The 115,343-nt window shown below is 64.8% G+C and carries 90 protein-coding genes and 3 pseudogenes (2 of these 93 cut by a window edge); 44 read left to right on the top strand and 49 right to left on the bottom strand.

Annotated features, from left to right (window positions below):
• The 6 genes and pseudogenes from AB0L63_RS09930 to AB0L63_RS09955 all read right to left on the bottom strand — a co-directional run.
• Positions 1-215 carry the beginning of a hypothetical protein gene (locus AB0L63_RS09930; protein ID WP_364497323.1) on the bottom strand. The gene continues 259 nt to the left of window position 1, outside the view, so the window shows 215 of its 474 coding nt (coding positions 1-215); the start codon lies at positions 213-215; its stop codon lies beyond the left edge, outside the window.
• A gap of 26 nt (positions 216-241) precedes the next feature.
• Entirely contained in the window at positions 242-967 is a 726-nt protein-coding gene (locus AB0L63_RS09935) for a hypothetical protein (protein WP_364497325.1), read from the bottom strand.
• Positions 968-1,003: 36 nt separating this feature from the next.
• Complete coding sequence (locus AB0L63_RS09940) at positions 1,004-2,131, bottom strand: hypothetical protein (protein WP_364497328.1); 1,128 nt, start codon at positions 2,129-2,131, stop codon at positions 1,004-1,006.
• Positions 2,132-2,249: 118 nt separating this feature from the next.
• Positions 2,250-2,444 (bottom strand): annotated as a pseudogene (locus tag AB0L63_RS09945) (integrase core domain-containing protein); the annotation flags it as partial.
• Positions 2,445-3,016: 572 nt separating this feature from the next.
• Entirely contained in the window at positions 3,017-3,331 is a 315-nt protein-coding gene (locus AB0L63_RS09950) for a hypothetical protein (protein ID WP_364497331.1), read from the bottom strand.
• A 1,006-nt stretch (positions 3,332-4,337) separates the two neighbouring features.
• A complete protein-coding gene (locus tag AB0L63_RS09955; RefSeq protein ID WP_364497334.1) occupies positions 4,338-5,330 on the bottom strand; it encodes a serine hydrolase in 993 nt (330 codons plus the stop codon).
• Between the two features lie 298 nt (positions 5,331-5,628).
• Here AB0L63_RS09955 and AB0L63_RS09960 point away from each other — a divergent pair.
• Positions 5,629-5,796, top strand: a pseudogene (locus AB0L63_RS09960) (hypothetical protein); the annotation flags it as partial.
• Here the strand turns inward: AB0L63_RS09960 and AB0L63_RS09965 are convergent.
• Positions 5,725-6,672: pseudogene (locus tag AB0L63_RS09965) on the bottom strand (sugar-binding domain-containing protein); the annotation flags it as partial. The pseudogenes AB0L63_RS09960 and AB0L63_RS09965 sit on opposite strands and share 72 nt — an antisense overlap.
• 188 nt (positions 6,673-6,860) lie before the next feature.
• Here AB0L63_RS09965 and AB0L63_RS09970 point away from each other — a divergent pair.
• From AB0L63_RS09970 to AB0L63_RS09985, 4 genes are read left to right on the top strand one after another with little or no spacing between them, the layout of a single operon-like run.
• Positions 6,861-7,922 (top strand): alcohol dehydrogenase catalytic domain-containing protein, encoded by a 1,062-nt coding sequence (locus tag AB0L63_RS09970; RefSeq protein ID WP_364497337.1) that lies wholly within the window; start codon positions 6,861-6,863, stop codon positions 7,920-7,922.
• Positions 7,923-7,971: 49 nt separating this feature from the next.
• On the top strand, positions 7,972-9,117 hold the full coding sequence (locus tag AB0L63_RS09975) for a substrate-binding domain-containing protein (RefSeq protein WP_364497340.1): 1,146 nt from the start codon (positions 7,972-7,974) through the stop codon (positions 9,115-9,117).
• A 38-nt stretch (positions 9,118-9,155) separates the two neighbouring features.
• A complete protein-coding gene (locus AB0L63_RS09980) occupies positions 9,156-9,980 on the top strand; it encodes an ATP-binding cassette domain-containing protein (RefSeq protein WP_364497343.1) in 825 nt (274 codons plus the stop codon).
• The gene (locus tag AB0L63_RS09985; RefSeq protein ID WP_364497346.1) at positions 9,977-11,248 is read left to right on the top strand and encodes a sugar ABC transporter permease; all 1,272 of its coding nucleotides are present in this window, start codon (positions 9,977-9,979) and stop codon (positions 11,246-11,248) included. Before AB0L63_RS09980 ends, AB0L63_RS09985 begins: the two co-directional genes overlap by 4 nt.
• Before the next feature lie 95 nt (positions 11,249-11,343).
• On the opposite strand, the gene AB0L63_RS09990 is transcribed toward AB0L63_RS09985, so the two are convergent.
• The 3 genes from AB0L63_RS09990 to AB0L63_RS10000 all read right to left on the bottom strand — a co-directional run bounded on the left by AB0L63_RS09990 (position 11,344) and on the right by AB0L63_RS10000 (position 15,409).
• Positions 11,344-12,855, bottom strand: a complete 1,512-nt coding sequence (locus AB0L63_RS09990; RefSeq protein ID WP_364497348.1) for an FGGY-family carbohydrate kinase — start codon at positions 12,853-12,855, stop codon at positions 11,344-11,346.
• A 186-nt stretch (positions 12,856-13,041) separates the two neighbouring features.
• Positions 13,042-14,424 carry an MFS transporter gene (locus AB0L63_RS09995; RefSeq protein ID WP_364498165.1) on the bottom strand — a complete coding sequence of 461 codons (1,383 nt, stop codon included), beginning with the start codon at positions 14,422-14,424 and terminating at the stop codon, positions 13,042-13,044.
• Between the two features lie 145 nt (positions 14,425-14,569).
• A complete protein-coding gene (locus AB0L63_RS10000; RefSeq protein WP_364497350.1) occupies positions 14,570-15,409 on the bottom strand; it encodes a hypothetical protein in 840 nt (279 codons plus the stop codon).
• A gap of 477 nt (positions 15,410-15,886) precedes the next feature.
• On the opposite strand from AB0L63_RS10000, the gene AB0L63_RS10005 reads away from it, so the two are divergent.
• Positions 15,887-16,591 carry a hypothetical protein gene (locus AB0L63_RS10005; RefSeq protein ID WP_364497352.1) on the top strand — a complete coding sequence of 235 codons (705 nt, stop codon included), beginning with the start codon at positions 15,887-15,889 and terminating at the stop codon, positions 16,589-16,591.
• Between the two features lie 470 nt (positions 16,592-17,061).
• Here the strand turns inward: AB0L63_RS10005 and AB0L63_RS10010 are convergent, their stop codons facing one another.
• Positions 17,062-18,198 carry a 3-oxoacyl-ACP synthase gene (locus tag AB0L63_RS10010; RefSeq protein ID WP_364497354.1) on the bottom strand — a complete coding sequence of 379 codons (1,137 nt, stop codon included), beginning with the start codon at positions 18,196-18,198 and terminating at the stop codon, positions 17,062-17,064.
• Positions 18,199-18,655: 457 nt separating this feature from the next.
• Between AB0L63_RS10010 and AB0L63_RS10015 the strand changes: the two genes are divergently transcribed.
• From AB0L63_RS10015 to AB0L63_RS10025, 3 genes are read left to right on the top strand one after another with little or no spacing between them, the layout of a single operon-like run.
• Positions 18,656-20,236: a long-chain fatty acid--CoA ligase gene (locus AB0L63_RS10015; RefSeq protein ID WP_364497356.1), complete on the top strand. Its 1,581-nt coding sequence runs from the start codon at positions 18,656-18,658 to the stop codon at positions 20,234-20,236.
• A 60-nt stretch (positions 20,237-20,296) separates the two neighbouring features.
• Positions 20,297-21,829: an aromatic amino acid ammonia-lyase gene (locus tag AB0L63_RS10020; protein ID WP_364497359.1), complete on the top strand. Its 1,533-nt coding sequence runs from the start codon at positions 20,297-20,299 to the stop codon at positions 21,827-21,829.
• Entirely contained in the window at positions 21,826-23,259 is a 1,434-nt protein-coding gene (locus AB0L63_RS10025; RefSeq protein WP_364497361.1) for an FAD-binding protein, read from the top strand. The genes AB0L63_RS10020 and AB0L63_RS10025 overlap by 4 nt, the downstream gene beginning before the upstream one ends.
• Positions 23,260-23,330: 71 nt before the next feature.
• Here the strand turns inward: AB0L63_RS10025 and AB0L63_RS10030 are convergent, their stop codons facing one another.
• Positions 23,331-23,975, bottom strand: a complete 645-nt coding sequence (locus tag AB0L63_RS10030; RefSeq protein ID WP_364497363.1) for a dihydrofolate reductase family protein — start codon at positions 23,973-23,975, stop codon at positions 23,331-23,333.
• Between the two features lie 202 nt (positions 23,976-24,177).
• Complete coding sequence (locus AB0L63_RS10035) at positions 24,178-25,104, bottom strand: MerR family transcriptional regulator (RefSeq protein ID WP_364497367.1); 927 nt, start codon at positions 25,102-25,104, stop codon at positions 24,178-24,180.
• 71 nt (positions 25,105-25,175) lie between these two features.
• Here AB0L63_RS10035 and AB0L63_RS10040 point away from each other — a divergent pair, with 71 nt between their 5' ends.
• Positions 25,176-25,832, top strand: a complete 657-nt coding sequence (locus tag AB0L63_RS10040) for a maleylpyruvate isomerase family mycothiol-dependent enzyme (RefSeq protein WP_364497370.1) — start codon at positions 25,176-25,178, stop codon at positions 25,830-25,832.
• A gap of 504 nt (positions 25,833-26,336) precedes the next feature.
• Here AB0L63_RS10040 and AB0L63_RS10045 read toward each other — a convergent pair.
• The 3 genes from AB0L63_RS10045 to AB0L63_RS10055 form a co-directional block, all read right to left on the bottom strand.
• A complete protein-coding gene (locus tag AB0L63_RS10045) occupies positions 26,337-28,580 on the bottom strand; it encodes a heavy metal translocating P-type ATPase (protein ID WP_364497373.1) in 2,244 nt (747 codons plus the stop codon).
• A gap of 34 nt (positions 28,581-28,614) precedes the next feature.
• Positions 28,615-29,508: a hypothetical protein gene (locus AB0L63_RS10050; RefSeq protein ID WP_364497376.1), complete on the bottom strand. Its 894-nt coding sequence runs from the start codon at positions 29,506-29,508 to the stop codon at positions 28,615-28,617.
• A gap of 167 nt (positions 29,509-29,675) precedes the next feature.
• Positions 29,676-30,431 (bottom strand): carboxymuconolactone decarboxylase family protein, encoded by a 756-nt coding sequence (locus AB0L63_RS10055; protein ID WP_364497379.1) that lies wholly within the window; start codon positions 30,429-30,431, stop codon positions 29,676-29,678.
• A 119-nt stretch (positions 30,432-30,550) separates the two neighbouring features.
• Between AB0L63_RS10055 and AB0L63_RS10060 the strand changes: the two genes are divergently transcribed.
• Positions 30,551-31,108, top strand: coding sequence for a TetR/AcrR family transcriptional regulator (locus AB0L63_RS10060; RefSeq protein ID WP_364497382.1), 558 nt, complete (start codon positions 30,551-30,553; stop codon positions 31,106-31,108).
• A gap of 12 nt (positions 31,109-31,120) precedes the next feature.
• Here AB0L63_RS10060 and AB0L63_RS10065 read toward each other — a convergent pair whose 3' ends face one another.
• The 9 genes from AB0L63_RS10065 to AB0L63_RS10105 form a co-directional block, all read right to left on the bottom strand.
• Positions 31,121-31,831 (bottom strand): sterol desaturase family protein, encoded by a 711-nt coding sequence (locus tag AB0L63_RS10065; RefSeq protein WP_364497384.1) that lies wholly within the window; start codon positions 31,829-31,831, stop codon positions 31,121-31,123.
• A gap of 112 nt (positions 31,832-31,943) precedes the next feature.
• A complete protein-coding gene (locus AB0L63_RS10070; protein ID WP_364497386.1) occupies positions 31,944-32,681 on the bottom strand; it encodes a GntR family transcriptional regulator in 738 nt (245 codons plus the stop codon).
• 80 nt (positions 32,682-32,761) lie between these two features.
• Complete coding sequence (locus tag AB0L63_RS10075) at positions 32,762-33,514, bottom strand: hypothetical protein (protein WP_364497389.1); 753 nt, start codon at positions 33,512-33,514, stop codon at positions 32,762-32,764.
• A complete protein-coding gene (locus tag AB0L63_RS10080; protein WP_364497391.1) occupies positions 33,511-35,178 on the bottom strand; it encodes an ABC transporter family substrate-binding protein in 1,668 nt (555 codons plus the stop codon). Before AB0L63_RS10080 ends, AB0L63_RS10075 begins: the two co-directional genes overlap by 4 nt.
• Entirely contained in the window at positions 35,175-36,860 is a 1,686-nt protein-coding gene (locus AB0L63_RS10085) for an ABC transporter family substrate-binding protein (protein ID WP_364497394.1), read from the bottom strand. Before AB0L63_RS10085 ends, AB0L63_RS10080 begins: the two co-directional genes overlap by 4 nt.
• Positions 36,857-38,530, bottom strand: coding sequence for an ABC transporter family substrate-binding protein (locus AB0L63_RS10090; RefSeq protein ID WP_364497396.1), 1,674 nt, complete (start codon positions 38,528-38,530; stop codon positions 36,857-36,859). The genes AB0L63_RS10085 and AB0L63_RS10090 overlap by 4 nt, the downstream gene beginning before the upstream one ends.
• A 12-nt stretch (positions 38,531-38,542) precedes the next feature.
• Positions 38,543-40,417 (bottom strand): ABC transporter ATP-binding protein, encoded by a 1,875-nt coding sequence (locus AB0L63_RS10095; RefSeq protein ID WP_364497399.1) that lies wholly within the window; start codon positions 40,415-40,417, stop codon positions 38,543-38,545.
• Entirely contained in the window at positions 40,414-41,352 is a 939-nt protein-coding gene (locus AB0L63_RS10100; RefSeq protein ID WP_364497402.1) for an ABC transporter permease, read from the bottom strand. The genes AB0L63_RS10095 and AB0L63_RS10100 overlap by 4 nt, the downstream gene beginning before the upstream one ends.
• A 94-nt stretch (positions 41,353-41,446) precedes the next feature.
• The gene (locus tag AB0L63_RS10105) at positions 41,447-42,424 is read right to left on the bottom strand and encodes an ABC transporter permease (RefSeq protein ID WP_364497404.1); all 978 of its coding nucleotides are present in this window, start codon (positions 42,422-42,424) and stop codon (positions 41,447-41,449) included.
• 161 nt (positions 42,425-42,585) lie between these two features.
• Between AB0L63_RS10105 and AB0L63_RS10110 the strand changes: the two genes are divergently transcribed.
• Positions 42,586-43,269, top strand: a complete 684-nt coding sequence (locus tag AB0L63_RS10110; protein ID WP_364497407.1) for a hypothetical protein — start codon at positions 42,586-42,588, stop codon at positions 43,267-43,269.
• A 160-nt stretch (positions 43,270-43,429) separates the two neighbouring features.
• Positions 43,430-44,251, top strand: a complete 822-nt coding sequence (locus tag AB0L63_RS10115) for an HAD family hydrolase (RefSeq protein ID WP_364498168.1) — start codon at positions 43,430-43,432, stop codon at positions 44,249-44,251.
• A gap of 9 nt (positions 44,252-44,260) precedes the next feature.
• Here the strand turns inward: AB0L63_RS10115 and AB0L63_RS10120 are convergent, their stop codons facing one another.
• Positions 44,261-46,492, bottom strand: a complete 2,232-nt coding sequence (locus AB0L63_RS10120; protein WP_364497410.1) for an N-acetylmuramoyl-L-alanine amidase — start codon at positions 46,490-46,492, stop codon at positions 44,261-44,263.
• A 345-nt stretch (positions 46,493-46,837) separates the two neighbouring features.
• Between AB0L63_RS10120 and AB0L63_RS10125 the strand changes: the two genes are divergently transcribed.
• Positions 46,838-48,532, top strand: coding sequence for a SpoIID/LytB domain-containing protein (locus AB0L63_RS10125; protein WP_364497412.1), 1,695 nt, complete (start codon positions 46,838-46,840; stop codon positions 48,530-48,532).
• Between the two features lie 22 nt (positions 48,533-48,554).
• Here the strand turns inward: AB0L63_RS10125 and AB0L63_RS10130 are convergent, their stop codons facing one another.
• Complete coding sequence (locus AB0L63_RS10130) at positions 48,555-49,055, bottom strand: MarR family transcriptional regulator (RefSeq protein ID WP_364497415.1); 501 nt, start codon at positions 49,053-49,055, stop codon at positions 48,555-48,557.
• Between the two features lie 103 nt (positions 49,056-49,158).
• Between AB0L63_RS10130 and AB0L63_RS10135 the strand changes: the two genes are divergently transcribed.
• From AB0L63_RS10135 to AB0L63_RS10220, 18 genes are all read left to right on the top strand, one after another.
• Positions 49,159-50,085: an EamA family transporter gene (locus AB0L63_RS10135; RefSeq protein WP_364497418.1), complete on the top strand. Its 927-nt coding sequence runs from the start codon at positions 49,159-49,161 to the stop codon at positions 50,083-50,085.
• Between the two features lie 75 nt (positions 50,086-50,160).
• The gene (locus AB0L63_RS10140; protein WP_364497421.1) at positions 50,161-50,922 is read left to right on the top strand and encodes a MerR family transcriptional regulator; all 762 of its coding nucleotides are present in this window, start codon (positions 50,161-50,163) and stop codon (positions 50,920-50,922) included.
• 131 nt (positions 50,923-51,053) lie between these two features.
• Positions 51,054-51,686 (top strand): hypothetical protein, encoded by a 633-nt coding sequence (locus AB0L63_RS10145; RefSeq protein WP_364497424.1) that lies wholly within the window; start codon positions 51,054-51,056, stop codon positions 51,684-51,686.
• 197 nt (positions 51,687-51,883) lie between these two features.
• Entirely contained in the window at positions 51,884-53,107 is a 1,224-nt protein-coding gene (gene glf, locus AB0L63_RS10150) for a UDP-galactopyranose mutase (RefSeq protein WP_364497427.1), read from the top strand.
• Positions 53,104-55,191: a glycosyltransferase gene (locus AB0L63_RS10155; RefSeq protein WP_364497430.1), complete on the top strand. Its 2,088-nt coding sequence runs from the start codon at positions 53,104-53,106 to the stop codon at positions 55,189-55,191. Before glf ends, AB0L63_RS10155 begins: the two co-directional genes overlap by 4 nt.
• 80 nt (positions 55,192-55,271) lie before the next feature.
• Positions 55,272-55,817, top strand: coding sequence for a phosphatase PAP2 family protein (locus AB0L63_RS10160; protein ID WP_040685888.1), 546 nt, complete (start codon positions 55,272-55,274; stop codon positions 55,815-55,817).
• 1 nt (position 55,818) lies between these two features.
• On the top strand, positions 55,819-56,751 hold the full coding sequence (locus AB0L63_RS10165; RefSeq protein ID WP_364498170.1) for a decaprenyl-phosphate phosphoribosyltransferase: 933 nt from the start codon (positions 55,819-55,821) through the stop codon (positions 56,749-56,751).
• 19 nt (positions 56,752-56,770) lie between these two features.
• On the top strand, positions 56,771-58,723 hold the full coding sequence (gene zomB, locus AB0L63_RS10170) for a flagellar motor control protein ZomB (protein WP_364498173.1): 1,953 nt from the start codon (positions 56,771-56,773) through the stop codon (positions 58,721-58,723).
• A 461-nt stretch (positions 58,724-59,184) separates the two neighbouring features.
• Positions 59,185-60,192, top strand: coding sequence for an alpha/beta hydrolase family protein (locus AB0L63_RS10175; RefSeq protein ID WP_364497433.1), 1,008 nt, complete (start codon positions 59,185-59,187; stop codon positions 60,190-60,192).
• 465 nt (positions 60,193-60,657) lie between these two features.
• Positions 60,658-61,653, top strand: a complete 996-nt coding sequence (locus AB0L63_RS10180; protein WP_364498176.1) for an alpha/beta hydrolase family protein — start codon at positions 60,658-60,660, stop codon at positions 61,651-61,653.
• A 1,178-nt stretch (positions 61,654-62,831) separates the two neighbouring features.
• Entirely contained in the window at positions 62,832-63,869 is a 1,038-nt protein-coding gene (locus AB0L63_RS10185) for an alpha/beta hydrolase family protein (protein WP_364497436.1), read from the top strand.
• A 394-nt stretch (positions 63,870-64,263) separates the two neighbouring features.
• The gene (locus tag AB0L63_RS10190; protein WP_364498179.1) at positions 64,264-66,021 is read left to right on the top strand and encodes an alpha/beta hydrolase-fold protein; all 1,758 of its coding nucleotides are present in this window, start codon (positions 64,264-64,266) and stop codon (positions 66,019-66,021) included.
• 102 nt (positions 66,022-66,123) lie between these two features.
• Positions 66,124-66,654 carry a DUF732 domain-containing protein gene (locus tag AB0L63_RS10195; protein ID WP_364497438.1) on the top strand — a complete coding sequence of 177 codons (531 nt, stop codon included), beginning with the start codon at positions 66,124-66,126 and terminating at the stop codon, positions 66,652-66,654.
• A complete protein-coding gene (locus AB0L63_RS10200; RefSeq protein WP_364497441.1) occupies positions 66,651-67,643 on the top strand; it encodes a cutinase family protein in 993 nt (330 codons plus the stop codon). Before AB0L63_RS10195 ends, AB0L63_RS10200 begins: the two co-directional genes overlap by 4 nt.
• 283 nt (positions 67,644-67,926) lie before the next feature.
• A complete protein-coding gene (locus AB0L63_RS10205; RefSeq protein WP_364498182.1) occupies positions 67,927-68,916 on the top strand; it encodes an LLM class F420-dependent oxidoreductase in 990 nt (329 codons plus the stop codon).
• Positions 68,917-69,114: 198 nt separating this feature from the next.
• The gene (gene fadD32 / locus AB0L63_RS10210) at positions 69,115-71,031 is read left to right on the top strand and encodes a long-chain-fatty-acid--AMP ligase FadD32 (RefSeq protein WP_364497444.1); all 1,917 of its coding nucleotides are present in this window, start codon (positions 69,115-69,117) and stop codon (positions 71,029-71,031) included.
• A gap of 219 nt (positions 71,032-71,250) precedes the next feature.
• Positions 71,251-76,533 (top strand): polyketide synthase Pks13, encoded by a 5,283-nt coding sequence (gene pks13, locus AB0L63_RS10215; protein WP_364498185.1) that lies wholly within the window; start codon positions 71,251-71,253, stop codon positions 76,531-76,533.
• Between the two features lie 20 nt (positions 76,534-76,553).
• A complete protein-coding gene (locus AB0L63_RS10220) occupies positions 76,554-78,098 on the top strand; it encodes an acyl-CoA carboxylase subunit beta (protein WP_364497447.1) in 1,545 nt (514 codons plus the stop codon).
• Between the two features lie 60 nt (positions 78,099-78,158).
• Here the strand turns inward: AB0L63_RS10220 and AB0L63_RS10225 are convergent, their stop codons facing one another.
• A complete protein-coding gene (locus AB0L63_RS10225; protein WP_364497450.1) occupies positions 78,159-78,656 on the bottom strand; it encodes a peptidylprolyl isomerase in 498 nt (165 codons plus the stop codon).
• A gap of 284 nt (positions 78,657-78,940) precedes the next feature.
• Here AB0L63_RS10225 and AB0L63_RS10230 point away from each other — a divergent pair, with 284 nt between their 5' ends.
• On the top strand, positions 78,941-82,309 hold the full coding sequence (locus AB0L63_RS10230; RefSeq protein ID WP_364497453.1) for an arabinosyltransferase domain-containing protein: 3,369 nt from the start codon (positions 78,941-78,943) through the stop codon (positions 82,307-82,309).
• Between the two features lie 203 nt (positions 82,310-82,512).
• Here the strand turns inward: AB0L63_RS10230 and AB0L63_RS10235 are convergent, their stop codons facing one another.
• Entirely contained in the window at positions 82,513-82,674 is a 162-nt protein-coding gene (locus tag AB0L63_RS10235; protein ID WP_364497456.1) for a hypothetical protein, read from the bottom strand.
• 224 nt (positions 82,675-82,898) lie between these two features.
• Between AB0L63_RS10235 and AB0L63_RS10240 the strand changes: the two genes are divergently transcribed.
• The 3 genes from AB0L63_RS10240 to AB0L63_RS10250 all read left to right on the top strand — a co-directional run bounded on the left by AB0L63_RS10240 (position 82,899) and on the right by AB0L63_RS10250 (position 85,715).
• A complete protein-coding gene (locus tag AB0L63_RS10240) occupies positions 82,899-83,453 on the top strand; it encodes a Uma2 family endonuclease (protein WP_364498188.1) in 555 nt (184 codons plus the stop codon).
• 843 nt (positions 83,454-84,296) lie between these two features.
• Positions 84,297-85,319 carry a hypothetical protein gene (locus AB0L63_RS10245; protein WP_364497458.1) on the top strand — a complete coding sequence of 341 codons (1,023 nt, stop codon included), beginning with the start codon at positions 84,297-84,299 and terminating at the stop codon, positions 85,317-85,319.
• A gap of 3 nt (positions 85,320-85,322) precedes the next feature.
• Positions 85,323-85,715: a hypothetical protein gene (locus tag AB0L63_RS10250; RefSeq protein WP_364497461.1), complete on the top strand. Its 393-nt coding sequence runs from the start codon at positions 85,323-85,325 to the stop codon at positions 85,713-85,715.
• A 32-nt stretch (positions 85,716-85,747) separates the two neighbouring features.
• Here the strand turns inward: AB0L63_RS10250 and AB0L63_RS10255 are convergent, their stop codons facing one another.
• The 4 genes from AB0L63_RS10255 to AB0L63_RS10270 form a co-directional block, all read right to left on the bottom strand.
• Complete coding sequence (locus tag AB0L63_RS10255) at positions 85,748-86,191, bottom strand: hypothetical protein (protein ID WP_364497464.1); 444 nt, start codon at positions 86,189-86,191, stop codon at positions 85,748-85,750.
• Between the two features lie 61 nt (positions 86,192-86,252).
• The gene (locus AB0L63_RS10260; protein WP_364497466.1) at positions 86,253-86,513 is read right to left on the bottom strand and encodes a hypothetical protein; all 261 of its coding nucleotides are present in this window, start codon (positions 86,511-86,513) and stop codon (positions 86,253-86,255) included.
• 59 nt (positions 86,514-86,572) lie between these two features.
• Positions 86,573-86,896 carry a hypothetical protein gene (locus tag AB0L63_RS10265; protein ID WP_364497469.1) on the bottom strand — a complete coding sequence of 108 codons (324 nt, stop codon included), beginning with the start codon at positions 86,894-86,896 and terminating at the stop codon, positions 86,573-86,575.
• Positions 86,883-87,101, bottom strand: a complete 219-nt coding sequence (locus AB0L63_RS10270; RefSeq protein ID WP_364497472.1) for a hypothetical protein — start codon at positions 87,099-87,101, stop codon at positions 86,883-86,885. The genes AB0L63_RS10265 and AB0L63_RS10270 overlap by 14 nt, the downstream gene beginning before the upstream one ends.
• A gap of 258 nt (positions 87,102-87,359) precedes the next feature.
• Between AB0L63_RS10270 and AB0L63_RS10275 the strand changes: the two genes are divergently transcribed.
• Positions 87,360-88,721 (top strand): hypothetical protein, encoded by a 1,362-nt coding sequence (locus AB0L63_RS10275; protein WP_364497474.1) that lies wholly within the window; start codon positions 87,360-87,362, stop codon positions 88,719-88,721.
• Here the strand turns inward: AB0L63_RS10275 and AB0L63_RS10280 are convergent.
• Positions 88,705-89,241, bottom strand: a complete 537-nt coding sequence (locus tag AB0L63_RS10280; RefSeq protein WP_364497477.1) for an NUDIX hydrolase — start codon at positions 89,239-89,241, stop codon at positions 88,705-88,707. The two genes, AB0L63_RS10275 and AB0L63_RS10280, sit on opposite strands and share 17 nt — an antisense overlap.
• A 437-nt stretch (positions 89,242-89,678) precedes the next feature.
• On the opposite strand from AB0L63_RS10280, the gene AB0L63_RS10285 reads away from it, so the two are divergent.
• Positions 89,679-90,089: a hypothetical protein gene (locus tag AB0L63_RS10285; RefSeq protein ID WP_364497479.1), complete on the top strand. Its 411-nt coding sequence runs from the start codon at positions 89,679-89,681 to the stop codon at positions 90,087-90,089.
• A gap of 526 nt (positions 90,090-90,615) precedes the next feature.
• Positions 90,616-91,173 carry a hypothetical protein gene (locus tag AB0L63_RS10290; RefSeq protein WP_364497482.1) on the top strand — a complete coding sequence of 186 codons (558 nt, stop codon included), beginning with the start codon at positions 90,616-90,618 and terminating at the stop codon, positions 91,171-91,173.
• Here the strand turns inward: AB0L63_RS10290 and AB0L63_RS10295 are convergent.
• From AB0L63_RS10295 to AB0L63_RS10320, 6 genes are all read right to left on the bottom strand, one after another.
• Positions 91,166-91,498, bottom strand: a complete 333-nt coding sequence (locus AB0L63_RS10295; RefSeq protein ID WP_364497485.1) for a DUF6247 family protein — start codon at positions 91,496-91,498, stop codon at positions 91,166-91,168. The two genes, AB0L63_RS10290 and AB0L63_RS10295, sit on opposite strands and share 8 nt — an antisense overlap.
• Positions 91,499-91,638: 140 nt before the next feature.
• Positions 91,639-94,923, bottom strand: a complete 3,285-nt coding sequence (locus AB0L63_RS10300; RefSeq protein ID WP_364497488.1) for an arabinosyltransferase domain-containing protein — start codon at positions 94,921-94,923, stop codon at positions 91,639-91,641.
• Between the two features lie 70 nt (positions 94,924-94,993).
• Positions 94,994-95,281 carry a hypothetical protein gene (locus AB0L63_RS10305; protein WP_364497491.1) on the bottom strand — a complete coding sequence of 96 codons (288 nt, stop codon included), beginning with the start codon at positions 95,279-95,281 and terminating at the stop codon, positions 94,994-94,996.
• Positions 95,278-97,443, bottom strand: coding sequence for a galactan 5-O-arabinofuranosyltransferase (locus tag AB0L63_RS10310; protein WP_364498191.1), 2,166 nt, complete (start codon positions 97,441-97,443; stop codon positions 95,278-95,280). Before AB0L63_RS10310 ends, AB0L63_RS10305 begins: the two co-directional genes overlap by 4 nt.
• Positions 97,444-97,786: 343 nt before the next feature.
• The gene (locus AB0L63_RS10315) at positions 97,787-98,548 is read right to left on the bottom strand and encodes a decaprenylphospho-beta-D-erythro-pentofuranosid-2-ulose 2-reductase (protein ID WP_364497494.1); all 762 of its coding nucleotides are present in this window, start codon (positions 98,546-98,548) and stop codon (positions 97,787-97,789) included.
• On the bottom strand, positions 98,545-99,999 hold the full coding sequence (locus AB0L63_RS10320; protein ID WP_364497497.1) for an FAD-binding oxidoreductase: 1,455 nt from the start codon (positions 99,997-99,999) through the stop codon (positions 98,545-98,547). Before AB0L63_RS10320 ends, AB0L63_RS10315 begins: the two co-directional genes overlap by 4 nt.
• 242 nt (positions 100,000-100,241) lie before the next feature.
• Here AB0L63_RS10320 and AB0L63_RS10325 point away from each other — a divergent pair, with 242 nt between their 5' ends.
• Entirely contained in the window at positions 100,242-100,676 is a 435-nt protein-coding gene (locus AB0L63_RS10325) for a GtrA family protein (RefSeq protein ID WP_364498193.1), read from the top strand.
• A gap of 213 nt (positions 100,677-100,889) precedes the next feature.
• On the opposite strand, the gene AB0L63_RS10330 is transcribed toward AB0L63_RS10325, so the two are convergent.
• From AB0L63_RS10330 to AB0L63_RS10345, 4 genes are all read right to left on the bottom strand, one after another.
• Positions 100,890-101,513: a pyridoxamine 5'-phosphate oxidase family protein gene (locus AB0L63_RS10330; RefSeq protein ID WP_364497500.1), complete on the bottom strand. Its 624-nt coding sequence runs from the start codon at positions 101,511-101,513 to the stop codon at positions 100,890-100,892.
• Positions 101,514-101,716: 203 nt separating this feature from the next.
• Entirely contained in the window at positions 101,717-103,966 is a 2,250-nt protein-coding gene (locus AB0L63_RS10335) for a molybdopterin-dependent oxidoreductase (RefSeq protein WP_364497503.1), read from the bottom strand.
• Positions 103,967-104,130: 164 nt separating this feature from the next.
• Complete coding sequence (locus tag AB0L63_RS10340; RefSeq protein WP_364497506.1) at positions 104,131-104,619, bottom strand: hypothetical protein; 489 nt, start codon at positions 104,617-104,619, stop codon at positions 104,131-104,133.
• Positions 104,620-105,320: 701 nt separating this feature from the next.
• Positions 105,321-105,509 carry a hypothetical protein gene (locus tag AB0L63_RS10345; protein WP_364497509.1) on the bottom strand — a complete coding sequence of 63 codons (189 nt, stop codon included), beginning with the start codon at positions 105,507-105,509 and terminating at the stop codon, positions 105,321-105,323.
• A 146-nt stretch (positions 105,510-105,655) separates the two neighbouring features.
• On the opposite strand from AB0L63_RS10345, the gene AB0L63_RS10350 reads away from it, so the two are divergent.
• Positions 105,656-106,528 carry a helix-turn-helix transcriptional regulator gene (locus AB0L63_RS10350; protein WP_364497511.1) on the top strand — a complete coding sequence of 291 codons (873 nt, stop codon included), beginning with the start codon at positions 105,656-105,658 and terminating at the stop codon, positions 106,526-106,528.
• A 272-nt stretch (positions 106,529-106,800) separates the two neighbouring features.
• Here AB0L63_RS10350 and AB0L63_RS10355 read toward each other — a convergent pair whose 3' ends face one another.
• On the bottom strand, positions 106,801-107,223 hold the full coding sequence (locus tag AB0L63_RS10355; RefSeq protein WP_364497513.1) for a MarR family transcriptional regulator: 423 nt from the start codon (positions 107,221-107,223) through the stop codon (positions 106,801-106,803).
• Positions 107,224-107,308: 85 nt separating this feature from the next.
• On the opposite strand from AB0L63_RS10355, the gene AB0L63_RS10360 reads away from it, so the two are divergent.
• Positions 107,309-108,766, top strand: a complete 1,458-nt coding sequence (locus tag AB0L63_RS10360; RefSeq protein WP_364497516.1) for an MFS transporter — start codon at positions 107,309-107,311, stop codon at positions 108,764-108,766.
• A 70-nt stretch (positions 108,767-108,836) separates the two neighbouring features.
• Here the strand turns inward: AB0L63_RS10360 and AB0L63_RS10365 are convergent, their stop codons facing one another.
• Together AB0L63_RS10365 and rfbA are read right to left on the bottom strand one after the other, a co-directional pair.
• The gene (locus AB0L63_RS10365) at positions 108,837-109,385 is read right to left on the bottom strand and encodes a dTDP-4-dehydrorhamnose 3,5-epimerase family protein (RefSeq protein ID WP_364497519.1); all 549 of its coding nucleotides are present in this window, start codon (positions 109,383-109,385) and stop codon (positions 108,837-108,839) included.
• A 3-nt stretch (positions 109,386-109,388) separates the two neighbouring features.
• Positions 109,389-110,261, bottom strand: coding sequence for a glucose-1-phosphate thymidylyltransferase RfbA (rfbA, locus tag AB0L63_RS10370; RefSeq protein ID WP_364497522.1), 873 nt, complete (start codon positions 110,259-110,261; stop codon positions 109,389-109,391).
• A 243-nt stretch (positions 110,262-110,504) separates the two neighbouring features.
• Between rfbA and AB0L63_RS10375 the strand changes: the two genes are divergently transcribed.
• Positions 110,505-111,509: an alpha/beta hydrolase gene (locus AB0L63_RS10375; protein ID WP_364497525.1), complete on the top strand. Its 1,005-nt coding sequence runs from the start codon at positions 110,505-110,507 to the stop codon at positions 111,507-111,509.
• A gap of 352 nt (positions 111,510-111,861) precedes the next feature.
• Here the strand turns inward: AB0L63_RS10375 and AB0L63_RS10380 are convergent, their stop codons facing one another.
• A complete protein-coding gene (locus AB0L63_RS10380) occupies positions 111,862-112,578 on the bottom strand; it encodes a hypothetical protein (protein WP_364497528.1) in 717 nt (238 codons plus the stop codon).
• Positions 112,579-112,874: 296 nt separating this feature from the next.
• Here AB0L63_RS10380 and rfbB point away from each other — a divergent pair, with 296 nt between their 5' ends.
• Entirely contained in the window at positions 112,875-113,882 is a 1,008-nt protein-coding gene (gene rfbB / locus AB0L63_RS10385) for a dTDP-glucose 4,6-dehydratase (RefSeq protein ID WP_364497531.1), read from the top strand.
• Between the two features lie 7 nt (positions 113,883-113,889).
• On the opposite strand, the gene AB0L63_RS10390 is transcribed toward rfbB, so the two are convergent.
• On the bottom strand, positions 113,890-115,343 hold the 3' portion of the coding sequence (locus AB0L63_RS10390) for a DUF2142 domain-containing protein (RefSeq protein WP_364497533.1). It continues 157 nt past the right edge of the window; only the last 1,454 of its 1,611 coding nucleotides appear in the window; its start codon lies off the right edge, out of view; it ends in the stop codon at positions 113,890-113,892.

Here is a 115,343-nt window from a genome sequence, read left to right on the forward strand (position 1 = left end):
AGCGTGTCGATACCGTGCTCGGATCGGGCGCCGAGCAGGGAGACATTCTCCGGGATGACGATTCCGCCGAATTCGGAAGCCTCCCTGGCGATGTCGGTGTCGTTCGCGGCCTGGGGGGTCGGCTCCGGCCGTCGGTCGCCGTTATGCGTTTCGCTGCTGCAGCCAGTCATGCCGACCGTGACGGCCATGAGGCCGGCGACGCAGGCCAGCGTCACCTGCCGCATTTTCGGCATTGGGTACCTCATCGGGTGGGATCACTTCTCTCGCCGTCGCGGCCGCCGGGCGGTCCTGGTAGGTTCATCCGTCCGTTCGACGGTACTGTTCCCTCGTATCGCCGGGTCCCGCTGGATCCGTCGATGTCGTACTCCCGCGCTAGGCCCGCCGTGTGCAGCGCTCCCATGCGCTTGTCCGAGACCTCGACACCGGCGATCTTGGTGCTCTTGTCACCGTCCCAGTTGTATCGGTCGTGCACATGCACCTTGTACTCAACCGTGATGCTCGGCTCGGCACCCTCGGCCGGTTTGTGCACTGTCACCACACCGGTGACCGACAGCTGGATGCCGCCCATCGCGAAGAACCAGTCTTCACTCAGCGCCTGGGTGATGTAGAACCCGCTCCATTGCGACTGGAATTGCACCGGATTGTCATAGTTCTGGGCGGCCGAAACGTCGGTCGTGATTCGCCGGATCTCCGTCTGGGCCACGGAGTTTGCTTCGGTGTTGGCCTTGGGCACATCCCGCAGCATTGCGTCCGCGTCGATGGTCAGCGGCTTGCCGGTGTTGTCGAGGTAGTGGTTCAAGTGAGCGGAGGCATGTGTCCAGCCCGAGGCATCCGCGGCGACGGACGCCGCGGCGGCTATTTTGGCGAAAGCGACGTCGTCGGCGCGGCTGTAGATGGGTTGTGAACCCCACGCGGCCTGCCCGGAATCGTCCGGCGGTGGAGGGAGTGGTCCAGGAATCGGTGCCATGGTTTTTCTATTCGTCGTTGTCGAAAGGCGGTCGGGTCAGCCAGCGGATCCGATGCTGTGTTCCCACCAGACGTTGTCGCCGTATCCGTACCGGCTGGCGCCCAGGTCCACGGTCACTTTGTCGGGCAGTTCGAATTCGCTCGGGTTGTAGGAAGGGGCGGTTCGGCCTGGTTCGTAGTTCAAGGCGTCGGAGATCGACTTGATGGTGGTCGATATCGCGTCCTGCCGGGTTGCGGCCGATTTCTTCAACGTATCGACGGCCGAGGAGACCTGGGACTTCATGGAATCCTGCATGGGACTGTGGATCAGCTGTGCCCATACGCCCAGGGGGAGGGTTAAATTCTGGAAGTTCATGGACTTGGTGATGATGTCGGCCAGATCCATCGCCTGGTTGTACACGAGGCGTTCCAGGAGCAGCCCGCCATTTTCGACGATCTTGGCCACTGCGTCGAGGTCACTGCTGCGTCCGGCGATCGATTGCCCGAGACCGGTCGCGGTGGTTCCGAAAGCAGTCGAAGCGTCCCCGGACCAGCTGTTCTGCAACCACCTGGTGCCGCTGGAGAGGTTCTCCGAGGTGACGTAATCGTTGATCCCGAGCAGGCCGATCCGTTTACCCACCGATTGCAGTGCCTCCCAGTCGGCCACGAGTGGGGACAGGTAGTCGGCGACGGGTTTGATGCCGATCGCCTGGCTCAGGGGCTCGTCGTAGGGGGTTAGGATCTCGATACCCGCGGTGACCACCTGGCGGACCGTGTACTGGGCCTCGTGCACGTCCTGCAGGGTTGGGAGCTGCAATCCGCTGAATCGTGAAATGCCGTGTGCCGAACTCGTCGCGGGCACGCTCTGCCCGTCGAGGGCGGTCGTCGCTGTCTGGGAGATGGCGTCGGCGTGCTGCTCGTCGGAAGTCTGGTATCGGTTCTGCGCAGTGCCCAGATTCGTGCCGAGCGTGTCGAGGACGCTCAGGTCGCTCTGGTGTGCGCTGGACAGTGTGCTTTGCAGTCTTTGAATCGACGGCGTCAGCGTGGCCAGCTGTCCGGTGGTCCCGGTGGGTAGTGACATCGTCGGCAGCAGTCGACTGGCGTTCGAGGAGAAGTTGGCGCCGAGGTCTTGTAGATCCAGCCCGAAGCCGGCGAGTTTGGATACGTTGACAGCGAAATCAACCATGCTATCCCCCAAAGCAACCTACGCTGGCGCGATCCGCGGAGCTGTCCGGGTGCGCCATCGGAATTTAGCACAGTCTCGGATCATGCTCCGCCACACTCGTGTCTCCCGCGCCGGAGCTCTAGTTGTATGAAGCCTGGACGTTGGTGACGCCAGTGTGGAGGCGGCTGGCCGGTGGCCGGTTTCCGGCGGCAGTGTGGGGTCGATGATAGTTGTAGTGGATGTTCCAGATCTGCAGCGCCTGTTGGCGTTGCAGATCCGAGGTCCATTCACGGGCATAGAGGAATTCCTCGGCCAAGATCCGGTTGTAGCGCTCCTATGTCACCAGAGAGGTGGTAGCTTTGGGTCGCTTAACGTACTGAAGAGTTCTGAAAGGTCTGTTGAGGCCCAACATTTGGGTTAGCTCAGGCGATTGACCAGAGCTTTTGTGAAGCGTCCCAATGGTTCGAATCCCGTCATCCGCTCCACGAAAGCGCCAGGTCAACCGCATTGAGTCGGTCCTGACACGCGTGACTATTCTGGCCCCACCTGTCCCATTGCACGGGATCGGCGCGGGTCGAGCCAACCGGCCACCGCTTTCCAATCGGCAGTGGTCATTCGCGCAGCGGAATATATCTCCGACGCGAGACAGTGCATGTGTAGGCGCCGCCGCCGGTCCATTTCCGATAGCAGCGCTGTACCGCATCGTGAGCAGAATCTATTGGTAGTTGCGTAGTCATCCTTGTGCATTGTTCTTCCCAGTAGCTGTGCGGAGCAGGATCGGGACCGATTGGGCAGCGATGCCGCACGAGATCGACTTGACCTGTCGCGCGTCGGCTGTGCGGTGCTCGTCGAGCTCTCGCGTTGCATGTGCGACACGGCGACCCCGGTGCACGCCGCCCTGACACCTCAGCGGTTAAAGGACTGCTCGAGCTCGTAGTAGCCTCGACCGCTCACACGCGCGGTTCGATGCGGCGCTCTGACTCGAAGCAGACTGTTTTCCGACGTCACACTTGCCCGCATCCGGTCGATTCCTTCCCACCAGTGGTCGTGCAGTGTTCGCCAGTCCTCGGCGGCGGTGCGGGTCCACTTCATTTCCAGCTCCACCGCAGCCAGAGCGGGTTTCTCCCGCTCGACTTCGTTCTCCGCGTGTGCGGCGCGGTCGACCAGTTCGGTCCAGCGATTGAAATCCTGATGTAGTGCTTCTTCGACCTTCTTGTGCATGGCCAGCTCCTTTGGTGACTGTCAGTGATCTTGTTCTCTGAATCTGTGCTTCTAGATCGTGTGCTCGGCTCGCCAGAGTTCGAGTCGCCTGTCGCCTGTGTTCGCGGTGGGCAACGACTCGTTGGCAACCTCGTCACCTCCTGCTTCGCGCAAGTGAAACCAGTGCGGTCCATCGGCAGGTGCGGACACGGCTATCGCGTCCGTGGTGAGGGTGACGGTGATGTGTCCGCGATGCGGACGGCGGTGGTGGGATGAATGTCGACGGTAAGACATTGGGATCGGTTTCTCGAACGGGGAGGATCCGGGTCCGGCAGCGTGATCGGTCAGTACGCGCCGGGGAGTGAGAGCCGCTGAGGCTCGCCGATGCAGCAGTTCTGGTGTGGGGAGGGGAAGCCTGCAGACGGCGCGTCCGTTACGGACCGCTGCTCGCTGATCTCGCGGGCAGCTTGCCGGACGTGCGTCGTTTCAACCGTGCGTCCGGCAGGGTCTACCAGCTTCCGCAATCACATGTTTGATTTCAACTCGGTCACAGTTTACGCACTATCAGTTAACAATGCATAGGGTTCGAGTGGAAGATATTCCAGGAAATCGCAGGTGCGCGAGCATTTCGTCGCAGATGCAGAAATGTTGCCGGCGATATGTGATGAATGTCACATTAGATCTCTATTGACAACCTATTGTTGCGCCGGAGGAGGTGTAACGTCGCCGAATCGGCCGTGGCTGCTGTTCCAGTTGCGTCGGAGCCTGCATCTGCGCCGCAGTGCTCCCGTGCCGTTCCGGCATACCGAGCTGGGTAGGCGGCCGAGGCCAGCCGCAGTACAAGGTCGTCACCAGCGAAGGCGACATCGATTTCGGTCGAGGTACCCGTGCCCCATGATGACCGCGCTCGGCGAGCTATTCACCACCCCGATCGCGGGCGGGTGCCGGGTGGCGGACACGGTCGTCTTGTGGCCGCGAATCGTCCTGGTGCGCACCGGGATCCGCGGGCAGCCTGCCGCGTTCGGCGCTAACCGATCGCCAGCGCGTTCAGGATCGGGTCGTAGGCCCAGTTCAACATGCGCTCGGCGTCCTCCTTTGCGGCGACGCCGCTGTCGGGTGAGCTGTGCAGGACCACACCGATCAGCGGTATTCCTGCCCTGACCGTCTCGAACAACAGGCAGGTTCCCGCAGCGTCGGTGGATCCGGTTTTGATGCCGATAGTGCCGGGATAGTCGTGCAGCAGCCTGTTCGTGGTCCGCCAGAGGTGATCGCGGTTGTCCGGGCCGGCGGGCAGGTGATAGCTCTGCGACACGGCGATGTCGCGGAACACTGGCAGGCTCATCGCACGCAGGCCGAGGGCAACCAAGTCCGCCGGTGTGGAGTAGGTGGAGTAGTCGGTGGGGGCGGGCAGCCCGCTGGGGTCGGTGAAATGTGTTCCCGCCAGGCCCATTTGACGCGCGGTGTCGTTCATTTTGGCGATGAAGCCGTCTTGGCCGGGCCCATAGGCTTCGGCAAGGGTATAGGCGGCGTCACAGCCGGACGGCAGCATCATCGCGTAGAGGAGCTGCCGCGCGGTGAGCACCTCGCCGGGGACCAGGCCTGCGTTGCTTCCGCCGTACGTGGTTCCGTAGGCGATGATTTCTTGCGGCACGGTAATGGTCCGGTCGAGGTCGCCGGCGTTGATCACGACCAGTGCCGTCATCACCTTCGCGATGCTGGCTATCGGGACCGGGGTGTTCGGCTCTCGCGACCACAGCACCGTGCCGGTGATCCCGTCTGCCAGCGCTGCTCCCGAAGCCTGCACTGCGCTCGGCTCGGGAGTCAGCCAGGGCAACTGGATATGGACTTCGCTCGCGGCGGGGGCGGCCACGACGCCCTGACCGGCTACCACGACAAGCGCCCCGACGACAACAGTCTGCAACAATCGGGCAAATGTCCACATAGTGGCATTCTGCCGCGTGATCCAGTCAATCAGTGGGATTTCATCGGTCGAGTTGCCGCGCGACTTGGGTGTCAGCAAGTCATCGGCTAATGAGGAATGCTCTCAGCCCGACGCTTCTCGCGTGCGACCGTTCGCTTAGCAGTTCGAAGTGGACGTTCGACGGCTTGTGATGTGACCGGAAGCGATCATCGGGGCGGTGCTGACCGGTCTCGGCACTACTGGTGATATCAGGTGAATTCGGCGCTGTCGATACACAGTTTCCGGGTCAGCCGCGCAGTGCGGCCAGGCACTCGTCGTATAGGTCCATGGACATCGCCATTGCCGTCGACCTGGTGTTGATCCGGAACGCCTGCTGGGACATGGTTGCGGCACTGAGGTGAAGCTGACGCGGCGCGCCACCTCCACCTCGGCGGCCGCCTGGGTGAGTCGTGGCGGTCGGCTATCTGACGGCGGCCGCTCTGAGGAGACCCTCCGCCGTCGGGCTGTCGGTGACGAGGGTGTTCAGGTAGCCGGCGCGAGCCGCCACGAGGATGGAATCCACTTTGTCTTCGCCGACGGCCACGCCGATTGTGTGTGGAATGCGCGGCAGGTCCTGGAGCTGGATGGCGATGAGCCGCTCGAATCCGCTGGACTCGATCGGCGCTCCGTCCGGTCCGTAGGGTCGGGCGCAGATGTCACCGACGGCGTGCTCGAGTGTTGCCTCCCGCGCCGAGATGACGCTCGGCAGCGACGAGCGGTGCAGCGGTGGAGCGCCGATCCCGAGCAGTGCGGCGCGCGCAGACCGCCACAGTTGCTGGACCCGTTGGATCTGTGGGTCGCTCATCAACGCCTCGTGCAGGGTCGGGGTCGGCATAGCAGGGGCGTACAGCATGACGGGGACTCCGCCGACCCGCAGCGCCAGCGCCCGCGTGATCTCGTTCGACTGGTAGTGCGCTTCCGGCTCTTCGATACCGCCGACCGTCGGGCACAGAACGACGCCGGGCAGCGGCGGGAGATTTTGACGTGCGACTGCGAAAACCGTTGCGCCGGTTGATACCAGCAGCGCGTCTCCGGGGCGCAGCTGCGATTCGGTGAGCGCGTCGGCGACGCGGGGGGCGAGCAGCGTCCCCAATTCGACGCCGGGGGACTCCGGTGCCACGTATGCCGCAGTTAGTCCAAGCGCCTGGCGGAGAACATGCTCGAGGTCGGTCAGCGCCCGTTTCTCCGGGTTGCGGACTGTGACCTGGACGATGCCGGTATCGCGCGCCTCGGCGAGAAGACGACTCACGGTCGCACGGCTGGTGCCGATCTGGTGTGCGATCTCGGCCTGAGTCGCGTTGTCCAGGTAGTACAGCCGCGCTGCCTGGTACACCAGCCCGGAAGGAAACCGGCGGCGGGCGACGGCATCGATACCCCCAGCTGCTCGGTCTCTCATCAACATCCTCCTCCCGTGCGAATCAATGTGCAGATGTTCAGAGTATTCGATCGGGTCTGAACATTTGTGCTGTACATTTGTTCACGGTTATCTATAGTGACACAGAACACGCCTCCCTCGGGAGCGGCAGGCAGAAGGAGTCCCTCGTGACTGATCGACAACGCACGCGGTCAGCCGTTTGCGCTGGTGACACGATGCAGGCAGTCGTGTGTCACGGTCCCGCTGATTACCGGCTGGAGAAGCTGTCGGTGCCGTCGCGCAGACCAGGAGAGGCACTTATCCGCGTCGAGGCCGTCGGCATTTGTGCGAGCGACCTGAAGTGCTACCACGGCGCGTCGAAGTTCTGGGGTGACGAAAACCGGGCGGCATGGGCGGAGACCGAGGTTGTACCGGGGCACGAGATCACCGGGCGGATCGTCGAACTCGACGATGCGGCTCGCGAGCGCTGGGGCGTCGAGGTCGGCGATCGCATCGTCGTCGAGCAGATCGTCCCGTGCTGGAACTGCCGCTATTGTGCCGAGGGCAACTACCACATGTGCCAGGTGCACGACATCTACGGCTTCAAGCGTGCAACCCACGGCGGCATGCAGGAGTACATGGTCATCACGCCGGGTTCTCTGGTCCACCGGATCAGCGCTGATATTCCCCCGGCGCACGCGGCCTTCGCGGAGCCGCTGTCTTGCGCACTCCACGCCGTCGAACGGGCCGACATCACGTTCTCCGATGTGGTCGTCGTCGCCGGGTGCGGTCCCATCGGCCTCGGCATGATCGCGGGTGCGGCGGCGAAGTCTCCGGCCCAGGTCATCGCGCTGGACATGGAGCCGCGCAAGCTGGAGCTTGCGGTGCGCGCCGGGGCCACGATGACGATGGACATCAGCAAGCACGATGCCGTTGCTCGCGTCCGAGAGCTTACCGGTGGTTATGGCGCCGACGTCTACCTCGAGGCGACCGGGCACCCGTCGGCTGTGATCCAGGGCCTCAACCTGCTGCGCAAGCTCGGTCGCTTCATCGAATACAGCGTCTTCAAGGATGCGGTGACCGTCGATTGGACGATCATCAGCGACGACAAGGAACTCGATGTGCGCGGCGCCCATCTGGGACCGAACTGCTGGCCTGCTGCGATCCGGCTCATCGAGGGTGGCAAGCTCCCGCTCGACGACATCTGCACCCACCAGCTGCCGCTCGCGGAGTTTGCGCGCGGACTCGACCTCGTCGCGTCGGGCAAGGAGTCGATCAAGGTTTCACTCATTCCCTGATCGGTCTGCTCAGGCTGACGGAAACAATCCGCTCGCGACCGGCCGAACCATGCTCGCCCACCGCCACCCGGACACCACATCAGATCGGAAAGACATCGTTATGAACGTTAAGACCACCCGGGCTGCCATTGTCCTCGCCCTTGCCCTCACCATGCCGCTCGCGGCGTGCAGCTCGGGTAAGAACGCCAACACCACTACCGGCGGCATCGATGGCGCGAAGATCGCTTTCCTCATGCCGGACCAGGCGTCGACCCGATATGAGCAGCACGATGCGCCGGGCTTCAAGGCTGCGCTCAGCAAGTTGTGCGCGAGCTGTACGGCGCTCTACAACAACGCCAACGCTGACGCATCGAAGCAGCAGCAGCAGTTCGACGCCGCCATCTCGCAGGGTGTCAAGGCCATCGTGATCGATCCGGTCGACTCCACGGCCGCGGCCTCCATGGTGTCACGGGCCCAGGCCAGGGGAATCAAGGTCATTGCCTACGATCGGCCCATCCCGGACGCGAAGGTCGATTACTACGTGTCCTTTGATAACGAGGCCATCGGCAAGTCGATCGCCGAGTCGCTCGTCAAGCATATGAAGAACACCGGCGTCCCGACTGACAAGGGCGTCCTGGAGGTCAACGGCTCACCGACCGACGCGGCAGCAGGTCTGATCAAGAAGGGCATCCACGAAGGCCTCGCCAACAGCGGGTACGCGACGCTCGCCGAGTACGACACCCCGGACTGGGAGCCGACCGCCGCTCAACAATGGGTCGCAGGCCAGGTCTCCCGGTTCGGGACGCAGATCGGCGGGATCGTCGCGGCCAACGACGGGACGGCCGGCGGTGCCATTGCCGCGTTGAAGGCCGCGAACGTCAAGCCTCTCCCGCCGGTCACCGGCAACGACGCGACCAACGCCGGGCTCCAGCTCGTGATCTCGGGTGACCAGTACAACACGATCTCCAAGCCGAGTGAGATAGTTGCTTCCGCAGCAGCTCGAGTCGTCGTCGATCTCGTCGAGGGCAAGCCGGTCGCGGCCGTCGGTGGCGGCAACCTGACAACTGTCTTCGGAGCCCCGACCATGCTGTTCGTGCCGAAGGTCATCACACGGGACAACCTGAAGGCCGACATTGTCGACGCCAAGATCAACACCGCAGCGGAGCTGTGCACCGGTGCCTATGCCACCGGATGCACGGCACTGGGAATCTCCTGAAACCGCCTTCGATCGAGAACGTCATCGATAGAGTTCTTATGACAGCCACGGCAACATCGTCCACGACGCCGGTGCTCAGCCTTCGCAGTATCGGCAAGACTTTCGGCGCGGTCTCCGCGTTGACCGACATCGACATGGAAGTCCACGCCGGCGAGGTGGTCGCTCTCGTCGGCGATAACGGGGCTGGTAAGTCCACCCTGGTCAAGGTCCTGTCCGGTGTCCATCAGCCCGATTCCGGCGAGCTCTTCTTCAACGGGAAGCCCGTCCGAATTTCCTCGCCGAACGCGGCACTCGAACTCGGCATCGCTACCGTTTTCCAGGATCTCGCGCTCTGCGAGAATCTCGACGTCGTCGCCAACCTGTTTCTCGGTCGCGAGCTGGGTACGGCGCGGCTCAGCGAGGTCGAGATGGAGACTCGGTCCTGGGAGCTCCTCGGGGAGCTATCGGCTCGGATCCCGAGCGTTCGCGTCCCCATCGCGTCGCTGTCGGGTGGTCAGCGCCAAACCGTCGCTATCGCCCGGTCGCTGCTGGTCAACCCCCGGCTCATCATGCTCGACGAGCCGACTGCCGCCCTGGGAGTGGCGCAAACCGCGGAAGTCCTCAACCTGATCGAACGGGTGCGCGCCAAGGGGCTCGGCGTCATCATGATCAGTCACAACATGGAGGACGTCCGAGCGGTCGCGGACAAGATCGTGGTGCTCCGGCTCGGCCGCAACAACGGAACCTTCGGTCCGGATGTGAGCAACCACGAACTGGTCGCGGCAATCACGGGCGCCACGGACAACGTCGTCGCTCGTCGATCGGCCCGGCGAGCGGTCGAGGCTGACGCGGCTGTTCCGAACACCGCAGAGGAGCTGTCATGAGTCAGACGGAAGCGTCCACGAAGTCGGAGGCGGCCGAGCGCACTGCACTGGACCGCCAGGACAGCCGAGTAACCGTCGGTGTGGGCGGCGTCGGCGGGATGATCACCGGATTCGGTCGCCGCGTGCGCTCCGGTGACCTGGGACCGCTCCCTGTCCTCGTCGGTCTGGTCGGCATCGCCATTGTTTTCCAGACCCTGAACCCGGTCTTCCTCACCTCGACGAACCTGGTCAACCTGTTGTACGACAGTGCGGCCGTGGGAATGATCTCCCTGGGCATCGTGATGGTCCTGATTCTCGGAGAGATCGACCTGTCGGTGGGTTCCCTGAGTGGGCTCTCGGCGGCGTTCCTCGGGGTCCTTTGGGTCAACAAGGGCTGGCCCATGCCGGTGGCCGTCCTAGCGGCTCTGCTCAGCGGTGCGCTTATCGGGCTGCTCTATTCACTGGTCTATACCCGATTCGGTATGCCGAGCTTCGTTGTGACTCTGGCCGGCCTGCTCGCCTTCCTCGGACTTCAGCTTCAGCTGCTCGGCAGCCACGGGTCGATCAACCTCCCGTACGGTTCGCCGCTGGTGACCTTCGGCCAGCAGCAGTTCCTCCCACCCGCGGTGGCTTATGCAATCTGCGCCGTCGCCGCGGTCGGCGTGCTCGTCGCGGATCTGGCCAACATCCGAGAACGGACGCGGGCCAATCTATCCCGGCCGTCCGTGCAAACCCGGCTGATCAAGAGCGGTGCGCTCCTGGTCGTGCTCCTCGCCGCCACCTGGTATCTCAACCAGGACAACGGAGTGCCGTGGATGTTCACGGTCTTCGTCATCGCGGTCGTGGCGGCGAACTATGCCCTGACCCGGACCCGCTGGGGCAGGCACATGTTCGCGGTCGGCGGCAGCGTCGAGGCCGCGCGCCGGGCCGGTATCAACGTCAACCGGGTCTATACGTCTGCGTTCGTCCTCACCGGCACCCTCGCGGCGCTCGGCGGTATTTTCATGGCGGCCCGGCTGGCCTCGGCCAGCCAGAGCGCTGGAACCGGCGACGTCAATCTCAACGCCATCGCCGCAGCCGTCATCGGCGGTACCAGTCTGTTCGGTGGTCGAGGATCGGCGTATTCAGCCCTGCTGGGGATCCTCGTGATCCAGTCCATCTCGAATGGATTGACCTTGCTGAACCTGTCGTCGGCCCCGCGGTTCATGATCACCGGTGGTGTCCTTGCGCTGGCGGTACTCATCGATTCATTGGCGCGCCGATCCCGCGTCTCGCACGGACAGGCCTGATCCGCGCCAGCATCCAGCAACCTCCGGACAGGTAAGTAGGGCCAATTCCGGCCCTCCTTACCTGTCGCGCGAACATCTGTCCGGCATGTGCGGAGTCACTCGGCGAAGGGGGACTCCTGGATGGAGGACAGCGTGTGCACGAGCGGCTTTGTCGCTCCGTACAGCCTGTCGTAGACGCCGAACAGATCGTCGTAAAGCTCCCGGGTGCGGGGGTTCGGTTCGATGAGCTGACCGACGGTCGCCCAGTCGGTCTCCGGTGGAACGAGGCCGGTTCCGATCGCCGCGAGTAGCGCGTCGCCGTAGCTCGCGCCAACGGTTTGGCTCGGTACCACCTGGGGCCGGCCGACGACGTCGCTCACGATCTGAGTCCACAAGCCACCCTGCGTTCCGCCGCCGACGGCCACGAGCCGGTCGATCGGGGTCTGCTCGCTGTCGAGAAACTCGATGATCTGCCGGATGCCGTAGGCGATGCCCTCGTACACCGCACGGAAGAGGTGGCCCCGCCCGTGCCGAAGACTGAGTCCGGCGACGACGCCACGCGCTCTCGGGTCGAAGATCGGCGTTCGCTCACCAGCGAAGTACGGCAGCAGTACCAGGCCGTCGGACCCAGGCGGCACAGCCGCCGCCTCGGCGATGAGCTGTTCGAACGGCACATCCCCGGTCAACTGCTGAACCCATGACGTGAGCGACCCTGACGTCGACATTCCCGCGGCGAGCGTGAACTGCCCCGGCTCGATGCCAGCGGTTGTCCATAGCAGCGGGTGGGTTTGCAGCGATGGAAGAACCTGGACGAAGAACATCGTCGAGCCGTACATCAGCATCAGGTCCCCGGGCCGCCGTACCCCGGCGCTGAAGGCCTCACTCCAGGCGTCGACGGTACCCGCGCAGACAGGGGTCCCAGCGGGCAGACCCGTCTCCTGCGCGGCCGCTGAGGTTATCGCACCCACAACCTCATGTGGCCAAACGACCTGCGGCATCTCCAGATGCCCGGCGATATCGCCGATCCAATCCCGCGCCCAATCTTGCCCGCGCAGGTCGTACAACGGGTCACTCTGGCTCGCCGTATGGTGGTCGAGCACGTAGGCTCCGGTCAGTTTCGCGACGGCATACGAGCTGGAGTTGTACCACCGGGTGGCCCGTTGCCACACGTCGGGCTCGTTCCGCGCCATCCACAGCATTTTCGGTCCCACAGCTTGCGTCGACAGCGCCTTACCGCAACGCTCCAGCACCTTGTCAGCACCGAGTCGGTCAGTGAGTTCAGCTATCTCCGCAGTAGCCCGCATGTCGATTCCGTAGAGAATCGCCGGCCGGACCGGGCGTAAATCCTGGTCACACAGCAGCAGGCACGGACCGACGCCACTGACGCAGATGCCGGCTAGCCGATGCCCCGCGATATGAGGAGCGAGTTCCCGGCATACCTCGACCAGATCACCCCACCAGATGGTCTCGGCGTCTACCTCTGCCCAGCCAGGCCGAGGAAGGCTCATGCCGTGCTTTCGGACCGCCGTCGCGAGGATCCTGCCGTCGCTGGTTGTCAGCACCCCCTTGGTGCTGCCCGTACCCATGTCGACGCCGAGCAGTAGATCCGTCAACCCAGTCACCAGCACTTTCAGTTCATCCTCGCGCGTTCGGCATCAGCCTAAACCGAAAATGATGTGCTGGTGGGGCCGCGTCACAGTTCGCAGCCGAAACCGGCACGGTGCGAACGACCTTCGGCTGGAGTGTGTGTCAGCGCACATGTTGCCTATTGGGCCGTTCGCCCCTCGAACCCTGTGTTCGATCGGCCCGATCGCTCAGGCTGCGGTCGCGATGTCGACCTGACGCCGCGTTCTGGTCGGCCAGCGTGGGTGTTCGGAATCGATGACGTAGGTGTGGGTATGCCGGTAGAAGCGGTCGTCCACACGCACGGCGTCGGTCAGGCGGGCGGGGTCGATGGTGCCGACCGCATGCAGGTGAGCCAGCTGGTCGGGGTCGTGCCGCGGCCACATTCGCAGTGCTACCGCGATTCCCGCGCCCGCGAGTACGGCCAGCGTCGTCCAAGTGGCGGTGAAACCGTAGGCGGTGGTCAGCCAGCCTGTGATCGGATAGGTGATCAACCAGGCCAGATGCGACAGCGAGAACTGGGCCGCGAAGAGGGCGGGTCGATCGGCGGGTCGCGAGGAGCGCCGCAGCACCTGTCCGGTCGGGGTCAGGATGGCTGCGGTGCCCGCGCCGACGACGGCCCACACCGCGATCGCGGCACTCCACCGCCAGCCACCCGCCGCGTCGGCGAGTGACAGGACGACCGCCGCGCCGAGACCGGTGAGCAGCGTCGCCGCGCCGACGAACATGACCGGCCGCGCGCCAACACGATCGAGCACCCGGGGGAGCGGGAGTGCGACGAGGATGGTGCCGAATCCGTTGGCGGCCAGCAGCATTGCCACTCCGGACTGGGTGCCGCCGAGGGTGTCGCGGACGTAGTTGACGGTATCGACCATGATCACCGATCCGGCGGCCGCGACCACGAGGTTCAGGCCGAGCAAGCCGCGCAGCCGCGGGGTCGCGGCGAAGATCCGCATACCCACCGTGATCCGGTCCCGGAACGAATCCTCGACGGCGCCGGTGGCATTCGGGAGGCGGGTGGTGGCCACCAGGACGGCCGAGACGGCGAATCCGACGGCGGTGCCGACGAACAGCCAATGGAAGCTCATGACCGTCAATGCGGCGGCGGCGAGCATTGGGCTGAGCAGGGTTTCCATGGTGGCGGCCAGTTGCGCGGCCGACAGCGCCCGAGTGTATTCGCGTTCATCGGGCAGGATATCGGGGATGACTGCCTGATAGGTGGGAGTGTATGCCGCTGAGGCGGTTTGGAGGATGGCGATCAGCACGTAGATCTGCCAGATCTGGCCGATGAACGGCAGCGCCAGGACGATGGCAGCACGGGTGAGGTGCAGCGCCGTCAGGAGGCTGCGGCGGGGAAAGCGGCCGGAGTAGGCGGCCACGATCGGTGCGACCGTGACGTAGACGAGCATCTTGATGGTCAGCGCCGTGCCGAGCACGGCGGCGGCATCGCCATCGGCGAGTTCGTAGGCGAGCAGTCCCAGCGCGACGGTGGTCAATCCGGTGCCGAACAGGCCGGTCACCTGTGCGGTGAATAGTCGCAGGTAGTCGCGGTTGCGGAACAGTGAGCTGAGCATGGGTGCGGAACGCATCGGAATCACTTCCTGGGAAACGGGTCGAGGTGGGTCGCGGGCGCCGGTACAGCGGCAATCGCACATCGTGTGCTCCTCATCCAGGTTGTTGAGCGGGCGGAAAACGCGCCCGCTCAACGGGATTCGATGCTCAGGCGGTGGGAAGGGTGAAGGCGGCGGTACGGACCACATCGCCGTGTTTGAAATCCAGAAACAGCCGGTAGGTGCCAGGGCCGGGCACGGCGGTGTGGAAGGTGATGTCCGGACCCGCGGCGGTGATTCCGTCGCCGGGTTCGCCGTTGGGGTGAACGTGGACGTAGGCGAGGTCGCCTGCCCGCAGGATCACCAGATGTCCGTAGGCGGCCAGGTACGGCTGCAGGTCGGTGACCGCCTCGCCCTTCTTGTGCACCGTCAGCGTGAGCAGGCGACCGTCGCCGGGTACGAGATCACCGCCGAGGGTCACCTCGTAGTCGTCCACGATGGCCGTGCGTGCGGCTGCCGGTACGGGACGCGGCTCGTAGACGCCGGCTACGGCGAGGTCCGCGCCGAGGGTGATGGTCTTGCCGAGTGCGCGTGGGGCGATATCGGTGAACACCCGGTACGCGCCTGCCTGCGGCAGATTCAGCTTCACCGTCCAGACACCGTCGGCGGTGAGCGCGGGATGCACGTGCCAGAACCCGGTGAGCTCACGCTGGACGACGATCAGGTGTAGTTCGCGGTCATGGATGGGGGTGTAGTCGGTGACCGGTGCGCCGTCGGGTCCGAGGATGCGGAACCGGAACTCGATGTCGCCGGGGGCGACGATCGGCTCCGCCAGTGCGAGGGTGTAACCGTCCTGGGTGATTTGCAGGCCACCCGGCAGTCCACCGCCGTGCGCGGCGTGATCATCGTGTCCGGTGTGGTGGTCGTGTCCGGTGTGATCCGCATGCTGAGTGTGGGCGGTGTGATCGCCGTGTGCGCCATGTTGATTGGTGTGAGTGTGCGTGGTCATCGCTCCGGCCTTTCCGATCTTGCTTTGTTCGACACCAAGAATCTAATACCCCCTAGGGGTATATGCAAGAGGTGCTCCTGTGATGCGCCTCATGCGGGCTCGCCTCCAGGCTTCAAATAAGCAAGACCGTGCCAGCCGGGCAGCCTCCGTCGCCGTCCTCGAGCGTCATGAACGCCTCGCTCGGTAGGTCGGGAGACGCGCGCGACAACCGAGACGGAAGTCGGTAAGTCGTTGGGGATGTGCATATTTGATCCACAACCGACACGAGCGCGCAGTCCGAGTGGATTGTGCGGTCGAAGGGGCGAAGACCCGGCAGATGAGTGCCGCCGTGCTTCCACCGCTGACGCTGTCGAATCCGTTGCGTAGCAGCGCATATCTTCGACGAACACCCGCATGGTGTCGGTTTCCGGGGTCATACTCGGCAGTGGTGGTCGGTGAAACACGCTGCCGGCCAGGGGAAGACAGGGAGGGTGTCGTATGGCTACTACTAGAGGTGTACCGGGCGGGCCGGGCCCGCGGACAGGGGAGTTGTGGCTTACCGCCGAGAATCGGCGACTTATCGAGGCGATCCGCGCGGGGAAGAGTGCTCGGCAAATCGCGATCGAGTTCGGCCGCAGTGAGGGCGCGATCCGGGCGCGCTGCCACACGCTGCTGCCAAAGCACCTACGGGACGCGCACACCAGGCGAGAAGCACCGGACCTGTTGGGCATCACACTCGACGGCGACCCCGGCTACGACTGGGAGCAGCGATTGCGCGAGTACGCCGTCACCGAGGGCAGGCTGCACTGGACCGAGGCAATGGATGATGCGCTGGCCGAAGGCTGGCAGCGGGGCCGATCCTGGAGGGAGTTGGTCGCTGCGACCGGCGCTTCCGAATCCGAGGTTGCGGCTCGGTGCAAACGCCGTGGTTGGGCGGCGGATCTGAAAGACGTTACCGACCGGATCGGCTTCGACCCGCTCGGCGAGGTCGCCGCCCGGCTGAACCCGGAAAAGGTGTGGGTGCTCGTCATCGACGGTCTGCGGGCAGGACGGCACATCTCTGTGCACCCGACCCGCGCCAGCGCCGACAAAGCCATCATTCTGCTCCAGGCGCAGGACCGCGCCAGCGGTGCCGGCGGCATGGACATCACAATCAACCTTGTACTCCGCAGTCCTGCCGGCCTCGAGGCGCCGGCAGCCTGAACCATAGTCGTGCACGCTGCCAGAATCGCCAGCGTCGAGCGCCGGGATCTGCTGCGCGCCAGGGACTACGGATGAGAGGTTAGTGGTCGGCCCTCACTGGGTTGTGCAGCGTTCCAGCCTCCGGCGAGCCACTGCGGCTACGCCGCAGCACCTTAGACGCAAAGCGTTCGGTGCCTGCCGTAACCAACCCGTCTACCACGCCGAATGCAGCGACCAAGCCAGTCTTGTGATCCGTTGCGGGAGACATCCCGTCAGCCGGTGCGGGTTGTGACGGCGTCACCAGATGGCTGGTAGCTCGGGTGTCTCGTAACGTACTGATAAGTTCTGAAAGGTCTGTTGCGGCCCAACATTTGGGTTGACTCAGCCTATCGACCAGGCGAAGCGTGAAGCGCCGCAACCAGATTCGGATCCCGTCATCCGCTCCACGAAAGCTCAGTTCAGGCCGCTTCAGCGGTTGGCGTGAGCTGTCGTCAGGGTGTCCAGCCTCCTTCCGGAATCGTCATTGTGAACGCGCCACAGCTGAAGCTCAGGCCGAACGCTACGACGATGCCTTGCCCTGGTCGCCGATATGTCGGTTCCGCCACCATCAGTGGGACCGAGCAGCCGAGGGTATTGCCGTAGTCGCGCAGCACTCGGTAGGAGGAGGCGGCGATTTCGCTGTCGCGGTCGACACCGAACTGTGTGCACAGTGCGTCCAGGATACGGACGCTGCCGGTGTGCATGAGCAGCGCCGATGCCTCGGCGGGGTCGGTCACCGCGCATGAGTCGTGTTCCAGCAACATTCGGACGGTTTCCTTGGCGTAATGCGAACCGCGCGGTGTGACATCGGCGCTCAGCGTGTACAGCCGTCGTCCATAGACCACCGGAATATCGGATCCGCCGTCCGGGACGGTGCCGAGTTCGGCATCTTCGGGACGCTCATTCGTCAGGTTGGCCACTGGGCCGAATGAAGGCCCATCGCCGCCGGCGGCGAGCACCATCGCTACGGCCGCATCGGCGAAGAGGAAACCGTGTAACGCATCGACGGTACTTTGGCGTTCCGTCGCGTCCACTTCGGAAAAGTGCGAGTAGAAGTCCGGAAGTACGGGCGATAGTGGGGTGATCGCCTCGGTGAAACATACGAGAACGCGCTTTTCTGGATTGCAGCTCAGGTACCACCGCGCGGTTTCGACGACTTTCGCCATCGCCGAGCAACCCATGTATTCGATGCTCAGGTTGGCGACAGTTCGGTCTATTTCAGGCATTCTTGCTATTACGTCGCATACCAGGCTTGGCAGGAGTCGGCCCGGTGCGCTGGACACGCCGAGGACCAGCCCGATCGAATCCGGTGCCACATCGGCCTTGGCGAGACATTTGCGGGCCGCTGCAACAGCCAAATCGGCGGTCGCGATGTCCAGTTTCGGTTCGGCATTCGCAAAAAGCACGTCGGAATAGTTGGCCAGTACCGAGTGTCTCTTGTGTACACCGACATCGCTCAACATCGCCACGAGTTTGTCGGACAAATGTTTCCGGCCGGCGTGGAGCAACTCTTCGGTCGTGTACTCCGGACGAGGCAGTTCGGCGGCAACAGCGATCAGGGTGGGATCGACTGTGTTGGTTACGCTCAATGCCCGCGCTCCTCTTTCCTCATCGTGGCAACGGGCACGTGCATCCAGACCATCGCGGAATTGCAGCGAAACCCGAGCTATCAGCATGACCGCAGGCATCCGGATTGGCAAGACGAAACGGGTGATAGCGACTTCGTATTGCAAATTGCGCATGTCGGATTGGGAATTAGTTCTTATGTATGGGCAGTCGACTGGCGCGCATGTACGAGACGTGTCATCATTCCTCAGCAGCGGTGTGCACGCCGAATCTCAGTTCTGCGACCAGGGTGACCCGAGCATTGATTAGGTTTTCGAAGAAGGTCGAACGTGGAACGCCTCTGTCGGCGCGAGCAAACTACTCGTAGCACGCGGTTGTCTTTGTTGGCGAGTGACGAAATGGTCCGGCCATGGTGTGCAGATATTTTGCACGGGTTCGGCGACGAGGTGTCCGAACCGTCGCCGTGGAACGCGGAATCGCGTGGCAGCGCAGCCGCTTCGCCCAGGATCGGGCAGGGTCGGACGGACGTCGCCCTACGGAGGGGTCATGCCTGATCACGGGATCGGGAGCTGGCCCCGGCGCCGTGCCCGGATTTGTCCTGGCGCGGTGGCCTTCCGGCAGGGCAGTCGTACGTTGACCTATGGCGAGCTGGCCGACCGGGTAGATCGGCTGGCGCGAGTCTTGGCCTACCGGGGCGTACGTCCCGGCGATCGCATTGCTTACCTGGGACTCAACGACATCGCGGTGTTCGAGGTGTTCTTCGCAGTGTGTCGGCTCGGTGCGATCTTCGTTCCCTTGAACACCCGGCTAGCTCCTCCCGAGATCGGCGTTTTGCTCGACGACGCAAAGCCTTTCGCCCTTTTCCATGGTCCGGAACAGCATGAGCTGATCGAGCAGATAGCCGCGCAGGATCATGGTGTCGGCCTCATCGTATCGATCGATGACTGGATCCCGGACGACTCGCCACCGGCCGACGTCGGATACGACGTGCCGACCATCACTACCGATATCGGCCTCGACGACGACGCGGTCATCCTCTACACCAGCGGCACCACCGGCAGGCCCAAGGGGGCTGTGCTCAGCCACGGCAACCTGACCTTCAACACGATGAACCAGCTGGCCCACGTCGATGTCCTCGGCACCGATACCGCACTGTGCATGTCGCCGCTGTTCCACGCGACCGGGCTCGGCCTGGTGACCCTGCCTACCCTGTTCAAGGGGGGATCGGTTGTGGTGCTGTCGAAATTCGACCCGGCCACGATCTTGGCGACATTCGCGGACGCGGGCGTCACGTCTTTCGCAGCAGTGCCGACCATGCTTCAGATGCTGTATGACCACCCGGATTTCGAGCACACCGACCTGAGTTCGCTCCACTATGTCATCTACGGTGGTTCCGCGGTCGCCGAACGGGTCGCGGTGGGCTGGCAGCGACGTGGCGTGGACATCCTCCATGGTTACGGCATGACCGAGGCTGCACCGGGCGTATGTCTGGCGATCCCTGCGCGGGCCGTCGAGCGGCCGCTATCCGCGGGACCGCCGCATTTCTTCACCGACATCGCGATCCGCAGCACATCGACTGCCGTGCCGCCGGGCACGGAAGGGGAATTGCTCGTTCGCGGCTTGAATGTGTCACGCGGCTACTGGAACCAGTCGGAAGATACGCCGATGAAACGCGACGGCGACTGGTTTCGTTCCGGGGATGTCGTGCGGATGGCAGAGGACGGTTGGATCTACATAGTCGATCGCATCAAAGACATGATTATTTCCGGCGGGGAGAACATCTATCCCTCCGAGGTCGAGGCGCGTATCAACGCTCTTCCCGGCGTCTCGGAGAGTGCTGTGATCGGGGTACCGGACGAGCGTTGGGGTGAGGTCGGGTTGGCGTATGTGGTGGCCGCTGAACCCGGCGCCGTCATGGAGCAGCAAATACGTGATGCTCTGCGCGGCACGCTCGCAGCGTACAAGATTCCCCAATACATACTGTTTGTCGACCAGCTGGCCAAGAATGCCACTGGGAAGGTTGTGAAGCAGAAGCTCCGGGAAACGGCGGCGCCGAGCTAGGGCTCGGTTCGCATAAAAACTCTTCTTATCTGTCGATCTATTCTATTCCTGGAGTTCTGAATGAGTACTCGAGTTGTCGACCCAGCAATGAAAGTCGCGGCCATCCGGATACCGGGCCGATTGACCCCTGAACTGTTGGAAAGGGCAGCCCGACCAGTCGAGGTGGATATCGCATCGACGGCGTTGGACAGTGTCGAGGCGTGCCGCGAGTTCGTCTCACATCTTATCCAGGACGGCACTGCCGTTTATGGCAGCACCACCGGTTTCGGCCCATTGGTGGAATTCGCGGGACGTGACGAAGCCGTCGACCAGTGCGACAACATCCTGTATCACCTCACGGCGGGGCAAGGTGAGGATTTGCCGCCACGGGTAGTTCGTGCCGCTGTGCTGGCGCGGTTGTGGTCGCTCACGCGCGCACATTCCGGAGTTTCGGTCCATGTGGTGACGGCCCTGGCAGCGATGCTGCGCACCGATTTCGCCCCTGCGGTCCCGAGGATCGGGTCGCTCGGCGCGAGCGGCGATCTGGTCCCGCTGGCATATGTAGCTGGCGCATTGCGCGGGCAAGGATTCGCGTATGTTTCCGGCAGGCGAATGCCCGCGGCCGAGGCGTTGGCCGTGGCGGGGCTGACGCCGTTGGCATTGGACGGCCGCGATGGACTCGCACTGGTCAACGGGACATCCGTAACGGCCGCGGCCGCAGGTCTCGCGGTGGAATCAATCCGCAGGTCGCATGGCGTCGCGATCACTCTCACCGGGGTGTTGGTCGACATCCTCGGTAGCGATATCGGGTTCTTGTCCGCGCACCTGCTCGAAGCGTTCGGACACCCGCACGCCGCAGCGGTCGCCGCTCGACTGCGCGGGCTGCTGGCAGGAACGAAGCCGACCGGCACTCGCTCGCTTCAGGAGCCGTACAGCCTTCGATGCACGCCGCATCTTCTCGGTGCGGTCGAAAGTTCCCTGCACCACGTCGGTGGTGTGGTCGACGACGATCTGAACGGCGTCAGTGACAATCCGCTGTTCTTCCCTGAACACGGCACGGTGGTGCATGGCGGGAACTTCTTCGGGCAGCCGGTGGCTTTTGCCGCCGATCTGCTGACAACCAGCACCGTGCAGATGGGCAATCTCGCCGAGCGACAGCTCGATTTGCTGATCGATCCACACCGCAACGGTGGCCTGCCGCCGATGTTGGCCACCGAACCCGGCAAACAACACGGTGTGCAAGGCGTTCAGCTCGCGGCGACCGCGACCGTCGCATCGATGCGCCGGGCGGCCATGCCGGCATCCATCCAGAGTATTCCGACGAATGGTCATAACCAGGACGTCATTCCGTTCGGCACGCAGGCAGCGCTCAATGCCCTCGACGCGGCTACGTCGGTGCGTTGGCTGCACGGTTCGCTGGCCGTCGCGTTGCGCCAAGCCGTTCATGTCGGCGGCCGGCGCCCAACCGCGCCCGCCTGTGCTGACATCATCGATCGGCTGGTCGCGGCCATCCCCCCGATCGACCCGGACCGGCCGCTGGACAGCGATGTGCGAGCAGCCGCCGCGCTGCTCGACGATCTGGTCGCGCCCACCGAAACACGGGCAGACAAATGAATCGGATTCTGACGCACACGGTCGTCGTCGGAGCCGGGATCGCAGGCTCCTGGCTGGCATACCGACTGGCTCAGTACGGCGTCCCCGTGGTGCTTCTGTCGGCAGCGCATCACGACACGCCAACCGTATCCCTGCGCGCCGCAACCGTTTTCGATCGCCGACTGGTGGAGACCGCGGACCGCGACGAGCTGGCGCAGGTGTTCGTGGACGAAACGGCGACGCAGCATCCAGAACTCCAGCCGATGATGCGGAGCTACCTGCATCGGGAATTCGCGGAACTGTCGAAACTGGTGCCCTTTCAGACGCTGGAGACGATGCTCATACCGCACCATCCGGTCCCCTTCCCGCGCCTGGGGGCCGGCGGTGAGGTAATTGCGCTGCTGCATCAACAGATCCGCGCGCTCGGCGGACAGATCATCACCGGCCGGGTCACTGATCTCCTTGTCGAAGACGGCGTCTGCCGCGGCGTGTCCTGCGTGCACGCCGGGGAACAGCTGGTCATTCAGTCCAGCGCGGTGGTGATCGCCAGCGGTGGGTATGCCGGGCTCATGCCGCACTCGCATACTCCGAATTCGGGAAGCATGCTGGGGCTGTTTGCGTCGGTCGGCGGCGAGCTCACGAATCTGGAGTTTTCGCAGCGCCATGCGCTGGGAGATCTGACGGCCGGACGAGTGCTGTATCCGCCTGATCTGGCGGGGGCGCAGTTCTACCGCGCGGGCCAACGAGCCGTGTGGCTGGAGCGGGCGTACGCCACCATGAACGAGGAACGCCGCGATCTCGAGATCTTCCAACAGTATTGGCGATCGAACGGACAGGTTTCCCATACGCTCGAGCGTGGCGATGAAAACTATGCCCTCGGTCCGATCTATGGGCTCTCGATGGGCGGCATTGCACACAACGGCAGTATCACCGCTGTCGCCGGCGTTTATGCCACCGGTGAGGCAAGACACGACATCGTGGCCGATGCCATCATCGGCCGCCCCTGGGCGATATATATTTGCACATCCGGAATGTTGGCGGACACGTTGAAAACCCTGCCGGAGCAGGCGAAGTCGGAAACGTTGTCGGCGCCCCTGAGAGACCCGGATGTGCAGGCGGGGTTGTGCGTCGCTATTCGGCGACGGCTGCACTCTTTCGAGGACCATCGATTCTCCGAGTCGGCCGTGCATTCGTTTGTGGAGTGGTGCGGTCGAACCCGGAGGGAGTTGCCCGACGCGCAGAACAGCGATAGTGCGCTGCTGATTCTCGCGGAATCCTATGCGCGGAGCGCGCTGCTGCGGCGGGAGAGTCGGGGTTACTTCTATCGCGCGGATTTCCCCACCACTGATCCGTCGTTGTCGCAACTTCGGACATTTGTCCGGTATGACCGGGCGGACGACACCGTCCACGCGGAGCTGCGTCCACATCGATCAGCCGACGAGGGGCCGTAGACACGGGCGCCGATCACGGGGATGTTGCGGCTAGCCGACCGATGTCGGTGCGTCGGTACGGCTACCTGGCATTACCGGCGCCAGAAGAAGTGGTGCACCACTCCGCTCGGGCTCGGGATCTGCTCCAGATGGAAACGGTCGACGAGTTCTTCGGGGCTCGCCCATAATCTTTCGCCGCGACCGAGTTCGACTGGTGCGACGGCGATATGCAGGTTGTCGATGAGATCGGCGTCGAGGAATTCCCGAACGGTGGCGATACCGCCGCCGATTCGCACATCCTTGCCCGCAGCGGCATCGAATGCTCGCGCGAGTGCGTTCCTCGGAGACGCATCGAGGAAGTGGAATGTGGTGTCCCCCAGGGTGATCGAGGGACGAACGTGATGAGTGAGAACGAAAACCGGCGTGTGGAACGGGGGTTCGTCGCCCCACCAGCCTTGCCAGTCGTAGTTCTCCCATGGTCCCCGCTGCGGACCGAATTTATTGCGCCCCATGATCTCGGCGCCGATGTTGTTGGTGAAGTCGCGAGTGCAGTAGTCGTCGAAACCGTAGGTTCCGCCCGGGTCGGTTCGGTTGGGCCAGTGAGCCGTGGCGCCCGCCCAGGAAATCAGCGTCGTCGGATCGGCGTGGCCGAACGGGCGCTCGAAGCTCTGCCCCTCCCCGGCGCCGTAGCCATCACTGGAGACGGTGAAGTTCTGAACTCGAACCAGCTGTGTCATCAAAACCTTTCTGGTTGCAATGTGCAATCAGTTTGCAAACTACCAAGAGTGATCCCGTTATGCAATCAGTTTGCGACGACTCGACGGCCGAATTCCGCGCCGCTTGCCCGAATGGAGTGCCGGCACCCTTTGTCAGGGCCGGGCACCCCTCATGCGAGGTGCCCGGATAACGGGCGGGGTGCCCGGTGCCAGCTGTCGGTAGTTATGCGTGGACGTCATAGTCGGCCCACTGTGCCAGCGCTTGGTACAGCCAGTAGAGGGCGGCGCCCGCCGTGGTGGCTCCGGTGATCTCGGTGGTCAGTTTCCAGTAGCGGTGGATGCGTGGGTCGTTGTCGGACGCGTTGTCGAGGAGTTCGCGCCGCAGGCTTGGAGTGTCGTGGTCGCGTCTGGCGGCGGCGTGGGCGTGGATGAACTGGTCGAGTTCGAGGCCCGGGTGCGGTGTTGAGACGCCGAGCGCGTTCACGGCCACGCATGCTTCGGCGACGCCGGTGATCAGTGCGAGTTTGTCGTGGATTCGGGCCGGGTTCGTCCGCCAGAGTTGGCGTGAGATTGCGGCTGTGCATGCCGGATCGGTGGTGTGGGTGGTGAGTTCGGCGAAGGCGACGATGTGCTCGGGAGTCGGATCGGCGGGTAGGCGCGGGATGTTCATTTCGACGAATCCGTCGAATATTGGCGATGGAAGGGGTGCCAGCAGTCTTCGCCAGAACGTCACGAGACTGTCGTGGGCGCGGTGCCGGTCTGATACGGCGGCAAGCAATTCCAGGCGAGCGGGGCGTTCGGCGGGTGGCGCACCCTCGATGGCGCGCAGCGATGCCCGGCGCCAGGACAGCACGCCGAGTTCGGTATCGAGTGCGGCACGTTCGGCGGCGATCGCATCGACGATCGACCGGGTGCCGGTGAGTACCTCGATGATCGCCGACAGGCTCAGGCCGAGCGTGCGGAGCCGACGCACCAGCAGCACCTGATCGACCGCGGTCACCGGATCGAACAAGCGGTGCCCGCCTCCGCTGCGCCGCGATTCCAGAACACCGTTGTCGCAATAGAAGCGGAGCGTGCGGACCGGTACGCCGGTGACTCGCGCCAGTTCCCCGATGCCCACGAGGCCGTCGCGGCGTGTGTTCTCGGTCACAATCGCTGGAACCTCCACCTCGGTGGAGTTCCTAGCCTACTGGAACACCCATGGGATAAGGAGATACGCGGATGGCCGAGGACGCCATGATGAGCACCGACCAGATCTGGCGGGCTGTCGCCGTCGAGCGAGCCGGTCTGGTCGAACTATTGGAGCCGCTGTCGGAAGCCGACTGGGACCATCCTTCGCTGTGTGATGGCTGGCGAGTCCGCGACGTCGTCGCGCACGTCGTGCTATCAACCCACGCCTCCATCGGCTGGATCCTGATCAATGTGATCCGCGCCCGCGGCAGCCTGGACCGGGCGATCCGCGATACCGCTGTTCGGCACGCGGACCGAGTCACGACCCGGCAGCTGCTCGGCGAGTTGCGCGACAGCATCGACGCGCGGGTCACGGCGGTCGGTACAGCACCAGCCGATCGCCTGATGGACCTCTTGGTGCACGGTCAAGACATCGCGGTCCCACTCGGCATCACCCGCGAGATGCCGGTCGCGGCAGCGCGATTGGCAATCCATCGAATCTGGACGACGAGTGCGCCGTTCCACGCCCGCAAGAAGTTCACCGGTTACCGCCTCGCCGCAACAGATACCGACTGGGCCGCCGGTACTGGATCTGCCATCACTGGTCCGGTCGCTGCCCTGCTGCTGATCGTAACCGGTCGCCAGCATGCATGGGACCAGCTCACCGGTACTGGAGCAGTGCTGTTTGCGCAGCGTGACCGACGGTAGTGCCCGGCCATCAGTAGCGCTTACTTCGACGCCGCTTCGTTATGCCCTGGCCCATCGCACACGGCGCCTGAGCTGCGGTAACCGGCGGCGGTAGCCGATCTTTCAACAGTCGACACTGCCTCGGCGGGCGCCCGAGAGTCCAGGTGAAGTTCGCTGGGCGAACCGGGCCGGGTGATGTCGAAGGCATCCATCCGCCGATGTAACCGCGAAATTTCTTGCTGGGAATTGGCTGGCAATGTCGCGAGAGGTTGCCGAGAGTGTCGAGCAACTGATTGTGGATGCCCTTGGGCGGCAGTAGCTTTCGTTTGCTGATCGTTGCTCTACGAAAGGTCGAACCGATGATTCTGCTCTCCCTCTTGGCTGCGACCGGAAGTGCTGTCGCTGCATGGGCCACTGGAAGTGCCGCGATGGGCCTCGGGAATAGCGGCATTCTGCAGTGAGCATGGAATCGGGCGGGACGGCATGGGTGCCGTCCCGCCCGATTCATACAGCGGTGGAGCGTTCTTACTGGGCCGTGGAGCGGAAGCGGCGCAGGAGCAGGCTGTTGCTGACGACGAAGGCCGAGGAGAAGGCCATCGCGGCGCCCGCGAGCATCGGGTTCAGCAGACCGGCCATGGCGAGCGGAATCGCCGCGACGTTGTAGGCGAAGGCCCAGAACAGGTTGTCTTTGATGGTGCTGAGGGTCCTGCGGGACAGGCGGATCGCATCGGCGGCCGCCCGCAGGTCACCGCGAACCAGGGTCAGATCGCTGGCCTCGATGGCGACATCGGTTCCGGTGCCCATTGCCAGGCCGAGGTCGGCTTGGGCCAGGGCCGCGGCATCGTTGACGCCGTCGCCGACCATCGCCACCACCTTGCCTTCGGCTTGCAGCCGCTTGACGGTGTCGACCTTATCGGCGGGCAGCACCTCCGCGATCACCTCGTCGATGCCGACCTGTGCCGCAATGGCTTTCGCGGCGGCGGTGTTATCGCCGGTGAGCATGATCGGGGTGAGACCGAGCGCCTTCAGCTGCGAGATCGCCTCGGCGGAGGTCGGTTTCACCGCATCCGCGACCACGAGCACGCCGCGTGCCCTACCGTCCCAACCCACCGCGACGGCGGTTTTGCCATCGGTTTCGGCGGCGTGCATGGCCCGCTCGAGTTCGCTATCGAGCTGCTGCGACCAGTCCGCGAGTAACCTTGCGCGCCCGACGACCACCGCATGGCCGTCCACCACACCCTGCACGCCGAGGCCTTCGATATTCGCGAAATCCTCGACCGGTCGCAGTGTGCCGACCTTATCGCGGGCACCCTTGGCAATCGCCTGGGCGATCGGGTGCTCCGACGAATCCTCCAGCGCTCCGGCCAGTGCCAGCACCTCGGCGCTGTCCTCACCCGCGGCGGCGATGACATCCAGCAGTGTCATCTTGCCGGTGGTGACAGTGCCGGTCTTATCGAGCACCACGGTATCCACTCGACGGGTCGACTCCAGCACCTCCGGCCCCTTGATCAGGATGCCCAACTGCGCACCGCGACCGGTGCCGACCAGCAGTGCGGTCGGCGTGGCCAGCCCGAGGGCGCACGGGCAGGCGATGATCAGGACCGCGACCGCGGCGGTGAAGGCCGCCGCGACCGAACCGCCGGTGCCCAACCAGAATCCGAGTGTCGCGACCGACAGCACGATCACGATCGGTACGAAGAATCCGGAGATTCGGTCCGCCAACCGCTGTGCCCGCGCCTTACCGGTTTGCGCGTCCTCGACCAGTTTCGCCATCTGAGCCAGCTGGGTGTCGGCGCCGATGCGATTGGCGCGCACCACGATTCGCCCGCCGACATTGACCGTAGCACCGACTACCGCATCCTCGGGCCCGACCTCTACCGGCACCGATTCACCGGTGAGCATCGAGGCATCGACCGCGGAGGAACCCTCGACAACCACACCGTCGGTGGCGATCTTCTCGCCGGGCCGCACCACGAAGGTGTCGCCAACGCCCAACTGCTCGACCGGAATTCGCTGTTCGAGCCCACCGCGCAGCACCGAGACTTCCTTCGCACCGAGCTCCAGCAGCGCCCGCAGCGCCGCCCCGGCGCGCCGCTTGGAGCGTGCCTCGAAGTAGCGTCCGGCCAGCAGGAAGGTGGTGACGCCCGCCGCGGCCTCCAGGTAGATGCTGCCGGTGCCGTCCATCCGCGCAATGGTCAACTCGAACGGATGCTTCATACCGGGCATTCCGGCCGTGCCCCAGAACAGCGCGTACAGCGACCAGCCGAATGCCGCCAGCGTGCCCATCGATACCAGGGTGTCCATGGTGGCGGTGCCGTGTCGCAGGTTGGCCCACGCGGCCCGGTGGAAGGGCAGCGCGCCCCACACCACGACCGGCGCGGCCAGCGTCAGCGAAAGCCACTGCCAGTTGTCGAACTGCAGCGCGGGCACCATGGCCAGCGCGATGACCGGAACCGTCAGGACCAGCGAAACCAGCAGTCGGGTCCGCAGCGCCGCCGTCGGGTCATCGTCGGCGGTGGCTTCCGCGGGTTCTTCGATTTTCGGCAGCGCGGCGGTGTAACCGGCCTGCTCGACGGTGGCGATCAACTGCTCCGGTGAGATATCACCGCTGAAGTCGACCCGCGCCTTCTCCGTCGCATAGTTGACCGTCGCGGTGACGCCGTCGAGCTTGTTCAGCTTCTTCTCGATGCGATTCGCGCAGGATGCGCAGGTCATGCCACCGATCACCAATTCGACCTGTCCGGCGGCTAGTTGTGTCGCGGTGGTCATTCTTAGCTCCGTTCTGTGCGACTCAGGGTAGTGATCAGTGGCCGTGTCCAGCTGGTTTCGCGGCCGGGATCGGCGCGGAACCGGCGACCGAGAGGGTGAATTCGGCGGTGCGAACCACGCCTTCGTGCTGGAAATCGAGGAAGAGCCGGTAGTCGCCCGCGCTCGGCGCGTCGACGTAGAAGGTGATGCCGGGTCCGGCCGGGGTCACGCCGTCGCCGAGGCTACCCTCCGGGTGGACGTGCAGGTAGGCGAGGTCCGCGGCGCGCAATGCCACGAGGTGACCGTAAGCACCGAGGTAGGGCTGCAGATCGGTGACCGGTTTGCCATCGCGGCTGACCGAGAGCACGACCTTCGACGCCTGGCCCGGCGTAACCGTGCCGTTCAGTGCGACGGTGTACGCGCCGATCTGCGCGGTAGCCGACGGTGCGGGCAGTGCTTGCGCGTCGTAGTTACCCGAGACCCGCAGATCGGCACCGAGCGTCAGATTCTTACCGCCATCGGGGATGAAGTCGGCGAAGACCCGGTAGTCACCGGCGCGAGTGAGATCCAGTGGGACGCTCCAGGTGCCGGCCTGGTCGAGCACCGGATGCACGTGCTGGAAGGCCGCCATATCGCGGCGGACCACAATGAGGTGCAGATCCTTTTCGTGGCTGCGGACGTAGCTGGTGACGGGTGCGCCGTCGCGATTCAGGATGCGAAATCGCAGCGCGACATTGGCCGCCGCGGTGGTCTGCGGGGTGTCCAAGCGCAGGGTGTGGCCGTTTTCGCTGGCCGTGAGTCCCGCGGGTAGTTCGTCGGCGCCGGACTCGGCCATGGCCGCATGCCCCTCGGCGGGTTCCGGCCCGAGGGTGGCGCCGACGGCCAGTGCGATCCCGAAGACCGCCGCGAGACCGAGGGTGAACCCGGCGAACTTGCTTGCTGCGTTCATCAGGAGGCTCCGTTCGGATTGTTCGGCGGCCCGTCCCGTCGAACTCGGGTCTACCATACCCCCCTAGGGTACGTTGTCAAGAAGGTACCGGGTGAGGGTATGGAGGCCGGATACGCCGAGAGCCCGGCTCGGTGCTGGACCGGGCCGGGCTCTGTGCTGTTCGGTGCTCAGACTTCGGGTCGGTAAGTGACCAATGCCACCCCGGGCGCCGAAACGACCTGCACTTCGGCCGTATCCGAAACCTTGATGTGCAGGAATCCGCCCTCGATCGACACCTCGACATCATCGACCGCATGTACCGACTGTCCGTTCCGGTCGAGCAGTGCGTACCCGTCGACCAGAGCGACTTTGCTGGCCCTGCGCCATTTCGCGGTCATCGTGCTGCCCTTCGTTGGTGCGGCCGGCGGGAAGTCCAGCTCCGGCTGGGCGACGTGGTTGAAGTAGTTCGACAGGGTATTGAGCGCGATATGGCCGACGACCTCGCTCAACTCGGCATCGCTCACGCCACGCTCGCGAGCCGAGTCGACGACGCGATCGTCGATCCGGCCGTGCGAGCGCAGCACCTCGCGCGCGATCTGCAGCACGGCATCCGCGTGCGGATCCTCGGCATGCGCCGCCCGGGTGGCCGCGATGGCCTCCTCCGTGAAACCCATTCGACCCGCTCGCATGCTGTGCGCGGCAACGCAGTAGTCACAACCGTTTTCGCTCGCGACCAGCAGGGCCAGTTGTTCGCGGACGCGGGCGGAGAGCTTGCCGCGGGTCAGTGCGTCGCGCATGTTCAGGTAGCCGCGCAGTGTCGCGGGGCTGTTCGCCATGGCGGCGTAGAGATTCGGAACCCGGCCCAGTTGGCGCTGCACCTCGGTGAGCAGGTCGGTCTGCTCGGCGTCGGCGGTTTCGGTCGATACAAGCGGTAGTCGAGACATCGTGACTCCAAACTCGAACGTGATGGTACCGATCGGTGCCGAATCGAGACGGTACTGATTGGTCCCGAATGCGTCAAGCCGGACGGTACCGATCGGTGCCATCTTGGTATGGTGATGTCATGGCAACACAGGCCAGACAGCGATTACTCACCACCGCCGAGGAACTCTTCTACGCCGATGGCATCAGGGCGGTCGGTGTCGATCGCCTGCTGCAGGAGTCCGGCGTCGGCCGCGCGTCCTTCTATCGTCACTTCGCCAGCAAGGATGACCTGGTCGTCGCCGTACTGGAGGACCGGGACCGGCGGTGGCTGGCGTGGCTGCGAGAGTCCGTCGAAGCGAAGGCCGGTGACCCGGCGGACCGCCCCCTGGCCGTTTTCGACGCACTTTCGGAACGCTTCGCCCGCAAGGACTTCCGTGGCTGCGCCTTCATCAACACCATGGTCGAAGTCGCCGATCCGGGATCGGCCGCCCACCAGGCGGCCGATCGGCACAAGCGGCGCGTCATCGAGTACCTCACCGAAATCCTCACCGCCGCAGGTCGATCCGATGCCGAGGAACTGGCCGCCGAATTCGCATTGCTCGTCGACGGTGCCATAGTCACCGCAGTCCGCGAGAACTCCCCGGCAGCGGCGGACCGCGCCGGGGCGATCGCGCGCCGCCTGCTCGGGACGGACTGAGGCCGGTGCCCGTCAGGCGGAATGGAGATGGCGGGCGGTGGGGGAGGTTTCGGTGGTCGCCGGGTCCGGGTAGGTGCGGAGCAGACGGTCAGCGGTGCCGGAGGTGGTCACGGTGAACCAGTAGTGCTCGTTCTTGTAGTGGTGGTGGCGGTGGTTGCGCCAAACCGCCCGGTAGAGCGAGCCTTTCGGCTTGTAGTCGGTGTGGATCAGGTAATGGGTCCATTCGTAGCCGAGGCCGAGGGCGGTGATCATCAGCAGGAAGGTCAGCCCGAGGCCCAGCCGAGGGAAGGCCAGGGTCGCGATCGCGATCAGGACGACGATCAGTACTGAAAGCGTCTTGGTCGGGATGAAGATCAGCGGGATATTCCGCGGATCCACATGGTGCTCGCGGTGTTTGCGGGCCAGTTCGCTATCGATCGGAATCGGGCCGAGCTGCCGCGGCCGCCAATGCAGCACCGTGACGTGCACGATCCATTCGAAGACCGGGAAAACCGCGAGCATGACCGCGGGCACCAGCGCATCGGTCAATTGCCAGTCGCCCACAATGATTCGGGTGACCAGTGCCGCCAGCAGGGTGGTGCCGATCAGCCAGGGCGTGGGGTGCCGGATGAATTCGCGGAATGCTACGCCGAGTGTGTGGCCGCGGCGCAGCGTCCGCTCGCCCTGACGCGCGCGCTCGCGCGCCGTGGCCGAATCCTTGCTGGATGATTGGGGTTTCGTCATGGTCTTTCCTTGGTGGAGCCAGTCCGTGCCGTCCATTGAGGTGGCGCACCGGGCGATATTCCGAACCGCCGCCGTGATCGGTGATTGCCGACGCCGGATCGCATATTCGCCGTCAGCGTTCGATGTTTTCGGCGCCCTCCAATACTTCGATGAGGGCCTTGGTCGCCGGTTCGAGCAGTGCCCGAGCGGTGCGTGCGGCCTGTTCCGGCGCACCGGCCTCGATGGCGGCGGCCAGGTTCCGATAGGCCTCGACATTGCCCACCTCGGCGGACATGATCGGTGCCAGCGCCGCGAGAGCGGGTTCGTAGGCGGCGCGCAACATGTTGAACATCAGCCGGAACACGATGGAGTCGGCGGCGTCGACGACGTGATCCCAGAACTCCATCGCATGCCGCTGCTGTGCGATCGGATCCTGTTCGGCGGCAAGCGCTTCGACGGTGCGATCCAAGGCGGCGCGCACGGTCGCGGATTCGGTTTCGCCGAGCCGGATCGCCGCGAGTTCAGCCACCTTGGGTCCGTTGTGCAGCCGCGCCTCCACAATGCTGCGTGCGACTTTCGGTTCCAGTTCTCCGGCTTGCACCAGCAGTCGGGGCAGCACCTCGAGCCCGGCTCCGCGCCGATAATCCAGCACGGTGGTCGCATCCCCCTGCCGCACCGCCACCAGTCCGGCCGCCGCGAGCCGTTGCAGTGCCTCCCGCACTGCGGGCCGGGAAACTCTCAACGCCTCCGCCAACTGCCGCTCACTCGGCAGGGTCGCCCCAGGTGCCAGCTCCCCACTGAGTACATCCGCCGCGATCTGCTCGAACACATCGCCCGATACCGACCGCTTGACCACAGGTTGCAACGCCATATCGTCACTCTGCGCCGAATGGGTCAGGAGGTCAAGTGGTCAGACCAGTCTGAACCTCCGCCGACGCACCGCTGGGCAGGTCAGCTGGGGTCGGAGCCCCGGACGGCGGCGAGCCAGATGGCGGTGGCGGCGGCTACCGAGGTGGCGGCGAGGAAGGCGGTGAACCCGCCTGCGGCTATGTAGACCCACATGAGGGCTACGAAGGGGGCGGCGACGGTGGATTGGGCGTCGAGCAGGAGGCGGCGGCGGACCCGCGCGGAGTCGGTGGCGAGGATCGCGGCGTCGGGATCGGGGCGGGAAGGGTTGTCGATCAGGCGGCCGGGAGGTTCGCAGCTGCGTGCCTTTCCGGATGGGTAGAAGTGCAGGGTGGTGGTATCGACGGATCGGTCGGTCACGTCGGCCTCGGCCGCTGTCATGGCGAGCAGGGCGGGCTCGAAAAACACCGGCAGCCAGCGAGTCCGATAGTTTTCGGTGATCTCGAGCCAGCTGCGGCTGACAAGTCGATTTTGCTGGCGCACCCGCTTGATCTCGACGGTGCGTGCGGCATCTTCGCGTTTCGCGTCGCCACTGCTGGTATCCGAGCTGCCTGCGCCGCCGTCCATGCCGCTGCCAGACGTATCCCGGCGGGGGCCGATATCCGCCAAACCATTCGGCAGCAAGCCCAACGCCCTGGCGAGCTGAAAACCCGTATAGCCCAGAATTCCGAGCGCAACGGTCGCCAATGCGGCCACCTGGTCCAAGTCGCCGAACGGCGCCCAGGCCAGACAAACAACCAGGGCGCCGATCGTCACGCAGACCGGATAGGCCAGGGGGTGGCCCGGTCCGATTTTCACTTCAGGAAGCCGACTTTGGTGTAGTCAGGGGAGGCGAGGCCGAAGGCGCCGTAGTTGGCGAGGTTATCGCGGACCGCGTAGGTGCCCGAGGCCTGCTGCAATGGCACCGAATAGCCTTCGGCGAAGATCATCTGATCGCATTTGTTCGCCAGCTCGATGGCCTTCGCCGGATCGAGTTCGGCAATGGTCTGTTCGATCAGCGCGTTCAGTTCCGGCGATCCGATGCGGGCCTTATTGCTTCCCTGACTGTTAGGTTTGCTCGGGTCATACGCGTAGACCTGCGGCAGCACCCCCAGCGGTAGAACGCTACCGCCCCAGCTGAATTGGGCGATGTCGAAGTTCCCCGGATCGATCACGTCCTTGAACAACCCTTGGCCGGGCACGGTTTGGATGGTCAGTTTCACCCCGACCTTCGCCAAGTTCTGCTGCACGATCTGCGCGGTCTGCACCCAGGCCTCCTGCTGGTACATCACATCGCGGATTTCCAGCTTTCGGCCGTCCTTTTCGCGGACATCGCCGTTGAGCTTCCATCCGAGCTCGTCGAGCATCCGCGCCGCCTCTTCTGGGGCGTAGGCGATGGGCGCCGAATTGTCCTGGTAGCCCTTCTGGCCCTTCATGTAAATGTGGTTGTTCAGCGGCGTCGGATTTTCGACGACACCGTTCTGGGCGGCGGTCACCAGGGCCTGCCGATCGATTGCCTTCGAAATGGCAATGCGCAGTTGCGGATCCTCGAGCAGGGCGCCCTTGCCGCCGTTGAAGGTCAGATGCGACCAACTGGGCTCGGGCGTGCGCCGCACCACTACGTTCTTCGAGTTCCTCGCGCCGGTCACATTCTCGATGCCGGACATATAGGCATAGTCGATCTCGTTGTTCTGGATCCCGGGCAGCACCGCGGAAGCGTCGAGCACGCTGAGCGTGATCGTGTCCAGCTTCGGGGTGTCGCCCCACCATTTCGGATTGCGGCCCAACGTGATCCGGTTCTGCGCGCGATCGATGTCGGTGAGCATGAACGGACCCGAGCTGACCGGGAGAGTGTCGCGGTCGGCGTTGCTGAACGCATCCGGCGTGGCAGTGACAGACTTCGGATACAGCGGACTGAATTGACCCTGCCATTCGGCATACGGCTTATTGAAGGTGACGATCGCCTGCCGGTCGTCCTCGCCTCGTTCGACCTTCTCGACCCGGTCGAAGCCGCTGGGTGAGGAGATGAGGAAGCCAGGGTCCTTGGTGCTCAGCGCGGCCGCCTCCGATCGCAGGTCCTCCCAGGTGATCGGGCTGCCATCGGACCATACGGCCTTCGGGTTGATCGTGTAGGTGACCTGCTGGGGGCTGGTGTTCGTCAGCTTGATGTCGGTGAAGTAATTGTGATCGACGGTGAGTTCCCCCGCGGCATTGCTCACCCAAGGCGACGGCATCGTCGGATTGATCACCAAGGACGTGGTATCGGTGGTGCCGTCGATATGCAGATAGTTGAAGTTCTCCGGGAAGTTGGTGATGGCCAAGCGCAGATTCCCGCCGTCGCGCAGTTCGCTGCGATCCTTCGGGTTGATGTCGTTCGTGCTGCCGATATCGACCGTGCCGGGCGTGATTGTGTTATCGGAGCAACCGGTCGCGATCAGTCCGAGCGCGACAACGGGTACGGCGATGGTTACCGCGAATCTCATTTCTCGAACCCCACCTTGGTGTAGTCCACCGATGCCAGACCGAAGGCGCCGTAATTGGCCAACTCCGCACGCGCTGCCACGGTGCCCGCGGACTGCACGATCGGCAGCGAGAAGCCCTCCTCGAAGATCATCTTGTCGCATTCGTTCGCCAGCTCGATCGCCTTCTCGGGATCCAGTTCGGCGATTGTCCGCTCGATCAGCGCGTTCAGTTCGGGCGAACCGATCTTGCCCTTATTGCTCAGCGTATTGGCGGGGTCGTAGGCGTAGATCTGCGGCAGCGCACCGAGCGGGAGAATGCCACCGTTCCAGGTGAATTGGACGATATCGAAGTTGCCCGGGTCGACTACATCGGTGAAAAGCCCATTGCCCGGGTAGGTCTGGATGATCAGTTTGACGCCGATCTTCGCCAGGTTCTGCTGTGCGATCTGGGCCATCTGCACCCAGCTCTCCTGCTGGTACATCACATCGCGGATTTCTAGCTTTCGGCCGTCCTTCTCGCGGACATCGCCATTGAGCTTCCACCCGAGATCATCGAGTTCTCTGGCGGCCTGTTCGGGGTTGTAGGCCACCGCTGCCGCATTGTCCTGATAGCCCTTCTGACCAACCATGAAGATGTGGTTGTTGAGCGGCTTCGGGTCGACCACGACCCCCTGCTGCGCCGAGGTCGCGATGGCCTGCCGGTCGATACCCTTCGAAATGGCAACGCGCAGTTTCGGATCTGCGAGGATCGAGCCGGGCGCGCCATTGAAGGTGAAGTGCGAGAACCGCGACGCGGGCGCGCGACGCACCGTGATGCCGGGCGCGTTCGAGGCGGTCTTGACCTCATCGATGCCCGATACCGTCGCCGAATCCAGTTCGTTGTTCTGCAGTGCGTTCAGCCGGGCGGAGTAGTCGAGCACGCTGTAGGTGACCGTATCCAGCTTCGGCGTATCACCCCACCATTTCGGATTGCGGCTCAATACGATGCGCTGCTGCGCCTTATCGATCGACGAAATCATGAACGGACCCGCCGAAACCGGCAGCCCATTGCGGTTCACGTCGTCGAAGGCCTGCGGGGTCGCGGTCGACGCCTTGGGGTACAACGGGCTGAAGATGCCCTGCCATTCCGCATAGTGCTCGGCCATGGTGACGATCGCCTGCCGGTCGTCGACGCCGCGTTCGACCGTGCCGATCTGGGCGTAGCCCTGGGTTGCCGCCACCTGGAAGGCCGGGTTGCGTCCGCTGAGCGCCTCGGCCTGGGATTTCAGATCTTCCCAGGTGATGGGCGTCCCGTCGGTCCAGACCGCCTTGGGATTGATCGTGTAGACGATCGTCTGCGGATTCGTCTTGGTGAGTTTGATCTCGGTGAAATAGTTGGTATCGGTGGTGATATCGCCCGCCGCATCGGATTTGACCGAGCCCGGCAGCGCCCACGAAACCAGATCGGAGACCTCGCCGTCGGAGTCGACATGCGAGGCATTGAAGGTCGCCGGGAAGTTCGTCAGCGCCAGCCGCAGATTCCCGCCGTCGCGCAGTTCGCTCGGATCCTTCGGATTGATGTCGTTGGCCGTGCCGATCGAGCTGGAACCTGCCGTCACATCATTGCCCGATCCACACCCGGACAGAATCAGCGCGATGGCGACGGCGGGTGCCGCGATCCGCATTCCCACCCGGCGCTGCCGGGCGATACGTGCTGTGGTCATTTCACGAATCCGATCTTGGTGTAGTCGTAGGACGCGAGGCCGGGGGAACCGATATTGGCGAGGTCCGCGCGGACGCCGAAGCTGCCGTCACTCTGCATCAGTGGCAGCGAATGCCCCTCCTCGAACACCTTGCGATCCACCTCATTGGCCAGCTCGAGCGCCTTCGCCGGATCCAATTCCGACAGGGTGCGATCGATCAGGGCATTGAGCTCCGGCGAACCGACGCGGGCGTAATTGCCCTGCAGATCGTTCGGGTCGTAGTAGTACGCCTGGCGAATACTGCTGAACGCGAACGCATCACCGGACCAGATGAACTGCGCGGCGTCGAAATTACCCGGATGGATGACATCGGTGAAATAACCGACGCCGGGCCTGGTATCGATGGTGAGCCCCACCCCGATTTCGGCGAGGTTCTGCTGGATGATCTGGGCGATCTGCACCCAGGTCGGGTCGTTGTACATGACATCGCGGATGACGAGCCTGCGCCCGTCCTTCTCCCGCACATCGCCGTTGAGCTTCCACCCCGCCTGGTCGAGCTCGCGGGCCGCGGCGGTCGGATCGAAGCCGAGGCTATTGTCCTGGTATCCCGCCTGCCCCTGCAGGAAGATGTGATTGTTCAGCGGCTTGGGATTCTCCACCAGCCCGTTCTGAATCGCGCTGACGATCGCCTGCCGATCGATGGCCCGCGAAATGGCGACGCGCACCTTGGCATCGGACAGGATGGACCCCGGCGCGCCATTGAAGGTGATGTGGCGCCAGCGATTACCCGGTGCGCGGCGCACCGCAAGGCCGCCGGTATTGCGCACCGTCTGGACATCGTCGACCGTGGTCAGCTGCACCAAGTCGAGTTCGTTGTTCTGTAGTGCCGTCGTCCACGCGGAATGGTCGAGCACGCTGTAGGTGATGGTGTCGAGCTTGGGCTTGGCACCCCACCATTTCGGGTTGTGGCCCAACACGATTCGGCCTTGCGACCGGTCGGTGGCGACAACCTGGAACGGCCCGGCGCTCGGCCCCATCGCATCGGTCAGGCTATGGTTGAACGAATTCGGGTCGGCGGTAACGGATTTCGGGAACAGCGAAGCATTGCCGGCGAACTGGCCGCGCCATTCGGCATAGGGGTGGCTGAAGGTCAGGATGGCCTGGCGATCGTCGACGCCGCGCTCCACCTTGTCTACGAATTCGAATCCGTTGGTGATGGCGATCAGGAATCGCTTGTCCCTACCGCTGAGCGCATTGGCCTCGGATTTGATGTCTTCCCAGGTGATCGGATTGCCGTCGGACCAGACGGCCTGCGGATTGATCGTGTAGGTGACCTGCTGCGGGTTGGTGTTGGTCAGCGCGATATCGGTGAAATAGTCCTTATTGATGGACAATGCGCCCGCGGCGTCGGTATTGAACGAGCGCGGCATCAGCGGCCGTTCGATATCGGCTATCTCGCCGTCGTTGCCGTCATTGGACAGGGTGTTCCAGTTGGCCGGAAACGACGTCGTCGCCAGGCGCAGATTTCCGCCGTCGCGGACTTCGTCGACGCTCTTGGGGTTGATGTCATTGGTGGTGCCGAGCGTATCCGACAGCCCTGCCGTCGAATCGCCGCCTGAACCACAGCCCGCCGCGATCAGAGCCAGCGCGACCACCGGTGCCGCCCATTTGGTTCGGGTTCTCGATCGCATCGCGCTCTCCCTCTATCGACTGACGACCGGCACCGGGACCGCATCGATCAACGCCCGGGTGTAGTCGTTGCTCGGACGGTCGAAGATCTGTTCGGCGGGCCCGGCCTCGACGATCTTCCCGCGATACATGACCGCGATATCGTGGGCCAGATTGCGAACCACCGAAAGATCGTGCGAGACGAACAGATAGGACAGTCCGTGTTCGGTCTGCAGGTTGCGTAGCAGATTCAGCACACCCGCCTGGATCGACACATCCAGCGACGACACCGGTTCGTCGAGTACCAGAATTTCCGGATCCAGCGCCAGCGCACGGGCAATGCTGATGCGTTGTTTCTGGCCGCCGGAGAAGTCCGCGGGATAGCGGTCGGCGTGTTCGGCCCGCAGACCGACCTGTTCGAGCAATTGCGGTACCCGCTTGGCGATTTCGCTGCGGGGCCGGCCATCGATGCGCATCGGTTCGGCGAGCACGTCGAAGATCGGCAGCCGTGGATCGAGTGCGGCCGTCGGATCCTGGAAGACGATCTGCATCTTCCGGCGGATCTCCCGCTTGCGCGCCTTGGTCAGGGTCGCGATATCGCTGCCCATGATCTCGATGTTGCCCGCTTGCGGCTGCACCAGGTCGAGAATCTGGGTGAGTGTGGTGGATTTTCCGGATCCGGACTCGCCGACCAGCGCCAATGTGCGTCCGGCCCGCACCTCGAAGCTGATGCCGTCGACGGCGCGGACCTCACCCTTGCGGCGCTTGAACACCACACCCGAGGTGATCGGATAGGTCTTCACCAGATCCGAAACCCGCAACACCACCCGCTCATCAGTGTCTGCTTCGGCGCTCGGCTCCAGAATTTCCTGGCGGTAGGCCTCGAACAGATCGGCGGAGGTGACTTCCGCGGTGCGGATACAGGCGGCCGAATGGCCCGGATCGGTCTTCTCCAACGGTGGCTCGGCCGCCCGGCAGTCATCGAGCGCGATGGGGCAGCGCGGTGCGAACGAGCAACCCGGCGGCAGCGCGTGCATGGCGGGCGGTGCGCCGACGATCGGGATCAGTGGGCTGCGCGGCGGACCATCCATGCGCGGAATCGAGCCGAGCAGGCCGACCGTATACGGCATCCGCGGTGCGGCGAAAAGCTCTGCCGTCGGCGCGGTTTCGACGATCTTTCCGGCATACATCACCGCGACCCGATCGGCGAGTGTGGCGGCGATGCCCATATCGTGGGTGATCATGATGACGCCCGCACCCGTGATATCGCGGGCCTTGCGCAGCAGGTTCAGGATCTGCTTCTGCACCGTGACATCGAGTGCGGTGGTCGGCTCATCGCAGATGATCAGCGCGGGATCATTGGCAATGGCCATGGCGATGACAACGCGCTGACGCATACCGCCGGAGAACTCGTGCGGAAATGCCTTGGCGCGCAATTCCGGTTCCGGAATACCGACCAGATCCAGCAGCTCGACGGCCCGCGCGGATGCCTCTCGACTGGTCATATCCGTATGTGCGAGCAGGGCTTCGGCGACCTGATCGCCGACCCGATACACCGGCGTCAGCGCCGAAAGCGGGTCCTGGAACACCATGCTGATGGAACGCCCACGCAGCTTGGACATCTGGCGATCGCCGAGCCCGAGCAGTTCGCGGCCGCGCAGCCGGATGGAACCGGTGATTCGTGCCTGCTCCGGCAGCAAGCCGATCACCGCGAGCGAGGACACCGACTTACCGGATCCGGATTCGCCGACGATGGCGAGCACTTCGCCATCGGAGACGGTGTAGTTCACCCCGCGCACGGCGTCGATGCGGCCCTCCTCGCTGGGGAAGGAGACCCGCAGGTCGGAGACCTCCAACAGCGGTGCGGTGGAGTTCTTTTCGTTGGTGATCTGATCCGCTGGGTCCGTCATGCCGCTACCTTCTTTTCCGACCCAGCCTTCTTGCGCGAGCGAGCCCGTTTGGCACTGGGATCGAATGCGTCACGTAATCCGTCACCGACCAGATTCGCCGAAAGCACGATGACGATCAGCAGTCCACCGGCGAACATGAACAGCCAGGGGAAGGTGAGCGCCGACGCGGTGCCCGACGCGATCAGCGTGCCGAGCGAGACGTCCGGCGACTGCACACCGAATCCGAGGAAGCTCAAACCGGTTTCGGCCATGATCGACGCGCCCACCGACAGCGTGGTGTCGATGATCAGGATCGAGGCGATATTCGGCAGGATATGGCTCAGGATCACCGTCCTGGTCGGCGCGCCCATATACCGTGCGGCCTTGACGAATTCGCGTTCGCGCAGACTCATGGTCAGGCCACGCACAATGCGCGCACTGATCATCCAGCCGAACACGCTCAGCAGCAGGATCAGCAGCAGGATGGACCCGCTGCCCTTCGTCTTCGGCGCGAACAGCGCGACGATGATGAAGCTCGGCACCACCAACAGCAGATCGACCAGCCACATGATGGCCCGATCGGTGAAACCGCCGATGAGTCCGGCGATCGAACCGGTCAGCGCCGCGATGGTGGTGCTGATAATGGCGACGCAGAAGCCGATGATCAGCGATTTCTGCATACCGCGCAGGGTTTGGGCGAACACATCGTGGCCGATCGCGTCGGTGCCGAAAGGGTGTTCGGCACTCGGCGGTTTGCGCAGCGCCGTGCCATCGAGTTCCTGATAGTCCCAGGTCCAGAAGTACGGCAGCACATAGGCGGCCAGCACCAGGATCAGCAGCACGATCACACCGGCGACGGCGGCCTTATTGCGCAGGAAGCGGCGCAGGACGAGCTTGCGCCGACCGGTGGCTGCGGCCTCCGGCGCCCCTTGGACGATGATCTCGGCTTCGGTCACGACTCCGCCTCGCTGGCGCTCGGCTCCGTCGCGCCCGATGGTGCTGTGTTGATGGTTCGTTCGCTGCGCTCACTCACGACTCCGCCTCGCTCGCTCACGACACACGCACCCGGGGGTCGAGGATCGCGTACACCACATCGGATAGCAGACCCGACACGAGCACCACCAGACCGGCGAATGCCGTCACCGTGACGACAACGTAGAGGTCCTGGGCATTGATCGAATTGACCAGCCATTCACCGACGCCGTGCCAGCCGAAGATCTTTTCGGTGAAGGTCGCACCGGTGATCAATCCGCCGAGGCTGTAGGCGAACAGCGTCGCCATCGGGATCAGTGCGGTCCGTAGGCCGTGCTTGTAGAGCGCCTTGCTGCGGGTCAGACCCTTGGCACGGGCGGTGCGGATGAAATCGCTCTGCAGCACATCGAGCATGGCATTGCGCTGATAGCGGCTGTAACCGGCCATCGCGCCGAGGGCCAGACCGGCCGTCGGCAGCACCAGATGCTGGAGCCGGTCGAGCAATTGCGGGAAGAAACCGTTGATCTTGTTCGCCGAGGTCTCGCCGGTATAGAGGAAGATCTGCGATCCGGTGAGCGTATTCACTTCCAGCGCACCGTATTTCAACAAGGTGGCGAGCAGGAACACCGGTGTGCTCAGTACCAGCAGGGACACGACAGTGGTGAAGTAGTCGCTGAATTTGTACTGGCGGATCGCCCCCGCCGCACCGATCAAAACCCCGAGCACCGTACCGACGACCGAACCGATGATCAGCAGCCGCAGACTCACCAGCACCCGGCGCGGTAACTCCTCGCTGACCGGCTGCCCCGCCAGCGTCTCGCCGAAGTCACCCTTCGGGATACCCTTCAGCCAGCTGATATAGCGCTGCGGGATCGGCTCGTTGAGATGCAGCTGTTCGGCCTTGGCATCGATCACCGCCTGCGGCGGACGTGGATTGCGCTGTTCAAGACTGTCCAGCGGCGTGAACGTCAGCGACGCCAGACTGAAAGTCAGGAACGAAGCCAGCAGCAACAGCACGACATAGTTGAACGCGCGTCGTAGCAGGAAGCCGGTCATCAGTCCTCTGGTCGTACGGCTGGTCGGGCCAGCATCGAGTATTAGTCCCCGATCATAAGGACGTGCGTGCGAGCGCGTGCGACACGTGTGAGATCGGCATGTCCTCTATCCTGGCGAGATCGATGCGTCCAGGCTCTTCTCGACGCTCTGAGGGGAATTTCGTGAGTTATCCGCACTATGAGCCCTATCCATCGGCTCCGGCACCCGCATCAGGTGGCGGTACCGCGATCACGGCCGGGGTGTTGGCGAGTATCGGCAGTGTTGGGCAATTGCTCGGCGGCGGATTCAATATCGTGCTCGGGCTCACCGACCTGGCCGCCGATCTTGCCGAATACGACTCGACCGGGCTGTTCGCGCAGCGCTGGGTCAAGTCCTACATGCTGGCGACCGGTTCGATCGCGGTGGTCACGGCGTTCCTGCTCGGTGTCGGCGCGGTGCTGCTGTTCACCAGGCGGCCGCTCGGTCGGGTCCTCGTCGTGGCCGGATGTGTGGTGGTGGTGGTCGCCGGGATCGCGGAGTACGCGGTAACCCTGCGCTACACCACCTCGGGCGGTGGTGCGGCCGAGATCAGCGGCGGTATCGGCGGCCTGGTCGGGCTGATCTTCCCGATCGCCACGGCGGTGCTCGCCCTGGTGCCCCCGACGATGCGTTGGCTCAACCACCACCCGGTCGCCACCCCACCCGTGGCGACGTACCCATACGGACTCGCTGTGCCACCAGCCGGGTATCCCTCCGGGCCGACGCCTTATCCGTTGCAATATGGTCCGGCAGCAGGTGTTCCTGCCGCACAGCCGTATCCGCAAACAGGTACCGATCAGGCGGGCACGCAGCCGCCATGGGGGTGAATCCGCAGGCAGCGCCGGTTTCACTACCGCCAGATCTGGCGAAACGACCGTCCGACCCGACGCTGCGGGCCGATGACTCCCTGTGGCGTCGACCACCATCGCAGTGACAGTCGCGACCTCGCCGAGATGGTCTTCCGGCAGGATGGAATAGGTGACGCGCCTGCACCTGCCCAAGCCGAAGATGGTTGCCACCGATGTGGACGGCACCCTCATCGATCACGACGAGCGGGTCACCGCACGAACCAAGGCGGCCGTTGCTGCCATGATCACCGATGGGGTGCCGTTTGTACTCGCGACCGGACGGCCGCCGCGCTGGATCGATCCGGTGGTCGAGGGGTTGGATTATGCGCCGCTGTGCGTCTGTGGCAACGGCGCGGTGATCTATGACAGCGCCGCCGACCGGGTGCTCGCCAGCCGGACCCTGGACGTGGACACTCTGGCCTGGATCGCCGACCTGGCCGAATACGCGCTGCCCGGCTGCGGCCTCGCCGCCGAACGCGTCGGCGCCAGTGCGCACGACGCGGTGACACCGCAATTCGTGAGTTCGCCGGAATACGAACATGCCTGGCTGAATCCGGATGACACCGAGGTCTCGCGCGCCGAGGTCATCGATGCGCCCGCCATCAAAATGCTGGTTCGCCTACGCGGCACACCCAGCGCCGATATGCGCGCGGTCCTCGCACCGCTGATCGGCGACCGCGCCGATCTCACCTATTCGACCGATCATGGCCTGATCGAAATCTCCGCCCCCGGCGTCACCAAGGCCTCCGGTCTGACCACCGTTGCTGAACGCCTCGGTGTCGAACATTCGGCGATCATCGCGTTCGGCGATATGCCCAACGATGTTCCGATGCTCACCATGGTCGGTCACGGCGTCGCGATGGCCAATGCACATCCGGAGGCGATCGCCGCCGCGAACGAGGTCACGGCGGCGAACTTCGACGACGGTGTGGCGCAGGTGCTCGAGCGCTGGTGGGTCTGAACGGTTCGGTCAGCCGGCCGGTGCGGGCGCGGGCTCTGGTGCGCTCACCTGGCCGACCGGGTTGCGGTTGACCTGCTGTTGGTAGGTGTCGTTGTAGGTCTTCCAGACCGTGCTGACGATGCCGGTCAGCTGGTTGAGAACCAATGAGCCGTACTGGAAGTCGGCGCGCAGCCCGTTCGGCACCGCGTAGCTATTGCTCATCGGCAGCCCGAGGACACCGGCATCGGCGCCGAGGGCGAGGAAGCGATCCAGGATCGCGCCGAGCACCTCGAACACCTGACCATTCGGGCCGGTGTAGACGTACCCGTTGACGAACTTCGCGTACTGCTGCCCCTGCGCGGCGGGCAGCGGCTCCGAGACGGCCGCGCCGAGCGGACCATCCGGACCGCCCTTATCGGCCCAGTGTTTGGCGATCGCATTCTGCCTCACCATGCCGAGCAGCTTGGCCGTGAGTGCGGCCAGCGTGGCGATATCGTCCTGGGTCTCTGGAGCAGAATACGGTTGCTGGGTTGCTGGCGCCTGTGCCTGCTGTTGCGGTTTGGGGGAGGTGCCGGACGGCACCGATATGCCCGCCGCGATATTCCGAATGCGGTCCATATAGGCGTAGGCGGAGTCACCGGGGCAGCTGGTATTGCCGACGTCGCGGTGTGCGAATACCACCGGCAGCCGAACCGCTTCACCCTGCGCATAGGAGGTGAATTCGGTGCCCTCGGAGTACATCGTGGTGTAGCCCTTGGGATCCAGACCCGCGATCTTGGACCGCCACCCGATGAACCGGCCGATCGCATTGATCGCCTCGTCCGAAGGTTCCTCGGACTCGTAGTTGCCCATCAGTGCGATGCCCGCGGTGTTCTCGTTGAACCCACCCGCGTGCGCGCCCTGCACCGGACGATCCAGTCCGCCGAAGCGGCCCTCGAAGATCTGGCCGTACTTGTCGACCAGGGCGTTGTAGCCGATATCGCACCAGCCCAAGGTCTTCGCGTGATACATGTAGATCGCGCGGACGATGCCCGCCGATTCCGCCGGGGTGTAGTCGTTGCGCCCGGCGGTGTGATGCACGGTGAGGCCGCCGAGCTGGTCGTCGTAGGTGGGGTCCTCGCAGCGGATGGATTCGTCCGCGCCCCACTGGGATCGGGTGATGACATTGGGTCCGCCGCCGGGCAGCCCCGCGGCGACATCATTGAGTGCGCCATCGATCGCGCCGCGGCCCGGATCGATGAGCACGGCCGTCAGCGCGGCGGCGGTCTGCGCCGGATCATCGGAACGTCCGGCGACGGGAGTGGGCAGCATCGGCACCGCGCCCTCCGCGTCACCCGCGACCGGGGTACGCGGCGCGGCCGTCACGGCCGGCTTGCGGGTCACCAGGATCTGCACGGACTTGGTATTGCCGACGTAGATCGGTTCGGTACCGGTGGTGCCGCCCGTCGCTCGATCGTTGCGCCGGGTGTCGACGGCGTCGGCGTCGTACCAGGTACCCCAGGTGCCGTCGGGCTGGCGGGCCCGGACCAACGCCTTGGTATCGATCAGATCGTGCGCCGTCAGTGCCACGACGCTGAACGGGGTATCGCGGCTGACTTCCTTGACCTGCGCGCCGACCTGGCTGAGGAGTTCCGGCGGGACGGCGCCGGGTGACAGTGCCGGTGTGTCGGGGGTGATGTCGGGTTCGAGCTGGGTGGGATCGGCGATGAAAGCGGCGGCCGGAGAACGGCCTTGGGTTGGGGTTGTGTCCTGCGTTGCGGAGGGGGTCTGACCTGGGACGGTTTGGCCCGGAGTGGTGTGGCCTTGAGTGGTTTGACCAGGAAGCGATTGGCCGGGGGTGCTCTGGCTTGGAACGGATTGTCCGGGAACCGATTGGCCCGGCAGCGATTGGCTCGGTGTGCTCTGTCCGGAATCGAGCTTGGGCAGTGGAATTTCCTTCGGTAGCTCGACACCGGGCGGCAGCGGCAAACCCTGCGGTACCGGAATGGATTCCGGAATCGGCAACATGCGTAGATCCGAAAGATGCAGATCAGGCAGGTTGAGACCGGTGAGTTCGCGCAGCGGGAGGGTGATGTCGGGCACCGTCGTCAGGACCACCTCGGCCAACTGCGCGGGGACTGCGGCGAGTTCGCTACCGCCGGTGGTCGAGCGGTAATCGGTCGAGTCGCTCAGCGTGAAAGTCGCGAGCGGAGCCGCTACCGCAAGAGTGGTGACAACCGGGAGCACATAGGACCGTTTCGGTTTGCGGTACGGCACAAGCATCTCCAATCAGGTCGAACCGAGCGATCATCTGCCTGAATGTCAGGGTTGCTTCCTGATGCATCAACAACCACACTAGTTGACAACTATCACAAATCTAAACCTCTGGTTGAGAATTACGTAGTGATTGCTCGAATGTAGCTCTCGAGTTGCGACCGGATGAAACGACATGCCGACAGGTATCGAACCGATCAGGTCCTGGAAAACCGTGGGAGTGAACGGATGCGAAGCAAACGGCACCGGAATGACACGACACGGGGGGAGCGAAAATTGCGGGTGAAACCGCGGGCGCTACGCGGACGAATTGGCAGGCGGCGGATATCGGGAACTTCGATATCCACGCTTCCGGTGCTGGTCACCGGTGCTGCGGCTGTGCTGGCCGGTACCGTTCTCGCGTGCTGGGTCCGGCCGACCGAAACCCTGGTCCGGCCGCTGGCCGGACCAGGCCACGGGCGCGGAATGAGTCAGATCGGCGCGTTCGGCAGTGCCCTGGACGGCTGGGTCGCTGAGCGGATCCTCGACCACTACTACCCGGGCGCGACGCTCAGCAAAATCTCAGCGACCACCGTCGGGGTGCGGCTGCTCGCCCAGGACGACTCGACGCTGGACGCCTATGCCGACGCCGGATTGCGAGTCGCGGGCACAATGCTCCCGCCCGGCCAGGTCGCGCATCTCACCGCACTGCCCAACGGTGGCGCGCATGTGGTTGTCACGGTTGGCTGTGACGGTGCGCTGCTGTGGCAGACCACGACCGCCGACCCGTGGATCTATCCGCTCAACCCGCGCCAAAACCGCCCCGCCGCCGAACATCTGACGTTGTGCGGCGGTTCCGCATATCGCGGCTCACTTGGTGTTGCTATGGAGCACGGCGAGGCGCGCACGGTGAATCGCGTGGATGTCGAGGACTATCTGCTCGGCGTCGTGCCCGCCGAAATACAGGCCAACTGGGTTGACAAGGGTGCGACGGAAGCCATTCGCGCACAAGCGATCGCGGCGCGTTCGTACGCGTTGGCCGAGCACCGCTACCCGTACGCGCAGACCTGCGATACCACCGACTGCCAAGCGTATCCCGGTACCGCCAAGGAGGATTCGCGCGTGGCCGATGCCATCGCCTCGACCGCGGGGACTGTGCTTTTGCGGGACGGTCGGATTCTGCGTTCGGAGTACTCCTCCGCACCGGACGGTGGGCAACCGGCCGATATCTACGCCTTCGATGTCGGACCGACGCCCGCTGAACTCGGCACCCCCGTGGTCGGTGCGGGTACACCGGTGGATCCGCGCAAGCAGACCCTCGTCGTCGACTCCCCGATCGATGCCGAATACCGCCGGATCGGCGGCGCGAGCAGCGCCCTCGGCCAGCCGCTCGGGCCGGAGCTGGCGCTATCCGAAAACGCCGGTACCTACCGGCTTTTCACCAATGGCGTCATTGTGGCGACGCCGACGCTCGGCGCCCGAGTCGTCGATTTCACGACACTGATGCAGCTGGTGCCGGATTCGCACCAGGGTAAAGCGGACGCCACCGCGCCGCCGGGAAGTCATGAGCATGCCGTACCGCGCGGCACAAGCGGCAACTCGGAAAGCGCAGTGCCCCGTGGTGCGCCCGAAGGCGTGCTGCCTGGCGGCAATAGATTGCCCGAGGTGCCGGGTGGTGCACATGGCTCGCCCGAAGCCGTGCTGCCGAATGGCGCGAGTGCAGGCGTGCTGCCTGGCGGCGGCATAGTGCCCGAGAGCGCGTTGTCGGGCGGCGCGAGTGGCGCGCCCGAAAACGCAGTGCCGGGCGGCAACGCCCGGTCCGGGAGCGCCGTCCCCGGCGGCAGTGTCCCGCCCGAGAGCGCGGTGCTCGGAGGTGCGCCCGTGCCTGGAAATGCTGTGTCGCCGGGACGTTCCGCCGTGCCAGGTGGTGTCGCCGCGCCGGAGGATTCGGTGCCGCCCGGGAGCGCAGTGCCTGGAGGCGCGCTCGCGTCCGGAAATGCTGTGTCGTCGGCCGCTGGGCGCGACTTCTGCACGATTGACGCTATTGGCGAATTCGCCTGCGCGACATAGGGGTCATCGGGCAGGTGTCGGATCAGGACGACGCGGTATCGCCCAGTGATTCGGTCAGGGTGCGCAGCAGATCTGCCAGGTGATCGCGGTCCTGTTTATCCAGCGGGGCGAGCAGCCGCTGCTCATTCGCCATGTGCAGGGGTAGTAGCTCGTCGATCAGCGTGCGGCCCGCTGCGGTTAGTTGGACGCGGATCGCTCTGCGGTCCCCCGGGCATGGGGCACGCTCGACCAGCCCCTTGGCGGTGAGGCGGTCGATGCGGTTGGTGATGGCGCCTGAGGTGAGCATGGCGACCTGATTCAGTGTGCCTGCGGAGAGTCCGTCCGCGCCGCCGGAGCGTCGCAGTGTCGCGAGCATGTCGACCTCCCAGAGCTCGAGTCCGTGCCCGGCGAAGAACTTCTTCAGGTCCTGTTCCAGCAGGCGCGACAATCGCTGGATACGTCCGATTACCGCCATCGGTGACACGTCGAGGTCCGGCCGTTCCCGGTTCCAGTGCTCGGTGAACAGATCGATCGCGTCGGCCACGGCGTCCTCCCGAAAGGAATTATCTCAACGTTAATCTACTTGATGGTGAGGCATGTCAACGTAGATATTTCAACGTTGAGATTATCAATGAGGAGCGACCAACATGACAACGACGACCGCCGAGCGTAACTCGTACGCCGGCACCCTGGCGCTCGCGGCACTCGCCCCGCTCGCATGGGGCTCCACCTATGCCGTGACCACCGAATTCCTGCCGCCGGACCGCCCGCTCTTCACCGCGCTGCTGCGCGCACTGCCCGCCGGACTCGTGCTGCTCGCCATCACCCGCGTACTGCCGCGCGGGATCTGGGTCGGGCGCGCCGCCGCACTCGGTGTTCTGAACATCGGCGCGTTCTTCCCGCTGTTGTTCCTGGCCGCCTACCGGCTGCCCGGCGGAGTCGCCGGTGTCCTCGGCGCGGTGGCGCCGATGTTCGCACTGGCCTTCGCGACCGTCGTCCTCGCCGAAAAACCGAACGGGCGCAAGGTGATCGCAGGCCTGATCGGCGTATTCGGGGTCGCACTCGTGGTGCTGCGCGCCAATGCGCAACTCGATACAGTCGGTGTCATCGCCGGACTCGCCGGCGCGGCGTCCATGGCGATGGGCACCGTGCTCACCCAGCGCTGGGGTCGCCCCGAGGGTGTCGGACCGCTCGCGATCACCGGCTGGCAGCTCACCGTGGGCGGGCTGTTCATCGCACCGCTCGCCTTCCTGATCGAGGGCGCGCCGCCCGCGCTCGACGGCCGGGCCGTCGGTGGCTACCTGTATCTCGGTGTCATCGGCACCGCATTGGCGTATTTCCTCTGGTTCCGCGGCATCGCCAGGGTGCCCGCGACCTCGGTCGCCTTCCTCGGACTGCTCGGCCCGGTATCGGCGGCTGTGATCGGGTGGATCGCACTCGGTCAGGCGCTTAGCCCGGTGCAGGTGCTCGGCCTCGGTATCGCGCTCGGCAGCACGCTGCTCGGCCAGATGGTCGCCAAGCCGCGGATCGCACCTGCCGTGGTGGTGCCGCGGGTGCCGGTCGAGGCAGGCTAGCCGAAAAGGGTTGACCTTGACGTAGCGTCAACTTGCAAGCTGGTGGTACCGACGAGAAAGAAGGGAGAACAGGTCATGGGAACGGGCACCGAATGGTCCATCCAGGATCTGGCCAAGGCGGCCGGTACCACCAGCCGAACGCTGCGCCACTACGGGCAGCTCGGGCTGCTGCCGCCGAGCCGGATCGGCGCCAACGGCTACCGCTACTACGACCAGGACTCCCTGGTTCGGCTGCAACGCATCCTGCTGCTGCGCGAACTCGGTCTCGGCCTTCCGGTCATCGCCGAAGTTCTCGCGGGCGAACAGGACACCGCCGCCGCGCTGCGCGCGCACCTGGAATTGCTTCGGCAGGAACAGGATCGGATCCGGCGCCAGATCGAGTCGGTGACCACCACGCTGCACAAGACAGAACGAGGTGAACAACTCATGGCAGCAGAGGTTTTCGACGGTTTCGACCACGCTCGGTACAAGGATGAGGTGATCGAACGCTGGGGCAAGGACGCCTACGAGAGCAGTGACCGCTGGTGGCGCTCGTTCAGTGAGGCGGATAAGCAGGCGTACTTCCAGACCCACCTGGATATCGCCGCCGACTACGGCCGGGCGCATGCGGCCGGACTCGCCCCCGACAGCTCCGAGGTCCAGGCCATCGTCGCGCGGCACCACCACTGGGTCGGGATCGGCTCCCAGCGCCGCCCGTCGTACGAGTACTTCATCGGACTCGGCGAAATGTACGTCGCCGACCCGCGTTTCGCGGCCAACTACGACGTACACGGTGACGGCACAACCGAATTCGTGCGTGACGCGATGCGGGCGTACGCCGAGGCCAACCTCCGGTAGTTCGAAGGGTTTCCCAAGTCGGAGTGTTCGTATCAGATAGCGGAGTGCCCGCACAGACCCACTGACCGCACACGTCGATCGAAACGGCTGGGCGCGATACAGTTTCGCGATCGCAGTGGACGGAGATCTCGATGGGTTATCCATACGGTCAGCCCGGACAGCCGGGTTACGGTCAGCAACCGTCGTTCGGCTATCCACCGCAGCAGCCCGCAAGGGGTGGCACCGGGATCACCGCGGGTGCGCTCGCATTGGTTGCCGGGGGCCTCAATGGCGTGGGGGCTGCGATGGTCGCGGCGGTCGATTCCAAGATCCACGGTTCGGGCAAGGTGCCATTCGCCGCGGTCGAGGCCGGACTCATCGCGTTCGTCCTGATCGTCGGCGGCATCCTGCTGCTCTGCCGGTTGACCATCGGACGAGTGACGGTACTCCTGGGTTGCGCGCTGGCCCTGGTGGACATGATTATCGGCGTGGCCATGTCCGCCATGCTCGGTGTGTTCAGTCCGACATCGGTGCTGGGCTTTGCCCTCATACTCCCGACAATGGTACTGGCCGCAGTCGGTTCGACCGGCCGCTGGATCGCGGAGCGTCACCGTCCGCGGGTGCCGCCGTCGTACGGTCAACCGGTTGAGCCGCATGCGCAACCTGCGCCCGATGGTCAACCCGTCCAGCCGTCGGCTACGCCGTATGCGCAGCCTGCGCCGTTCGGTCAGCCTGCGCCGCATGGTCAGCCGGATCCCGATCAGCAGCTCGGGCAGTATCAGTAGCCTCAGCCGCGGCCACCGGATCGCCCTGCGGCTGGACATGCGATCAGTTCGGGTTCGCATGCAATAGCCGCTTTGTTGCCACGGCGCTATTCGTTTCGGCGAACTCCAGGAGAAATTCCGATGGCATCCGTTGGTGAGTGCGCGCAGGCCGCGACTCCACCCGGCCCGCGTGCGGACTTCCGATACGCTGGGCACCCGTGACCGTCGCATCGTCCCCGGGTAATTCCGCAAACTCCTTCGATCTGATCGTCGTCGGCTCCGGCTTCTTCGGGCTGACCATCGCCGAACGCGCCGCCAATCTGCTCGGTAAACGGGTGCTGGTGATCGATCGGCGCTACCACCTCGGCGGCAACGCCTATTCGGAGCCGGAGCCGCAGACCGGGATCGAGGTGCACAAGTACGGGGCGCACCTATTCCACACCTCGAACAAGCGCGTGTGGGACTACGTGACCCAGTTCACCGAGTTCACCGGCTACCAGCACCGGGTCTTCGCGATGCACAAGGGGCAGGCCTACCAGTTCCCCATGGGCCTCGGTCTGATCTCCCAGTTCTTCGGCCGCTACTTCACGCCCGAGGAGGCGCGCAAGCTGATCGCTGAACAGGCCTCGGAGGTTGCGACCAAGGACGCGCAGAACTTCGAGGAGAAGGCGATCTCGCTGATCGGCCGTCCGCTCTACGAGGCGTTCATGCGCGATTACACCGCCAAGCAGTGGCAGACCGATCCGCGGGAATTGCCTGCGGGCAATATCACCCGCCTGCCGGTGCGCTACACCTTCGACAACCGCTACTTCAACGACACCTACGAGGGTCTGCCCAAAGAGGGGTATACGAAGTGGCTGGAGAATATGGCCGCCTCCGAGCTCATCGAGGTCCGGCTGAACACCGACTGGTTCGACGTGCGCGAGCAGATCCGCGCCGAGAATCCGGACGTCCCGGTCGTCTACACCGGACCGGTGGACCGCTACTTCGACTACAGCGAGGGCGAACTCGGCTGGCGCACCATCGATTTCGAGACCGAAGTGCTCGAAACCGGTGATTTCCAGGGCACCTCGGTGATGAACTACAACGATGCGGATGTGCCATACACCCGCATTATCGAACCGCGGCACTTCCACCCGGAGCGCGACAGCTACCCGACCGACAAGACCGTGATCATGCGCGAATTCTCGCGTTTCGCGCAGACCGGCGACGAGCCGTACTACCCGATCAACACGCCGGAGGATCGCGCCAAGCTCACCGCGTACCGGGCGCTGGCGAAGAAGGAAACCGCAACGGCGAAGGTGCTTTTCGGTGGTCGCCTCGGTACCTACCAGTACCTGGATATGCATATGGCGATCGGCAGCGCGCTCAGCATGTTCGACAATGTCCTACGGCCGCACCTGGAGTCGGGCGAAGCTCTTTCGGATGAAAGCGACGAATGACCTCCCAATCGATCCTGGAAGATATGACCACCGAAACCCGCGCGAAGTCGCTGCTGCAGCGCATCATCCTGCCCCGGCCTGGTGAACCGCTGGACGTGCGCACCCTCTACCTGGAGGAGTCGCCGACCAATGTCCGGCGCGCGCACGCCACCACCCGCACCTCGCTGTCGGTGGGCGCGGAGTCGGAGGTGTCGTTCTGCACCTACTTCAACGCGTTGCCCGCGAGCTACTGGCGTCGCTGGAGCATCCTGAAGTCGGTGGTGCTGCGGCTCGAACTCGCCGGGCACGGTCGAGTCGACGTCTACCGTTCGAAGGCAGACGGTTCGCGAATCCACGTGCAGGGCAAGGAGTTCGCGGTCGCGATGGCGGCGCGAGCGACGGGCCCGGAGGCGGTAGCGGAGCGTGACCACGGAGGGACCCGGGAGCGTCGCGAATTAGACACCGCGGCGCGAGCGACGGGCCCGGAGGCGGTAGCGGAGCGTGACCACGGAGGGACCCGGGAGCGTCGCGAATTCAACGCTGCTACCGAATCGGTGCACGTGGAATTCGAAATCGACCTCGGCCCGTTCGAGGACGGCGGCTGGATCTGGTTCGACATCACCACCGATACCGCCGTCACACTGCTCGCCGGCGGATGGTACGCACCGGTCGAGGCACCCGGCGAGGGCACCATCGCGGTCGGCATGCCGACCTTCAATCGGCCAACCGATCTGGTGAAAACCCTTGGCGCGCTCGGCTCGGACCCGCTGGTGCTTGCGCAGATCGCCGCGGTCATCGTCGCCGATCAGGGCAACCACAAGGTGGTCGACGAGCCCGGCTTCGCCGAGGCCGCCGCGGTGCTCGGCGATCGGCTCGCTATTCGCAATCAGCCCAACCTCGGCGGTTCGGGTGGCTACAGCCGGGTCATGTACGAGGCGCTGAAGACCACCGATGCCCAGTACATCGTCTACATGGACGACGATATCGAGATCGAACCCGATTCGATCCTGCGCGCGCTGGCCTTCGCCCGGTTCGCCAAGTCGCCGATGCTGGTCGGCGGGCAGATGCTCAATCTGCAGGAGCGCTCACACCTGCACAGCATGGGTGAGGCCGTGGACCGCGGCATCTTCATGTGGACCTCCGCGCCGAATGTCGAATACGACCACGATTTCTCGAAGTACCCGCTCAAGGACCGCGACAACTCCAAGCTGCTGCACCGGCGCATCGACGTCGACTTCAACGGCTGGTGGACCTGCGTGATCCCACGCCAGGTCGCCGAGGAGATCGGTCAGCCGCTGCCGCTGTTCCTGAAGTGGGACGATGTCGAATACGGGCTGCGCGCCCGCGATCACGGTTATCCCACCGTCACCCTGCCCGGTGCCGCCGTCTGGCATATGGCCTGGAGCGATAAGGACGACGCGATCGACTGGCAGGCGTACTTCCACCTGCGCAACCGTCTCGTGGTCGCCTCGCTGCAGCTGCCGGGCAACGGTCGCGGCATGGTCGTCAATACCGTCAAGGCGACCCTGAAACACCTGCTCTGCCTGGAGTATTCGACGGTCGCCATCCAGAACCTGGCGATCAAGGACTTCCTCGCCGGCCCGGAACGACTGTTCCAACTGCTGCCGAGCGCCCTCGGCGTGGTGCACGAAATGCGCAAGCAGTATCCGGACGCGGTCATCCTGCCGTCCTCCACCGAGCTGCCGCTGGCCAGCCACATCGGGGTCGGCGCGGTCGGCGAACCGGCGAATCCGATTGCCAAGGTGATGCGCCTGGCCAAGGGCGTCGTGCACAACTTCCGCCCGGCCCAGCCCGAGCACCATGACCGTCCGCAGCTGAATGTGCCGACGCTGGATGCCCGTTGGTTCCTGCTCTCGCAGGTCGATGGCGTCACCGTTACCACCGCGGACGGGCGCGGCGTGGTCTACCGCAAGCGTGATCCGCGCCAGGCCCTCGGCCTGTTCAAGGAGGCCATGCGGCTGCGCAAGGAATTGGCCGCTCGCTTCCCGGAGATGCAGCAGCGCTACCGCGCCGCCCACCCGATGTTGACCAGCACGGCGGCCTGGGAGAACGTCTTCGGTATCGATACGAAGGGTGAACAGTAGTGAGTCTGGAAGCCACGGCCGCGGACGACAACACCGCGGTGCACCCGAGTGCGAACGGCCACGGCGGCCCAGTATCCGCGATGCCGTCGGCGCCACAGCCGCCCGAGGTCAAGATCATCAACGCGGTCCAGGCGACCATCGGCACCAAGCCTGAGGTGATCAAGGCCGCGCGCGGCATGTCGCATTTCGGTGAGCACGCGCTCGGCTGGATCGGCATCGCGGCGGCGGGCTGGCTCGTCGACAAGCCGCGGCGTCGGCAGTGGGCCGGGGTCGCGGTTGGCGCTGTCGGTGCGCACGCGGCATCGATCGTCATCAAGCGGATCGTCCGGCGCCCGCGCCCGAATGATCCATCGGTGCAGGTCAACGTCTCGACGCCGAGCAAGCTGAGCTTTCCGTCCTCGCACGCGACCTCGACCACGGCAGCGGCGGTATTGCTCGGCAGACTGACCGGGCTACCCTTGCCTGCGGTGCTCGTGCCACCGATGTTGCTCTCCCGGGTTGTGCTCGGGGTGCACTATCCCTCCGACGTGCTCGCCGGTTCCGCGCTCGGCGCCGCGTCCGCCGCTGTTGTGCTTGCCGCCGAAAAGAGACTCGATAGTGACCGCACAAGAAAAGACCTTGGTTGAGATGAGCGAAGAGCCGACCAGCACGGACCTGGCCGAAGCGGTAGTCAAGGGCCCGCCCAAGACACTGGCCGGCGGGCTGTTCAAGGCGATCCGCCCACGTCAGTGGGTCAAGAACGTGTTGGTGCTCGCCGCGCCGCTGGCAGCTGGTCCGGATACCGCGAGCGAACTGAGCGTGCTCGGCCATGTCGGCATCGCCTTCGTGGTCTTCTGCATGGCGGCCTCGGGCATCTACCTGGTCAACGACGCACTCGACGTGGAGGCCGACCGGGCGCACCCGACCAAGCAGTTCCGCCCGATCGCCGCGGGCGTCGTCCCGGTGAATCTGGCCTACGCGCTCTCGGTGGTGCTGCTGCTCGGCTCGATCGCCGGATCGTTCCTGGCCTCCTGGCATCTGGCGGTGGTGATGACCATCTACATCGGCATCCAGCTGGCCTACTGCTTCGGTCTCAAGCACCAGGCGGTACTGGACATCTGCATCGTGTCCTCGGGCTTCCTGCTGCGCGCTGTCGCCGGTGGCGCGGCCGCGAATATCGAGCTGTCGCAGTGGTTCCTGCTGATCATGGCGTTCGGCTCGCTGTTCATGGCCGCGGGTAAGCGCTACGCGGAACTACAGATCGCGCTGAGCACCGGCGCCAAGATCCGCAAGTCGCTGGAGTACTACACACCGACGTATCTGCGCTTCATCTGGACTCTGGCCGCGACCGCAGTGGTGGTGTTCTACGGCCTGTGGGCGTTCCAACAGGACAGCCTGAAGCACACGAATTGGTTCGCACTCTCGATGGTTCCGTTTACCATCGCAATCCTGCGTTACGCGGTCGACGTCGATGGCGGCGAGGCCGGTGAACCCGAAGAGATCGCGCTGGGGGATCGCATCCTCCAGTTCCTCGCAATCGCCTGGATCGGAGCGGTAGGTGTCGCTGTCTATCTCACCTGACGAATTGTTGGTAGAGGAAGTGGAGCGAACAGCGCAAGTAACGGAGGAGCCGGCCGAAGGGTCGGCTCGTTCGGCCTTGCGGTTCGCCTGGCTATCCCGAGCCACCTTCGTCGGTGGGATCGCGCTCACCGTCGTACTCTTCTCGGTCGGCGCCTGGCAGCGCCGCTGGATCGCCGACGACGGCCTCATCGTGCTGCGCACTGTGCGGAATCTATTGGCGGGCAACGGGCCGGTCTTCAACGAGGGCGAGCGCGTCGAGACCAATACCAGCACCGCGTGGACCTATCTGGTGTGGTTCTTCAGCTGGCTCACCAGGGCCAGGCTGGAGTACGTCGTACTCGGTGTCGCGCTGACGGTGTCGATGTTGGCGATCGTCTTCGCCATGCTGGGCGCCGCGCGGCTGTGGGGCGGCGCTGCATGGTCCCGCTCCGGGCCCGTCGCTCGCGCCTCCGGATCGGCGCTGCTGCTGCCCGCGGGCGTATTCGTTTACATCGCCTTGCCGCCCGCCCGTGACTACGCCACCTCCGGTCTGGAGAGCGGTCTGGTCATCTGCTGGCTGGGCCTGCTGTGGTGGCAGCTCATGCGCTGGAGTCAGGCCGAGCGGGTGCAGCTGCCCGCACTGTTCGGGCTGGTATTCCTTGCCGGACTCGCACCGCTGATCCGTCCGGAGATGACGCTGGTCGGCGCGCTGTCGCTGCTGATGATCTTCCTGGCGCCGATGCCGTCGTCCCGGCTGCGCCCGATCGTCTTGCGCGCCTTGATCGTTGCCGCCGCCGGACTGGTGCCGATGTGCTACCAGGTCTGGCGGATGGGCTACTACGGCCTGCCCTATCCGAATACCGCGGTCGCCAAGGACGCCGGCGGCGCCAAGTGGGGGCAGGGCTTCAAATACCTCTGGGATCTGGTCGGCCCGTACTACCTGTGGGTGCCGCTGCTGGTGCTGCTGGTCCTCGGTATCGTCGCGAGCCGTTCGACGCGTACTGCACCGGAAAGCAAGGACGAGCGCCGCTGGACCGTGCGTCGGGTACGCGAGTGGCTGCGCTCGCCGAGCGCGGTGGTAGCGCTCATGCTCGGCAGCGGATTCGTCCTTACGATCTACGCCCTGCGCGTCGGCGGTGACTTCATGCACGGCCGGATGCTGCTGCCGCAGCTGTTCTGCCTGTTGCTGCCGGTCGCCGTGGTGCCGATCCGGCTGCCCGAGGGCGGTCTGCGTGCGGCCACCACGAAGGATTGGTCCTTCGCGGTGATCGCGCTCGCGCTGCTCGGAACCGCGGGCTGGGCGCTGTTCGCGGCCAACACCACCGCCATCAAGACCGGCACCAAGATCAGTGCCTCCGGCATTGTCGACGAGCGTGTCTACTACGTCCTCAATACCGGTCACGACCATCCGATCCTGGCCGAGGACTACCTGGACTACCCGCGCGTGCGGGCCATGGTGAACAACATCGCCGAAACCCCCAACGGCGGCCTGCTGCTGAACTCGCCATCGTTCATGTTCTGGTATATCGCGCCGCCGCCGCAGCCGATTCCCGAGGGGGGCGCCGGGCATACCGTCTACTTCCTGAACCTCGGCATGACCAGCATGAACGTTCCGCTGGACGTACGCGTCATCGACCAGATGGGCCTGGCCTATCCGCTTGCCGCGCACAGCGACCGGCTCACCGACGGCCGGATCGGCCATGACAAGAGTCTGTATCCGGACTGGGTCGTGGTGGATATCGGCATGGTCGATCGGCACCCGTGGATGCCCTGGTACATGGACGAGAAGTGGGTTACCCAGGCTCGCACCGCCATGAGCTGCCCGGACACCGTTGCGCTGAATATCTCCTACCGGGACCCGCTCACCTGGGGTCGCTTCAAGCACAACCTGCTGCACGCACTGCACTTCGCGAAATACCGGATCGATCGCGTGCCGAAGTACGAGATCGAGCGGTGCGGGCTCGTGGATCCGTACCCGCAACCGCAACGCTAGCGATTGCTTGCAGATCGCTCGAAAGGGTCGGCTAGCGATTGCTGGCAGGTCGCTCGAAAGGGTCGGCTAGCGATTGCTGGCAGGTCGCTCGAAAGGGCCAGCTCAGACGCACCTCCAGTCACACTGGGCCCATGGACCTCCATGGGCCCAGTTCTTTCACCGACCGCTGTCGTCGACGATTGCTTGTGGGTCGCTCAACAGGATCGGCTGAACGTGGCGCAGATCGCTTTATCTCTTTTTGATAACGCCACCGCATCGATGAAGCGATATGGTGCGTGGGTACGCCCGTTGGGGCGTTCCGATTCGATATGGGCCCATCCAGTGGTCAACGTAGAGACGCGGTCTAAGTACGACCGAATAACGAAAGGCCTGAAAAGATGCGAGGCGTGATCGGGCGAAGGACGCAGAGTGGACGTCTGATAACCCGGAGAGCTGGTTCGTGGCTCAAGCGGTCGGTGCTGATGTCGCTGGCTATCTTGCTGCCGCTCGGGATGTCGGTAGCAGGTCCGGCGGGCTCCGCTTCGGCGGCGTTCAACCCGGACGGCTTCGATTTCTGGGTGGATTCCAGCATGGGGCCCATCAAGTCGCGGATCTTCCGCGCCGCGGACGGCAATACCGGGCGCGTGGTGTACGCGCTGGACGGCATGCGGGCCCGTAGCGACCTCAGCGGCTGGGAGATCGAAACCGAGGTCGCCCGTGAGCTGACCAAGTGGAATATCAATGTCGTCATGCCGGTCGGCGGTCCGTCCAGCTTCTACGCGGACTGGAACGCGCCGGGGAACTTCCTGGGCATGAGCACCGGTTCGTCGGGTTCGGCCAACGGTTCGTCCTCCGGGTCGGCGATGACCGGTTCCTCGGGGTGGAACGAGACCCTCGGCAAGTCGAACACTTACAAGTGGGAGACCTTCCTCACCAGCGAGCTGCGCAACGCGCTGCGGGACCGTCTCGGCTTCAGCCCGACCCGCAACGGTGTCTTCGGCCTGTCCATGGGCGGCAGCGCCGCGCTGACGCTCGCGGCCTATCATCCGGACCAGTTCGTCTATGCCGGTTCGTACTCCGGCTACCTGAACATCTCCGCGCCGGGTATGCGCGAGGCGCTGCGTCTCGCGATGATCAGCGCGGGCGGCTACAACATCGACGCGATGGCACCGCCGTGGGGCGCCCAGTGGCTGCGCATGGATCCGTTCGTCTTCGCGCCGCGACTGATCCAGAACAACACCCGGCTCTGGGTGGCCGCCGGTAGCGCACTGCCCGGTCCGTCCGATGTGAGCTCGCCGATGGATATCGTCCAGGGTGTGCCGCTGGAGGCGCTCGCACTGGTGAACACCCGGGCCTTCCAGGTCCGGATGGCGACGCTGGGTGCGCAGAATGTCACCTACGACTTCCCGTCGGTTGGCATTCACAACTGGCACAACTGGGAGGCCGAGGTCTACCGGATGATCCCGGATCTCTCAGCGCACATCGGCTGATAGCTGTGTTTGATTTGCCGCGCATGCGGCGCTCGTAGGACTCGCTTCGAGCGGGGTAGGTAATACCGTGAGGTGACCGCCTGGTGTGTTCGCACACCAGGCGGTTTTTTGTTTGCTGGTTTCGTCCGAAACCCCGGTTGACAACGAATCGGCTGCTGGATGTCTTCGGTAGTTGTGGGTTGGATCACTTTCCAGCAACATAGAAGCATTCGCTTGTGATTGATGTGTGAACAGCATGCCTGCAGATGGAATGTCCGTTTTGAGCAGAGTGAACAGTATTTATGCCCCATGAGGGGGCGGTCAGTCGAAGTTGCTCGAAATTTGCCGACTGGCCGTCTGGACGAAAGGTCGAGTCGAATGCGAAGTGTGCGCTGGCAACGTAGGCCCGGAAGCTCGGCCAGTTCCTCGGCTGGGGCAGCCAGTGGTTCCTGGGTGAAGAAATGGGTGCTCGGTCTAGCGACGGCAATGCTGTTACCGCTCGGGATCTGCATCGCGGGCAGTGGCGCCATTGCGGCGGCGGGCTTCAACCCCGCGGCCTTCGACTTCTGGGTCGATTCCCCGGTGATGGGTCCGATCAAGAGCCGAGTGTTGCGCGCGGCGGACGGCAATACCAATCGCGTTGTCTACGTGCTCGACGGCCAGCGCGCACCGGAAACTCTCAATGGCTGGGAGATCGAGACCAACGTCCCCGAGATCCTCGCGAGGTCGAATATCAACGTGGTTATGCCGGTCGGCGGCATGTCGAGCTTTTACGCCGACTGGAACGCGCCGAGTAACTTCTTCGGCGTCACACCGGGTTCGTCGGGTTCGGCCACCGGATCCGGTGCGACGCAAGCCTTTATGGCAGGGCCCGGGAAGAGCTATCGCTACGACTGGGAAACGTTCCTCACCCAGCACCTGCGATCAGCTCTGCGGGATCGCTTGGGCTTCAACCCGAATCGCAATGGTGTGTTCGGGTTGTCGATGGGTGGCAGTGCCGCGCTGGAACTGGCGGCCTATCATCCGGATCAGTTCAGCTTTGCCGGCTCGTTCTCGGGCTACCTCAATATTTCGGCGCCGGGCATGCGGGAGGCGATTCGTACGGCGATGATCGACGCGGGCGGCTATAACGTGGACTCGATGGCGCCGCCGTGGGGCCCGCAGTGGCTGCGGATGGATCCGTTCGTCTTCGCGCCGCGCTTGATCGAGAACGGCACCCGGGTGTGGGTCGCCGCCGGTAGTGCGCTGCCGATGCCCGAGGATCTGAATATCCCATTCCCGGTTGCCGCGGATCGTCTCTTCAGAGGTTCGCCGCTCGAGGCACTCGCCTTGGCGAATACCAGGGCATTTCAGGTCCGCATGATGTCGTTGGGGGCGCAGAACGTGGTGTATTCGTTCCCGCCTGCCGGTCTGCATGCGTGGACCAACTGGCAGGATGAGGCCAATCGGATGATTCCGGACTTGTCCGCCAATATCGGCTGAGTATGGACCGCCGCGAACGGTCGCGCGCGCCGCGCGGACGGGTGTTGCGGTGAACAGGCCGCCCGGTGCACGCATCGGGCGGCTTTGTTCGTTTGGTTCGTATCGATACATTTGCCCGTCAGTTAGCTGAATGATCGCTGACTTAAGAGTTTCGGTCTGTCTGTCCGCCGAGGGTTCGTGGTGTGAGTTCGCGTTGATAATTCTCGGGACTTCATCACGATCCGGCATCGCGACGGCTTTCCCCTTGGGTGCTGTTCGAAATTGCCTATAGAAGAGCGATAACGCCGCATCTTCTGCGCGCGCGAAGCATTGGTGTCGAGTATCGATCCTCATGCGCGACAGCGGTGAGCAGCGGTGCTCGCATCAGCGAAACGTCGTATCGATGTGGCCTAGCGGAGTAAGCGGAATAGTTGCCGCTGGCTGGCTGTGGCGTTCGGGGTGGCGCTTGCGTTGGCATGCGATTCGGAAAATGCCACCGACGGATTGGCCGTGACCAGAATCTGCGCTGGCCCCGCGCGACCGTCTCGGCTTCAATCCGTACGGCGATGGTGCGTTCGGGCTGCCCACGGGTGGCACCGTGGCGCTGACGCTCGCAGCCTGTCGGGCGGACCAATTCCGTTATGCCGGATCGTATTCGGGCTGTCCGAATATCTCCGCGCCCGGTATGCGCTGCGGCTGGCGCTGGAGACGATCGTGCCGGCCAATGCGCGTGCCTTCCGGTTCCGGCTGGATTCGCTCGGCCCGACGAACGTGATCTTCGACTACCCGCCCGGCGGTGCGTCCGCCTAGCGCTACTGGGCCGACCAAGTGCTCGCGATCCTGCCGGGTCTGAGAGTGAACCTCGAGTGCGGATTCGGACTCCCTAGTGACCCCTAATCTTTGTTCGAAATTCCCGTTCCGACACGACATCTCCGGACAAACGCGCTAAAGTCACCGCACGATCACAGCTTGTGAACGGGCGGAATTCGGCCACTCGAATACCCCGGTCTTGCTAAGGCTTCGCATGTCGAATAACCTCCAGCGAGCGCAAGTGTGACCAGATCGTTGTAGCGCCGTCTCTTGTGCCGGAATAGCGGGTACCGGTTGTCATGTGACGCGCGTCTCGTTGGCAACACGGGTGTTGCCGGGTCCGCATGGGCTACGGGCGACACCACAACAGCAGAAAGAGAGCAGGATTCATGCGTTTCGGCAGGGCGGCCGCGCCGAAGAGAACCAAATCGGGACGGCGAGGCACGCCTCGTCGTTGGCGGAATCGAATTCTGGCTGTCGGTGCCGCGGCGTTGGCGCTACCGATCGCCGCAGGCGTGACGGGCCCGACCGTTGCCTTGGCCGCGCCGGTGCACGGCCCCGCGCTGCGGGCGCCGGCGGGTGGCTTCGAGGATCTGATGGTCCCGTCGCAGATGGGTCCGATCAAGGTTCAGGTGCAGTGGGCGGCGCGTGGCGGTAACGCGGCGCTGTACCTGCTCGACGGTCTGCGCGCGCGTGACGACCGCAATGCCTGGTCGTTCGAGACCAATGCGCTCGATCAGTTCCGCAACGACAACATCTCGCTGGTCATGCCGGTCGGCGGTCAGTCGAGCTTCTACGCTGACTGGTACGTGCCGAGCAATACCAACGGCCAGAAGACCACCTACAAGTGGGAGACCTTCCTTACCAAGGAGCTCCCCGCCTTCCTCGAGGGCTACGGTGTGTCGCGCACCAACAACGCCGTCGTCGGTCTCTCGATGGGTGGTTCGGCTGCGCTGGCGCTGGCCGCCTACCACCGCGAGCAGTTCAAGTACGCCGCGTCCTACTCGGGCTACCTGAACCTCTCCGCGCCGGGTATGCGTGAGGCGGTCCGCATCGCGATGCTGGACGCGGGTCGCTTCAACGTCGACGCTATGGCCGCGCCGTGGAGCTCGGCGTGGCTGCGGATGGACCCGACCGTTTTCGCGCCACAGCTGCGGGGTCTGCCGATGCGGATCTCGGCGGCCAGCGGTCTGCCGGGTCAGTTCGACAACCCGAACTCCGCCGTCGGTTACTTCAACACCGCCAACGGCATGGCGCTGGAGGCGCTCTCGCTGGTGAACACCCGCGCGTTCCAGGCTCGCCTGAACTCGCTCGGTATTCCGGCCCAGTACGACTTCCCTGCCGCGGGAACCCACTCGTGGAAGTACTGGGAGGCTGAGCTGTGGCAGTCCCGTAACGGCATCCTCGACGCCACCGGCGGTTGGTGAGCTAACGGTCTGAACATCGAACGGCGCCGTCTGCTTCTGGTCCAGAAGCAGACGGCGCCGTTCGTATCTGGCCAGGTCAAACCAGGAGCGTGTCACGGTGACAACTGATTTCGTGAGTACATAGGTGACTCACCGGAAAGACGCACATGCCACCCGATGCAGGACCTGAGCGTCATCCTGATGGCACTTATCTGTTTGGCCGGAATTCGCGGACAGGCGGATGAGCCAGCGTGTCCTACCCGGAAACGTGCGGTGGCGGGGGTAGGAAACACTTGTGGCAGCACTCGGATTCGGCAGACGGGGGCGGCGCGGTCAACGTGACGGACGTGTGACCCGCGGACGGGTCGCGCTGCTCGTCACCGCCATCGCGATCCCACTCGCCTCAGCTTCTTCCCTGACCACCGCACCCGCGAATGCCCAGCCCGCTGCTGCACCGGCTGTCGCTGCGGCGGTGCAGCGAGTGGTGTGGCTCACCGATCGGCGGGTCGCGCTGTGGATCAATTCACCGTCGATGGCCACGCCCATCCAGGTGCAGTTGCTGCTGGCCCGGGATTGGAATACGCACCCGGACGCCAGGTTCCCGGCCCTGTTCATGCTCGACGGTCTGCGCGCGACCGATGCGGAGAGCGGCTGGACCCACGACGCCGGTGCGGTGGATTTCTTCGCCGATAAGAACGTCACGGTGGTGCTGCCGGTCGGCGGTCAGTCCAGCTTCTACTCCGACTGGCTGCAGCCGGACAACGGTCACAACTACAAGTGGGAAACCTTCCTGACCAAGGAACTTCCGCCGCTGCTCGAGAGTCAGTGGCGGACCACGGATGTGCGTGGCATGGAAGGTATTTCGATGGGCGGTACGGCCGCGATGTTCCTGGCCGCACGCAATCCGAACTTCACGAAATACGCCGCGTCGTATTCCGGTGTGCTGACCACGACCACCCTCGGCATGCCGCAGGCGATCCAGTTCGCCATGCGCGATGCGGGCGGATTCGATTCCGCGGCCATGTGGGGTCCGCCGGGCAGTCCGGAATGGGACACCCACGACCCATACGCATTGGCGGACAAGCTCAAGGGCGTCAGCCTGTATATCTCCAGCGGTAACGGTTCGATCGGACCGTTCGACCAGGCCAGCGGTATTCCGGGAGTCAGCACCAATTACGCGGGCATGGGGTTGGAGATCCTCTCCCGGCTGACCTCACAGAACTTCGTGACCAAACTCGGCAAGCTATCCATCCCCGCCCAGGTGAATTACCGTCCCTCCGGCACACATTCGTGGCCGTACTGGGATTTCGAAATGCGCCAGTCCTGGCCCCAGGCCGCCGCCGCGCTCGGGGTCGATCCGAACAAAACGGCCTGCCAGCCCGGGGGCGCGATCGCCGCGCTGGCGAATGGCAACAGTTGGCTCGGCGACTGCCTCACCGGTGAATACCAGGTGGCGAGCGGCGTCGCGCAGGACTTCAAAGGCGGCCGGGTCTTCTATACGCAGGCCGACGGCGCGCACCCGGTCGGGGGCATGATCGGCGGCGGCTACCAGGCTGCGCTCGGCCCGAACGGTCCGCTCGGCCTACCCACCGGCGACGAACGCGGGCTGCCGGACGGCCGCGGACGCATGCAGGCCTTCCAGAACGGCCTGCTCTACTGGACCCCGCGGACCGGCGCCCAAGTGGTACGCGGCGCGATTCTCGACGAATGGGGCAGGCAGGGCTTCGAGCGCGGCCCCGCCGGATACCCCATCGGACCGGAGACCAAGGCTCCCACGAAGGACGGTGTAATCCAGTCCTTTGAAAACGGCCCGTTTTACTACACGGCTAAGACCGGGGCGCATCCTGTGCAGGGGATGATCTTGGGCAAGTACGCCGAATTGGGTTATGAGAACAGCCAACTCGGTTTCCCCATAGCCGACGAGGCTCCGCTCAAGGATTTAGGCCGCTACAGCAAGTTCGAGGGCGGAAATATCTATTGGAGCCCGCTGTCGGGTGCGTGGCCGGTGCGTTCGGGGCCGATCATGGATATGTGGTCGGTTCTCGGCTACGAGAACGGCAGGCTCGGGTATCCGACCAGTGATGAGTTCGCCGTTCCCGGCGGCACCCAGCAGAATTTTCAGACCGGGTTTATAACCGTGCGCGATGGTAAACCCGAGGTTCACGGGATTTAATTCCAACCGGTCTGTTTGCTTGCCTGCTGCGCCTATGGTTGGCTTTCCTCTAGCCTGGGTGGCGACCCGACCCCTTAGCGAACAGATCGAGGACACGAATTCATGCATCGGACCCGCGGAAAGGTTATCGGCGTAGTCGTGGGGATCGCGGCTACCGGCTTGCTCGCCGCCTGTGGCAATAACGATTCAACGGCGTCGAGCACGCCGACGCTGTCCCACACCACCACCACGGCGGCGGCGGCGCCGACCTCCGCCTCGACCAGCGCCGCCGAGACCGGTCAGCCGTCGCAGCAGGCCCCCGAGACGCCCGCCGATACGGCAACGCCGGAGCGTCCGCAGCCGCTACCGACCAATGCCATCACGCCCGAAGACACCTCGAAGCTCACCGATAAGGACAAGAAGTTCCTCGACGCGCTCAAGGCCGCGGGCGTAACTCCGTCCACCTCGGATATCGCGCTGAGCATCGGCACCTATGTCTGCCAGGGGGTCGCGGCGAATGCCTCCGATCAGGATCTGATGACCTTCGTCAGCGCGATGGCCGGATCGGATCCGTCCTTCGATCCGGCGAAGATGCCGGTGGAGAAGGCCGGAAAGATCTACATCGATACGGCTAAGGCGACGTACTGCCAGTGAGTGCGCGTCGCGGTTCGACGTCCCGTCGGCCCGGAAAACCGGCGGGATGTCTGCTCTTCATCGGACTGGTAGTGCTCGTCGTCATCATCGCGCTGCTGCTGTGGTTCGTACTCGCAGGTCCGCTGCGCAAGCCGAAGCCTGGCCCGAAGCCGCCGCCGGCGCCGCCGACCTCGCAGCCGGCCTGGTGTCCCGATGTGCAGATGATTTCAATACCCGGTACCTGGGAATCGAATAGCAACGACGATCCGCACAATCCGACGGCCAACCCGATCTCGCTGATGCTCAATGTCTCCGGGCCGGTATCGCAGCAGTTCCCGGCGGGACGGCTGGATGTCTACACCGTTCCGTATGTCGCGCAGTTCTCCAATCCGATCGCGATTCCGCCGGACGGCCAGCAGTCCTACAACAACAGCCGCTCCGAGGGTTGGCAGCGCGCGCTCGACGCGATGGCGAACCGGTACCGCGACTGTCCGCTGACCACCTATGTGCTCGCCGGGTTCTCCCAGGGCGCGGTGATCGCGGGCGATATCGCCAACCAGATCGGCGCGGGCAAGGGGCCGGTACCCGCGGACAAGGTGCTCGGCGTCATGCTGATCGCCGACGGCCGCCGCACCGGTGACAATGGACCGGGTCAGGCCATCCAGATCGGCGCCGCGCCGGTGGGAGTCGGCGCCGAGGTCGCGCTCGACGGATTGCAGGTGCCCGGGATCACGATGACCGGTGCCAGGTCGGGTGGGTTCGGCGCGCTCGCCGATCGCACCTACACCATCTGCGCGCCGGGTGATCTGATCTGCGATTCGCCCCGAGACGCGTTGAGTCCCCTGAACATCATGGGCAGCGTGCTGACCCTGGTCCGCGCGGTGGGCAACCCGGTGCACAGCCTCTACAACGGTTACGCGGTGGATGGCGACGGCACGACCGCGACCCAGTGGACGGTGAACTGGGCCAACGGGTTGATCGAGGGAGCGCCACATCCGGCGCATGCTTGACCGCCCATTCGTGACCGATCACCGGAAACCCGCCTGATCGCGGTGCTAGTCACGCAAGCCTGGGCGACCACACACCACAACGCTGTAAAGTGCGCCTGATGATCGCGACGACGGTCCTCGAGCCCCCAGCAGCATGGGCACGATGTGACCCGGCCTCGCGCCCACATTTCCTTACAGCCAGGAGCATGAGTTCATGACAGAAGCCGCCGCTAGCGATCGCTTGCGGGTCGCGGGAAACAGCACTGCACCGGCCACCACGGCGAGCCGTGACGCGGATGCCGAGTTGACCGCGTTGGGTACTCCGCTGCGGCCCTTCCGCTTCGCGGCCGCGGGCGAGGGAAATAAACAAGAGGGCGGGGCCAGGAAGTTCATCCAGACCGCGCAGAACGCCGAGGAGTACGGCTTCGACACCTTCGTCGTGCCGGATCACCTGGGTGACCAGATTGGCCCGATCGCCGCACTCGGTGCGCTGACCCAGGCCACCGAGCGGATCCGGCTGGGAACCTCGGTGCTGGCCAACGGTTTCCGGCATCCGGTGGTGCTGGCCAAGGACCTCGCCACCATCGACGTGCTGTCCAAGGGCCGCCTCGAGGTCGGTATCGGCGCGGGCTGGAAGCAGGACGAATTCGTCGCCGCGGGTCTGCCGTACGAGTCGCCGGGGGTGCGCCTGGCGAAGCTCGACGAGACACTGAGCATCCTCGATGTGCTGCTGCGTGGCCAGGAATGCACCTTCGATGGCAAGTACTACCAGGTGCACGGTGTCAAGGGCACGCCACGGCCGCGGCAGGGTCCGCGCCCGCCGATCTGCACCGGCGGTGGCGGTCCGAAGATGCTGCGCCTGGCCGCCAAACACGCCGACATCATTTCGGTCGTTCCGGTCACCACTCAGAACGGCAAGGGTCTGCTCTCCGGCATCACCTTGGACAAGACCATCGAGAAGGTGAACCTGATCAAGGAAGCGGCAGGTGAGCGTTTCGCCGATATCGAGCTGAACTGGGCAATTACCGCGATCGTCATTACCGACGACCGGGAGAAGACCGCCGAGATGGCGCTGTCGGCGATCGAGCGCGGACTGCATCCTGACCTCGAGGTCGACGTAAAACTGTCGGTCGAGGACATCCTCGCCTCGCCGTATGTGGCGATCGGCACATTCGAGGAGATCGCCGAACAGATCCGTCAGGTGCGCCAACTCACATCGATGTCCTATGTCGGCGTGTTCCCCACACAGATGGACGCGTTCGCGCCGATTATTCCGCTGCTGCGGGGGGAGTGACCCGGTCTTCTCTGTAACATGTCTCTGGTTTGAGAACATCTAGCCGATAGCGGTCTACCGCGCAGACCGCAATAAAATCTGCAGGCTGGCTCTCGCATGTAGAGCGCACCCGCGGGCGATAGCGAGTCGGGGCCTCACAGGTAACAGCGGCGATGTAGCCGTCTTGCTTGCTGCGTGTGCCTCGGAGGAGATGAAGGAATGGAAGAGACTTTCGACGATTACCTGGATGAGACCGGGAACATCCGAATTCCCGATGATCACACCCTGGTAGACCACGTCGAGAAGCACACCCGCAACGACGCGAACACTCTCGCGTACCGCTACATCGATTATTCGCGTGAGCGTGATGGTGAGACGCAGGAGCTGACGTGGCGTGAGTTCGGTATTCGGCTGCGCGCGGTGGCCGCTCGACTGCAGCAGGTGACCAACCCGGGTGACCGGGTCGCGGTGCTGGCCCCGCAGGGCCTGGATTACGTGATCTCCTTCTTCGCCGCGATCTACGCGGGCACCATTTCGGTGCCGCTGTTCGACCCGGACGAACCAGGCCACACCGACCGTCTGCACGCGGTGCTCGGCGACTGCGAACCCTCGGCCATTCTGACCGCGAGCTCCTCCGCGGCCGGTGTGCGCCAGTTCTTCCGCTCGCTGCCCGCTGCCCAGCGTCCGCGCATCATCGCGGTCGACGCGATCCCGGACAGCGTCGGCGAGAGCTGGGTACGTCCCGATGTCGCCGTCGATGACATCGCCTACCTGCAGTACACCTCGGGCTCCACCCGCGTCCCGGCCGGTGTCGAGATCACCCACCGGGCGGTCGGCACCAACCTGCTGCAGATGGTCGAGGCGATCAACCTGGACTGGAACTCGCGCGGTGTCACCTGGCTGCCGCTGTTCCACGATATGGGCCTGCTGACGGTGATCCTGCCCGCGGTCGGCGGCAAGTACATCACCATCATGTCGCCGAGTGCGTTCGTGCGCCGTCCGTACCGCTGGATCAAGGAACTGGCCGCCCACAACGACGGCGCCGGAACCTTCGCCGCCGCACCGAACTTCGCCTTCGAGCACGCCGCCGCGCGTGGTCTGCCGAAGAACGGTGAGTCGCTGGATCTGTCGAATGTCATCGGCCTGATCAACGGCAGTGAGCCGGTGACCACCTCGTCGATGAAGAAGTTCAACGACGCGTTCGCCCCGTACGGTCTGCCCAAGACCGCGATCAAGCCCTGCTACGGCATGGCCGAGGCGACGCTGTTCGTCTCCGCGACCAAGGCCGAGGACGAAGCCAAGGTCGTCTACGTCGACCGCAACGAGCTCAACGCGGGCCGCATGGTCAAGGTCGAGCAGAGCGCCGAGAATGCCATCGCTCAGGTCTCCTGCGGTTATGTCGCGCTGTCGCAGTGGGCCGCCATTGTCGACCCGGAGACCGTCGATTCCGACGGCGGCGGGCACGAGCTGGCCGACGGTCAGGTCGGCGAGATCTGGTTGCACGGCAACAATATGGGCATCGGCTACTGGGGTCGTCCTGACGAGACCGCCGCGACCTTCCACAACAAGGTCACCCACCGGCTGGCCGCGGGCAGCCACACCGAGGGCACCGAGCTCGACGCCAACTGGATGCGCACCGGCGACTACGGCGTGTACTTCGAGGGCGAGTTGTACATCACGGGGCGGGTGAAGGACCTCGTGATCGTCGACGGCCGCAATCACTACCCGCAGGACCTCGAGTTCTCTGCGCAGGAGTCCTCGAAGGCGTTGCGCCCCGGATTCGTCGCCGCGTTCTCGGTGCCCGCGAACCAGCTACCTGCCGAGGTGTTCGAGCAGGGCAGCCATTCGGGCCTGAGTTTCGACGCCGACGATGCCTCCGAGCAACTCGTCGTTGTGGGCGAGCGTGGACCGGGCGCCGGTAAGGCCGATCCGCTGCCGATCGCCGACGCGGTCCGTGCGGCGATCTCCCAGCGCCACGGTGTGACCGTGCGCGATGTGCTGTTGGTTCCGGCCGGTTCGATTCCACGGACCTCCAGCGGCAAGATCGCTCGCCGCGCCTGCAAGACTGCTTATCTGGAGGGAACGCTGCGGGGTGGTTACACCCAGCAGGCGTTCCCCGATGCACCGGAAGAGTAAATGCCCGAGGGTGGCTCGACCCGAACATCGACTCCCGGCGTTGCCCCGCACGCCAGGCGTCGATTCACGGCGTGCCCGGAACCAGACAGGTAGCTTGAGGAACTGATGGCTGACAACGAGGGCACAACCGACCAGACGACCGAGATCGTGCGCGCCGATGCGGACGCGGTTGATACCACCGACGCGGGAGCGGTTTCGCAACCCGCCGCGACGACCGATATGTCCGTGGCGGAGCTGCGGGAGTGGCTGCGGCGCTGGGTCTCCGACGCGACCGGTCAACCGATCGAGCAGATCACGGTGGACCGGCCGATGGAGGAGTTCGGGCTGGCCTCGCGCGATGCCATTGCACTCGTCGGCGATATCGAAGAGCTGACCGGTTCGGTGCCGCCGGCGACGCTTGTCTACCAGCATCCGACCATCGCATCGCTGGCCGAGGTCGTCATCAACGGTGAGTCGGAGTTGCCGCCGGAATCCGCCGACGATTCGTTCTACACGGCCGGATACCAGCCGGGCGAGGCACACGATATCGCGATCGTCGGCCTGTCCACCCGACTGCCGGGCGCGGGCGACACCCCCGAGTCGACCTGGGAATTCCTGATCAATCGCGGTGACGCGATTCGGGAGCTGCCGGAGGGACGCTGGGAGGAGTTCACCGCCGACCCGGCGGTTGCCGCGAAGGTCGCCGAGGGCAATACTCTCGGCGGTTACCTCGATCAGGATGTCATCAAAGGCTTCGACGCGGAGTTCTTTGCGATGTCGCCGATCGAGGTCGAGCGGGTCGATCCGCAGCAGCGCCTGATGATGGAGCTGACCTGGGAAGCGTTGGAGCACGCCAGGATTCCCGCGAGCGAGCTCAAGGGCGAGTCGGTCGGCGTCTTTGTGGGCACCTCCACCAACGACTTCCAACTGGTGTCGGCACTCGGACTCGGCCAGTCCGATCCGACGGCTCCTGCATCGGCCGACGCGTACGCATTGACCGGTGGGTCCTCCGCCATCATTGCCAACCGGATCTCCTACTTCTATGACTTCCGCGGCCCGTCGGTCGCTATCGACACCGCCTGCTCGTCCACCCTGGTCGCGGTGCATCAAGCGGTGCGCGCATTGCGTGACGGCGGCGCCGACCTGGCCCTGGCCGGTGGCGTGAATATGTTGCTCGCGCCCGCGATCACCCTCGGCTTCGACTCGATCGGCGCGCTCGCGAAGAACGGTCGCATCAAGGCGTTCTCGTCCGATGCGGATGGCATTGCCCGCTCCGAGGGCGCCGGTCTGGTGGTACTCAAGCGCTTGGCCGATGCCGAACGTGATGGCGACCGGATTCTCGCGGTGATCAAGGGTTCCGCGGTCAATTCCGACGGCCGGTCCAACGGCATCGTGGCACCGAACCCGGATGCTCAGGCGGACGTACTCCGTCGCGCCTACCGTGACGCGGGCATTGTGCCTTCCACGGTCGACTACATCGAAGCGCACGGCACCGGCACCCTGCTCGGTGACCCGATCGAAGCCGATGCGCTCGGCCGGGTGGTCGGCCGCGGTCGTGACGACGACAAGCCCGCGCTGCTCGGCTCGGCGAAGACGAACTTCGGCCACTTGGAGTCCGGTGCCGGTGCGGCCAGCCTGGCCAAGGTGATCATGGCGCTACAGCACAATGTGCTGCCGCCGAATATCAACTACGTCGGGCCGAATCCGTATATCCCGTTCGATCAGGCCCATCTGAAGGTCGTTGACGAGCCGACCGAATTCCCACGCTACAGCGGCACGGCAACGATTGGTATTTCCGGTTTCGGGTTCGGTGGCACCAATGCGCACGTCGTGGTGCAGGAGTACGTGCCAGCGCAGGCCATTGTGGCGATTGAGCCCGTATCGGCAGTAACCGACGATGTCGTTTCCGATGAAGAGACGACTGATGTGGTCGCCGAGGCGACCGAGATCGTCGCCGACGCGGAAGCAGCGGAAACCGCTGCGCCCGAGGACGAATGGTCTGATAAGCCGGAAGAGCCGCCGGTGATCCTGGCGGTCTCGGGCTACCTGCCCTCGCGTCGTCGTCGTGCCGCTGCGGAGCTGGCCGATTGGTTGGAGACCGAAACGGGGCGCACCACTCCGCTCGCGGATGTGGCCCGATCGCTGGCCAAGCGTAGTCACTGGCGCTCCCGCGGTGTCGTGCTCGCAAAAACGCATGAGGAAGCTGTTGTCGGTCTGCGCGCTATCGCGGCGGGTAAGCCGGGCGCTGGTGTGTTCACTGCGGATGCGCCCGCCGCGCAGGGCCCGGTCTGGGTGCTGTCCGGATTCGGTGCGCAGCACCGCAAGATGGGTAAGCAGCTCTACCTGGAGAATTCGATCTTCCGCAAGACCGTCGACGAGGTCGACGAGCTGGTGCAGGACGAGGCCGGGTATTCGGTGCGCGAGATGATCCTGGACGACGCCCAGGATTACAACGTCGGCACCTCACAGGTCGGCATCTTCACCATTCAGGTTGGTCTGGCCGCACTGTTGCGTGCGCACGGCGCGGAACCCGTTGCGGTGGTGGGGCATTCGATGGGTGAGGTGGCCGGGGCCTACATCTCCGGTGGCCTCGCGCTCGAGGACGCGGTGCGCGTGATCTGCGCCCGCTCGCGCCTTATGGGCGAGGGCGAGGCGATGATCAGCGATGACGATGTGCGCAATATGGCGTTGGTCGAGCTGAGCGCCGCCGATATCGAAGCGATGCTGGTCGACTATCCGGATGTCGAATGCGCGGTGTACGCGGCGCCGACGAATACGGTGATCGGCGGTCCGCAGGAACAGGTCGCGGCGATCGTGGCCAAGGTCGAGCAGGCGGGCAAATTCGCCCGCGTACTGCAGACCCGCGGCGCCGGGCACACCTCGCAGATGGATCCGCTGCTCGGCGAGTTGGCGGCGGAGCTGGCCGGTATCGAGCCGACCAAGTTGACGGCGGGCCTGTACTCGACCGTCAACAAGGAAAAGTTCTACCGGCCCGGTAGCGATCCGGTGCACGACGAGGACTACTGGGTCAGGAACATGCGCCACTCGGTGTACTTCACCAATGCGGTGCAGCTCGCGGTGGACACCGGCCACACCACCTTCCTGGAGTTGGCGCCGAATTCCGTTGCGCTGATGCAGGTTCTGGGCACCACCTTCGCGGCGGGTGTGCACGATGCGCAGCTCATCCCGACCCTCAAGCGCAAGGAAGACGAGTCGGCGGGCGTCATCTCCGCGCTGGCCCAGCTCTACGTGCACGGACATCGCGTCGATCTGCCGTCGCTGCTGCCCGCGGGTGACTACGCCGATATTCCGCGAACCGCATTCCTGCGCAAGCAGTACTGGCCGAAGGTGCAGATGGCCAGCGGCAGCGGCAATGCCCGCGTGCCCGGTGCGCATGTCGCGCTGCCGGACGGCCGGCACGTGTGGGAGGTACAGGCAGCGGCCGTCACCGATCTCGCGGTGCTGGTGAAAACCGCTGCGGCACAGGTGCTCAGCGAGGTGTCGTTGGGCGCGTCGGTCCCGCATGCGGTGCTGCCGACCACCGGAACGCTGACCACCACGCTGACTCCGCATCCGGGTGGCGCGTCGGTGCAAGTGCATGCGCGCGCGGGTGCGAGCTTCCAGCTGCTGTTCGAGGCGGTCGTCGCCTCGGATGCGCCGCTGCCCGAACCCGTTGTCGCGGAAGCCGTTCCGGCGATCGAGGTCGCGACCACCGGAGACGCTGACCTGGAGATCGTCGAAACCTTCGGTGAGCGTTGGGATCCGGAGGGCACGCAGACCCTGGAGGAGCGGCTGGCGCTGATCGTCGCCGAGTCGATGGGTTATGCGGTCGAGGATCTGCCGATGGAGATCCCGCTGATGGAGCTCGGCCTCGATTCGCTGATGGCCATGCGCATCAAGAACCGGGTCGAATACGAATTCGATATTCCGCAACTGCAGATCCAGGCCGTGCGCGATGCCAACCTGAACGAGGTCGGCAAGGTGCTGCACTACGCCATCGAGCATCGCGACGAGGTGCAGGCGATGGCGGATAAGCAAGCGGAGGGTGAGGAGATCGCGGTCGACGGCGGATTCATCGCCGCGGCTCGCGCGGCCGTCGCCGCCGGTGCGGACCCCGCCGCCGTGGTAGCGAAAGCCGCTGAGACCGAGGGGGTTTCGCTGGACGCCGAGAATACCTCGGTGGTAGCGCAGGCCGAGGCTGTTGTCGCGGAGGCCGAGACGGCCGCCGGCATCACCGGTGCCGCCGCTGGCACCGCCGTTCCCGCACCCGCGTCGCCGGAACAGGTGGCCGCCGCCGAGGCGAACGAAGCTTCGATCGAGCGGGCGCTCGACAATGCGGACACCACCGTCGAAGGCGCGGCCGAGGCGGTTATCGCCGCCGTTCCCGCTGCGGAGGTCGCCGCGACTCCCGCTGCTGCGGTCTTCGGTGGTCAGTCTCCGGCCGATGACGACGATGTGCCGCCGCGCGATGCCGCCGAGCGGCTGACCTTCGCCACCTGGGCGATCGTCACCGGTAAGTCGGCCGGTGGCATCTTCAATACCCTGCCGATCCTGGCGGAGGAGGTCGCCGAGAAGTTGGCGGCCCGGCTCACCGAGCGGGTCAAGGCCGAGGTCACCGTCGATGATGTGCTCGACTGCGAAACCATCGAGCAGCTCGCCGAAATCGTGCGCAATCTGCAGGACAGCGGTGCCGATGTGGAAGGGTTCGTGCGTCCGCTGCGGCCGCGCGTCGAGGGCTCGAATGCGGTGCCGGTCTTCGTCTTCCACCCCGCGGGCGGCAATACCCTGGTCTACGAACCGCTGTTGAAGCGCCTGCCCGCCGATACCCCGATGTACGGCATCGAACGGGCCGACGGCGAGATCGAGGAACGTGCCAAGCAGTACGTGCCGCAGCTGCGGCAGATCCAGGGTGACGGTCCCTACGTCCTGTACGGCTGGTCGCTCGGCGCGGTGCTCGCCATGGCAGTCGCACATATTCTGCGCGCCGAGGGCGCGGATGTGCGGGTGGTCGGCCTGATCGATCTGGCCATTCCGACCGAGCCCGAGGAGAACAGCCCTGAGGAGCGGATCCGTCGCATCGAGCGCTACCAGGCCTTCGCGAAGAAGACCTATGGCGTCGAAGGCGAACTCCCGCGCGAGCAGCTGGAAGAACTCGCACTGGCCGATGACGAAGACCAGTTCAAGATGATCAGCGATCTGGTCAAGATCAGCGGCACGAAGATTCCGGGCGGTGTGCTCGAACATCAGCGCACCTCATGGATCGAGAACCGGGCACTGCAGAAGATGCGGCCCGCGCGCTACGAGGGTGACGTTGTGCTCTATCTGGCCGATCGCTACCACGACGGCGCGATCGAGCTGGAGCCCCGCTTCGCGGATCGTCGACCCAATGGTGGTTGGGATGAATACATCCCGAACCTCGAGGTTATCCATATCCCGGGTGACCACCTCCAGATCGTTGACGAGCCGCGGATCGGAAAGATCGGAGCCGACCTCACCGCGAAACTTGTCAAGATTGCCCCATAGGGGTGCACCTGAGGAGAGAAGTGAGCACTACTGCCGAGAAACTCGCGGATCTGCGCAAAAGACTGGAACTAGCGCAGGAACCGGCGGGCGAAGCGGGGGTGGCGAAGCGGGCCAAGAAGGGTATTCCGAGCGCCCGGGACCGGATCGATATGCTGCTCGATCCGGGCAGCTTCGTGGAAATCGGTGCGCTGGTGCGCAAGCCGGGTGATCCGGCGGCGCTGTACGGCGACGGTGTGGTCACCGGGCACGGCCTCATCGAGGGCAGGCCGGTGGCGGTGTTCTCGCACGACCAGACCGTCTACGGCGGTTCGGTCGGAGAGATGTTCGGCCGCAAGGTTGCCGCCGTCCTGGAGTTCGCGAACAAGGTCGGCTGCCCGGTGGTCGGCATCAACGACTCCGGCGGCGCCCGGGTACAGGAGGCGGTGACCTCACTGGCTTGGTATGCCGAGCTGGGGTTGCGCGTGGAGCCGCTGTCCGGGATGGTGCCGCAGGTCTCGATGATTCTGGGCAAATGCGCGGGCGGGGCGGTGTACGCCCCGATCAATACCGACGTGGTGGTGGCCACCGACGAGGCCTACATGTTCGTCACCGGGCCGGGGGTGATCCGCGAGGTAACTGGTGAGGATGTCAGCCTCGAGGAACTCGGCGGCGCCGAAAGCCAAGCGCAGTACGGCAATATCCATCACGTCGCCGAGTCCGAGCAGGCCGCGTTCGAATGGGTGCGCGCGTATCTGGGCTTCCTGCCGACGAGCTGCATGGAACGGCCGCCGGTCGTGAACCCGGGGCTGGAGCCGGAGATCACCGAATCGGATCTGGAACTGAATTCGATTGTCCCGGACTCGGATAACGCCGGATACGACATGCACGACATCTTGTTGCGCATATTCGACGACGGTGATTTCCACGAGATCGGCGCCTCGGCGGCGCGCAATGTCATCATCGGATTCGCGCGGGTGGACGGCCGCAGCGTCGGTGTGGTCGCGAATCAGCCGATGGTGTACGCGGGTGCGCTCGACGCCAAGGCCTCGGATAAGGCCTCGCACTTCGTGCGGATGTGCGATGCGTTCGAGATTCCGCTCGTATTCGTTGTCGACACACCGGGATTCCTACCGGGTGTGGAACAGGAGAAGATCGGCGTCATCAAGCGCGGCGGCCGCTTCCTGTTCTCCTACGTCGAGGCCACCGTGCCGAAGGTGACCGTGGTTATCCGCAAGTCCTACGGCGGTGGCTACGCGGTGATGGGTTCGAAACAGCTCGGTGCGGATGTGAATCTGGCCTGGCCGACCGCACGGATCGCGGTCATGGGCGCGGAAAGTGCGGTCAGTCTGACCGGCCGCAAGCAGCTCGAGGCGGTACCGGAGGATCAGCGCGCCGCGGTGCGCCAGCAGATGATCGACTTCTACAACGCGAACATCGCGACCCCATGGGTCGCCGCCGAGCGCGGCTATATCGACGCCGTCATCGAACCGTCGACCACCCGCCTGGAACTGCGCCGCGCCCTGCACCTGCTGCGCGACAAAACGCTGATTCGCAACCCACGCAAACACCACTTGCTGCCGCTGTAGCCGGAATCGGGCCGCATCCCCGACGGGGTGCGGCCCGATTCTGTTCCGTGGCAGCGGAAGTCAGGCGAGAGTCGCCGACTCGATGATGACGTCGTCCTGCGGCACGTCCTGGTGCATGCCCGCCGAACCGGTGGACACCGCGGCGATCTTGTCGACCACCTCGGAGCCCTCGGTGACCTTGCCGAATACCGCGTAGCCCCAGCCCTGCGGGGTCGGCGCGGAATGGTTCAGGAAGCCGTTGTCGGAGACATTGATGAAGAACTGCGCGGTGGCCGAATGCGGGTCATTGGTGCGGGCCATCGCGACGGTGTACTTGTCGTTCTTCAGGCCGTTGTTCGCTTCGTTCTGAATCGGGGCCTGCGTACCCTTCTGCTGCATATCCGGGGTGAAGCCACCGCCCTGGATCATGAAACCCGGAATGACGCGGTGGAAGATGGTGCCGTTGTAGTGGCCGGCGTTCACATAATTCACGAAGTTCGCGACGGTGCTCGGGGCCTTCGCGTCGTCGAGCTCGAGCACGATCTGTCCGTGGTTGGTTTCGAGATTCACCTTTGTCATACCCCACACCTTTCCATCCTCATGGTTACCGGTCAGCAGGTCGGGTCGGGGTGCGATCCGCAACCACCGTCTTCAACCGCTGTCTTTGCGTTCGGGCAAGTCATCATCATTCGCTGGAAGGGTGACCAAAAAGGATCGGACCACTGGTTTCGAGCGAGCGAGATCGAGCATGCGCCGTTCGCGAGGGACGCAAGCCACCAGGGGCGGCGAACACGCCGTGCCGAGGGCGTGGCCATGCAGAGCCAGCGCCCGCTGCGACACGCAGGCGGATACCATTGCCAACCGTGCCCGACGCCGCTACCGCTGTCTTGACAAAACCGCCCGCCCCGCCCGAAGTCGCACCGAGTGATTTCCGAACCGCGCGCCTCGTCGCGCTGGTTACCGGCGTGCTCGGCGCGTTGTTCGCGCTGGCTGCTCCGTTCTTACCGGTCAGCCAGACCACCGCGACGCTGAATTGGCCCCAGGACGGCGCCCTCAACAGTGTGCAAGCGCCGCTCATGTCGCAGGTGCCGATCGATCTGACCGCGAGCATTCCGTGTTCGGCGCTCGAACAGCTGCCCAGTTACGGCGGAATGCTGCTGGCCACCGCGCCGCCGCAGGGCGACCGGGCATCGCTCGAGGCGATGTTCGTGCGGGTCTCGGACACCTCGGTGGATGTGGTCGACCGCAATGCCGTGGTCGCCTCGGCCGAGCGCGCACAGCTCGGCGCGTGCACGTCGATCACCATCAGCTCCGATATCAATCGGACCAAGGCGTCGTTCGACGGTGTGACCACGATGATCGAGCGGCCGGTCGAGGGCGCGGCGCCCGGGACGACGCGGAAGGTCGAGGTACCGCTCGAGGGGCAGTTGAGCGGTGATCTGCGGCCGCAGGTGGTCGGCGTCTTCACCGATCTGAAGGGCGCGGTACCCACCGGTCTTTCCTTCCACATGACGGTGGACACCCGGTTCTCCTCCAGCCCGACCCCGGTCAAGTTGATCGCGATGATCGCGGCGGTGCTGTGCACGCTGATCGCACTCGGCGCGCTGGCTCGGCTCGACAGCGGCGACGGGCGTGGGCATCGCCGGTTCCTGCCCGCCAATTGGCTGAAGCCGACGTGGGCGGACGGCGCGATCATCGGCACCCTGCTGCTGTGGCATTTCGTCGGCGCCAATACCTCCGACGACGGCTACATCCTGAGCATGGTGCGGGTGGCGCCACACGCGGGCTATATGGCCAACTACTTCCGCTGGTACGGCGTGCCGGAGGCGCCGTTCGGCTGGTACTACTACGTCATCCAGGCCTTCTCGGAGATCTCCACCGCGAGCCCGTGGGTCCGGTTGCCCGCGCTGTTCTGCGCGATTCTGTGCTGGCTGGTGATCAGCCGCGAGGTGGTGCCGCGGCTCGGGCGCGGGGTGCGCAACAGCAAGGTGGCGCTGTGGACCGGTGGGCTGGTCTTCCTGGCGTTCTGGCTGCCGTTCGACAACGGTCTGCGCTCGGAGCCGATCGTCGCGCTCGGCGCGCTGCTGACCTGGGTGTCGATCGAGCGGGCCATCGCGACGGGTCGGCTGCTGCCCGCGGCGATGGCGATTCTGGTGGCCGCGTTCACCCTGGCGGCGGCGCCGACCGGTCTGATGTGTGTGGCGGCGTTGCTCGCCGGTATCCGGCCGCTGGTGCGGATCGTGGTGCGGCGGCATCGGCAGTTCACGGCGCAGGGTATCGGCAAGTGGGGTGCTACGCTGCCGCTGCTCGCGCCGATCGCGGCGGCCGGTCTGCTGGTGCTGATTGTGGTCTATAGCGACCAGACTTTCGCCGGTATCCAGGAGGCCAACCGGGTGCGGCAGGTGACCGGTCCGAATCTGGCCTGGTACGAGGACTACCTGCGCTACTACTACCTGTTCGTGGAGACCGTCGACGGCTCGCTGTCGCGCCGCTTCGCCTTCCTGATCATGCTGCTGTGCCTGTTCACCACCATGTTGGTGCTGTTGCGGCGCAGGCAGGTGCCGGGCATCGCCAGCGGTCCGACCTGGCGGTTGATGGGCGTGGTCATCGGAACCATCTTCTTCATGATGTTCAACCCGACGAAGTGGACCCACCACTTCGGCGCGTATGCGGGCATCGCCGGATCACTGGCCGCGGTGACCGCGGTGGCGGTTTCGGCAAGTGCGTTGCGGGCCAGGAAGAATCGGGCGATCTTCCTCGCCGGACTGCTGTTCGTGCTCGCGGTGGCATTCTCGGGCATCAACGGCTACTGGTATGTGTCCAGCTTCGGCGTGCCATGGTTCGACAAGCCGATCTCGCTGCACGGCTACCAGTCGAACACGCTGATGCTGGTGCTATTCGGGCTGGCGCTGGCGCTGGTCGCCTGGGCGGCGCTGCGCGAGGACTACGCCAAGCCGCAGCCGTCGGCGAAGTCGGTGCGCGGCAAGCGGATTCGCAAGTTCGCCGCCATCCCGCTGACCGTCGTCGCCGCGCTGATGGTGCTGCTCGAGGTGTTCTCACTCGTCAAGGGTGCGGTGGCGCAGTACCCCGCCTATTCGCTGGCCCGCTCGAATTTCGATGCGGTGCAGGGTAGTTCGTGCGGTCTCGCCAATGACGTGCTGGTGGAATCGGATGTGAACAAGGGCAACGGCATGCTCACGCCGATCATCGATCCGGCGAATCCGCCGAAGAACGGTGATCCGCTGGCCGGCGCCGATCCGGTCGGCTTCGATCCGAACGGTGTGCCGGAGAAGCTCAGCGCCGACACCATCGAGGTGAAGCCGGGTACCGGCAATACCTCCACCCAGTCGGTCGGGCCGGTCGGTGCGGACGGTCAGAACGCGGGCACCGAAGGCGGTTACGGCGCGACCGGTGTCAACGGCAGTCGAGCCACCCTGCCCTTCGGGCTCGATCCGGCCACCACGCCGGTGATGGGCAGCTACCAGCAGGGCGTGCAACAGCCCGCGCATCTGGTATCCAGCTGGTATCAGCTGGCGCCGCGCTCGGATGATCGTCCGCTGGTGGTCATTTCGGCCGCGGGCCGCATCCTGTCCGTAGACGACACCGGTGACACCAAGTACGGCCAGTCGCTGACCGTCGACTACGGCAAGCACCAGCCCGACGGCAGTGTGCAGATGCTCGGCACCTACCTGCCGCGCGATATCGGTCCGTTCCCGTCGTGGCGCAATCTGCGCATCCCGCTCGACGAGATCGCGCCCGATGCCGACGCGGTGCGCATCGTTGCCAATGACCCGATTCTGATCGGCGATCAGTGGCTGGCGTTCACCCCGCCGCGGATGCCGAAGTTGACCACGCTCAACAGCTTTATCGGCTCCTCGCAGCCGGTGCTGCTGGACTGGGCGGTCGGGCTGCAGTTCCCGTGCCAGCGACCGCTGGACCACAAGAACGGGGTGGCCGAGGTGCCCGGTTACCGGATTCTGCCGGACCGGCCGCTGGCCATCAGCTCGACGAATACCTGGCAGGCCGAGGAATTCGGTGGCCCGCTCGGCTTCAGCCAGATGCTGGCGAAGTCGAGCACCATTCCGACGTACCTGAAGAACGACTGGGCGCGGGACTGGGGTTCGCTGGAACGGTACGACCAGTACTACCCGAATGCGGTTGCGGCCAAGTTGGATACGGGTACCGCCAGCCGTTCCGGACTCTGGTCGCCCGGACAACTGCGCGTGTTCTAGGTCAGTGTGGTAGGCCCGTCGAAATCGGCGGGCCTGCTCGCGTTTCGGGGACCGGGTCGGACTCAGCGTTCACTCGGATTCCGGGGTATCCCAACAGAATCCGGAGACGGTGTGGCTCACAGCGCCCGCAATGACGAAAGGCCGCGGCGTCGACTACTCTGCCGACGCAACGGCCTGGTGGACGGTGTTCGGTGATCCGACGGTCAGACCTTCGCCATACGAAGGCCCAGTTCACGCCGGAGCAACTCTTGCGGGGTTTGGCGGGATAACACACGCAGTACCGCCGGTCGGAGCTCCCGTTGTTCATCTTCGGTGAGCAGTCCGACGAGGTCGCGCAGATCCATAGCATCGAAGGCCGCGGTCATGAATAAAAGGTTACGGCCAGATTCACGGGTGGGAAGGTATTCGCGACCAACGTTTACGACATGGTCACGCTGGTTCACTGTCGTAACATGCGCCGGCCGGTTTCGTGGCCGATGACTCGAACTGCGCTGACTGCCGGTGTGGCCGGTAGGCTCTCACGCCATGACCGCCGGCACTCCCAGCGACTGGTATCGGCGGATGCCACAGCAGATCACCACTCGTGACTATGAGCTACTGCCTGCGGACTTTGTCGAAGGATGAGGTCATCGACGACCACATTGTGAAATGCGAAAGCTCGTCTCGGTTGCACAAGCGCGTGGCGCGACGGATGGCCGCGCGAATGGAGGCTGGGCGTAAACCGGAGCCGTGCCTGATGGTGGAGACGGATGTCGACGTCCGAATCAGTGACGTTCCGCTGAGCCTGCGCTGCCCTGACGTCACGGTCTACCGCTGTCTGGGTGACGATGCGAAGCTCTACGCGGATGCCGCGGTGCTGGTGGTCGAGATCGTCTCCCCGGAAAATTCCCACCACACTGACACTATCGAGAAGAAGGCAGCCTACGCGGCGGCCGGAATTCCGGTGTATCTCATCGTGTTCCTCACCGAGGCGGGGGATGGGGTCAAGCAGATCGAGGAGTATCGACTCTCCGAGGGGCGCTATCACCTCGTCTGTCTGCACACCCGTCGGCTGACCATGGACACGCCGGTGCCCGTCGACGTTGCCTTCGGCGAGCTTGTCAACGGGCTAGGCCGCATAGCGCGGCGGTCGATGTCGCATTAGGGCGACGGTCCCGGCCGATTCGGGCCGACCTCGATCTGCTCGTTGTGCTGCGCGCTCGCGATGTTGTTGGTATCTTCCTATCCGCTTGCAGCACAATGATCTTCGATGATCGTGAGGGGGGCTGGCAGTGGGACGAGATGCGCAGCAGGGGAGTAGTCGACAATGACCTTCCCGAATTCCGCACCCGCAGCAGATCATGCCACTCGTCTGCTTGCTTCGGCAGTTCATCTTGATGATCGATTGGCCGATGAGCTCGTCGAGGAGTTCCTCACCGAACCGAAGCGCGCGATACCTCCGTCGCCAGGGGTTCGCGCCGAGATCGTGCTGCGTGAGGCTGTCGCGGCGCAGGCGTGTCGTCGACAGATCAACGCGGTGGTGTCGACACTTCTCGCGGTGGCGACTGTGATTGCTTTCCCAGTTGTTCTCGCATGGTTGATCTCCGGCCTGATGTGGCGCCTGTGGTCGGCGGTGGTTTGTCGCCTGTTGGTGTCGAAAGCCCTGGCACGGACGGGTTTGACGCTGACTGGTCCTAGGTCGCGATGGTGGGCCACCGCGCTGCTGTGGTATGTCTCGGCGGGTGTGTGGCTGTGGCTGGCGACGGTCATTTCGCTGCCGGTTGCGTTCGGCGCCGACGGTGACTCGTCGGCCCTCACAGCACTGCTGGTGGTGAGCGTCATTCTTCTGGTACTGGCGATATACATCGCGCTGATCTCCAGAGACTATCTACCATGGCGAGTCGCCAATGGCTGGTTCGGTCACATGACCTTCCAGCCGGACGCTCCGCCGAGAGGTTTCGTGGTCCGGTCGTGCGCGCGGTATGCCGACCGGCTGCGGGTCATCGCGATGGACGACGCCCGCCGGATACAGGGGACAACGGATGAGGTCATCGTGTACCGGGGCGACAAACCGTTCCTGGGTGCGGGAGCACAGGTCCGGTCCTGGTCCGCAGCGATTCAACTGCGCGCGAAGAACAGTTCTGAGGGCGCCGCAGCGGATGTGCCGATGTTTCGTCCGGCGGAACTGCAGGATTACATCGCTCAGGACTTGGAGAACCTCAGAAAGGCATCGGATCTCACGCCGGGCTGGCGGCTCGCCGAGCTTGGAATTACCCGCTGGGCGATGATGTCGGCCGCCGAACTTCCGTTCGCGCCAGGAGGGTCAGTGGTCATGGCGCAATTGCATTCTGGGACATATCCGCAATTGGCCGAGAAGGATTGGGTCGAGCTGGCCAACAGTTCGCCAGAGTGGGTGCGGTTCTATCGCTGTTATCGGATCGAAGGCTGGGCCCGGCAGCTCGCGGTATCCGGATTTCTCCATGTCGGCTGCGAGTCACGCACACTCGTCTTGGAGTGGCGTGCATTCGTTCTGCCCCCGATCGCGGCATCGTTCCGGGGCGTCGACCACCCGCCCAACTCCCCCGAGCTCCGCGCGGCGTGGGCTGCTCTCGGTGATCTTGCGCTCTTGCCGACCACTATCCCGAGCCGGATTACCGACGTTGTTCGTGGACTGCGGGGTAAATCAGACAAGACCGGCGGATCCTGGTCTACACCCGGCCAGGCGGCGGACGTCTTCGGCGCGGCGGCCAGTGTCCGCGAACTGGGCGCCGGCCAACGGCTCAACAATATATTCCAGGAATCGGACTGTGATCGGTACCTGAAGATTCTCGAGCGCAGAGTTCTCGATGCTGTCCATCGGTTTCTTGACGAGCGAGGGATTTCCGCGAAAGGCTTCGACGAGATGGTTACTCAAATCAATAACTCCACCGTGTTGAACAATTCAAGCGTCATTGCCGGAAATATCGGTGGAAGCGGAAATATCGGCGCTGTTGAAAGCGGTGGCGTCGAAGTCGGCGAAACTAGGAGCTGAGGAGTGGTTGTGGTCGAAAATGAATACAATTCCATTAATATCAGCGGCGGTCAGATCGTAGCCGGCAATATCGGTGGATCGGGCAACCGTGGCCGCGTCGAGCATCCTGTGGTAGTACACGGAGCCGACACCGCAACGCTGGCAGCCGCGCTCGACCAGCTTCGTACCGAGCTGACACGACTGCGTGACACCCTTCCCTCCACCGACGGCCCGCAGGCCCAGCCAGACGACGTCGATGAGATCATTGATACGTTGGAGTCTTCCGAGCCGGACCTGCAACGAGCGACCACTAGGTGGTCCCGGCTACTAGCTCGTATCCCGGCATCGCTGCGCAGCCTGGACACAGTGGCGAACATCGTGAAACTCATGGAGCAGATCAAGAATCTCGCACTGTAACTGAAGTGGGCTCTATGCGCAGGCCCACATCGTTACGCAGGGCTTGTTGTGGCCGGACTGCTGCGGAAGGTACGGAACAGGCCGGTCAGGTGCCCGCGTATTGCCGCGTCGGTATTCGCGGCGCGTGCGGCGTCGATTGCGGCCTGCGCCGATTCGTCCAGCTCGATGGGCACGACCGTAGTTGTGGGCCAGCCCCGCGTCGGCGGGTTTAGCATCCACTCCGCCCATTCGTAACCCTCGATATTCGGGATCAGAACTGTTGGCGTGCTGTAGGTGAAGCCGTGCTCACACAGCGTCTTCTTTGCTGCTATGACTAATGGCCCGCCAGGGCTGGCATTGGCGACGTTGCCGCCTGCACCGAAGATCAGCAGTGCGCCGAGTGCGGCGACGATGACATATAGTCGAGAAATGTTGTAGTGCAAGGGATTTCCCGGTTCTTTCCTGCCTGAGCAGCCGATACCACCCAGTATTCTCATGGTGCGATCAGTTCAGCGTCCGAATTCGACCCATGCCTGCCCCGTTCTCGAATGAGACGCCCTACCGCTCGACGTGTGCGCTGGGGCGGAGTACCCCCGCGTCGACCAGAGTCCAGAACGCTTCATGTTTCGCACCGCATGAGTCGGCATCGCAGTCGATGCGCGCACGGAATATGCGGTGCGCTTCATCGACGCCGTATGGATGATCCGGTGCACGGTGGCACTGGTCGCGAGCGATGCGCGCGAGTATTTCCGCGGTGGGGCGCTCACCGTCGATATGCACTGGGCGGTCGATGAGGTACGGCAGTACGTAAAACAGCACGACACCCAGCGTCGAAACCACGGCGACTGTGGCGCAAACGATTCCTGTGGTCGACACGACTAGTCGACCTCTGTGTCATCGATCGAGATCGGCTTGACGGTGATCACGGCGTACTCGTCGAATTCGTGGTGGTCACCGAATGCGAATACGAACGCCTGTCCGATATTCCCGTGGTCGTCAACTGGCGCCCATGATCCGTCGTCACGCTGCAACCAGCCCACCGAGCGGTCGGTTCTGGCGTTGGCGTCGCGCAGCGCGACAACTAGATCGTCGCCTGCGCGCTCGATATCGGCCTTGCAGTAGCGGCAAATGCCAGTGTCCGGCTCGGCATCCTCATAGGCACAGCGGGGGCACAGCTTGGCTTTTGGTTCACTGAGTGCCATGACGGACCACCTCGGTTTGTTCGTGGTCACCGGTGCCGGGGGATTCGACACCCCGGCACCGGGACGTTTCTGTGGGCACGTCTGCCCATTGGCGGACGGCATCCGCGAATAGCTCGACCACATCGGCTGATGCGCCGCTGTAGGTACCGGGCGGGCCGACGAAGGGATCGCGTTGCGGCAGTGGTGAATCAGGTGAATCAGGCATGGTCACCTCGCCTGTGACGCCACGAGTCACGCAGGTTGAACGGCATTGGCTGTACCGCCTCGGTGTTCGTTTGGTTTGGTTGGCCGCTCGGCGCCGAGGGCTCTTTGGGCATCACCCCGGCGCCGAGCGTCTAGATCAAGGACACGCTGAACGGGTGCCTTGCCGTAAGGCGCGCAGCCGAGGCGGGTGTGTGCACAGGGGGTGTGCGCGGCAGCGAATTCATGGCGTGCAAGGCATTTCGCGTGCCACACTCCTGAAATGGGACGGCACCCCAAGCAACCCAACACGCAGCTCGCCGAGCTGCTCGAGGAAACGGGCCTACCGAACAAAGCCCTCGCTCGCCGAGTTGTCGAGCGAGGTCGCGCGGTCGGTGTCGAGTTGCGCTACGACCACACCTCGGTGGGGCGGTGGCTGGCGGGCGAGCAGCCCAATCCGCCTGGGCCCGAGCTGATCGCGGAGTGTCTCACCGAGGTGGCAGGGCGTCGGGTCACTGCTGCCGACTGCGGTATGAGCGGCGGGGGAGAGGCCGCCGATCTCGGACTGGAGTTCTCGTTGAGTCTCGCCGAAGCGACCGCTTCGGCGACTGCGTTGTGGAGGAGTGATGTGGAGCGCAGGCGGTTCCTGGTCGGCGCGTCGTATGCGGTTGCGGTCTACCCGGCCGCGTCAATGCGGTGGCTGACCCTGCCAGGACCCGAGCACCCGGTCTCGGCTGGGTATCGCCGGGTCGGACAGAGCGACGTCGATGCAGTCCGGACCATGACAACCGCGTTCCGGGACCTCGACAATCGGGTGGGCGGCGGGAAGGTGCGGTCGACGATCGTCCATTATCTGCACAGCTCCGTCGCCCCGCTGCTACGCGGAAGCTACAACGAACGCATCGGGCAACAGCTTTTCGCCACCACTGCCGAACTCACCAAGCTCGCCGGTTGGGCCGCCTACGATCTCGAGGAGCACGGCCTCGCGCAGCGCTATCTCATTCAGGCGCTGCGGATGTCGCGCGCCGCGGGCGATGCCGGTCTCGGTGCGGAGATCCTCGCGGCGATGAGCCACCAGGCGACCTACGTCGGCCGTCCCGGCGATGCCGTCGACCTTGCCCGGGCGGCGCAGATAGCAGCCCGCAACGCTGGCCTCGCCGCGCTGGAGTCGGAGTGCTTGATGGTCGAGGCGCACGGTCATGCCGCGCGGTTGGACGAATCGTCCTGTGCGACATCCTTGAACGCCGCTGAGCGTGCGTTCGGCCGCCGAGATTCCGGCCGCCCGGAATGGCTGGACTACTTCGACGGCGCGTACCTGTCGGCCAAGACCGCCCACTGCTTCCGGGATCTGGGCGACCTCGCCCGTGCAGCTCGCTACGCTGAGCAATCCCTCGACATGTCCGAGGGCTATCTGCGAGGGCGGGCATTCAACCTGTGTCTGCTGGCATCGGCCGTCGCGGACGCGGATCCACGTGAGGCGGTCCGCATCGGTAACGAGGCGCTCGATCTGGCGGGCAGCCTCGAGTCTCGGCGCAGCTACTCCTACCTTCGCGAGGTTCGGTTTCGTCTCGCGCCGTATGACGAACTCGACGATGTCGCGGACTTCCGTCGGCGCGTGCTCGCTGCGACTAGAGCGAGAGACTGATTGCGCGGTACAGCGCGACGACCGTCGCGGCGCCGACAATCTCTGCGCGGTCGATCATCGCGACCGCGTCCGGTAGCGGGATCCACTCGATCTGCTCGGCCTCGTTGATGTCCGGCTGCTTGTCGGTCAGGTCGGCGCCATGCGCGAGGTAGATCAACTGTGGCTGATCGAGCGTGCCGATCGCGGGCTGGTAGGTGACCAGGTGTTCCATTGTTCGCGGCCGCCAGCCCGTCTCCTCTTCGACTTCCCGGGCCGCCGCCACCGTAACGTCTTCGGCACCGTCGACGTAGCCTCCGGGCAGCTCCCACACCCAACGGTCGATGATGAACCGATGCCGGTACATCAACAACGCCTCGCGCTTGTCGTTCAGTACCAGCGTCATCGCGCACCGCGGCATCCGCGCCACGTATTGCGTGAACCTGACACCGTCGGGCAGCTCGACATCAACGGTGGACAGTCGGATATGTCGATTCTCGTCGACGAGGCGCTCGCCATGGATAGTCCACTGGGTTCGGCTCACAAGTCGAAGGTAGCAATCAATCGCGCCGATTTCGCTGCCATGGCTGCCGGTTCGTGGACTGGACTGCGGCCTTTGCGGCCGGTTGATGTGCACCGGGTTCCGTGCTGGATGGGCTCGCACCCGTAGGCAACTGCTCCGTCTTTCGCTGCACCCATGCCTGCCAGCGCTCAAACTTCGCGGCGAGACACTCGTCAGTGTGTGGTCGTGGGGCGAGGTCGAACCCATCTTCGAATCATGCGTGATTGGACGACGCTTCTCTTGGGGGTCACCGGGGTCCGAAGCGGTTCAGCCAGAGGTTTGAGCAGTTCACCGGCCTTCGCGGCACCTAACGCGAATCACGACAGGTGTCGGCGATGACCCAGCACAGCGGTACCCGCGATCGCCAGGGAGCCGCTACTCGACTTCGACGCCCGCTGTCACGCAATACAATTCGGTAGGTGATCGCAGCCTCACCAGGTACCCGTCGCCTGCTCCTCATCGCCGCGGCGGCCGCCCTCTTCGGCGCTTCCCTCGGCTTCTCCGCGGGCCTGACCCTCAACGTCTACGGCGACCGGATTCCGCGCATCCAGCAGTACACCGCCGAGGAGAAGATGTTCCTCGACGGGCTCGACTCCTACGACGGCCAACTCCGCGTCATGGCGTGGAAATACCGGCGAGAAAGCGTGGACCTCGCCAAAGCCGTCGTCGCCGATCTGCGAACCGAAATCGCCGCCCATCCCAACAGCGACCGCGGCCCGCAACAAGTCTTCGTGGCCCGCCGCGTCACCTACCAATACGCCGTATCGGAGGAGGAGGCCAAGATCTTCGTCGCCCTGGCTGCCACCTATTTCGCACCAGAATTGCTGTAGGCCGCGGCTAGGTTGCCGCGGCGCGCAACGCCTCGTCGATGGTGTCGAAGACTTAGGTCGACGGACAGTTACGGCACCCAGCCACCTGAACTGCAACACCCCAGAGAACTGTCGCAAAACTCCGCCGGAATGTCTGCGACACAACATCACGCCACAGGTCTGAATCCACAAGAGAACGCACCGTGGACGTGCGCCGGTTCCGTGCGGCGGAGGTGTTGTCCGAAGCTGTACGAGGTTGTCGGAAGTCGTCATGTCGGTTTGGACGGACCCGCTTCCGGTCCGGTTCCGCCTGTTTCAGGACTTTGGACCTTGTGGACGGCGTCTTCGACGCAGCGATCCGGTGGTTGGATCTGTAACTATATGGTCCGTGGCTGCGCGGATCGACCGGACCGAGTTGGTGTGGGCTGCCGCGCGCGACAATGCCCAGTGGTGCGATGCGATGTGCCGGTCGCACGGAATAGCAGGCGAATTCGACGCTGCCATGTGGTCGAGTGCGCGCCGACCGCCTCCTCTGTATCCGGATGCAGTGACGCTGAGTCCGCAGGCGTCGGTCCAAGACATCCTGGCGCGGATCGATTGCAGAACACCGGGCGCCTCGATAAAGGATAGTTTTGCTTGTCTCGACTTGTCCGACAACGGGTTTCGTGTGCTGTTCGATGCGCAGTGGATCTATCGATCGGCGGACCGGCCGCCACCGGCCGCGGTGGAGCCGCGATGGACTCCCGTCACTAACATGGCGGAGCTGGCTGTCTGGGCTACCGCTTGGGGTCGAGATGGGCAGGTCAGCGGGTTGTTCCGGCCGGAGTTGCTGGCAGAGGACTCGGTTTCGCTGCTCAGCCGCTGGGATGGCGTTCGACTGGTTGCCGGAGCGGTCGTGCATCGCAGCGAATCGGTGCTCGGGGTGTCGAATCTTTTCTATTCAGGTATCGCGGCTACCGATGCCTGGGCCGAGTGTTTGAGCACGGTTGCCCGGCGGTGGCCGGGCCGTGCGATTGTCGGCTATGAGCGAGGTGAGGACTTGGATGCAGCTGTGGGGCACGGTTGCAACCCTGTTGGGCCGGTGCGGATCTGGATCGTCAGCTGACCTGTCGTCGCGCGATCAGTGCCCGCATATCCTCGATAGAACCCGCGCTCGGATTGGCCCCGGACCGCTGGATCTGCTCCGCCTTGGCCTGTAACCGGAAGTAGGCGTGGGGCTCGCGCACCTCGGTAACAGCGATATGCCGCCATTTGGTCAGCAGTTCGAGGATGCCGGAAAGTTCCTTGCTGTTCTCGGCCCGGTCCAGCACGATTTCCCACTTGTGATCGAACTCGGCGAGCAGTGTGGGAGTCAGCACCAGGCGGATCGCTGCCGGTTCCGCCGCGGGGACACCCGTCACAGGTTCGGGCAACGGTGCGGGAGAAGCCATACCCCACCATCACTGCCGACATCGGTGATGTCGTCAAACGGCAGCGTCTGGGTCACGTTCCAGCCGTGGCACCGTGCAACGTGCGTGGAGGTCAGCACGCGGATGACACGCATGGAGCCGACTGGGAGTCGGCCCACGCGCTATCGGGCTCGGATCGGGTCGGCCTTCTTCCAGCCGTTGACCGATTGCACAGTGGTGGCGATGGTCGCGGATTCGGCGGTGGGGTCGTACGGGGTGAACTGTTCGAGGGAGCCCCAGTCTCGGGACCAGTCGTGGTCGAGGTAGGTGGGGATGGTTTGGGATTTCAGGAGTAGACCGGTCCAGCCGAGGGGGCCGCCGCCGATATCGTCTTGCCAGGCATTGGAGGCGTCGGAGCCGACGCGATCGGGCAGGATGCGCCAATGGGGGACCTCGGCGACGCCGTCGCGGTGGTCGAACGGGCGCTGGCAGGGGAAGGCCAGGCCGACGTGCCAGTCCAGCAGGACCGGAGCGGTTTCGCCGACAACGGAATTCAGCGTGGCCAGATGCGGCAGCCGGGGCGGGGTGACGGCCAACCACTGCTTCTGGGTGATGTCGTTGTCTACCGCGACCAATCGCACCGCGTTCACCCCGGCGGGCAGCTTGTCCAGTGGCACACGGAGATTGCGCCAGGACGGTGCGGGTCCGATATCGAGCGGATCCACCGAACCCAGCGTCTGTACCTCGCCGTCCGCCCCGCGCACGCCGTACTCGAGATGCAACTCCTGCCCGTAGGTGACCACACCGTCGGCATCGACCGAGCGGATCCGGCCCGCGGCGGTAATGGCGAGCACCTGGTAGGCCGGGTCGTTGCGCATGCTGTCGGTCAAATCGAGCCGGTACCACTGCGAGGTGAGCTTGGCCTGCTGCTGGTCGGGCCCCTCCTGGTAGCTGCCCATGATCGGGGTCCGAGCCGGATCCAGGCCGAACGGCAATGCCACTGTGCTGCCGGTGATTCCGGTCTGCTGACTGGTGCCGCCACCGGTGCCAGCACCGGTTGTGTTGGTGGTCTTGTTCTTCGAATCCTTGTTCACCGAGTTCGCGCCGCCGGTCACTGTTTCCTCGGCATCGGCGGTGAGGTCGGCGGCTACTCCGTTGGGCGTGAATCCCTTCGATTCCGCGGCCAATCCGTCGGCGGGGGAGCCGGTGTAGGGGAGCAGCAATGAACTCGCGGTATCGGTCTCCACCAGCACCTCGTTGGCGAGCGCACAGGTATTGCCGCTCAGCGATTCGAGATTCGACTTGGCGATCGAGTACGCCGGGTACTGCGTGACCGCGGCCTTGGCCAGCGACGCCACCTCGAACAGCACCAGCAGCGCCGCCGCGACCGTCAACGGCGCGGAGGCGTAACGCTCGAAACGGCTTGGCGCGTCAGTCTTCTCGCGATACGGTTCGCGATAGTGCAGCCACACCGCGACGATCAGTGCCACCGCACTGAGCCCGAGGAACAGCGTGGACAGGCCCTTACCCGCGAGCAGCGGCGCCTTGTCCCACCACGGCACACCGTAACTGGATACGTACCACCAGCCATTGGAGCCGGTGAAGGTGATCGCCAGCAGGAACAGCACCGCGGCCGCGAACAGCGCCCGATTGCGTGGCGAGCGAATCCCATTGGCGCCCACCGCGACCGCCGCCAGTGCCGCCAATGATCCGGCCAGTCCGGCGTATACGCCGAAGTGGTGGGTCCATTTGGTCGGTGTGAACATCATGAACAGCAGCGAGGCGAAGACGATGCCGAGAATCCGCACCGACGGCCCGCGCGAGGTCCCCGGGATTCGGCCCTTGCGCAGCACCTGCAGCACACAGACCAGCAGGCACAGCAGCATGACCAGCACACCGAACCGCCGCGCCAGCGATCCGTCCGGTGAGAGCATCAGCAGCGAATCCCACCGTGTCCGCTCGTCGAACCAGGCCACATTCGGCCCGACGAGAGTGCGCACCCGGGTCGCTTCCATGACCGTCGCCAGCGTCTGATCGGCGAAGACGACCACAAGCACGAGTGTTCCGGCGGCGAGCCCCGGTGCCAGCAATGCGGCATACCGGAAGAACGCGGCCGAGCGCGAGGTGCTGCGGTCGGTCTCATCCGCGAGTGTGCCCGCGGCATCACGCGCCCGCCGAATAATGATCTGCAGCACCGGCCGCGAACCCGCGATCAGCGCGGCCACACAGATCAGCCCTGTGGGACCGGCCGCCAGCGAGAACGCGGCGATCAGCACCCCGACCGCGGCGGGCAGCAGCCGTCCGGTCGCAATGGCCCGCTCGATCGAGCACCAGGTCAGCAGCGCACCCGCGGCGATCAGCGGTTCGGGTCGCAGTCCGTTGTCATAGGGCAGCCAGAAGGCGAGGAAGACCAGTCCGGCGGTCCACAGCGCCACCTTGTTCCTGCGCACCCGAGCGCCCAAGCGCGGCAGCACCTCTCGGCTGATCACCATCCAGCACACGATTCCGGCAGCCAGTGTCGGCAGCCGAATCCACGGGCTGGCATCGGAGATCTTGGTCATCCAGGCCAGTACCTCATAGGACCAGCCGAACGGCGCTTCGGGCACCGCGAACCACCGGTAGTAGTTGGCCATGTATCCGGAATGCTCCGAGACACGGGCCATGTTCAGGATGTAGCCATCATCGGAGGTGTTCGCGCCGATGAAATGCCACAGCACCAGGATGCCGAGTATCGCCGCATCGGCCAGGGTGAATCGCCACCAGTGCGCGGGCAGGAACCGACGCGCCCGCCGACCATCGGCATTGTCGAGCAGGTGCAAGGCGACCAGCGCGATAATCGTGCAGATCGCCGCGGCGATCATCGCACCCAGCTTCAGCGCGGACGGAGTCGAGGAGAAGCGGGAATCGATATCGGCGTGCAGCTTCGCGCCAGCGAGCTTCGCGGCGTCGAGATCGGTGAAGACGCCGACCACCTGCGGGCGGATATCGCGCGTGACGGTGTTGCGGAAGGGCGTACCGTCCTGACGCTTCGCACCGACGAATTCGACCGAAGTCGCGGCCGCCGAGGTGGTGATGGTGACGGCCTCGCAGCCGGCGATCTCTGCGACCGGTGCGGACAACAGCGGCACATCACGCTGCAGCACCGCGAGCGTGCCATCGGTGACCGAGACGATCAGCCCCTTGGCACTGGCCTGACCCGAGGCGTGTGGAATGGTCGACAGCACGGTGCCCGATCCGGCGGCGGTCACCACCGAACACGGCAGCGTCACATTCAACCGCAGCGGTACGTACGAAACCAGCGGCGCCTCGACACTGGTACCGCTCGCCTGCGGCCAGTCGAGCGCGGCCTGATCCTGTTTCACCGGAAGCAACGGCGTCAACAGTGCCAGCACGAATCCGAGCAACCCGGAGACGAGGGCGATCAGGCGGTTGCGGGTGAACGCTGCAGAAGTTCGGTCCGGTCGCACGAGGCACCATGCTAGCCACCCGCATTGGTGACGCTCGCCACGAGATGATCCACGGTGCGCGCTGCTCGCCCTACCGTAGCGACAGAACTTCCCAGAGCCACACGTCATCGACCTGTCGTGGCGCTATGCCGAGCAGCTGCGTCATGGTGGTGCGCAGCACCTCGGAGTTCTTGGTCGTGGGCAGGACCACCACGTCGGCCTCCCAGAAGCGCAGATCGTCGAGTGCCTGGGCGCGGGTGTCGGCGCCGATGGGCGGTATGACGCCGGAGTCCTGTGCGCCGACGAGCAGGGCCGTGGTCGGGCGGAAGTCCGGTCCGTAGATGCCCTTCTTGTTCGCGCCGGCGGTGCCGGGCTTCACTGATTGACCACGACCAGCGTGAACGGGCCGATATTGGTCGTGGTGAAGTGCGGGTCCGTGAAGAGCTCCTTGGGGAAGCTCACGGTGTAGCGCTTCACATTGGGATCGTTCGGGTAGACGTCCTTGGCCAGGCGCAGGGTGTAGGCATCGCCGCTGCTGCGGAAGAGGAAGGCGTCCGGTGCGCGCCACGGGCTCTTGGCGAGTGCGTCCACCAGGGCGGCGGACGAGTCCAGCTTGCTCCACGACTCGATGGTGGCGGCACGGCCGGCGAAATCGGCCAAGGGGTTCGCATAGTGCGAGGTGAGCGCCTGGAAGCCGTAGTACGGGTAGAAGGAAAGGAAGCTGGTGTCGGCGGTGAGGACCACCGAATCCGAGCGTGGACGGCCGGTCTGCGTGCGGAGTGCCGCATCGATTTCGCGGTAGTACGACGCCGCACCCGGTGCGCGCTTATCGGCGCGTTCCCCGTTGCCGTCGGTATCGGTATAGGCGGTGGTGATCTCCGGCTTCAACACCTGCGGAATGTCCTGGGTGAACGCGAGCGCGCCGACGATGGCGACCACCACAACAACGAATTTGAACTGTTTCGGCTCGTTGAATGCCTGGTAGGCGGCCTTTGCGCCCTCCACGAAGCCGAATGCGCCGGCCGCCGCCAGCAGCACTTCGAGCACGGGCGTCAATCGGAACGAGAGCAGGGTGTTACCCGCCGCGGTCATCGTCATCGACAGCAGACACCACAGATAGATCGCCACCACGCCGATCCCGAGCGCCTGCGCCCGCCGCGACGACGCCGCCCGCACCACCAACCACGCCGTCCCGATCAGGAAGAACACCCCGGACAGCGAGAACTCCGCCATCGGAAACGGCAATTGCGCCCCGCCCTCGGGCAGATAGTGGAATGCCGTCCCCGAACTCGGCATCGTGCCACCGAGCAGCTTCAACACGAACGGCAGCCACACGATCAGCGCGACCAGACCCGCGATCGCCCCCATGACAACCAGCCGAACCAGCGGCGGCAGCACCGCTCGCCACACCGAACCCGCCCCGCCGCGCTGCGCGCGCACCGCGAGCCCCGCCGAAATCAACCCCATCAGCCCGACCGCGAACGCCGCCACCCCGAAATACAAGGTGTAGAACGACGCAGCCATCCCGAGGAACAGCCCGGCCCCGATCACCGCGCCCCAGCCCCCAGCGGTTCCGGCACTGCTGGCTGTATCGGCACTGACTGCCGCACCACGGCCCGCCGCGCCTTCCGCGTCCGCTGCGCCTTCGCGACCAGAGGCGACCGCACTGCCTGAGGTGGCGGCATCCGAGGTCGCAGCACTGACCGCCACACCACTGTCCGCTGTACCGTCGCTTCCTGAGGCGGCTGTGCCAGCTGAGTTTGCGGCGTCACCAGAGGCTGCGGAACCCCCCGGCGCTCCAGCGCCACCAGATACCGCAGCACCAACGGCGGTGCCCGACCGTTCGAGCGGCCGGTACAGCGCCCCCCACGCAAGGATCAACGCGGGCGGCAGCAGCAGCACGATGACCGCGCTGTAAGCCTCCGGCGAGGCATAGGCAACCGTCGCCGCGGTCGTCGCCGCACTGACCCCGATCGCCCAGTCGGCGCGAATCAGCTTGGACCACAAGACGAGTGCGATCACCGCGACCACCGCGAGCGATCCGATGGCATACGGCTTGAACGCCTCCCAGCCGTCCATCCCGAGCACATTCGCGACCCGGCCGCCGATCCAGAACCATCCGGCCGGATAGAACGGCGGCAGCTCGGCGTAGGTCATATCGTGCAGCGCCGCGCTATCGGTCAGCCGCGTCAGATATTCGGTGCGGAACTCCTGGTCCACCGAGACGCCGAACAGGTACAGCTTGGTCGCCGCCAGCGGCATCCCCAACGTCACCGTGACGAACGTCGAAATTCCGAGCCACGACAGCACTTTCGCCACCCACGGCCACCGCCGCGCCCGCACCAGCCAGATCGCCATCGCCAACAGCACCGCGGCCCCGACCTGCCCGACTGTGGTCAATGACCTGGTCACATTGGACGAGTTGAACGCCGGCCACTGCACCATCGAAAACGCCACAAGCCCAATGGCCGCCACGATCGCGGCCACCAGGGCGGCCAGCAGCGCCTCGCCCACCCCGGAGCCGATATGCCGGATCAGCAGCGCCCCCCGGCCGCGCTCCGGTGCGGAGTGCTCGGCGCGTTCTGCCGTGACTGTGCTCAACGGAGTGCTCCTTCGACAATGCGACGCCTCGAGGTCGGCTCCGAACTTGCCACGCCGCCCGGCCACTCGCACGGGCAGGGTGCCGAATGCCGCAGCGACCGGTCCCGGCGAACCGCGACGATGGTATCCACCGAAATGACACAGCGGCGTGTGCTGATATCGGACTTGCCGCCGGGTCGGCATCGAACCCGCCGGCCAGCCACGGAAACCCGTGTCGCGGATATAGACGAGCCGCACCTGTCCCACGCAAACGCGTGCGCGGGACAGGTGCGGCTCGGGGAGATCAGATCGGCAGCTTGCGGAAGATCGGGCGCGGGATGTGGCGCAGGATCATCATCACGAAGCGGAAGGTGCCGGGCGCCCACACAAGGTCCTTGCCCCGCTGGGACGCCGAAACCGCCAGTGCCGCAATATCTTCCTTATTGACGGTGAGCGGAGCCTCTTTGACGTGCGCGGAGAACCTGGTCCGCGCCATGCCCGGCCGGATCACAAGTACGCGCGGGCCGTGCGGGCGCAGCGCCTCGCCGAGTCCGAGGTAGAAGCCGTCCAGCCCAGCCTTGGTAGAGCCGTAGACGAAGTTCGAGCGGCGCACCCGCTCACCGGCCACCGAGGACATGGCGATGATCCGCCCGAAGCCCTGCTTCTTCATCTTCTCGCCGACCAGCACACCGACCGAAACCGCCGCGGTGTAATTGACCCCGGCGACCTGCACGGCCTTGCGCTGGTTCTGCCACAGCTGTTCCGGATCGCCGTCCAGGGCGAACGCGACGATGGCGACATCCACGTCGCCGCCGTCCCAGGCCGCATCGATGACCTTCGGATGGCTCGCGGTATCGAGCGCGTCGAAGTCGATGACATCGACCTGAGTCGCACCGGCCGCCTTCATCTCGGCGACGGCGTCCTCGCGCAGCGGATCACCGGGCAGTGCGGCCAGGATGATGCGCGCCGGACTCTTGCGCAGGTACTCGGCGCAGATCGCCAAGCCGATCTCCGAGGTACCGCCCAGCAGCAGGATGGTCTGTGGGTTGCCTACGGCATTAATCACTGGAGCTCCAGCCTTCTCGCCATATCGGACATGAAAACGCCTGTGGGATCGACACTTCGGCGGATCTTGATCCACTCGTCGATCCGCGGGTACATCTGATGGAAGGTCTCCGCGGTAGTGCGGGAGTCTTTCGCGGTGTACAGCCGGCCACCGAATTCCATGACGCGGCGGTCGAGATCGCTGACGAGCTCGTTGAGGCCGGGCCGGATCGGGAAGTCGCAGCAGATGTTCCAGCCCGGCATCGGGAAGCTCAGCGGAGCCGGGTTGCCCGGACCGAACAGCTTGAAAACATTCAGCGCCGAGATGTGCCCGGATGCCTGGATGTCGATGATGATCTTCTTGAATTCCTCGACCGCTTCGGTCGGCACCACGAACTGGTACTGCAGGAAACCGGCCGGACCGTAGGCGCGGTTCCACTCCGCGATCATGTCCAGCGGGTGGTAGAACTGCGTCAGGTTCTGGATCTTGCCGGTGTAGGTGCCGCCCATGGCGTAGTACGCCTCGCCGACCGCGCCCAGGCTGAGCCGGTTCGCGGTAAAGCTCGGGAAGATGTTCGGCACCGTCATCAGTTGCGGTGCATCGAATTTCAGCGGATTCTTCTGCTTCTTCTTCGGCAGTTCTTCCACCTTGGCCAGCCGCCCGCGAGTGATGCAGGCGCGGCCCAGCTTCGGCGGCGCGTTCATGACATCGAACCACGCGCTGGAATAGGTGTAGTTGGCCTCGGACCCGTCGCTGTGTGCGGCGATGGTCTCGTCGAGCGTCGTGGTCTTCACGCCGTCGTTGAGGAAATACGCTGTCTCGGTGGGCGCCATCTCGATGGTCGCGCGCAGGATGATGCCGGTGAGTCCGTTGCCGCCGACGGTGGCCCAGAACAGCTTGGCATTGCGCTTGGGCGTGACATGCTGCACCTGCCCGTCGGCGGTGAGCAGCTCGATCGAGCGCACATGGTTGCCGAAGCTGCCCTCGCTGTGATGGTTCTTGCCGTGGATATCGGAGGCGATGGCGCCGCCGATCGTCACCTGACGGGTGCCGGGCAGCACCGGAACCCACAGCCCGAACGGCAGCGCCGCCTTCATGAGCTGGTCCAGGCTGACGCCGCCGTCCACATCGACGATCCGGGTGTCCCGGTCGATCCGGTGGATATTGTTCAGCGCCGTCATATCGACGACGAGGCCACCCGCGTTCTGCGCGTGATCGCCATAGGAACGGCCGAGCCCGCGCGCGATGATGCCGCGACGCAGGTGGGCAGGCTTGGAGTCATTGTCCTCGGCGACCATGGCGACGGCCTTGGCGATCAGTTCGGGATCGCTGGTCGAGAGCACTTCGGAGGATGTTGCTGCGGTGCGACCCCACCCGGTCAATGCCTTGGTCTGCGTCGGCAGCGCGAAGGTGCCGTCGGCGACATTGCCGGAGTAACCGGTTGTGGTGGCGGTCGGAGCTTTGGTGGACATCGGCATAGAGGCTACATGCATCAGCCGATATCCGGTCGGGGTCGCCGTACTGCCCAGTATGTACGGTCCGCCATCGGTTCCGTCGCCCCGGACAAACGGGCAATCGGCGCTCGGTCCGCGTGTCCGACGTCACCGGCGTTACGCTCGTCGGCGTGCAAGCCGAACCCCACCTGCCGCTCCCGGCCGAACAGCCGCTGGTCGACGAGTCGGCCGGCGTGACCGACGGGCCCGAAGGCGGCAGCCTGCGTGACCATGAAGGGACCAGGGAGCGCCGAACCGAATCCAGTACCGATGTCGACCTCAAGACCCAGATCATCCGCTTCACACTTACCGGCGGCCTGTCGGCCATCGTCGACTACGGGATCTACAGCTTCCTGCTGAACCTCATCGGCCTGCCGGTCAGCGTCGCCAAATCGATCAGCTTCATCGCGGGCACCACCACCGCCTACCTGATCAATCGGCGCTGGACCTTCCAGGCTCCGCCGAGCCGGGCCCGGTTCACCGCGGTGGTGATCCTCTACGCCGTCACCTTTGCCGTCCAGGTCGGCATCAACCAGGTGCTCTACGCCACCCTCCCCGGCGATTGGTGGCGCCAGCCGCTGGCCTTCGTCATTGCCCAGGGCACCGCCACGGTCATCAATTTCGTCGTCCAACGCGCGGTCATCTTCAAGCTCTGAGCTCTGTCTGATTGCCGCGCCTGCGGCGCGGCGTGTTCGCGGCCCCCTGGTGTCTCGCGTCCGAGCCGTCGAGACTCGCGACTTCGTCGCATGCGCTTCGACGGCTCGGCGGTGTTCGATGGCCGCGCGTCGGCGCGGACGTGAGACGGGCCGCGAACGGGTCGCTCGTAAGACGTGCTCGGTCCGGGTCGAGTATGCAGTTCGGCGAACGAATCAGCGCTGAACCAATGCGTCGGTCTGGGACTGCGCTTTCGCTCCGAAGTAGTCGCCGCCCTTCGCACGGACGTTGTCGGTGCCCCACTGCCGCTGTTCGCCGGCAGCGGGGACCAGATGCGGGATGTGCTTGCGGCAGTGGATGTAGGCCTCCTCCACATCGATCACCACCCAGCGTTCGGCGGCTCGCCCCTTGACGTTCTCCGGTAGCTGCGGGGCGGTGCGGCGTAACGCGGTGTCGTCCACGATCTGGGCCGAACCGTTGATGTGCAATCCGATCAGATCCTGGACGAAATCGATGAGCAGGATGCCTACGTGCGGGTTCTCCAGAATGTTGCCGAGGCTGGCGTGTACGCCGTTGCCGCGGTATTCCGGATAGGCAAGCGTGCGTTCGTCGATCACATGCAGAAAGCCGGGCACACCGGCGCGGAAGCTTGCGTCGCATTCGCCGTGCTTGTCCGCGGTGGCGATGAACGCCATATCCATCCTGGCTATGAATTCGATCATCGTCGGGTTCAGTCGATCGAGTACTTGATCTTGGTAGAAGCGTTCGGCTCGATCCTGCGTACCGTACCGCTCCTGTAGTTCGTGTTCACCGTCACTGCCACAACGTGTACCGGCCATCGCGTTTCCTCTGGTAGCTGGAATCCGGCACACTGTAACGGGTTCGACGCTAGCCCGCGACTTGATCCGAATTCAGTCTGGCAACACAGCAAAACATGTTGAGAATGCACTGAATCTTTCGTTAGCGCAGAGATTTCCACGAAGTTGCCAAAATCCGACCGTCCGGAATCATCTGGGTCCCGGCCGGTCGGATCGAGCACAACTCAGGCAGGCGTCAAGGTGACCGGAACGCCATTGAAGATCGCATTCCCGGACGGCACATCCACCACCGAATCATCGGTCAGCACATTGGCATTCACCCCGGCATGCGCCCGAGCCACCGTCTGCGTGCTGTCGGTATGTCCCCAGCCGTGCGGCAGGCTGACCACCCCGGGCATGATCGCCTCGGTCGGCTCCAGCGGCACCGTCAGCGTTCCCGCGGCGGATTTCACCACGGCGGTGTCGCCGAGCCCCAACCGCGCCACATCCGCCGGATTGATATGCAGCGTGCAGGTATTCGACCCACCGGCCAGCGTCGGGATATTGTGCATCCAGCTGTTGTTGGATCGCAATTGCCGCCGTCCGATCAACACCACATCCGGTGCGGCATCGGCGAGCCGGGCTCGCATCCGCGCGACATCCTCGAGCAGCGGCCGCGGCGCCAACTCCACCTGCTTGGACGCCGTCCGCAGTACGCCGGGTAGCCGCGGTTGCAGCGGCCCGAGATCGACACCATGCGGATTGTCCAGCAGCACCTGTAGATTCAGCGTGCTGTATTGATCTCGGTGCTCCTGGGGACCTTCGTGGTCACGCGGGCTGCCGCCTCCGGGCCCGTCGCTCGCGCCGGCACGCCACTCGCCATACGGTCCGAGCCGCAGCATCAGGTCGATGCGTTGCTCTGTGCTGTTGGACCCGATGAGTTCGGGTCGCCGCTCCGGTATGCCCGCCTTGTCCAACAGGCCCGCGATGATCAGTTCATCGACGCCGTTCAGCGCATCCGGTCCGGCGGGCTGCCCAGTGAGCGCCGCCCCGAGCCGGGCCAGGATCTCCGACTCCGCTGGCCGATCGCCGAGCGGGACCAGCGGCCGCGAGTAGCGTGCGTAATTGCGAACCGCGAACTGCAGCAAGGCGAAATCGTAATGCGGCGACTGCGTCGACCGCGGCGGCGGCAGGATCACATCGGCATGCCGGGTGGTCTCGTTCAGGTACCGGTCCACACTGACCATGAAGTCCAACTGCGCGAAGGCCGCATCCAACCGCGCCCCGCTCGGTGCGGACAGTACCGGATTGCCCGCGACGGTCACCAGCGCGCGCACCTGCCCCGCGCCCGGTGTGGTGATCTCATCGGCCAGGGTGGCCACCGGCAGTTCGCCCATCGCCTCGGGCAGCCCGCGCACCCGGCTGGCCCAGCGGCCGGTGCGGAATGGTCTGGTGCGCGGGATACCACCCGCCGCCGCATTGGCGAACATGGCGCCACCAGGTGAATCGAGGTTGCCGGTCAGCACATTGACGACCTCGACCAACCACTGGGTCAGTGTGCCGAATTCGGCCGTGCAGGTGCCGATTCGCGCATATACCGCCGCGGTCGGCGCCGTCGCCAACTCCTGCGCGATCCGGATAATCGTCGCCGCGGGAATTCCGGTTCGAGCCGCAACGACCTCGGCGGTGAAATCCGCTGCCGCCGTGCGTACTTCGTCCAGCCCCGCGACATCCACGCGGATATCGGTCAGACCTTGTTCGAACAACGTATGCACGATCCCGAACAACAGATAGGCATCGCTACCCGGCCGGATGAACAGATGCTCATCGGCCAGCTTCGCGGTCCGCGTTTTCCGTGGATCGACCACGACGAATTTGCCGCCGCGCTTGCGCAATGCCTTCAACCGGCCCGGGAAATCCGGTGCGGTGCACAGTGATCCGTTCGACTCCAGCGGATTCGCGCCCAACATCAGCAGATAATCGGTGCGATCCAGATCCGGCACCGGTACGGTCAGCGGATCGCCGAACATCAACCCGCTCGCCACCTGTTTGGGCATTTGATCGGCGGTACTCGCCGAAAACAGATTCTTGGTACCGAGGGCCCGGATCAGCACCGGCACATACAGCGTCCCGGCCACCGTATGTGCGTTCGGATTGCCGAGATACAACGCCGCCGACTGATTGCCGTGCTCGGCCACGATCGCCGGGAAACGTGCGGCGATGAAATCGAATGCTTCGGTCCAGGATGCGGTGCGCCAGGTATCGGTGGCCCGGTCCCGGATCATCGGTTCGGTCAGCCGGTCCGGATCCTCGTCGAGATGTCCGAAGCTGGCCCCCTTGGGGCAGATGAACCCCTTGCTGAAGGGATCGTCTCGATCCCCGCGAACAGAGATCACGTGGTCGTTCGCGTCGAGCGTGATCTCGAGTCCACAGACCGCCTCGCACAGCGGGCAGGTCCGCAACAGCGTCCGGGAATCATCAGTGAGCTGGGCCATAATCCCCATCATCGCGCGCGATGGATCTGCGCGCGCGAGGAGTTATCCATGTACCCGCGAAATCAGTCGTCGCGCTGGAACACGAATGACCGGTATCCGTTCCTACGGATACCGGTCATGGGTCGGTCAGGGCAGTGCGGACCCCGCCCGACGAGGACGCCTTGTCAGCAGGCGACGACGGTGTTGGCGTTGACGGTCGTGCGACGCGAGAGGGCCGAGCGAACCGCGGCGCCGATCGCGACGACCGGCGGGATCCAGCGCGCCTCGCCCGGAGCCACGCCCCAGCAAGCCTCGCCGGTGGTGAGCTGGGTGGGGGGCAGCGGGATGCCGGCACCGTCGGTGTAGACGGTGACGCCCGCCTCGCGCAGTGCCGCCACCGCCATCGCGGCCTTGTTGAGGCCGGTGACCAAGTGGACCTCGCGACGCTCGGCGCCCGGAATCTCGATAACCGGACCGGTCAGGTTGTTCGCGCGCAGGAACCGGCGAACCTCGCCGGCCAACTCGCCGCTGATCTCGATACCGGACAGATCCTCGTCCGTGATCAGGCAGATTCCGTTGGTCGTTTCAGCGATCGTCCACCCGCGCTGGATGTAGTCCTGCGCCGCGGCAGTCATATCTGCCGCCGATGCGGAAGTCGGAAACGTGGTGCGCACTGTCTTTCTCCATTCCCCGATAGTTCTGGGTCCTGCATACGTGGGTGGTATCGGGGCGGGGTGGGGTGGGTGTTACGGGTTGTACAAAAGATCTTGGTGACTGTCGGATTCATCTCACCCGGTAGTGATCGGCTATCACTGAAACATCTCCTTTTAATGGGCCGCGCCACCGCACCGAGGCAGGTCCGCTCGCACATTGCGGCGGCCCGCACCTGCTCAGGTGAATCCACTCCTATTGGCGGGGTATCGGATTGGCGGAAGGATCGCCATATGAGTGAGCATCGCGTCGCGATTCGATGGGGGGCAGCGGTCGGCGACGGGCGGACATGCGGCATCGCGAAGTGATTCGACAGGGTCGACGGGCGAATCCGATGAGTCCAATAGTGTCGGAGCACCGGAATTCGAAACCGAATCAGGCTGGATCGCTGGGAAAGAGACCGCGCCAAACGGTTCTCGCGCACCGCGGAGGCCGAACCCGCCCCCTTCGAAAGTCCGCGGGCCTGGAGTGCCGATGCCACCCGCGGTCTGCTCGACGTGCAATTCCAACGCCCCGCGACCAGGACGCTGCCACCAATTGCCTACCTGCTCGGTCCGGCCTTCGCGGCCGGCATCGCGATCGCGCTGACGGTGCTGATGTGGCAGGTTCTGCGCGGTGCTGGGCGTGCTGGCCGCCTTGATCGCGATACCGCTCGGCCCGACCATCAGCCGTCGTCCGCCTGCTGCTCGAGTTCCTGGAGAAGGCGTCCGAGCTGGCGACCAAGGTCGAGCGCATCGCCGATCTCGCCGACGAGCTGTTCCAGGCGCTCTGGCGATGTCGCCGAGCCGGTCCACCAACTCTCCGAAGACGATCGCACCGTGCAGTTCTGCCGTTTGGCGAAAGCGCGGCGCATGCAAGTAGGAAGGGCTGAGTTTCCCGATCGCAGGCTTCGAGAACCTGTTTATCGCTATTGCGCTGTTGGCGTACCTGGGACGTCCATCGTGACCTGTGTCAGATTTGCTGTGACACAATGCGGTTCGGCAATCACAAGGGGGAAGCATGGCTTTACCGCAGGGCACCACTGGATCGACCATGCCGCGCAGGCAACTCGGCCGGCATCTGCGTGATCTGCGCAATCGGGCCAGGATGACCACTCGGATGGCGGCCCAGCAGCTCGAATGGTCCGAGGCCAAGATCTGGCGGATCGAAACCGGACAGACCTCACTGCGCAGCCTCGACGTCGAGGCCATGTGCAAGATCTACGGTGCGCCAACCGATCTCGTCGAACCGCTGACTGCGCTGGCCAAGGAGACCAAGGCCAGAGGTTGGTGGACTGGCTACGCCGATGTGATCGCCGAGGGTTTCGAGCTATACCTCGGTCTCGAGGAGGCCGCGCGTACCCTGGCCACCTATGAGAACGAGCTGATCCCCGGACTGTTGCAGACCGAGGCGTACACCCGCGCGCTGCTGAAGTCCGCACGCCCGGAGGCCGCGGAGACCGACATCGACCGTCGGGTGCAGCTGCGGATGGCCAGGCAGGCGTTGCTTACCCGCACGGATTCGCCGCTGCATCTGGATGTGGTGATCAGCGAGTCGGTGCTGTGGCGGCGGGTCGGCGGTGCCGAGGTGACCGTCGAACAGCTCGCGCACCTGCGGCGCATGTGCGACCTGCCGAATGTGCGAATCCAGATGGTGCCTTCGGATTCCGGCTATCACGACGGCATGGATTCGGGACCGTTCGTGCTGCTCGAATTCGCCGATACGGCGCAGGTGGAGCTACGGGAGCCGCCGGTGGTTTACGTCGAGGCGTTCACCGGCCCGGTGTATCTGGACAAGGAACACGAAATCGAGCGCTACCGAACGGCTTTCGCGAACATCAAGGCGGTCGCGGTGGATGCGCGCACCAGCATCGAGGAAGCGCGCTGTGTCTAATTTGCCGCGCCTGCGGCGCATGCGCTTCGACGACTCGGACGCGAGACGGGCCGCGAACTCCTCGCTCGTAAGACTCGCTCCGTTGTGGTGGCTGATGGAGGGGCGTTCGGCACCTGGTGCGCGGGTGTCGAGATTCGTGCCCGTGCTTCGACGACTCGGCTGAGTCGATGGCCGCGGCTTCGCGCGGATGTGGGACGGGCCGTGAACTCCGCGCCCGTGAGACTCGCTCCGTCGTGGTCGGGACGACGCGGATCGCTACGCGGCTAGCGGCGTCAGCTGCCCTGCCGGCTACCCCAGGCCCGCTCGAGCACCTCGCGATGGGTCGGCTGCGCCGACTCGTAAACCTCGCGACCCTTCTCGGTCAGACATACGAAGATCGCGCGGCGATCGTCGGCGCACATGCTGCGGGTAACCAGGCCGTCGCGCTCCAGTCGCGCCACCGCGCGGGAGAGTGCGCTCTGGCTCAGATAGATGTCGTTGGCCAGATCGCTCATCCGATAGTCGCCGCAGGCAGCGTCGACCAGTCGGTCCAGCGTCTCGAATTCGCTGAGGCCGATGTCGTGTTTGCCCTGTAGCTCCTTCTCGAGCGCACAGCTCACGGCGGCGTGCCGGTCGAGCAGCTCACGCCACTCGGCGACCAACCCGGTGGGCGCCACATTGCGCCCCGGTAATCGTGTTGTCGACGGCTTCGACATGGCCTCATCCTAGTGCTCCGCACGAGCCTATGCAATCACATTAAATGTGTTGACATTTAATGTCGACGCATGTAATGTTCCGCCCATGACTTCTGCAGCAACCGTTTCGGCCGCGACGGCGACCGATCCGATCAGATGGTCCACCCGGCTCTGGGGCATGCTGATCACCCTCTGCATCGTGTTGTTCCTCGATGGTCTCGACGTTTCGATGATCGGCGTGGCACTGCCGTCCATCGGCGCCGAATTGGATCTGTCAACTGGAACCCTGCAGTGGCTGGTCAGCGGCTATGTGCTCGGTTACGGCAGCCTGCTGTTGCTCGGCGGTCGCACCGCCGATCTGCTCGGGCGGCGCAAGGTCTTCCTGATCGCACTCGCCGTCTTCGCGCTGGCTTCGCTGGCGGGCGGTCTGGTGACGTCCGGTCCGCTGCTGATCCTGACCCGCTTCATCAAGGGCCTGGCCGCGGCCTTCACCGCCCCGACTGGTCTGTCCATCATCACCACCAACTTCGCCGAGGGCCCGGCCCGCAATAAGGCGCTGTCCATCTACACCGTGTTCGGTGCGGGCGGCTACTCGATGGGCCTGCTGTTCGGCGGTCTGATGACCGGCTTCGGCTGGCGCTGGACCTTCCTGCTTCCGGTGCCGATCGCGCTCGCCGCATTGGCCGCGGCCTGGATGCTCGTCCCCAAGGACGAGGCCGCCGAGGAGGGCGGACACGACATCCTCGGCGCACTGCTGTCCACCGTGGGCATGCTGCTGCTGGTCTACACCGTGGTTGCCGCGCCCGAGGTGGGCTGGGGTTCGGCGCGTACCATCGGTTCGTTCGTCGGCGCCGCGGTGCTGTTCGCCGGATTCGTCGCGGTGGAGAAGAAGGTCAGGTACCCGCTGATTCGCCTCGGCATCCTGCGCAAGGTGACGCTGGTCCGGGCCAGCCTCGCGATCATCGCGGTGGCGGGTTCATACTTCAGCTGGCAGTTCATCGTGACCCTGTACCTGCAGGACGCATTGGGCTGGTCGCCGCTGAAGCTGGCGATGGCGCTGCTTCCGGTCGGTCTGCTGGTCGTCGCGTCGGCATTCTTCTCCGATAAGCTCGTCGACCGGTTCGGCACCGGGCCGATCATCGCGATCACCATGGTCGTGATGGCCATCGGCTACCTGCTGTTCCTGCGGCTCGACACCACCCCGTCGTATCCGACGATGATCCTGCCGGCGGTAATGCTGATCGGCATCGGCTGGGTCGGCTTCCCCGCCATCAATATTCAGGCGACCAACGGAATCGATGACGATGAGCAGGGGCTGGCGGCCGGTGTGCTGCAGACCTCCATGCAGGTCGGCGCGGCCATCGTGCTCGCGGTGAATACCGCGATCATCTCCTCGGGCGACCACCACGCGAGCACGCCGTCCGCGGTGCTCGACAACTTCCGGCCCGGACTGGAATTCGCCGCGGGTGTGGCCATTGTCGGCGCGCTGATCGCACTGACGGCCTACCTGCCCAAGCGCGCCAAGGCGCCGGCGCAGGAGCCGGAATTGGAGCTCGTCGGCTGAATCCCCTCCGCCGACGGTAAGTCGAACGTCACCGCTCCCTCCCTCATCGGGGGCGGTGACGTTCGGTGTTTTACGAGAAGGGCGCAGCGGCAGCGTCTTTCGGGGACCGGATGTAGGTCAGCGGCTGACCGTTCAGACCGACCTTCGGCCATTCGATGCCCAGCCGGGGATCGAAGGCATCCATATCCCGGTCGAATTCGGGCGTGTACTCGATCGAACAGAGATAGGTGACGGTGGAGTGGTCCGCCAGCGACAGGATCGCGTGACCGAGGCCCTCGGACAGGTACATCGAGCGCCGATCGACATCGTCGAGTACCACGCTGTCCCAGCGTCCGTAGGTGGGTGACCCTGGTCGCAGATCGACAACGACATCGAGGAACGCACCGCGCACACAGGTCACATACTTGGCCTGCCCCGGCGGATCCTCGGTGTAGTGGATGCCGCGCAGCACCCCGGCCGCCGAGACCGAGCAGTTGACCTGACGCAGATCGAACGGACGACCGGTCACCTTCTCGAATTCCGAGGCCTTGAACGATTCGCAGAACATGCCGCGCTCGTCGCCGAATTGGCGCGGGGTGATCACCCATGCCCCCGGCACGGCGAGTTCACGGAACTCCATCGCTCACCAATCCCGTCCGCGCTCGAGCAGATCGAGCAGGTAAGTCCCGTAGCCCGAGCGAACCATCGGTTCGGCCAGCGCGCACAGCTGTTCGTCGTCGATGAAGCCCTGCCGCCACGCGACCTCTTCCGGCACACCGATTTTCAGGCCCTGCCGCTGTTCGATGGTGCGCACGTAGTTGGCGGCGTCCAGCAGCGAATCGAAGGTTCCGGTATCCAGCCAGGCGGTGCCGCGGGCGAGTACATCGACCTGCAGCCGACCCTGTTCCAGATAGGCGCGATTGATATCGGTGATCTCATATTCGCCGCGCGCCGATGGTCGCAGCCCGCGCGCGATCTCCACGACATCGTTGTCATAGAAGTACAGCCCGGGGATGGCGTAGTTGGACCGCGGCACCTTGGGCTTCTCCTCGATCGAAACCGCTCGGCCCTCGGTGAATTCGACGACGCCATAGGCGGTCGGATCGGAGACCCAGTACGCGAAGACCGCGCCGCCGTCGATCGCGGTGAAGCGTTCCAGGCTGGTGCCGAGTCCCGGTCCGTGGAAGATATTGTCGCCGAGCACCAGTGCGGCGCATTCGCCGCCGATATGCTCGGCGCCGAGGACGAACGCCGTGGCGAGTCCGTCCGGTTCCGGTTGCACGACATAGGTGATCGAGACGCCGAACCGCGAGCCGTCGCCGAGTAGGCGGGTGAACGTGTCGGCGTCCTCCGGGGTGGTGATCACCAGGATGTCCCTGATGCCCGCCAGCATGAGCGTCGACAGCGGGTAGTAGACCATCGGTTTGTCATAGACCGGGACCAGCTGTTTGCTCACCCCGCGCGTGATCGGATGCAACCGGGATCCGGTGCCACCGGCCAAGATGATTCCGCGCATGGTCCCCGAGTCTGCCAGGCGCATCACACTCGGCGTCGGCGAGGCTGGGCTTCGGGGGTGTTGCGACTCGCCTACAAATTGATCACGAACGTTTGGTTATCCGGCGCGGCGGGCGATATGTGTTGCGTAGGTCACGTGCACATGGTGTTCTGAAATGCTGTGTGTGAGATGTCAGCGTCGACTCTCGCCTGGAGAACCGTTCGGTCGGATTCGGCGCGCCAGTTGTGAGGTAGGTGCGCGATGGTGGCGATCGGCGGGAGTGAATTCGACGCGGGTGATCCCGGTCTGTTGATGAATCCGGATGGTCCGAGCGCATCGGCCCGACTGCTGCTGGCGACCTGCCTCGGTGCGGTGCGGCCGGTGCTGCGGATGTTTCCGGTGAGCCGGACGACCATCCCGATCGGCGCCGCGGCGATCGATGGGCTGGCGCGGCTGCGGCCGCGGCCGCGCGGTGTCGATCGGGAACAGGTGGTGCTGAACGGTTTTCGGATGGAGATCCTGCGTCCGTCGGGAGGTTCGCGCGCCCTGCGGCACGGCGCGGTGCTGTACCTGCACGGTGGCGGCTTCGCTATCTGCGGTCTCGACACTCATCGCCCGATCGCGGCCAGCCTGGCCCGGCGCACCGGGCTGCCGGTGGTCAATGTCGACTACCGCCAATTGCCCGGGAACAGTGTCGCCGCTGCGATCGAAGACTGCCTGACCGCCTACCGCTGGCTGCTGCGGCACGGTGCGGACCCCGCCAGGATCATGTTCGCGGGCGATTCGGCGGGCGGGTTCCTCGCCTTCGCCACCGCACTGCGCGCGCTCGAGTCCGGGCTGGCGTCCCCCGGCGGGCTGATCGGGCTGAGTCCACTGCTCGATCTGGATTACGCCGCCAAGCGTGACTATATGAATGTCGCGCGCGATCCCTATCTGCCGCTGTCCGCACTGGAGGCGGTGGTGCGGATCGGCGCCGAGGTGGACGGGGTGTTGGATCCGCTGGTGTCGCCGGTCAACGGTGCCTTGGCAAGTTTGCCGCCGGTATTGCTGATCGCCGCCGAAGACGAAGTGCTGCGCTATGACTGCGAACTCATGGCCCGCAGGCTGACCGCGGCCGGTGTGCCGAACGCACTGGAGATCTGGCGCGGCCAGGTGCATGCCTTCATGGCGATCGCCCCGAATCTGCCCGAGAGCAGGATGGCGCTGGCCCGGGTCTCCCGGTTCGTGCGCGCTCGGCTCGAGCAGCCGCAGCGGGCTCGGACGGCGTGACCTGGATCGGCTGGACGAGTCGCGAACCCCGCACCCGGACCACGCCCTTCGGCGGCTGTCCGGTGCGAAGTTCTTTTGTAAGAAACCGCGCCGAGAGTTCCCATCTGCTATTCGGAGAATTCGCTTGTGGAGTGCACGCGGATCGCTATTCAGCGTTCAATTCGATTTACCTTTTGTTCACCTTTTCGAGGGTTGAAGTTGCTCCGTGCCCGGCTTATATCACGGCTCTATCTCACGCGCAAATGCCACCCGGCCATTTCGGTCGAACGGCGATGAGCAGCGGAAACCCCGCCCGATCGATGACGGGCGGGGTTTCCTGGGCTCGTTTTCAGTTGTGTGGAGCCGGTCCGACTTACTTCGCCGGCGCCGGCGCGACGAACGGCGCGGAGGTGGTGGCGAAGTACTGGATCGCCGCACCGATCGCGACCGGAGCCGTGATCAGGATCTGACCGGCCAGGGTGCCCAGCGCACCGATGGCGATGATGCCGCCGAGGCAGCCGATGGCCGCGGCCGGGATGAACGGACCGAACAGACCGATGATGGTGGCCGAGGCGACGGTCGCACCGGCGATACCACCGAGGACGCAGCCGACGGCGCCGCCACCGAGACCGCCGACCAGGGTGCCGATGGTGGCGCCCATACCGATGGTGTCCTTCAAACGGTTGAAGGCGGCCTGCTCACGGTCGTACTCGGACTTCCAGGGAGCCTTGTCCTCGAACGGCAGGGCGACCGGCTTGTAGGTGGCCTTCGCCATGTCGAGCTGCGGGGTGAGGGTGGCGGTGTGGTCGGCGATGTCCGCGGCGATCGGGAATTCGAATTCGTCGACGCGGAAGGTGAGCGGGGTGCCCGCGACGGTGGTGCCGTTGGCGGCCTTGATCTTGAGGGCGTTGTCCTCGACCACCAGCGAGCCGGAGTCGATCGAGATGATCGACTGGGTGTCGGTCGAGTTCGCGGTGAAGTTGATCGGGGCGTCGGCGGACTCCGCCGGTTCCGCGTGGACGGTTCCCGCGGTGATGCCCATGGCGGCGATCAGCAGGGCCGAAGTCGCGGCGAATTTCCTCATCAGCATTTTGTTTTGGACCTCGATGTGAAGCGTTCGAAGGGGACTAGACGATCGAAATCTAGACCAGCTAACGCGTGGTGAACCGGTTGTGACCGTTAATTCAAATTTTGTTCACCATCGCGTCTCGCGGCTTGGTGGGTTATTTGAAATGTGCACGCTGACCATGGTCTTTCAGAAAGAACTGAACACGCGTCTTTTCCTTTACGCTCGTTCGCTGTGATAAACATCACAAATTTAACCCTGATAGCGCAGGTGAGCATGGTCGAACGGATCAAGCCGCGCGGGCGACGTAAGGTCATGGGGTGCGACTGCTCGTAACCGGCGGAGCCGGGTTCATCGGTGCGAATTTCGTCCAACAGACCGTGGCCGAGCGTCCCGACGCCACCGTAGCCGTCCTTGACGCTTTGACCTACGCGGGAAACCGGGCCTCGCTCGAGCCGGTGGCCGACCGCATCGACTTCGTGCACGGTGATATCGCCGATCTGGATCTGGTCGACGAGCTCGTCTCCGGTGTCGACGCCGTGGTCCACTTCGCCGCCGAATCGCATAACGACAACTCCCTCGCCGAACCTTGGCCGTTCGTGCAGACCAATATCGTCGGTACCTACTCGCTGCTGCAAGCGGTGCGCCGCCACGACGTGCGCTACCACCATGTCTCCACCGACGAGGTCTACGGCGATCTCGCGCCGGACGGGCCCGCGTTCGACGAGAACACCCCCTACAACCCGTCCAGCCCCTACTCGGCCACCAAGGCCTCGAGCGATCTGCTGGTGCGCGCCTGGACCCGCTCGTTCGGCGTACGCGCGACAATCTCCAACTGCAGCAACAACTATGGGCCGTATCAGCATGTGGAGAAGTTCATCCCGCGCCAGATCACCAACCTCATCGACGGTGTGCGGCCGCGGCTCTACGGTGCCGGACATCAGGTGCGCGACTGGATCCACGTCGACGATCACAACCGCGCGGTGTGGGACATCCTGGAGCGTGGGCGAATCGGGCAGACCTATCTGATCGGCGCGGACGGTGAACTCGACAACAAGTCCGTGGTGCGGATGATCCTCGCGGCCTTCGACCGCGATCCGGACGATTTCGATCCTGTCACCGACCGGGCGGGTCACGATCAGCGCTATGCGATCGATGCAACGCTACTGCGCACCGAACTCGATTGGACGCCACGCTATTCCGACTTCGGTGCCGGACTCGCCGCGACCATTCAGTGGTACCGCGACAACGAATCCTGGTGGCGTCCGGCCAAAGCCACGACCGAGCGCGCCTACGCCGAGGCGGGCGAAACCACCCTCGACGCCTGAGGGCCGGTCAGCCCCAGACGATCGAGTAGTACTTCCAGAGCGCGGCGATCAGCGCGACCACTGTGGCCCCGATGACGGCGATGGCCGGGCCCTTGGTCGGGGTCTGGCCGCGGACATCGGTGAGCCGCAACGGCATCCAACGCAGCAGCACCACCAGTGCGACGATCGCCAATGGCACAAAGTACCGCCCCTGGACGCCGTCGATGATGTAGTAGCCGACCGGTGTGAACGACATGTACAGCGTCACGTAGATCATCGCGACGCTGGCGAGCATCGTCAGTGCGACGATCAGCGTGCGCCGGAAGGTGGCGGTCGCGGTATTCATCCGATCCGCGATGCCGACGCTGACCGCGAAGGCGAGCAGGCAGGCCAGCATCGACAACGCGGGGACGTCGATGTAGGCGAAGCCGAGTTCACCGAAGAACTGGCTGAACCACCGCTGATCGCGCAGTGCGATGCTCTCGCCGAAGGTGTTCACGAAATTCACCGGGTCGGTGAGGATTCCGTGCAGCTGATCGCCCGGACGCACCGAATTCCATTGGTGCTGCGGGCGCATCAGGCCCATTCCGTCGCCGGTCGGTGCGGCGATCTTCATCCAGACCGCGAAGGCCAGCGCGCCGGTTGCGGCGAAACCCCATGGGATGAACCGCTTCCAGCCGGACGCGCCGCCGAAGGCGAACCGGGACGTCGGCACCAGCACCACGAGCATGGCGAGCAGGACATAGGTCGGCTTGCTGACCGGCAGCAGCAGGGTCGCGCCCAACAGTGCCGCCGTCTCCGTGCGGCCGAGGCTTTCACCCAGGAACAGCGCCTTGACCAGCAGGGCCGAAACCAGAATGGCCAGTGCGTTGGTCATCGTGTCGGCGGTAATCGTGCCCGCCTGGAAGATCGCGATCGGCAGCACGGCGACGGTGAATGCCAGCCACTGCGCCCGGTGTGCGCGCAGGGCCCACAGGCCGAAACCGGCCAGAGCGAGGTAGACGGCCAGGCCCGCGAGGCGGGTCAGCAGCAGCATGGCGCCGACATTCAGCCCGAACAGCTCCGCGACCCGAATGCCAACGGCCGCAGGGATGTACGGCACGGGCGAGTAAGCCGCGGTATTGGTGAACCAGACCGGCTCCTCGGCCTTCGAGACCGCAGCGCCCTCCATCCGGGCATAGCTGCCGGGATCGGCCACCATCGGATCCGGCTCTTCCGGATTGGTGGTGTAGTCGTGCAGCGCGTAGCCCATCAACTGGGTAATGCTGATCGGCACATCACCGCCATAGGCGATGCCGCGATCGTCGTGGATCCGCTGCGGCGTGAAGCCACCGTGCGCGACCTGGTACGCACGGCCGAACTGGGTGATTTCATCGTGGCCCCAGAACGGCGGGGTTATCCAGGCGAACAGTGCACCGAATACCGTGGCGACGATGGTGAAGGCGACCGTCGCCGCGCCGAAACGGGCCACGATCCGGTGTC

The sequence above is a fragment of the Nocardia sp. NPDC051990 genome, from assembly GCF_040680755.1.
Classification (GTDB): Bacteria; Actinomycetota; Actinomycetes; order Mycobacteriales; family Mycobacteriaceae; genus Nocardia.

What these genes read in the sequence shown, in the direction of transcription:
- AB0L63_RS10240 (WP_364498188.1), top strand. Translation starts at nt 82,899, where the DNA reads ATGAGCTACTGCCTGCGGACTTTGTCGAAGGATGAGGTCATCGACGAC.
- AB0L63_RS09950 (WP_364497331.1), bottom strand. Translation starts at nt 3,331, where the DNA reads ATGCACAAGAAGGTCGAAGAAGCACTACATCAGGATTTCAATCGCTGG.
- AB0L63_RS10225 (WP_364497450.1), bottom strand. Translation starts at nt 78,656, where the DNA reads ATGACAAAGGTGAATCTCGAAACCAACCACGGACAGATCGTGCTCGAG.
- AB0L63_RS10245 (WP_364497458.1), top strand. Translation starts at nt 84,297, where the DNA reads ATGGACGACGCCCGCCGGATACAGGGGACAACGGATGAGGTCATCGTG.
- AB0L63_RS10030 (WP_364497363.1), bottom strand. Translation starts at nt 23,975, where the DNA reads ATGACACAGCTGGTTCGAGTTCAGAACTTCACCGTCTCCAGTGATGGC.
- AB0L63_RS10365 (WP_364497519.1), bottom strand. Translation starts at nt 109,385, where the DNA reads ATGGAGTTCCGTGAACTCGCCGTGCCGGGGGCATGGGTGATCACCCCG.
- AB0L63_RS10275 (WP_364497474.1), top strand. Translation starts at nt 87,360, where the DNA reads ATGGGACGGCACCCCAAGCAACCCAACACGCAGCTCGCCGAGCTGCTC.
- AB0L63_RS10070 (WP_364497386.1), bottom strand. Translation starts at nt 32,681, where the DNA reads ATGGCGTTGCAACCTGTGGTCAAGCGGTCGGTATCGGGCGATGTGTTC.
- AB0L63_RS10040 (WP_364497370.1), top strand. Translation starts at nt 25,176, where the DNA reads ATGGCCGAGGACGCCATGATGAGCACCGACCAGATCTGGCGGGCTGTC.
- AB0L63_RS09970 (WP_364497337.1), top strand. Translation starts at nt 6,861, where the DNA reads ATGCAGGCAGTCGTGTGTCACGGTCCCGCTGATTACCGGCTGGAGAAG.
- AB0L63_RS10360 (WP_364497516.1), top strand. Translation starts at nt 107,309, where the DNA reads ATGACTTCTGCAGCAACCGTTTCGGCCGCGACGGCGACCGATCCGATC.
- AB0L63_RS09995 (WP_364498165.1), bottom strand. Translation starts at nt 14,424, where the DNA reads ATGCTCAGCTCACTGTTCCGCAACCGCGACTACCTGCGACTATTCACC.
- AB0L63_RS10090 (WP_364497396.1), bottom strand. Translation starts at nt 38,530, where the DNA reads ATGCGATCGAGAACCCGAACCAAATGGGCGGCACCGGTGGTCGCGCTG.
- AB0L63_RS10140 (WP_364497421.1), top strand. Translation starts at nt 50,161, where the DNA reads ATGGGAACGGGCACCGAATGGTCCATCCAGGATCTGGCCAAGGCGGCC.
- AB0L63_RS10005 (WP_364497352.1), top strand. Translation starts at nt 15,887, where the DNA reads ATGGCTACTACTAGAGGTGTACCGGGCGGGCCGGGCCCGCGGACAGGG.
- rfbA (WP_364497522.1), bottom strand. Translation starts at nt 110,261, where the DNA reads ATGCGCGGAATCATCTTGGCCGGTGGCACCGGATCCCGGTTGCATCCG.
- AB0L63_RS09940 (WP_364497328.1), bottom strand. Translation starts at nt 2,131, where the DNA reads ATGGTTGATTTCGCTGTCAACGTATCCAAACTCGCCGGCTTCGGGCTG.
- AB0L63_RS10345 (WP_364497509.1), bottom strand. Translation starts at nt 105,509, where the DNA reads ATGCGCCGCGCTTTCGCCAAACGGCAGAACTGCACGGTGCGATCGTCT.
- AB0L63_RS09975 (WP_364497340.1), top strand. Translation starts at nt 7,972, where the DNA reads ATGCTCGCCCACCGCCACCCGGACACCACATCAGATCGGAAAGACATC.
- AB0L63_RS10155 (WP_364497430.1), top strand. Translation starts at nt 53,104, where the DNA reads ATGACCTCCCAATCGATCCTGGAAGATATGACCACCGAAACCCGCGCG.
- pks13 (WP_364498185.1), top strand. Translation starts at nt 71,251, where the DNA reads ATGTCCGTGGCGGAGCTGCGGGAGTGGCTGCGGCGCTGGGTCTCCGAC.
- AB0L63_RS10160 (WP_040685888.1), top strand. Translation starts at nt 55,272, where the DNA reads ATGCCGTCGGCGCCACAGCCGCCCGAGGTCAAGATCATCAACGCGGTC.
- AB0L63_RS10265 (WP_364497469.1), bottom strand. Translation starts at nt 86,896, where the DNA reads ATGGCACTCAGTGAACCAAAAGCCAAGCTGTGCCCCCGCTGTGCCTAT.
- AB0L63_RS10175 (WP_364497433.1), top strand. Translation starts at nt 59,185, where the DNA reads ATGTCGCTGGCTATCTTGCTGCCGCTCGGGATGTCGGTAGCAGGTCCG.
- AB0L63_RS10045 (WP_364497373.1), bottom strand. Translation starts at nt 28,580, where the DNA reads ATGACCACCGCGACACAACTAGCCGCCGGACAGGTCGAATTGGTGATC.
- AB0L63_RS10025 (WP_364497361.1), top strand. Translation starts at nt 21,826, where the DNA reads ATGAATCGGATTCTGACGCACACGGTCGTCGTCGGAGCCGGGATCGCA.
- AB0L63_RS10295 (WP_364497485.1), bottom strand. Translation starts at nt 91,498, where the DNA reads ATGGCTTCTCCCGCACCGTTGCCCGAACCTGTGACGGGTGTCCCCGCG.
- AB0L63_RS10180 (WP_364498176.1), top strand. Translation starts at nt 60,658, where the DNA reads ATGCTGTTACCGCTCGGGATCTGCATCGCGGGCAGTGGCGCCATTGCG.
- AB0L63_RS10050 (WP_364497376.1), bottom strand. Translation starts at nt 29,508, where the DNA reads ATGAACGCAGCAAGCAAGTTCGCCGGGTTCACCCTCGGTCTCGCGGCG.
- AB0L63_RS10335 (WP_364497503.1), bottom strand. Translation starts at nt 103,966, where the DNA reads ATGGCCCAGCTCACTGATGATTCCCGGACGCTGTTGCGGACCTGCCCG.
- AB0L63_RS09935 (WP_364497325.1), bottom strand. Translation starts at nt 967, where the DNA reads ATGGCACCGATTCCTGGACCACTCCCTCCACCGCCGGACGATTCCGGG.
- AB0L63_RS10085 (WP_364497394.1), bottom strand. Translation starts at nt 36,860, where the DNA reads ATGACCACAGCACGTATCGCCCGGCAGCGCCGGGTGGGAATGCGGATC.
- AB0L63_RS10330 (WP_364497500.1), bottom strand. Translation starts at nt 101,513, where the DNA reads ATGGCCGGTACACGTTGTGGCAGTGACGGTGAACACGAACTACAGGAG.
- AB0L63_RS10020 (WP_364497359.1), top strand. Translation starts at nt 20,297, where the DNA reads ATGAGTACTCGAGTTGTCGACCCAGCAATGAAAGTCGCGGCCATCCGG.
- AB0L63_RS10235 (WP_364497456.1), bottom strand. Translation starts at nt 82,674, where the DNA reads ATGACCGCGGCCTTCGATGCTATGGATCTGCGCGACCTCGTCGGACTG.
- AB0L63_RS10165 (WP_364498170.1), top strand. Translation starts at nt 55,819, where the DNA reads ATGAGCGAAGAGCCGACCAGCACGGACCTGGCCGAAGCGGTAGTCAAG.
- fadD32 (WP_364497444.1), top strand. Translation starts at nt 69,115, where the DNA reads ATGGAAGAGACTTTCGACGATTACCTGGATGAGACCGGGAACATCCGA.
- AB0L63_RS10000 (WP_364497350.1), bottom strand. Translation starts at nt 15,409, where the DNA reads ATGACCACGCACACTCACACCAATCAACATGGCGCACACGGCGATCAC.
- AB0L63_RS10135 (WP_364497418.1), top strand. Translation starts at nt 49,159, where the DNA reads ATGACAACGACGACCGCCGAGCGTAACTCGTACGCCGGCACCCTGGCG.
- AB0L63_RS10255 (WP_364497464.1), bottom strand. Translation starts at nt 86,191, where the DNA reads ATGAGAATACTGGGTGGTATCGGCTGCTCAGGCAGGAAAGAACCGGGA.
- AB0L63_RS10065 (WP_364497384.1), bottom strand. Translation starts at nt 31,831, where the DNA reads ATGACGAAACCCCAATCATCCAGCAAGGATTCGGCCACGGCGCGCGAG.
- AB0L63_RS10145 (WP_364497424.1), top strand. Translation starts at nt 51,054, where the DNA reads ATGGGTTATCCATACGGTCAGCCCGGACAGCCGGGTTACGGTCAGCAA.
- AB0L63_RS10380 (WP_364497528.1), bottom strand. Translation starts at nt 112,578, where the DNA reads ATGCTGATGAGGAAATTCGCCGCGACTTCGGCCCTGCTGATCGCCGCC.
- AB0L63_RS10060 (WP_364497382.1), top strand. Translation starts at nt 30,551, where the DNA reads ATGGCAACACAGGCCAGACAGCGATTACTCACCACCGCCGAGGAACTC.
- AB0L63_RS10105 (WP_364497404.1), bottom strand. Translation starts at nt 42,424, where the DNA reads ATGACCGGCTTCCTGCTACGACGCGCGTTCAACTATGTCGTGCTGTTG.
- AB0L63_RS10355 (WP_364497513.1), bottom strand. Translation starts at nt 107,223, where the DNA reads ATGTCGAAGCCGTCGACAACACGATTACCGGGGCGCAATGTGGCGCCC.
- AB0L63_RS10185 (WP_364497436.1), top strand. Translation starts at nt 62,832, where the DNA reads ATGCGTTTCGGCAGGGCGGCCGCGCCGAAGAGAACCAAATCGGGACGG.
- AB0L63_RS10270 (WP_364497472.1), bottom strand. Translation starts at nt 87,101, where the DNA reads ATGCCTGATTCACCTGATTCACCACTGCCGCAACGCGATCCCTTCGTC.
- AB0L63_RS10195 (WP_364497438.1), top strand. Translation starts at nt 66,124, where the DNA reads ATGCATCGGACCCGCGGAAAGGTTATCGGCGTAGTCGTGGGGATCGCG.
- AB0L63_RS10350 (WP_364497511.1), top strand. Translation starts at nt 105,656, where the DNA reads ATGGCTTTACCGCAGGGCACCACTGGATCGACCATGCCGCGCAGGCAA.
- AB0L63_RS10320 (WP_364497497.1), bottom strand. Translation starts at nt 99,999, where the DNA reads ATGTCCACCAAAGCTCCGACCGCCACCACAACCGGTTACTCCGGCAAT.
- AB0L63_RS10095 (WP_364497399.1), bottom strand. Translation starts at nt 40,417, where the DNA reads ATGACGGACCCAGCGGATCAGATCACCAACGAAAAGAACTCCACCGCA.
- AB0L63_RS09980 (WP_364497343.1), top strand. Translation starts at nt 9,156, where the DNA reads ATGACAGCCACGGCAACATCGTCCACGACGCCGGTGCTCAGCCTTCGC.
- AB0L63_RS09985 (WP_364497346.1), top strand. Translation starts at nt 9,977, where the DNA reads ATGAGTCAGACGGAAGCGTCCACGAAGTCGGAGGCGGCCGAGCGCACT.
- AB0L63_RS10080 (WP_364497391.1), bottom strand. Translation starts at nt 35,178, where the DNA reads ATGAGATTCGCGGTAACCATCGCCGTACCCGTTGTCGCGCTCGGACTG.
- AB0L63_RS10120 (WP_364497410.1), bottom strand. Translation starts at nt 46,492, where the DNA reads ATGCTTGTGCCGTACCGCAAACCGAAACGGTCCTATGTGCTCCCGGTT.
- AB0L63_RS10055 (WP_364497379.1), bottom strand. Translation starts at nt 30,431, where the DNA reads ATGTCTCGACTACCGCTTGTATCGACCGAAACCGCCGACGCCGAGCAG.